Annotated in this window: 111 protein-coding genes and 1 pseudogene (1 of these 112 running past the window's edge); 41 read left to right on the forward strand and 71 right to left on the reverse strand. The window is 61.0% G+C overall.

The window, feature by feature from the left end; translation table 11 throughout:
- Window positions 1–206: 206 nt before the first annotated feature.
- Window positions 207–536, reverse strand: a complete 330-nt coding sequence (locus Q7V03_RS22475) for a hypothetical protein (RefSeq protein ID WP_304927814.1) — start codon at window positions 534–536, stop codon at window positions 207–209.
- A 292-nt stretch (window positions 537–828) separates the two neighbouring features.
- Here Q7V03_RS22475 and Q7V03_RS22480 point away from each other — a divergent pair, with 292 nt between their 5' ends.
- Window positions 829–1,188, forward strand: a complete 360-nt coding sequence (locus Q7V03_RS22480) for a polymer-forming cytoskeletal protein (RefSeq protein WP_304927815.1) — start codon at window positions 829–831, stop codon at window positions 1,186–1,188.
- A 391-nt stretch (window positions 1,189–1,579) separates the two neighbouring features.
- On the opposite strand, the gene Q7V03_RS22485 is transcribed toward Q7V03_RS22480, so the two are convergent.
- Window positions 1,580–2,146: an acyl-homoserine-lactone synthase gene (locus tag Q7V03_RS22485; RefSeq protein ID WP_304927816.1), complete on the reverse strand. Its 567-nt coding sequence runs from the start codon at window positions 2,144–2,146 to the stop codon at window positions 1,580–1,582.
- 128 nt (window positions 2,147–2,274) lie between these two features.
- Here Q7V03_RS22485 and Q7V03_RS22490 point away from each other — a divergent pair, with 128 nt between their 5' ends.
- A complete protein-coding gene (locus Q7V03_RS22490) occupies window positions 2,275–2,961 on the forward strand; it encodes a LuxR family transcriptional regulator (RefSeq protein WP_304927817.1) in 687 nt (228 codons plus the stop codon).
- A 21-nt stretch (window positions 2,962–2,982) separates the two neighbouring features.
- Here the strand turns inward: Q7V03_RS22490 and Q7V03_RS22495 are convergent, their stop codons facing one another.
- Entirely contained in the window at window positions 2,983–3,234 is a 252-nt protein-coding gene (locus Q7V03_RS22495; RefSeq protein WP_304927818.1) for a WGR domain-containing protein, read from the reverse strand.
- Window positions 3,235–3,313: 79 nt separating this feature from the next.
- Window positions 3,314–3,511: a hypothetical protein gene (locus tag Q7V03_RS22500; RefSeq protein ID WP_304927819.1), complete on the reverse strand. Its 198-nt coding sequence runs from the start codon at window positions 3,509–3,511 to the stop codon at window positions 3,314–3,316.
- A 118-nt stretch (window positions 3,512–3,629) separates the two neighbouring features.
- Between Q7V03_RS22500 and Q7V03_RS22505 the strand changes: the two genes are divergently transcribed.
- Window positions 3,630–4,061: a hypothetical protein gene (locus Q7V03_RS22505; protein WP_304927820.1), complete on the forward strand. Its 432-nt coding sequence runs from the start codon at window positions 3,630–3,632 to the stop codon at window positions 4,059–4,061.
- A 39-nt stretch (window positions 4,062–4,100) separates the two neighbouring features.
- Here Q7V03_RS22505 and Q7V03_RS22510 read toward each other — a convergent pair whose 3' ends face one another.
- Window positions 4,101–4,640 (reverse strand): hypothetical protein, encoded by a 540-nt coding sequence (locus Q7V03_RS22510; RefSeq protein ID WP_304927821.1) that lies wholly within the window; start codon window positions 4,638–4,640, stop codon window positions 4,101–4,103.
- A gap of 110 nt (window positions 4,641–4,750) precedes the next feature.
- A complete protein-coding gene (locus Q7V03_RS22515; protein ID WP_304927822.1) occupies window positions 4,751–5,518 on the reverse strand; it encodes a ParA family protein in 768 nt (255 codons plus the stop codon).
- A gap of 883 nt (window positions 5,519–6,401) precedes the next feature.
- On the opposite strand from Q7V03_RS22515, the gene Q7V03_RS22520 reads away from it, so the two are divergent.
- The 3 genes from Q7V03_RS22520 to Q7V03_RS22530 are packed head-to-tail and all read left to right on the forward strand — an operon-like array spanning window position 6,402 to window position 10,657.
- Window positions 6,402–6,944, forward strand: coding sequence for a helix-turn-helix domain-containing protein (locus Q7V03_RS22520; protein ID WP_304927823.1), 543 nt, complete (start codon window positions 6,402–6,404; stop codon window positions 6,942–6,944).
- Window positions 6,941–8,806 (forward strand): relaxase/mobilization nuclease domain-containing protein, encoded by a 1,866-nt coding sequence (locus tag Q7V03_RS22525; protein WP_304927824.1) that lies wholly within the window; start codon window positions 6,941–6,943, stop codon window positions 8,804–8,806. The genes Q7V03_RS22520 and Q7V03_RS22525 overlap by 4 nt, the downstream gene beginning before the upstream one ends.
- A 12-nt stretch (window positions 8,807–8,818) precedes the next feature.
- Window positions 8,819–10,657 (forward strand): type IV secretory system conjugative DNA transfer family protein, encoded by a 1,839-nt coding sequence (locus tag Q7V03_RS22530; protein WP_304927825.1) that lies wholly within the window; start codon window positions 8,819–8,821, stop codon window positions 10,655–10,657.
- A 274-nt stretch (window positions 10,658–10,931) separates the two neighbouring features.
- Here Q7V03_RS22530 and Q7V03_RS22535 read toward each other — a convergent pair whose 3' ends face one another.
- The 5 genes from Q7V03_RS22535 to Q7V03_RS22555 form a co-directional block, all read right to left on the reverse strand.
- Window positions 10,932–11,939, reverse strand: coding sequence for an ABC transporter permease (locus Q7V03_RS22535; protein ID WP_304927826.1), 1,008 nt, complete (start codon window positions 11,937–11,939; stop codon window positions 10,932–10,934).
- A complete protein-coding gene (locus Q7V03_RS22540; protein ID WP_304927827.1) occupies window positions 11,936–12,931 on the reverse strand; it encodes an ABC transporter permease in 996 nt (331 codons plus the stop codon). Before Q7V03_RS22540 ends, Q7V03_RS22535 begins: the two co-directional genes overlap by 4 nt.
- Complete coding sequence (locus tag Q7V03_RS22545; protein WP_304927828.1) at window positions 12,924–14,429, reverse strand: sugar ABC transporter ATP-binding protein; 1,506 nt, start codon at window positions 14,427–14,429, stop codon at window positions 12,924–12,926. Before Q7V03_RS22545 ends, Q7V03_RS22540 begins: the two co-directional genes overlap by 8 nt.
- A 64-nt stretch (window positions 14,430–14,493) precedes the next feature.
- Entirely contained in the window at window positions 14,494–15,474 is a 981-nt protein-coding gene (locus Q7V03_RS22550; protein ID WP_304927829.1) for a substrate-binding domain-containing protein, read from the reverse strand.
- A gap of 98 nt (window positions 15,475–15,572) precedes the next feature.
- Complete coding sequence (locus Q7V03_RS22555; RefSeq protein WP_304927830.1) at window positions 15,573–16,421, reverse strand: sugar phosphate isomerase/epimerase; 849 nt, start codon at window positions 16,419–16,421, stop codon at window positions 15,573–15,575.
- 371 nt (window positions 16,422–16,792) lie between these two features.
- On the opposite strand from Q7V03_RS22555, the gene Q7V03_RS22560 reads away from it, so the two are divergent.
- Window positions 16,793–17,839: a LacI family DNA-binding transcriptional regulator gene (locus Q7V03_RS22560; protein WP_304927831.1), complete on the forward strand. Its 1,047-nt coding sequence runs from the start codon at window positions 16,793–16,795 to the stop codon at window positions 17,837–17,839.
- Between the two features lie 183 nt (window positions 17,840–18,022).
- Here the strand turns inward: Q7V03_RS22560 and Q7V03_RS22565 are convergent, their stop codons facing one another.
- From Q7V03_RS22565 to Q7V03_RS22630, 14 genes are all read right to left on the reverse strand, one after another.
- Window positions 18,023–19,006 carry an ATPase, T2SS/T4P/T4SS family gene (locus Q7V03_RS22565; protein ID WP_304927832.1) on the reverse strand — a complete coding sequence of 328 codons (984 nt, stop codon included), beginning with the start codon at window positions 19,004–19,006 and terminating at the stop codon, window positions 18,023–18,025.
- Window positions 19,006–20,337, reverse strand: coding sequence for a TrbI/VirB10 family protein (locus Q7V03_RS22570; protein ID WP_304927833.1), 1,332 nt, complete (start codon window positions 20,335–20,337; stop codon window positions 19,006–19,008). Before Q7V03_RS22570 ends, Q7V03_RS22565 begins: the two co-directional genes overlap by 1 nt.
- 1 nt (window position 20,338) lies before the next feature.
- Entirely contained in the window at window positions 20,339–21,088 is a 750-nt protein-coding gene (locus Q7V03_RS22575; protein WP_304927834.1) for a TrbG/VirB9 family P-type conjugative transfer protein, read from the reverse strand.
- Complete coding sequence (locus Q7V03_RS22580) at window positions 21,085–21,744, reverse strand: virB8 family protein (RefSeq protein WP_304927835.1); 660 nt, start codon at window positions 21,742–21,744, stop codon at window positions 21,085–21,087. The genes Q7V03_RS22575 and Q7V03_RS22580 overlap by 4 nt, the downstream gene beginning before the upstream one ends.
- A gap of 33 nt (window positions 21,745–21,777) precedes the next feature.
- Complete coding sequence (locus Q7V03_RS22585; protein WP_304927836.1) at window positions 21,778–22,797, reverse strand: type IV secretion system protein; 1,020 nt, start codon at window positions 22,795–22,797, stop codon at window positions 21,778–21,780.
- A gap of 3 nt (window positions 22,798–22,800) precedes the next feature.
- Window positions 22,801–23,304 carry a hypothetical protein gene (locus Q7V03_RS22590; protein WP_304927837.1) on the reverse strand — a complete coding sequence of 168 codons (504 nt, stop codon included), beginning with the start codon at window positions 23,302–23,304 and terminating at the stop codon, window positions 22,801–22,803.
- Complete coding sequence (locus tag Q7V03_RS22595) at window positions 23,304–24,101, reverse strand: type IV secretion system protein (RefSeq protein WP_304927838.1); 798 nt, start codon at window positions 24,099–24,101, stop codon at window positions 23,304–23,306. The genes Q7V03_RS22590 and Q7V03_RS22595 overlap by 1 nt, the downstream gene beginning before the upstream one ends.
- Window positions 24,091–25,158 (reverse strand): lytic transglycosylase domain-containing protein, encoded by a 1,068-nt coding sequence (locus tag Q7V03_RS22600; protein WP_304927839.1) that lies wholly within the window; start codon window positions 25,156–25,158, stop codon window positions 24,091–24,093. Before Q7V03_RS22600 ends, Q7V03_RS22595 begins: the two co-directional genes overlap by 11 nt.
- A gap of 49 nt (window positions 25,159–25,207) precedes the next feature.
- Window positions 25,208–25,432 carry a hypothetical protein gene (locus Q7V03_RS22605; protein WP_304927840.1) on the reverse strand — a complete coding sequence of 75 codons (225 nt, stop codon included), beginning with the start codon at window positions 25,430–25,432 and terminating at the stop codon, window positions 25,208–25,210.
- Window positions 25,429–27,807 carry a VirB4 family type IV secretion system protein gene (locus tag Q7V03_RS22610; RefSeq protein WP_304927841.1) on the reverse strand — a complete coding sequence of 793 codons (2,379 nt, stop codon included), beginning with the start codon at window positions 27,805–27,807 and terminating at the stop codon, window positions 25,429–25,431. Before Q7V03_RS22610 ends, Q7V03_RS22605 begins: the two co-directional genes overlap by 4 nt.
- The gene (locus Q7V03_RS22615) at window positions 27,797–28,072 is read right to left on the reverse strand and encodes a type IV secretion system protein VirB3 (protein ID WP_304927842.1); all 276 of its coding nucleotides are present in this window, start codon (window positions 28,070–28,072) and stop codon (window positions 27,797–27,799) included. Before Q7V03_RS22615 ends, Q7V03_RS22610 begins: the two co-directional genes overlap by 11 nt.
- A gap of 66 nt (window positions 28,073–28,138) precedes the next feature.
- Window positions 28,139–28,426 carry a TrbC/VirB2 family protein gene (locus Q7V03_RS22620; protein ID WP_304927843.1) on the reverse strand — a complete coding sequence of 96 codons (288 nt, stop codon included), beginning with the start codon at window positions 28,424–28,426 and terminating at the stop codon, window positions 28,139–28,141.
- Window positions 28,427–28,459: 33 nt separating this feature from the next.
- Window positions 28,460–29,071: a lytic transglycosylase domain-containing protein gene (locus tag Q7V03_RS22625; protein ID WP_370651190.1), complete on the reverse strand. Its 612-nt coding sequence runs from the start codon at window positions 29,069–29,071 to the stop codon at window positions 28,460–28,462.
- Window positions 29,072–29,135: 64 nt separating this feature from the next.
- Complete coding sequence (locus Q7V03_RS22630) at window positions 29,136–29,456, reverse strand: hypothetical protein (protein WP_304927844.1); 321 nt, start codon at window positions 29,454–29,456, stop codon at window positions 29,136–29,138.
- 166 nt (window positions 29,457–29,622) lie between these two features.
- Here Q7V03_RS22630 and Q7V03_RS22635 point away from each other — a divergent pair, with 166 nt between their 5' ends.
- The 3 genes from Q7V03_RS22635 (at window position 29,623) to Q7V03_RS22645 (ending at window position 31,671) form a co-directional block, all read left to right on the forward strand.
- On the forward strand, window positions 29,623–29,925 hold the full coding sequence (locus tag Q7V03_RS22635; protein WP_304927845.1) for a hypothetical protein: 303 nt from the start codon (window positions 29,623–29,625) through the stop codon (window positions 29,923–29,925).
- A gap of 57 nt (window positions 29,926–29,982) precedes the next feature.
- Entirely contained in the window at window positions 29,983–30,621 is a 639-nt protein-coding gene (locus Q7V03_RS22640) for a hypothetical protein (protein ID WP_304927846.1), read from the forward strand.
- A gap of 219 nt (window positions 30,622–30,840) precedes the next feature.
- Window positions 30,841–31,671 carry a hypothetical protein gene (locus Q7V03_RS22645; RefSeq protein WP_304927847.1) on the forward strand — a complete coding sequence of 277 codons (831 nt, stop codon included), beginning with the start codon at window positions 30,841–30,843 and terminating at the stop codon, window positions 31,669–31,671.
- A gap of 648 nt (window positions 31,672–32,319) precedes the next feature.
- Here the strand turns inward: Q7V03_RS22645 and Q7V03_RS22650 are convergent.
- From Q7V03_RS22650 to Q7V03_RS22660, 3 genes are all read right to left on the reverse strand, one after another.
- Window positions 32,320–32,658 carry a type II toxin-antitoxin system RelE/ParE family toxin gene (locus Q7V03_RS22650; protein ID WP_304927848.1) on the reverse strand — a complete coding sequence of 113 codons (339 nt, stop codon included), beginning with the start codon at window positions 32,656–32,658 and terminating at the stop codon, window positions 32,320–32,322.
- The gene (locus Q7V03_RS22655) at window positions 32,658–32,918 is read right to left on the reverse strand and encodes a type II toxin-antitoxin system ParD family antitoxin (protein WP_304927849.1); all 261 of its coding nucleotides are present in this window, start codon (window positions 32,916–32,918) and stop codon (window positions 32,658–32,660) included. The genes Q7V03_RS22650 and Q7V03_RS22655 overlap by 1 nt, the downstream gene beginning before the upstream one ends.
- Before the next feature lie 247 nt (window positions 32,919–33,165).
- Entirely contained in the window at window positions 33,166–33,384 is a 219-nt protein-coding gene (locus tag Q7V03_RS22660) for a hypothetical protein (RefSeq protein ID WP_304927850.1), read from the reverse strand.
- Window positions 33,385–34,182: 798 nt separating this feature from the next.
- On the opposite strand from Q7V03_RS22660, the gene Q7V03_RS22665 reads away from it, so the two are divergent.
- From Q7V03_RS22665 to Q7V03_RS22680, 4 genes are all read left to right on the forward strand, one after another.
- A complete protein-coding gene (locus Q7V03_RS22665) occupies window positions 34,183–35,286 on the forward strand; it encodes an ABC transporter substrate-binding protein (RefSeq protein WP_304927851.1) in 1,104 nt (367 codons plus the stop codon).
- Between the two features lie 101 nt (window positions 35,287–35,387).
- Entirely contained in the window at window positions 35,388–36,266 is an 879-nt protein-coding gene (locus tag Q7V03_RS22670) for an ABC transporter permease subunit (RefSeq protein WP_304927852.1), read from the forward strand.
- The gene (locus Q7V03_RS22675; RefSeq protein WP_304927853.1) at window positions 36,263–37,045 is read left to right on the forward strand and encodes an ABC transporter permease; all 783 of its coding nucleotides are present in this window, start codon (window positions 36,263–36,265) and stop codon (window positions 37,043–37,045) included. The genes Q7V03_RS22670 and Q7V03_RS22675 overlap by 4 nt, the downstream gene beginning before the upstream one ends.
- Window positions 37,045–38,106, forward strand: a complete 1,062-nt coding sequence (locus tag Q7V03_RS22680) for an ABC transporter ATP-binding protein (protein WP_304927854.1) — start codon at window positions 37,045–37,047, stop codon at window positions 38,104–38,106. Before Q7V03_RS22675 ends, Q7V03_RS22680 begins: the two co-directional genes overlap by 1 nt.
- A 233-nt stretch (window positions 38,107–38,339) precedes the next feature.
- On the opposite strand, the gene Q7V03_RS22685 is transcribed toward Q7V03_RS22680, so the two are convergent.
- A complete protein-coding gene (locus Q7V03_RS22685) occupies window positions 38,340–38,951 on the reverse strand; it encodes a recombinase family protein (protein WP_304927855.1) in 612 nt (203 codons plus the stop codon).
- Window positions 38,952–39,071: 120 nt separating this feature from the next.
- Here Q7V03_RS22685 and Q7V03_RS22690 point away from each other — a divergent pair, with 120 nt between their 5' ends.
- The 3 genes from Q7V03_RS22690 (at window position 39,072) to Q7V03_RS22700 (ending at window position 43,330) form a co-directional block, all read left to right on the forward strand.
- On the forward strand, window positions 39,072–41,963 hold the full coding sequence (locus tag Q7V03_RS22690) for a Tn3 family transposase (protein ID WP_304927856.1): 2,892 nt from the start codon (window positions 39,072–39,074) through the stop codon (window positions 41,961–41,963).
- A 153-nt stretch (window positions 41,964–42,116) separates the two neighbouring features.
- Window positions 42,117–42,545 carry a hypothetical protein gene (locus Q7V03_RS22695; RefSeq protein WP_304927857.1) on the forward strand — a complete coding sequence of 143 codons (429 nt, stop codon included), beginning with the start codon at window positions 42,117–42,119 and terminating at the stop codon, window positions 42,543–42,545.
- A 209-nt stretch (window positions 42,546–42,754) separates the two neighbouring features.
- The gene (locus Q7V03_RS22700) at window positions 42,755–43,330 is read left to right on the forward strand and encodes a hypothetical protein (protein ID WP_370651189.1); all 576 of its coding nucleotides are present in this window, start codon (window positions 42,755–42,757) and stop codon (window positions 43,328–43,330) included.
- A gap of 609 nt (window positions 43,331–43,939) precedes the next feature.
- On the opposite strand, the gene Q7V03_RS22705 is transcribed toward Q7V03_RS22700, so the two are convergent.
- From Q7V03_RS22705 to Q7V03_RS22720, 4 genes are all read right to left on the reverse strand, one after another.
- Complete coding sequence (locus Q7V03_RS22705; protein ID WP_304927858.1) at window positions 43,940–44,827, reverse strand: nickel/cobalt transporter; 888 nt, start codon at window positions 44,825–44,827, stop codon at window positions 43,940–43,942.
- Complete coding sequence (locus Q7V03_RS22710) at window positions 44,809–45,459, reverse strand: DUF1007 family protein (RefSeq protein WP_304927859.1); 651 nt, start codon at window positions 45,457–45,459, stop codon at window positions 44,809–44,811. The genes Q7V03_RS22705 and Q7V03_RS22710 overlap by 19 nt, the downstream gene beginning before the upstream one ends.
- A 161-nt stretch (window positions 45,460–45,620) precedes the next feature.
- On the reverse strand, window positions 45,621–46,004 hold the full coding sequence (cueR, locus tag Q7V03_RS22715; RefSeq protein WP_304927860.1) for a Cu(I)-responsive transcriptional regulator: 384 nt from the start codon (window positions 46,002–46,004) through the stop codon (window positions 45,621–45,623).
- An 11-nt stretch (window positions 46,005–46,015) separates the two neighbouring features.
- The gene (locus tag Q7V03_RS22720; protein ID WP_304927861.1) at window positions 46,016–48,508 is read right to left on the reverse strand and encodes a heavy metal translocating P-type ATPase; all 2,493 of its coding nucleotides are present in this window, start codon (window positions 48,506–48,508) and stop codon (window positions 46,016–46,018) included.
- Window positions 48,509–48,649: 141 nt separating this feature from the next.
- Here Q7V03_RS22720 and Q7V03_RS22725 point away from each other — a divergent pair, with 141 nt between their 5' ends.
- Window positions 48,650–48,847, forward strand: coding sequence for a heavy-metal-associated domain-containing protein (locus Q7V03_RS22725; protein ID WP_304927862.1), 198 nt, complete (start codon window positions 48,650–48,652; stop codon window positions 48,845–48,847).
- A gap of 89 nt (window positions 48,848–48,936) precedes the next feature.
- Here the strand turns inward: Q7V03_RS22725 and Q7V03_RS22730 are convergent, their stop codons facing one another.
- From Q7V03_RS22730 to Q7V03_RS22775, 10 genes are all read right to left on the reverse strand, one after another.
- On the reverse strand, window positions 48,937–49,221 hold the full coding sequence (locus Q7V03_RS22730) for an HdeA/HdeB family chaperone (RefSeq protein ID WP_304927863.1): 285 nt from the start codon (window positions 49,219–49,221) through the stop codon (window positions 48,937–48,939).
- A 183-nt stretch (window positions 49,222–49,404) separates the two neighbouring features.
- Window positions 49,405–51,345 carry a penicillin-binding protein 2 gene (gene mrdA / locus Q7V03_RS22735; RefSeq protein ID WP_304927864.1) on the reverse strand — a complete coding sequence of 647 codons (1,941 nt, stop codon included), beginning with the start codon at window positions 51,343–51,345 and terminating at the stop codon, window positions 49,405–49,407.
- The gene (locus Q7V03_RS22740) at window positions 51,345–51,809 is read right to left on the reverse strand and encodes a hypothetical protein (protein WP_304927865.1); all 465 of its coding nucleotides are present in this window, start codon (window positions 51,807–51,809) and stop codon (window positions 51,345–51,347) included. Before Q7V03_RS22740 ends, mrdA begins: the two co-directional genes overlap by 1 nt.
- Before the next feature lie 9 nt (window positions 51,810–51,818).
- On the reverse strand, window positions 51,819–52,247 hold the full coding sequence (locus tag Q7V03_RS22745) for a hypothetical protein (protein WP_304927866.1): 429 nt from the start codon (window positions 52,245–52,247) through the stop codon (window positions 51,819–51,821).
- A complete protein-coding gene (locus tag Q7V03_RS22750) occupies window positions 52,237–53,211 on the reverse strand; it encodes a cytochrome c (RefSeq protein ID WP_304927867.1) in 975 nt (324 codons plus the stop codon). The genes Q7V03_RS22745 and Q7V03_RS22750 overlap by 11 nt, the downstream gene beginning before the upstream one ends.
- Before the next feature lies 1 nt (window position 53,212).
- Window positions 53,213–53,875 (reverse strand): cytochrome c, encoded by a 663-nt coding sequence (locus tag Q7V03_RS22755; RefSeq protein ID WP_304927868.1) that lies wholly within the window; start codon window positions 53,873–53,875, stop codon window positions 53,213–53,215.
- A 55-nt stretch (window positions 53,876–53,930) separates the two neighbouring features.
- Window positions 53,931–54,260, reverse strand: a complete 330-nt coding sequence (locus Q7V03_RS22760) for a hypothetical protein (RefSeq protein ID WP_304927869.1) — start codon at window positions 54,258–54,260, stop codon at window positions 53,931–53,933.
- Window positions 54,260–54,715 carry a cytochrome c gene (locus Q7V03_RS22765; RefSeq protein WP_304927870.1) on the reverse strand — a complete coding sequence of 152 codons (456 nt, stop codon included), beginning with the start codon at window positions 54,713–54,715 and terminating at the stop codon, window positions 54,260–54,262. Before Q7V03_RS22765 ends, Q7V03_RS22760 begins: the two co-directional genes overlap by 1 nt.
- 33 nt (window positions 54,716–54,748) lie before the next feature.
- The gene (locus Q7V03_RS22770; protein WP_305346274.1) at window positions 54,749–55,255 is read right to left on the reverse strand and encodes a L,D-transpeptidase; all 507 of its coding nucleotides are present in this window, start codon (window positions 55,253–55,255) and stop codon (window positions 54,749–54,751) included.
- A gap of 176 nt (window positions 55,256–55,431) precedes the next feature.
- Entirely contained in the window at window positions 55,432–56,007 is a 576-nt protein-coding gene (locus Q7V03_RS22775) for a L,D-transpeptidase (RefSeq protein ID WP_304927872.1), read from the reverse strand.
- 229 nt (window positions 56,008–56,236) lie between these two features.
- Here Q7V03_RS22775 and Q7V03_RS22780 point away from each other — a divergent pair, with 229 nt between their 5' ends.
- Window positions 56,237–56,725, forward strand: a complete 489-nt coding sequence (locus tag Q7V03_RS22780; protein WP_304927873.1) for a hypothetical protein — start codon at window positions 56,237–56,239, stop codon at window positions 56,723–56,725.
- Here Q7V03_RS22780 and Q7V03_RS22785 read toward each other — a convergent pair.
- Together Q7V03_RS22785 and Q7V03_RS22790 are read right to left on the reverse strand one after the other, a co-directional pair.
- The gene (locus tag Q7V03_RS22785) at window positions 56,687–58,090 is read right to left on the reverse strand and encodes an ATP-binding protein (protein ID WP_304927874.1); all 1,404 of its coding nucleotides are present in this window, start codon (window positions 58,088–58,090) and stop codon (window positions 56,687–56,689) included. The two genes, Q7V03_RS22780 and Q7V03_RS22785, sit on opposite strands and share 39 nt — an antisense overlap.
- Window positions 58,087–58,812, reverse strand: coding sequence for a response regulator (locus Q7V03_RS22790; RefSeq protein ID WP_304927875.1), 726 nt, complete (start codon window positions 58,810–58,812; stop codon window positions 58,087–58,089). Before Q7V03_RS22790 ends, Q7V03_RS22785 begins: the two co-directional genes overlap by 4 nt.
- Window positions 58,813–58,992: 180 nt before the next feature.
- On the opposite strand from Q7V03_RS22790, the gene Q7V03_RS22795 reads away from it, so the two are divergent.
- The 3 genes from Q7V03_RS22795 (at window position 58,993) to Q7V03_RS22805 (ending at window position 61,311) form a co-directional block, all read left to right on the forward strand.
- Entirely contained in the window at window positions 58,993–59,403 is a 411-nt protein-coding gene (locus tag Q7V03_RS22795) for an EF-hand domain-containing protein (RefSeq protein ID WP_304927876.1), read from the forward strand.
- Between the two features lie 104 nt (window positions 59,404–59,507).
- Window positions 59,508–59,948: a Cu(I)-responsive transcriptional regulator gene (cueR, locus tag Q7V03_RS22800; protein WP_304927877.1), complete on the forward strand. Its 441-nt coding sequence runs from the start codon at window positions 59,508–59,510 to the stop codon at window positions 59,946–59,948.
- Window positions 59,949–60,054: 106 nt separating this feature from the next.
- The gene (locus Q7V03_RS22805) at window positions 60,055–61,311 is read left to right on the forward strand and encodes a DUF4010 domain-containing protein (protein ID WP_304927878.1); all 1,257 of its coding nucleotides are present in this window, start codon (window positions 60,055–60,057) and stop codon (window positions 61,309–61,311) included.
- Window positions 61,312–61,421: 110 nt separating this feature from the next.
- On the opposite strand, the gene Q7V03_RS22810 is transcribed toward Q7V03_RS22805, so the two are convergent.
- The gene (locus tag Q7V03_RS22810) at window positions 61,422–63,845 is read right to left on the reverse strand and encodes a phosphoketolase (protein WP_304927879.1); all 2,424 of its coding nucleotides are present in this window, start codon (window positions 63,843–63,845) and stop codon (window positions 61,422–61,424) included.
- Between the two features lie 244 nt (window positions 63,846–64,089).
- Here Q7V03_RS22810 and Q7V03_RS22815 point away from each other — a divergent pair, with 244 nt between their 5' ends.
- Window positions 64,090–64,815, forward strand: coding sequence for an endonuclease/exonuclease/phosphatase family protein (locus Q7V03_RS22815; RefSeq protein ID WP_304927880.1), 726 nt, complete (start codon window positions 64,090–64,092; stop codon window positions 64,813–64,815).
- Window positions 64,815–66,365, forward strand: coding sequence for a phospholipase D family protein (locus tag Q7V03_RS22820; RefSeq protein WP_304927881.1), 1,551 nt, complete (start codon window positions 64,815–64,817; stop codon window positions 66,363–66,365). The genes Q7V03_RS22815 and Q7V03_RS22820 overlap by 1 nt, the downstream gene beginning before the upstream one ends.
- Window positions 66,366–66,377: 12 nt before the next feature.
- Here the strand turns inward: Q7V03_RS22820 and Q7V03_RS22825 are convergent, their stop codons facing one another.
- Window positions 66,378–67,820 carry a multicopper oxidase family protein gene (locus Q7V03_RS22825; RefSeq protein WP_304927882.1) on the reverse strand — a complete coding sequence of 481 codons (1,443 nt, stop codon included), beginning with the start codon at window positions 67,818–67,820 and terminating at the stop codon, window positions 66,378–66,380.
- 194 nt (window positions 67,821–68,014) lie between these two features.
- On the opposite strand from Q7V03_RS22825, the gene Q7V03_RS22830 reads away from it, so the two are divergent.
- The 3 genes and pseudogenes from Q7V03_RS22830 to Q7V03_RS22840 all read left to right on the forward strand — a co-directional run bounded on the left by Q7V03_RS22830 (window position 68,015) and on the right by Q7V03_RS22840 (window position 70,364).
- Window positions 68,015–68,473, forward strand: a complete 459-nt coding sequence (locus Q7V03_RS22830; RefSeq protein ID WP_304927883.1) for a calcium-binding protein — start codon at window positions 68,015–68,017, stop codon at window positions 68,471–68,473.
- A 180-nt stretch (window positions 68,474–68,653) separates the two neighbouring features.
- Window positions 68,654–69,038: pseudogene (locus tag Q7V03_RS22835) on the forward strand (DUF302 domain-containing protein).
- A gap of 63 nt (window positions 69,039–69,101) precedes the next feature.
- Window positions 69,102–70,364: an MFS transporter gene (locus Q7V03_RS22840; RefSeq protein ID WP_304927884.1), complete on the forward strand. Its 1,263-nt coding sequence runs from the start codon at window positions 69,102–69,104 to the stop codon at window positions 70,362–70,364.
- 59 nt (window positions 70,365–70,423) lie between these two features.
- On the opposite strand, the gene Q7V03_RS22845 is transcribed toward Q7V03_RS22840, so the two are convergent.
- The 15 genes from Q7V03_RS22845 to Q7V03_RS22915 all read right to left on the reverse strand — a co-directional run bounded on the left by Q7V03_RS22845 (window position 70,424) and on the right by Q7V03_RS22915 (window position 87,528).
- Window positions 70,424–71,713 (reverse strand): hypothetical protein, encoded by a 1,290-nt coding sequence (locus Q7V03_RS22845; RefSeq protein ID WP_304927885.1) that lies wholly within the window; start codon window positions 71,711–71,713, stop codon window positions 70,424–70,426.
- Window positions 71,714–71,772: 59 nt separating this feature from the next.
- Window positions 71,773–72,561 carry a polyphosphate kinase 2 gene (ppk2, locus tag Q7V03_RS22850; RefSeq protein WP_304927886.1) on the reverse strand — a complete coding sequence of 263 codons (789 nt, stop codon included), beginning with the start codon at window positions 72,559–72,561 and terminating at the stop codon, window positions 71,773–71,775.
- Window positions 72,562–72,685: 124 nt separating this feature from the next.
- Window positions 72,686–73,918, reverse strand: coding sequence for an efflux RND transporter periplasmic adaptor subunit (locus tag Q7V03_RS22855; protein WP_304927887.1), 1,233 nt, complete (start codon window positions 73,916–73,918; stop codon window positions 72,686–72,688).
- 3 nt (window positions 73,919–73,921) lie between these two features.
- Entirely contained in the window at window positions 73,922–76,288 is a 2,367-nt protein-coding gene (locus tag Q7V03_RS22860; protein WP_304927888.1) for an ABC transporter permease, read from the reverse strand.
- 6 nt (window positions 76,289–76,294) lie between these two features.
- Window positions 76,295–77,002 carry an ABC transporter ATP-binding protein gene (locus Q7V03_RS22865; RefSeq protein ID WP_304927889.1) on the reverse strand — a complete coding sequence of 236 codons (708 nt, stop codon included), beginning with the start codon at window positions 77,000–77,002 and terminating at the stop codon, window positions 76,295–76,297.
- Window positions 77,003–77,040: 38 nt separating this feature from the next.
- Entirely contained in the window at window positions 77,041–78,399 is a 1,359-nt protein-coding gene (locus tag Q7V03_RS22870) for an MBL fold metallo-hydrolase RNA specificity domain-containing protein (RefSeq protein WP_304927890.1), read from the reverse strand.
- Between the two features lie 5 nt (window positions 78,400–78,404).
- The gene (locus tag Q7V03_RS22875; protein ID WP_304927928.1) at window positions 78,405–79,301 is read right to left on the reverse strand and encodes a ribose-phosphate pyrophosphokinase; all 897 of its coding nucleotides are present in this window, start codon (window positions 79,299–79,301) and stop codon (window positions 78,405–78,407) included.
- Between the two features lie 42 nt (window positions 79,302–79,343).
- Entirely contained in the window at window positions 79,344–80,867 is a 1,524-nt protein-coding gene (locus tag Q7V03_RS22880) for a thymidine phosphorylase family protein (protein WP_304927891.1), read from the reverse strand.
- 54 nt (window positions 80,868–80,921) lie between these two features.
- Window positions 80,922–81,554, reverse strand: a complete 633-nt coding sequence (locus Q7V03_RS22885; RefSeq protein WP_304927892.1) for a Spy/CpxP family protein refolding chaperone — start codon at window positions 81,552–81,554, stop codon at window positions 80,922–80,924.
- Between the two features lie 189 nt (window positions 81,555–81,743).
- Window positions 81,744–82,862: a cytochrome D1 domain-containing protein gene (locus Q7V03_RS22890; protein WP_304927893.1), complete on the reverse strand. Its 1,119-nt coding sequence runs from the start codon at window positions 82,860–82,862 to the stop codon at window positions 81,744–81,746.
- Window positions 82,863–82,984: 122 nt separating this feature from the next.
- On the reverse strand, window positions 82,985–83,500 hold the full coding sequence (locus Q7V03_RS22895; protein ID WP_304927894.1) for a hypothetical protein: 516 nt from the start codon (window positions 83,498–83,500) through the stop codon (window positions 82,985–82,987).
- Window positions 83,501–83,510: 10 nt separating this feature from the next.
- Window positions 83,511–85,874, reverse strand: a complete 2,364-nt coding sequence (locus tag Q7V03_RS22900; RefSeq protein WP_304927895.1) for a copper-translocating P-type ATPase — start codon at window positions 85,872–85,874, stop codon at window positions 83,511–83,513.
- Window positions 85,875–85,942: 68 nt separating this feature from the next.
- Entirely contained in the window at window positions 85,943–86,128 is a 186-nt protein-coding gene (locus Q7V03_RS22905) for a hypothetical protein (protein ID WP_304927896.1), read from the reverse strand.
- 98 nt (window positions 86,129–86,226) lie between these two features.
- Window positions 86,227–86,565: an RNA polymerase sigma factor gene (locus Q7V03_RS22910; protein WP_304927897.1), complete on the reverse strand. Its 339-nt coding sequence runs from the start codon at window positions 86,563–86,565 to the stop codon at window positions 86,227–86,229.
- Window positions 86,566–86,943: 378 nt separating this feature from the next.
- Window positions 86,944–87,528 carry an RNA polymerase sigma factor gene (locus tag Q7V03_RS22915; protein ID WP_304927898.1) on the reverse strand — a complete coding sequence of 195 codons (585 nt, stop codon included), beginning with the start codon at window positions 87,526–87,528 and terminating at the stop codon, window positions 86,944–86,946.
- 735 nt (window positions 87,529–88,263) lie between these two features.
- Between Q7V03_RS22915 and Q7V03_RS22920 the strand changes: the two genes are divergently transcribed.
- The 8 genes from Q7V03_RS22920 (at window position 88,264) to Q7V03_RS22955 (ending at window position 95,250) form a co-directional block, all read left to right on the forward strand.
- Window positions 88,264–88,779 (forward strand): hypothetical protein, encoded by a 516-nt coding sequence (locus tag Q7V03_RS22920; protein ID WP_304927899.1) that lies wholly within the window; start codon window positions 88,264–88,266, stop codon window positions 88,777–88,779.
- Between the two features lie 140 nt (window positions 88,780–88,919).
- A complete protein-coding gene (locus Q7V03_RS22925) occupies window positions 88,920–89,225 on the forward strand; it encodes a DUF2933 domain-containing protein (protein WP_304927900.1) in 306 nt (101 codons plus the stop codon).
- Window positions 89,222–89,875, forward strand: a complete 654-nt coding sequence (locus Q7V03_RS22930) for an isoprenylcysteine carboxylmethyltransferase family protein (protein WP_304927901.1) — start codon at window positions 89,222–89,224, stop codon at window positions 89,873–89,875. The genes Q7V03_RS22925 and Q7V03_RS22930 overlap by 4 nt, the downstream gene beginning before the upstream one ends.
- Before the next feature lie 17 nt (window positions 89,876–89,892).
- On the forward strand, window positions 89,893–91,341 hold the full coding sequence (locus Q7V03_RS22935) for a YfcC family protein (RefSeq protein ID WP_304927902.1): 1,449 nt from the start codon (window positions 89,893–89,895) through the stop codon (window positions 91,339–91,341).
- Window positions 91,342–91,359: 18 nt separating this feature from the next.
- A complete protein-coding gene (locus Q7V03_RS22940; protein WP_304927903.1) occupies window positions 91,360–92,589 on the forward strand; it encodes an arginine deiminase in 1,230 nt (409 codons plus the stop codon).
- A gap of 24 nt (window positions 92,590–92,613) precedes the next feature.
- Entirely contained in the window at window positions 92,614–93,615 is a 1,002-nt protein-coding gene (gene argF, locus Q7V03_RS22945) for an ornithine carbamoyltransferase (protein WP_304927904.1), read from the forward strand.
- A 1-nt stretch (window position 93,616) separates the two neighbouring features.
- Entirely contained in the window at window positions 93,617–94,543 is a 927-nt protein-coding gene (arcC, locus tag Q7V03_RS22950; RefSeq protein ID WP_304927905.1) for a carbamate kinase, read from the forward strand.
- Between the two features lie 11 nt (window positions 94,544–94,554).
- Window positions 94,555–95,250, forward strand: coding sequence for a DUF6629 family protein (locus tag Q7V03_RS22955; RefSeq protein WP_304927906.1), 696 nt, complete (start codon window positions 94,555–94,557; stop codon window positions 95,248–95,250).
- Window positions 95,251–95,471: 221 nt separating this feature from the next.
- Here Q7V03_RS22955 and Q7V03_RS22960 read toward each other — a convergent pair whose 3' ends face one another.
- The gene (locus Q7V03_RS22960) at window positions 95,472–95,837 is read right to left on the reverse strand and encodes a DUF305 domain-containing protein (protein ID WP_304927907.1); all 366 of its coding nucleotides are present in this window, start codon (window positions 95,835–95,837) and stop codon (window positions 95,472–95,474) included.
- A gap of 335 nt (window positions 95,838–96,172) precedes the next feature.
- Here Q7V03_RS22960 and Q7V03_RS22965 point away from each other — a divergent pair, with 335 nt between their 5' ends.
- From Q7V03_RS22965 to Q7V03_RS22975, 3 genes are all read left to right on the forward strand, one after another.
- The gene (locus Q7V03_RS22965; protein ID WP_304927908.1) at window positions 96,173–97,474 is read left to right on the forward strand and encodes a type II restriction endonuclease; all 1,302 of its coding nucleotides are present in this window, start codon (window positions 96,173–96,175) and stop codon (window positions 97,472–97,474) included.
- 222 nt (window positions 97,475–97,696) lie between these two features.
- On the forward strand, window positions 97,697–100,015 hold the full coding sequence (locus Q7V03_RS22970) for a heavy metal translocating P-type ATPase (RefSeq protein WP_304927929.1): 2,319 nt from the start codon (window positions 97,697–97,699) through the stop codon (window positions 100,013–100,015).
- 125 nt (window positions 100,016–100,140) lie between these two features.
- Window positions 100,141–100,791, forward strand: coding sequence for a DsbA family protein (locus Q7V03_RS22975; RefSeq protein WP_304927909.1), 651 nt, complete (start codon window positions 100,141–100,143; stop codon window positions 100,789–100,791).
- Between the two features lie 16 nt (window positions 100,792–100,807).
- Here Q7V03_RS22975 and Q7V03_RS22980 read toward each other — a convergent pair whose 3' ends face one another.
- From Q7V03_RS22980 to Q7V03_RS23005, 6 genes are all read right to left on the reverse strand, one after another.
- Window positions 100,808–101,251: a YqaA family protein gene (locus Q7V03_RS22980; RefSeq protein ID WP_304927910.1), complete on the reverse strand. Its 444-nt coding sequence runs from the start codon at window positions 101,249–101,251 to the stop codon at window positions 100,808–100,810.
- The gene (locus Q7V03_RS22985) at window positions 101,252–101,776 is read right to left on the reverse strand and encodes a TlpA disulfide reductase family protein (RefSeq protein ID WP_304927911.1); all 525 of its coding nucleotides are present in this window, start codon (window positions 101,774–101,776) and stop codon (window positions 101,252–101,254) included.
- A 62-nt stretch (window positions 101,777–101,838) separates the two neighbouring features.
- Window positions 101,839–103,320, reverse strand: coding sequence for a multicopper oxidase family protein (locus tag Q7V03_RS22990; protein WP_304927912.1), 1,482 nt, complete (start codon window positions 103,318–103,320; stop codon window positions 101,839–101,841).
- A 569-nt stretch (window positions 103,321–103,889) separates the two neighbouring features.
- On the reverse strand, window positions 103,890–107,045 hold the full coding sequence (locus tag Q7V03_RS22995) for an efflux RND transporter permease subunit (protein WP_304927913.1): 3,156 nt from the start codon (window positions 107,043–107,045) through the stop codon (window positions 103,890–103,892).
- On the reverse strand, window positions 107,042–108,532 hold the full coding sequence (locus Q7V03_RS23000; RefSeq protein ID WP_304927914.1) for an efflux RND transporter periplasmic adaptor subunit: 1,491 nt from the start codon (window positions 108,530–108,532) through the stop codon (window positions 107,042–107,044). Before Q7V03_RS23000 ends, Q7V03_RS22995 begins: the two co-directional genes overlap by 4 nt.
- Window positions 108,529–108,930, reverse strand: coding sequence for a FixH family protein (locus Q7V03_RS23005; protein ID WP_304927915.1), 402 nt, complete (start codon window positions 108,928–108,930; stop codon window positions 108,529–108,531). Before Q7V03_RS23005 ends, Q7V03_RS23000 begins: the two co-directional genes overlap by 4 nt.
- Here Q7V03_RS23005 and Q7V03_RS23010 point away from each other — a divergent pair.
- The 3 genes from Q7V03_RS23010 (at window position 108,929) to Q7V03_RS23020 (ending at window position 110,452) form a co-directional block, all read left to right on the forward strand.
- Window positions 108,929–109,138 (forward strand): hypothetical protein, encoded by a 210-nt coding sequence (locus Q7V03_RS23010; protein WP_304927916.1) that lies wholly within the window; start codon window positions 108,929–108,931, stop codon window positions 109,136–109,138. The genes Q7V03_RS23005 and Q7V03_RS23010 overlap by 2 nt on opposite strands.
- 15 nt (window positions 109,139–109,153) lie before the next feature.
- Window positions 109,154–109,390: a hypothetical protein gene (locus Q7V03_RS23015; RefSeq protein WP_304927917.1), complete on the forward strand. Its 237-nt coding sequence runs from the start codon at window positions 109,154–109,156 to the stop codon at window positions 109,388–109,390.
- Between the two features lie 741 nt (window positions 109,391–110,131).
- Window positions 110,132–110,452, forward strand: coding sequence for a hypothetical protein (locus Q7V03_RS23020; RefSeq protein ID WP_304927918.1), 321 nt, complete (start codon window positions 110,132–110,134; stop codon window positions 110,450–110,452).
- Window positions 110,453–110,500: 48 nt separating this feature from the next.
- Here Q7V03_RS23020 and Q7V03_RS23025 read toward each other — a convergent pair whose 3' ends face one another.
- Together Q7V03_RS23025 and Q7V03_RS23030 are read right to left on the reverse strand one after the other, a co-directional pair.
- Entirely contained in the window at window positions 110,501–111,166 is a 666-nt protein-coding gene (locus Q7V03_RS23025; RefSeq protein ID WP_304927919.1) for a L,D-transpeptidase, read from the reverse strand.
- A 215-nt stretch (window positions 111,167–111,381) separates the two neighbouring features.
- Window positions 111,382–112,553, reverse strand: the 3' portion of a protein-coding gene (locus Q7V03_RS23030; protein ID WP_304927920.1) for an ABC transporter transmembrane domain-containing protein. It continues 88 nt past the right edge of the window; 1,172 of the gene's 1,260 nt are visible here — the last part of the coding sequence; its start codon lies beyond the right edge, outside the window; it ends in the stop codon at window positions 111,382–111,384.

Genomic DNA, 112,553 nt, shown 5'->3' on the forward strand with positions numbered 1-112,553 from the left:
ATTAGAATGCCCACCCGAGCTGCTGGCGCACATCTCGCCGCTCGGGTGGGCTCACATCCTTCTTACGGGGGAGTATCGATGGCCAAAACGATGACCCGTCGGGCTTAGCGTACTATTCCGCACTCTCCGGCATCAGACCCCCTCTACGATGTGCTCGACGATCCCAATCAGGTCGCGCTCGACCAGCGGGTGTTTGCTCTGACGCATCAGGACTTCGCGCTGTGCTCTTGCGCGTCCTTGAGCATGGCCAAATGCTCACGCGCCTTGGATGTAAAGGCACCCAGCGCCGCCACCGGTTCCCATTGATCGGGCGGCAAAGCGAGGCGACGTTGCACTTCAGCTTGCAGCAAGGTGCGTTCGCGCTCCCTGGCCGCCTTGGCGCGGGCCATTTCGCCAGAAACTGCGGCGCTGACGTTTGGGTATTCTCCGGCCTCGACGAGTTCGCGGGCGAAGGCGAAGGCCGCGTCAGTGAAGCTGACGCTCTGCTTATGCATGCTCATCTTGGACGCCTTTTTGGTATTCCATTGGAGCACCATATCGCCATATCCTGTTTCAGGCAACCTCGTGGGAGACCCCGAGGGCCAGCACCGAGGGGGCGGCGTTGACGTTCAAGCCGTGAGCTATGGGCATTCCCTCTATGCCTCATGATGCGGCTTTCGGTCCGGCTGCGGTCCAATTCCATAGAAACTTACACCCATTTCTGCGTTGATCGAACAGGCCTTCGGCCACCGCCGATCGCAGTTGCGGGGCACACTGTTTGCTTCCAACGGTTGCAGCGGCGGTGGTCTTCTGATTCAGTGGCCCAGTTATCCTGTCGATGAGGTTTGCATGAACGCGCACGGCAATGATATTCTCTGGCCCGAACCCGCCACTTCGGGGTCGCGGCGCAGCATCCTTGCCAGCGATCTCGAAATCAACGGTGACGTGGTTTCTCGTGGTCCGGTCGACCTGCTTGGCAAAGTCATCGGTTCGGTGTTTGCACCCGAGGTTGTCGTGGCCTCCACTGGCGATCTGGATGGCAAAGCTGTTGCGCTCGACCTTGTGGTGTTTGGCAAGGCTCAAGGTGTGATCCAAGCGCGGAAGGCCACATTGGCATCGACGTCGGTTGTGCTGGCGGACGTGCTTCACGAACGGATCGCTATTGAGGCCGGCGCCTGGTTCGAAGGTGAACTTTCCCGCCGAGGTTGATCGGCTGGTTGCGGTGCTGCGGTCCCGGTTAGTGCAATGATGAGTGGTGGCTTATCCCGCTGTCTGGCAGCAGACCTGCCCAAAAACGGTCAAGCGTTGCCTCTGCTTTCAGCGGCTCAGGATGACCCTGGAGGAGCGCAAGACTAAGAACACGGCAGGCTTCGACACCGCCAGACCGGTGTAAATGGAAGCCATACTGCAGAAACCCATTATAGGCCGGCATTCTCGCCAATTCTTGATCGCTCAAGTTGGCACACTGTCGCACCATTCCCCAAAACGCGCACCGCTGTGCTTCAAATTCGGCCCAGATACCCCCGCAATCTGCTTTGCTGTCCCCAGACACCTGCATCACTTTGACTTCCATGCCGCGCCTCACCCCTTGCTGCGGAACCTATGCACATTCCTGTTGTTTGATCGGGCAGGCAAAGGCCAGAAACCGTCCGGATGCATTGGAGACAATTTTCCCGAGTGGCCTCGGTTTATACCCATAGCTGCGGGCCATGCGCAGGAAGCCTGGGCCACCCAGAAACAGACATTGTTGGCCGCCGAGTTTGCGGATGTGGTCATTCGCTGCGTCCAGAACCCGGCGTGCTGTGATTGGAGTCGCATCCATGGACACCAGTCGCGTCAGTTCCCAGGATCTGGCATCGGTTGGCGGCTCGTCCCAGCAGAGGTCCTGCGGCAGATCAATGATGCCCCTGACGGCATCCCGGATCATATAGCTGTAACGCATGACACCAGAGCCGATGCTGGAGTCACAACGCAGCAGCCTTGCGCCTGCGACCACTTGATCCCCCTCATGGGCGATCACATAGGTCGCGTGCCCTAAGGCGTCGTATTGCTCGAATTCAATGTCTTCATGGCCCTGCAGAGACCAGTCCATCTTGTCGATGAACACCCGGCGCCTGAGTACCATGAACGCACGAACCAAATCCCATCGTGCAGTTGCCTCCGACATGGAGGCCACTGATATTTCTAACATATTTGTCAACCTTAGACTTGCATTACCGCATAAAATATCGAAACTGCAGATATGATCCAGTACCTTACCGAATGTGGTAAGGCCTCAATGTCGAGTGTATCATCATGTCGATGCTAATTCGCCTTGTTCCAGGATTTGCCGAAATTGACGCCGCCCTGCGCGATATCGCGCCATCGGGTTATATCCTGGCCCTGAATGTCCGCTATATGTCGCCAGAATTCTACCATGTCACCTATCCCGCAGAGTGGGTGGAGACCTATACCCGTCGCCGCTACGTCATGTTCGATCCCGTTGTGCTGTGGAGCGTGGTTGGAACCGGTACCAAGCGATGGAGCGAATTTTCCGTCGCGGGCATGAAAGCGACCTCCCTTCGGGTGCTCACCGAGGCCCGCGCTTATGGTCTCAACTTTGGCGCCATGATCGTTGCGCGCAACGCAACTGCCGATAATGAAAAATGCCTGATTTCTGCGGCGCGCCCGGATCGGGAGTTCACCGATGACGAGTTGCAGACGCTCAACGAAATTTTTCAGCGCCTCCTGGCTGCAGTCGGGAAACACGCCGGACTGACCGCGAGCGAGCGCAGTGCACTTCAGGGTCTTGCTGAAGGTCTCAGCCAGGAAGAGGTCGCAAATCGCGATGGTGTCAGCAAAGACACCATCAAGAAGCGCGTTGAACGCGCGCGCAAGGCATTGGGTGCGGCGAATGCAACCCAAGCTGTTGCGATCGCCGTGATGAAAGGTCTGGTTACACTCAATGACATTGAGGCCTATCGGTTTACCAGCAAGGGCTGACGCCGAGCTGCAGCTTCTTAGTCAACTCGAAGCCCCGCCCGGGCCAGGGCTCCGATACCCCCGGCGCTCTTTGACTTTGATCCATTTTGACGCCGCTACCTCTGCCAAAGGCGCGGAGGCATAGGTGGTTTGGCGGAATTGTCCCCTGCTGCCAATCCGACCCCAACGCCGTTCGACGATGACCGCGCCGAAAAGATCCGACAGCGCCTCGACCCGGTAATACCGTGCCATGTTCTGATCGGGATCAATGCGGTGGAGCAACTGGCAGAACATCACGGCCTCCTGGCACAAGGATGTTCCCACGGCCCTGCCCTGTCCAATCAGAAATCTGAATCACATCAGGCGGTCCGATTCAAATTGCTGATGGCTCAGTCGGCTCCTCGCCGATAATTTCGATCCACATCACTTCAAGGATCATCCCCGGTTCGACATGCCAGATCATTGTCAGAGCGCCGTCTTCCCCTCGGACCCTCTCGCCGACCAGTAGGTCTCCCTCAGCTTTTTTGACCCATACTCTCGCTTCAAGTCTGTCAGCAGTTTTTTCAGGCATGGAAGTGCCTCCAGTGTAGAATTGGGTGCCACGGGGTGGAGAGGCCGCAAATCACAACATAACTATCGACTTTAAGAGTGGTGATATGATATGGTAGCACCCTGGTGAGAAGGATTCCGTGTCGATGCATGCTCTGTCCGTTAGCCTCAGCGCATTGGCGCTGGTTTGTATGTCTGGTCCGGCGCTGGCGCTCGACAACTGGACAGCAACCACGGAACGTGGCCTGCCAGTTTTGAGCCTCACCCAAGGCAAAGGTCTTGTTCGCATCGTCTGCGACCCGGACCGCGTGTTTGGCACGACACCGAATGGCGCGGTGATCGCGAGGCTGCCCAAAGACGTAGCACCCACAACCGTCGTGTTCCTGGCGAAGACTGGCGAGCAGGCACGCTTGGCGACTGCGAACGGCACCGCCGCGCAGGCAAAGGCCGATACGGCGGAATGGACCAAGTTGGTGGACATTCTGCGCAAGGGCGGCGAATTCGCTGTGGTTTCGAGCCATGACAGCCTGAGCTTCGAGACGCCGCCGCTGCCTGATTTCGCCTGCGAATGACGATTGATGTATCCGAATTTTACTAGGCATGCTTGGGGATCACCCGGCTCGGCGCGCTGCTAAAAGGCGCACCACAATGGCTGTGAAAAAGACCCCGACCACCGTTGCGCGCGGCATCACGCTCCAAGGATCGCCCAACGCGTGGTGCATTGCCGCCAGCGTATCTGGTCGGACATAGACGGTCATCGGTTCGCCCACGGTCTTGATACCGACAGCGACCCGCTCAAGACTTGTCGCTTCTGGGGCCAGTACTTCGACATCGCGACCCCCGCGCATTTCCCGCAACACCTCGCGCCCGTCGCGCGCCATGCCGCGCAGTACGTATTCCACGGTCACCGCGTCTCTTTCGGCGATGTCTGCAACTTCTGGTTCGATCCGCAATGGCAAGCGATAGGATATGACCAGCTTCACCTTGGCGATTTTTTGCGATGGGTTTGCAGGATGGAACTCAGCGCTTGCACCGCGGACAGGCGCTTCCCCCTTGACGGGACTTTCTGCCGAGGCTGCTTGCTCAACGGCCGGCGCGGCATTGCGATCGTTGCTTTCCGCACCACCAGCTTCGCCCCGGCGTTCAGCCAAGAGGCGAGCTTGAACGTCGCGCGAAGAGCGCAGCCGTGCAGCGGAATTTTGCAGCCCTGGTTCTTCGGCCGCTGGCGAGGGTGCCACACGCGTGGGAATCCGGAAACGGTTCAATGCAGCACCGCCGCGTCGATCCCAGCGAGAACATTCCGTGCGACCTCGAGTTGACGGTTGATCGCATCCGCCATCAGCCGACCTCCCGCAGCACGGCCATTGGCAACCGCCGCCGGTCCCAACGGGCCGTGAAAGCCCATCTGTTCCAGGATTTTCGAATGCGGAACGATCACGTCGAGATGATCAAGCTTAAGGATTTCCCCCAGAACATCCTGATCGCGCTTGGGTAGTAAATTCAGACCTCCTTCCCGGATGGCGGCGTCGATGATCTTTGCGCCAGCATCGATCACCAGAACCCGCACCGCCGGGAAGCGTTCGCCTGTTGCGATTGATGCGCGGAGGTCATCCATCCAGATAACGGCGCGGTGAGTCATCTCCCATTCCGCGAAGACAGGGCGCGCCGGGATCAGCACCAGATCCGAGATCAGGCAAAAGTCCTCGGTATCCGTATGGGTGCCTGGCCGTGTGTCGATGATAACCATATCGACGCCGCGCGCTTCTTCCTCTTCAAGGAGAGCCAGAAGACCTTCCACGGTCTCGGGCGGCGACAGGATGGTCAGGGCTTCTGGCCAGACCGGCTTCTTGATCGCCTCCCAGTTGGCCAGTTCAAAGCTATCCCGCCAGCGTCCCAATTGAGCGTTCACATCGCCATCGATGAGTGTGACGCGGCGACCCGCGTCCAGCGCGGCCGAGGCTAAAAGCATCGCGGTGGTGGTCTTGCCTGCCCCGCCTTTGGTCTGCACAATTGTGATGACTTTTGTCACTTTGGACCTCCATGATCGGGCGGCGGATTTGGCCATGACTGGTCAGATCCTCCGCTGCGGGAAGATGTATGGCCATAAGGGCCATCAGTTGATTTGGTTTGTTTCCTGTTTCGGCAGGCGGTCTAGGTGTCGGTGCGCGGTTTCGTCAAATGAAGTCGTTCTGAAGCGGAAGAAATTACCCGAAACGGTCACGGACTGCGGTAATTTGGCGATCTGGATGGTTTGAACCTAATCCGGAAACGGCTGCCACTCGCTCAAAACGCAGTCATGCAAGGCTGCCTGTTTGCATGTTTGCGTGCCGGATTTGGCAACAGCCTGCACGGCTGCCGGCCCCGACGGATATCAAACCCAGTCTTGCCGGCCGCCCGCATGATCGTGAAGCAAGAATCCCCGCGATGTTGCATGTATAGCTGTCTGCCCGTTCGCCTGTGCGCAGACTAAGAGCGAAAAATTAGCCAACACGCGGATCGCTGACGCCAACATTCGCCAGCACGCCCGCCGCAGAGCAGCACGAAATCGAACCTACCTCTGGCGGCCCTCCTGCCCTCCTGCCCTCCCTCCGTCCCGGAAGTCTTCATATTCATGCCCCTGGCACCGGGTAACCATGAAGCTCATGCTCACATGAGAGGCCATTAATATAGCAATATCAATGCATCACCCCAGCAGGATCTGGTCCTTCGGAGGCCTGACGGCCGGGCGCAGGGAGTTCTGTCGACGGGCAAGCCGCCGACCCCTGACGCCATACAGAGTCCTCATCGGCTGTCCGGTTTCCGCAAGCGGGCTCCTCTTCGGAGGAGCGGAAACCGGTCGATGAGGACGGTTGGCTGGAAAGGTGACCTGTGGTACACGTGTGTTGTGATTCTGATAATGGTGTTTCAATAGCATGAATGGTTCACGCCTCTCCGATGACGACCGGGCCCGCATTCGCGCCCGCCTTGCTGCTGGCGAGAACGTCGGAGCCGTGGCCCGTGCTCTTGGGCGGCATCGCCAGACCGTGTCACGGGTGAAGGAAGACGCTGAATGCCGAGATAGAACCCGTCTGGCAGTTAAGCTGAACTTCCGGGTGACGGAGGCTGAACATGCACATCTGCTGACAGCCATACGATCAACTGACCTGACAGTTTCCGAGGCAATCAGGCACCTTGTCAGGCAGGCTACCTGTCTGCTTGCCCTGCAGTCACCCGAGATCGAAGCAATCGCTGCAGCACGGCGCGATCTGGCGGCCGTCGGCAACAACCTCAACCAGTTGGCCCGGCTTGGGGCTGTAGGCCGTTTGCACTGGAAGGCAGGGGATGCCGCCCTTGTCCGCAAGGTCGCGGCGCGCGTTGATGATCTCGTCGACGAGGTGGTCGGCCTGATCGCTGAGGCGCAGGGGCGTGCCTGCTTTGACCCCGCCGTTACCCCGACCAAGGCGGCCGCCAAATGACCCGCCCGAGCGTTGAAGATCGGGTTCTGGGCCATGTGCTGGACGGCAAACGCCGTGGCCGGTCGGGCGGCGGCGGGGCCGAGGGTCGACTTGGTTCGCCGAAGGAACGGCGGTCGCGTGCCCTTCTGCGCAATGCGGCAGCCCCGCGAAGCTGGCAGTCGGTCGTCAAGCGTATCGTAGGCGGTAGCACCCGCACGCCGCAGGAGTTGAAGCGGCTTTTGGACTATGTCGCCCGAGAGGAGGGTGTGCAGAGCACTTGGTGCAATCTTGCGGGCTATGATCGCGACTTCGATCCTGAGCGCACGGGTGGGATTGCCCAGACCTGGTCCTCGACCTGGAACGGCGCGCCGAAGCGCGGTCATACTGACCACATCATCCTGAGCTTTCCGCGCGGTGTGGACACCGAGCGGGCGGAGGCCGTTGCGCGCGACTGGGGGCAGGCCGTCTTTGGCTCCGGCGAGTTTGGCGATGTCTGGCGTTATGTCGCGGCGCTGCACAGGGACACCGATCATCTTCACGCGCATTTCGTGGTGGACAAGCACGGCATTGAACAGGGCCGCTTTATGTCGATTTGCCGTCATGCCGCGTTGAACTTCGATGTGATGCGCGAGCTTCATGCCGAGATTTCCCAGGAGCACGGGCTGAACATCGTCGCCTCAACGCGGCTGTCGCGTGGCCTGATCGAGAACGCTCCTCGGGAAACCGAGATGCGGGCGTCTCATGCTGCTGGCAAGACCACAGCGCCTCCCCCGCCTCCGATGTCTGATGGTGAGCGGGCGCGCCGCATTGGCACGCTGCAGGGCTTCGCCCGCGACTATGATGAGTTGGGCCAGATTGCCGGTCTCGCGTCCGCTTCCGGCGCTGAACCCTCAGCATCCTCTTTCCTGACCCGCCTTGCCCGTGCGCTTGGCGCCTCCGCTTCCGCTTTAATACAAGGAGTTCCCCAGATGCCCGATGCCACCCTTCACGCCGAGGGCGATGCCGCAGCCCGGATCGAAGCGGCGCGGGCGGAGATGATCGCGTCGGCCACCGAGGCCTGGGAGGCGATCCGCGTGATGGAGCCCTCGGCCGAACGGGTCGAGTTGGAGCGCAGTTTTGCAGATCAGGCGCGCGCCTCGCTGCAATTGGCCCCGGAAAACCTGCTCCTCGCTGAGCACGCCCGGGCCGCTGAGCGTAGCGACGACCCCTATCACAATCCGACTCTCGCCTCGCTGGCGCGTCTTGAGCATGGAATGACCGAAGGCGTCTCGCTCGGCGAAGGTTTGCGCGCCACGTTGGTGCACGTCCGGGAAGAGGTGGGTGCGCGGCTCTCCGCCCTCTTCTCCTTTCGGGAAGACGACCTGCGTTCTGCCGGGACCAGCGTCGAAGAAATGGTCGCGCGCTTTACGGTGCCGGAACGCAGCGAAGGTCAGCTTACGGCATGGCGCGCGCAAGAGAGTCCGGAGGCGCTGATCCTATGGCGCGAGGCCGAGCGGGATTTCGGCAGAGAGATCGATGCCGCCCTCAAGGGGCTCGATCTGGTCCCTGCCCTGTCCGAAGTTCTGGCAAAGGATCAGCTGCTTTCGGCCGAGCGGCATCTGCGGCTCTCGGAAGTGCCCGCGCTCGAGGCGATTGTCGACCGGATGCAGGAGAGTTTGCGGCCAGAGGATCTCGATCGCGTGCGGTCGGGCGACTTTGGCCCCCTCACCGGGCAGATCCGCGATCCGGCGCTGCGTGCCGCCGTGGCACATGAACTGAAAAACGAAGGCGACCTTGGCCAGTCCGGCACGGTCGGGCCTTGGGCGGATCTCGCGCGCAGCCAGTCGCGCGCGGCCGAACTCGGTCAGCGCGAGCGCAGCGCCGGGCACGACCACGAACTCTGAGGATCTGTCCCCATGCTGTCAAATCTTGAATCCATCTGGCGGTATCCGCTTGCTGTTGTCTTGGGTCTGATGACCGGCATCTACATTGGCGGTATGCTGGCCACGATTTATGTTCTCGTGGCCTTCCGCGAGAGCTTTGAGACGCTCAGCCCGATGGGTCTGTGGTTCATCCGCTATCCCTGGGCTGATCTTGAGGCGCGATCGGCCACCCTGCACGGGGCGCTCATCATCAACGGTACTGTGACCGTCGCCCTTACCCTGGTCGGGTTGGCCGGTGTCCATCGTGGACGCCTTAACCAGTATGACGACGCGCATTTCCAGACCAAGCGAGAGCTGAAGCGCAACAAGATGACCGGCAATCTCGACCAGAACGGCTTCATCTTCGGCAAGCTCGGCTCCCCGAAATCCGCCGCGCCCTTTGTCATGGCACCGCCGGACCGATTCCCGCATGCGATAATGATCGCACCCACCGGACGCGGCAAAGGCGTGGGCTTCGTCATCCCGAACCTTCTTCACTTCTCAGGGTCAGGCATCATCCTTGATGTGAAGGGCGAGAATTTTGCCAAGACCTCAATTCACCGTCAGCATGGGTTGAAGAACGCAATCTGGTATTTTTCGCCCTTTGACGAGGAGCGTGGCTCGCACCGCTTCAACCCCCTCGCCCGCATCGCCGACCTACCCTCGGCCGAAAGGCAGTACACGGCGTTGAACTCGATGGCCGACCTCTTCCTCATCCCGGAGGGCGAAAGCGCGCAGAGCTTCTTCAACGCAGGCAAGCGCCTCTTCATCGCGTCCTGTCTTTATGCCATTGAGCAGCGCCGACCGACCCTTGGCTATGCCGGTGAGATCATGGCCGGAGGCGGCGACAAGAAGAAGTCTTACACCGCCATTGCCGAAGACACACAGATCCCGATCGTCTCGCGCACCTTCCTTGAAATGGCTGACGTTCCGGAAAAGACACTCGGCGCCTATGTCTCAGTGATTCAGGGTTCCGGCCTTGAGCTTTGGAACGATCCGGCGGTCGACCGCGTGACCTCGGCAAGCGATTTCGACTTCTCGACATTTCGGGTCAAACCGCAGAGCCTCTATATCATCGTCCAGCCCGAGCATCTGAAAACTCTCGCCCCCCTCGTGCGTCTTCTCTTCGCGGATGCCATCGCCTCGCTGCAGCGCAAGGAGCCCGGGCCGGACGAGCCGCACGCGGTGATGTTTCTGATGGATGAGTTCGACCAACTCGGGCGGCAGCCTCTGGTACTCTCCTCGATCAAGACGATCCGCAGCTTTGGGGGGCGATTCTTTATCATCTCCCAGACCATTCCGGGTCTGGACGACATCTATGGTGAGACCGGGCGCAGGTCGCTGCAAGGTGGGGCTGGCGTGCAGATCTACATGACGCCGCAGGATGACCGGACGGCCGATGTGCTTTCCAATGCTCTTGGGCGGTCTACCGTTACAGCAGTCACAGAGAGCCAGTCGCGCATCCGAGCGCTGGAGGACAGTGCCAATGTCAGTCGCCGTTCCGAGGAGCGGCCGTTGATTTCTGCGAATGAGTTGCTGCGGTTTCCGCTCGACGAGGTGTTGGTGCTGGCGGAAGGACAATATCCTATACGGGCGCGGCACGTCAGGTACTATGAGGATCGGCATTTTGGGCCGATTGATCGGGCGAGAAGTCGTTGGGCGCTGCCGGACCTTGGGCTAAGGAAGCAGTCACCAGGCGGCCCAAATTTACCGCGCATGACTAGCTTCACTGCAAATTCTGATCTGGGTAAGTCCTTAGCAGAAGCGGCAACAGTTTTCACCAATCTTTCTCGGGCTGCGAAATCGCGGCCGAAGGTGAGCTTTCGAACATGATCGGCCCAAAGTTGCCCTTCGGTCTTTTGAGTGCATTCCCAGTTGCGGTCGCTCAGGTTTATCGAAGCGAAGGCCCTACACGCAGACCAAGTGAGAGGTCGCTGCCCAGTTTTGCTGCAGTCAAGTCAGGCGCGGTGCCCCGCCTTTAGCCGAGACTGCCAGCCGACCACGAACGGAGATCGAAGACGCGTCACGACACTAGGCTGCAAAATCCCTTTGTCCCTGAAAATGTGCCAAGGATGGCGTCACGGCAAGAGGCCTTGCCGTTCAAAATCTAACCTCGCCCATTTCTGGGCGATGCTTTCAGAAATAGCGCTGATGCCCATTCTGATCGCAGGATCATGACGGCGATCAAAAACAAACCCCAAACCGCCGTTGCGAAGTGCTGATTGGTCCCGATCAAGTTCAACCCGGAGGACAGTATCTGAAGAATGAGGATCGACAGAACCACCGGAGCAACCTTGCCATGTCCGCCGAAAGGGTCGATGCCGCCAAGGAAGATGGCCAGAACCGTGACCAGCAGCAAGGCCTCGCCATGTCCAACCCGGACCGAGTTGAAACGGGCCAGCATCAGGATCCCGGCAATCGCGCAGACGGTGCCGGACAACGCATAGATCATCACCAGCGTGCGTTTGGTATTCAGACCAGCATATTCGGCGGCGCGGATGTTTGATCCGACCATATACACGGCGAAACCGTGTTTTGTGCGGCGGAGTAGGATGTGCCAGGCCAGTGCGACAAGTCCGAACAGGATCATCGGCGCGGGGACACCCAAGACTGCCCCGTGCCCCAGGAAAGCAATGCTCTCCGGAAAGCCCGAAATATCTCCTCCGCGGGTGAGAAACTCGCCCAAGCCGCGCAGGAAGATCATCATCGCAAGCGAGACAATGATCGGATGGGCCCCGACATAGGCGATGACGAGTCCCATCGTTGCCCCTGCCAGCGCACCCACCAGCAAGGCCGCAGCCACGCCGATAATGATGGCACCCAGCCCCGCGTCCGCCCCGCCGAACTGTAGCAACACCCAAGCAAAGGTCAGGCCGGAAATATTCGCTGTATAGATGACGGCTAGGTTGAAGCCGCCGGAAATCATCGGGGCCAGCATGGCGATGGTCAAAAGCCCCAGCAGCGGTGCCTGATAGCCCATTGAGGACAGGTTTGCCGCCGTCAGAAACTTCGGGCTAGCAAGGCTGAACACCGCCACCATCACGACCATCAGGGCCAGCAGGCCAAGCGTTTCCCGCCCCATAACCCGGCGTGCGCGATCAAGTGCTGCGGTCATTTCTGCCCCCTGTGGCCGAATCCGACCAGTGTTCCGAACTGCATGTTCGATGTGGAAATGGCGACAAGGATCGCCGCGCCGATGATCATCTGGAAGGCGAAGGGCGACACGCCCATGAGGTTTAGCCCGTTCTGGGTGACGGCCACGAACAGCACGCCCAGGATGCAGCCGGAAATCGTGCCCTTGCCGCCGCCCAGCCGTGCGCCACCAAGCACCACCGCAGAAAGCACCTGCAATTCGCGGCCCGAAAGGGCATTCGGAACCACCTCTTGCACGATGCTCACCTGCATCAGGGCCGCGATACCGGTCATCAAGCCGCACCAACCAAAGGCCAAGGCCTGCATGGCGGCGATGTTCACCCCGGCGCGTCGTGCGCCTTCGGGATTGTCGCCAAAGGCATAAAGCTGACGGCCAAGGTTCAGGCGGCGGATCAGAATCCAGGTCGCGGCTACACAAACCGCCATCACTGCGACGGCCAAGGTCAGTTCCGCCGCAGGACCTTCGGCTGCCTGGCTGCGAAAGATGGCGACCCGATCAATCCACCATTCCGGCAGGTCATAGATGCTTCGCCCGCCGCTCAGGAACATCAGCAACCCGAAAAAGACGTTGAAGGTGGCAATGGTGACAATGATCGAGGTGATCCGGAATCCATGGATCAGGGCGGCGTTCAGCAGGCCCAAAGCCACGCCGAGCGTGCCGCAGATCAGAAAACCAAGCGCCCAGTTTCCGCCACCGATCCCGACCAGTAGCTTGGCGGCAACGAATTGCACTACGCTTGAAGCGACGGCAAAGGAAATGTCGATGCCGCCACCGATCAGCACGACCAGAAGCCCGACAGCCCATATGATATTGACTGCGTTGTTATTGAGCAGTGAGGTCAGATTTCCAAGCGTGAAGAACGTGTCGGTTGCCAGCGACAGGCCAAGGCACATCGCGGCAAGGACGATGAACAGACGCAGTTCGACCTGCCGGTTCCTGAGAGCGTTACGCATAGATTGCAGTCTCCATCTGTTCCACGGACGTGATGCGGGGATTGTGCTGGCCCAAGATGCGCCCCTGCGCCATGTGCAGGACACGGTCGGCATTGAACATGGCTTCGGTCACTTCGTCGGTGATCAGAAAGATGCCCAGCCCCTGATCGGCCAGACTGCGGACGATGCGGAAGATCCCTGCTCGTGCCCCGACATCGACGCCCACCGTCGGGCTGTCCAGGATCAGAAGCTTGGGCTGCGTTGCCAGCCATTTCGCCAACACGATCTTCTGTTGATTGCCGCCCGACAGGGTCGAAATGGCGTTCTCGGATTTGCCGATCTTGATGCCAAGCTTGGCGACCCAACCCGAAATCAGGTCTTCCTTCTTGGCCGCCGAGATCAGGCCGGCGCGGTCGAGCAAACGGTCAAGCACCGAAATCGCGGCATTGTCGGCGATGGACTGCTTTTGCAGCAACCCCAACTGCAATCGATCTTCCGAGACGTATGCAAGTCCCTGCGCAATAGCCGCGCGGATTGAGGTCGGACGATAAGGCGCATCCATCAGCCGCATTTCTCCCGATGTCAGGCGCGTCATTCCCATGATCGCATGTGCAAGTTCGGTGCGGCCCGCGCCAATCAAACCGACCAGACCCACGACCTCTCCGGCGCGTATGCTCAGATCGACATCGTCGAACTGGCCCGCCACACTCAGCCCCCTCACCTCCAGAACGACTGGAGATGCGGACTTGTCGGCGGCCACAACGCCAGCCTCTAGCAGATGGCCCGTCATCAGCTCGCCAAGCCGCGCCTGTGTCATTCCCTTGGTTGTAAACACCCCGACCAAACGGCCATCGCGGACCACAGTCACGCGGGCGGCGATGTCGAGAACCTCTGCCAGACGGTGGCTCACGAAGACGATGGCGACGCCGGAGGCCGAGAGCTTTCGTACGATGTCCAGTAAACGATCGGTTTCCGATTGCGTCAGCGAAGCGGTCGGCTCGTCCATGAAAATAAGCCGGGCATCGTTCATCAAGGCCCGGGCAATGGCCACGACTTGTCGTTGGGCAATCAGCAAGCTGTCCAGCGGCGCATCCAGATCAAGGGTCACGCCAAGCCGACCCAGCACCTCTGCAGCGCGGGTTTTCATGCCCCGGTAGTCAACGGCCTTGGGGCGCAGGCCCACGAGTTCATCAAAGGCGATGTTCTCGGCGACGCTCATGTTCGGAAACAGGGCAAGATCTTGCCAGATGACAGAGACGCCCTTCTGCCGTGCCATCACCGGTGTAATAGTCTCTAGCCTTTCACCGAAAAGCTCGACTAGGTCTGCCGATTCTGGGCGATAGACGCCCGTGACGATCTTGATTAGCGTCGACTTGCCACAACCATTTTCCCCGGCAAGGCAATGCACTTCGCCCACCTTGACGTCGAAATCCACGGCATCAAGGGCTTTCGCGCCGCCAAAGACCTTGGATACAGCTTTCAGGCGCAAGGCGTAGGGTTCGGCTGTCGGGTCGGTCATGTCACTCTCCGGGTGATGGACAAAGCCGCGGGCAAACTTGCCCGCGGCTCCTGGTCGTTTTTGGTCAAAGACCCATGGCGGCAAGGCCGTCCACGGTGTCCTTGTTCAGCGGCAACAGGTTGTCGGTGATGATGTCCTTGGTCGCGGCATCGGGCTGCACGACGCCTAGGCCAGGGATATCATCGCCAGCCTTGATCTTCTGTCCGTCGATCAGCATCTTGCCGATGGTCACGAAGACCTCGCCCGCTTGTTCGGGGTTCCACATGAAGCCGCCGGTTAGAACGCCGTCATGGACCATCTTGGCGCCCTGTCCGGGCGAGAAGGGGCCAGCCACGAAGACCTGCCCGCCCATGCCACGCTCGTCGATAGCACGGCCCGCGCCGATCGGCCCTTGGCTTCCGAAGGCAAGAATACCCTTCAGGTCGGGGTTCGCCGCCATCAGATCCAGCGATGTTTTCCGGCTGTCGTCGACGTTCTCGGCCACGCCGTATCGGTCACCGATGATTTCCAGATCGGGCCGGTTGGCCTTCAGCCAGCCAATCGCGGCATCCGCCCAAGCATTGTGCAGCGGAACGGTCAGCGAGCCGACGAAGACCGCATACTTTCCCGGGCCCTTGATATTATCACTCAGAAGCTTCGCATGCGCCTCACCGAAACCTTTGACCGAAGCGAGCTCAAAGTCCCAGTTTACGTTTTCCAGACCCGGCCCTTCGTGGGAAATCACGATGATACCCGCGTCCCGAGCCTTTTTGAGAACCGGCTCTAGTGCTTTTTCGTCGTTCGGCACGACCCCGATGACTTTGACGCCCTTGGCGATCAGATCCTCGATGGCCTGCACCTGCAGTGCCGGATCGGCTGAGGTCGGCCCGATCATCTCGGCTTTCACACCCAATTCGTCGGCCTTCTTCTTGATGCCTTCTTCCATCGCATTGAACCATGGAATGCCACCTATTTTGACGACGATGCCAATCTCTTGCGCGCTCGCCATGTTGGCTAGACCTGCTGACAGCGCAAGAGCGCTGACGAACGTGAAAATCTTTTTCATTCGTTTCCTCCCTTCGGGTAATTCCCCGGATTTATGCCCCGTTCCGCGGGGCGCGGTCCTTGGTGCAGGCAATGCGGTGAGGCGCATTGGATTGTCCGTCAGATCAGCTTGTATTGCTGCGCCTTGTTGCGCAGGAACGGCAGGCCCTTCGAGAGGACCTCGTCCCGGCTTTTGGCAACTGGACGCCAGACCGACAGGCCAAAGCCCAATTCCGGCGGCATGTTGATGAAGCTTTCCATCGCCAGCCCGCCCGAGAAGCCGATGGCCCGCAGGGTTGCAAATATCTCATCCCATGGGCAGTTGCCCTCGCCGGGCGTGCCACGGTCGCTTTCCGACAGGTGAATGTAGCGCAGGTGATCCTTCGCATCGAGAATGCCGTTGCCCGCACCCTTTTCTTCGATGTTCATGTGATAGGTGTCGAGGTGGACGAAGATGTTGTCAGCCCCCACCCGCTCAATCATGGCCACCGCCTGCCAGCCCGTGTTGAGGATATGGTTTTCATAGCGGTTGACCGGTTCGATGCCAAACTCCAGCCCCAGCTTGCGGGCGTGCTTGGCTGCGGCCTCCAGGGTTCGGGCCACATTGTCGATTTCGGTCTCGGTTGGCGGATGGCCGGTGCGCTCGCCGATGCCGCCGAAGGTTACCCCAGACAGAGCCAAAGCACCACAGGCCATGGTCACATCCAGCGCGGTCTTCAAGTAGTCGATGGCAAGATCAGGATGGCGCGAGGCCCAGCACCGCTCCGGCAAACCCAAAGAACAGACCGCCGAGAGCCCGTGCTTTTCCAAAAGGGCAGCCGTGTGCGGCGCATCCACCTGCGTCGGCTGGGTCAGCGCGATTTCGACGAAATCAAACCCATGGCTCAAAGCCCCCGCGACGGCACTTTCGGCGCCAGCGCGATCCCAGTTCATCGTCCACATGCTGGTATGGACGCCAAAACCCTTCATGTCCGTTCCTCCACCGAAGTCATTTCTATCGCGTTCTGCAAGCTGAATGGGCTCCCGGAGTCGGGCAAAAGGCTACCGTTTCTGGCCATGGGCCAGTCCGTCAAAAGTCGCATGGCGTCTCCTCCCAGAGCACGTTCCGTATCGCACAATCGATTGTGCGTCTTGGGAGCAACTTGGTTTCTTAGGCCCCAATTCAGGGAGCCCAGTGAACCGGATGCTTCATTCCATCGATTCTTGACTTGCACAATCGATGGTGCTTACATAGCCGAATACCCCTATAGCCTGTCAACACATAATTTCGCAGGAATTCGCGTTGAAGCTTGCCTTCATCGCGGTATGGTTCGGGCAACCGTCATGAAAGTCCCTCCGGCATGAATGCCTCTCACAAGCCACAGTCAAAAAGCACGATTTACGACATCGCCCGCGAGGTTAGGGCTTCGCCCTCGACCGTCAGTGCGGCCTTGGGCGACAACTGGAAGAAGCGACGTATCAGCGAGGACACTGTCGAACGAATCCGCGCGGTTGCTGCCCGGCAAGGCTATACCCCAAATCTTCAGGCTAGGGGGCTGCGGCATGCCCGGTCGGGGCTGGTGGCGCTGATCCTGCCGCACCACGACAATAAATACTTCTCCTCGCTCAGCGAAAGCTTCGCGCGCGAGGCCCGCAACCGCGGCCTTTGCCCGGTCATCGTCGCCACCCACCGCGACCCCGCCGAGGAAAGCGCCACGGTTCGCGACCTTCTGTCTTATGCTATTGATCAATTGTTCATCGTGGCTGCCCATGACCCAGACGCGATCAGCCAGATCTGCCATGATGCACAATTGCGCCATGTCTTCATCGACCACCCCTCGCGCCACGCACCGTCCGTCATCACCGACAACCGCGAAGGTGCGCGCGGTTTGAGCAACCTCATTCTTGCTTCAATGCCTCTGCCACCGGGAACCGGCCTCGCTGGTGTCTATTTCCTCGGTGGTGACGCGGACCAGTTCGCAACTGGCGACCGGATCGAGGGATTCCGCGAGGCGATGCGCCAATCCAGCCAGCCATGGGACGAAAACCAGATCATCCCTTCAACCTATGATCCTGGCAAAACACGCGAGTCTCTGGTGACCTTACATGCCACGCTGGGCGGTCTGCCCTCCGGCCTTCTGGTCAACTCGATCACCTGCTTCGAAGGCGTGCTCGACTTCCTCGGGGGCCTGCCCGAGGACGAGATCAATCGGTGCGTCTTCGGCTGTTATGACTACGACCCCTTAGCCGCCCTTCTGCGGTTTCCGGTTCACATGGTCCGCCAACGCCACCGCGCCCTGATCCAGACCGCCTATGAGTTGCTGGATACACCTGAACCCGCCAAACTGACGGTCATCGCACCGGAATTCTACCCAGCGCGCCTGCGAAGCTCATCCCTAGGAACCTGAAAGGCACAAACTCCACTTGTGTTCGACAAAATGAATCTCTGTCGAACGACTGGTTTCGCGCATCCAGCCCGCCAAACAAGTTGGACGCGAACGACAGCTTTCCGCCCGTAGCCTTCAAACATCGAAGTCAAAGGATCGTGTTCCTATTCTGCAGGTGAAAACCGGGCTACTCACGTTCCAAACTTAACTGGCGCACGGCAGCCAGACCTCCGCCACCCCGCGCACCCCACCTCGTCGCTCAAACTGCACGACCAAATCCACCGACCCTTCACAATACCGCTTTACCTCCTCGAACCCCATCCCGAGCCCCGCAGCCATAACCATGATCGCCAACCGATCGATGGCCTTGCGCGCGGTATCAGCATGGATCGTCGTGAACGACCCGCCATGCCCGGTGTTGATCGCTTCCAGAAACGTCCGGCTCTCCTCCCCACGCAACTCGCCTAAGATGATGCGGTCCGGCCGCATCCGCAGCGAGGCTTCAAGCAGCCGCGCCGGTGTCCGCTCCCCTTGAGAATTCCTGTCTGCCTTCAGAGCCACGACATTCGCCTGCGCCGGAAAGAGTTCATAAGCATCCTCGATGGTCACCACGCGCTCCGCCGGATCAACCATCGCCAGAAGTGTCCGCGCAAAGGTGGTTTTGCCCGTCGAGGTTCCACCAGAAATCAACACATTCAGCCGCTTGCGTACGCAAAGCCGCATCGCGGCCTCCACGTCGCCCGCCTCGGCCCGCTTCAGGACTTCCTTCCCAAGCTCGCGCTTCCGATGATCGAGATCGATCAGGGACCCGTGCAGAAGCGTGGGTCTGATCGGCGTGTCCGCCGCAACCTTGAATGGTCGCAGCGTGATCGCCATGCCGCCTTCGACAATCGGCGGTGCGACAACCTGTGCCCGAATTGCCATGGCACCCCAGGTGATTTTCCCCGAGACCGTCGGCTTCTTCTCGGAGAAATGCACGCCCACGGATGAAGCGATGGCCTGGCCAAGGTTCACCGACAGAGCCCGGTCAATCAGCAGATGCGGGACAAGCTCCATGTGGCTGCCACCCTTGCACTCGATCCAAACCTTGCCATCAGGATTGATGGCGATCTCGATCAAATCCTCGCGCTGCAGGATCGGCGCGAGGGGGGAGAGATAGGTGCTAAGAAACGAAGGTTGGCCGTCCATCACCAGAACTCCAGATCGCGGTCCACCATAACGGTGATGGCGGCCCCGGGGTCCACGGTGATGACCGGCGGCAGGTTGGTATAGGTCTCGACGGCTGAGCCCATGGCGGAACTCAGATCCTGGCCGATATTCTCGGCGGTGTCGGAGGAAATTTTGGAGGTGTATTTTGCGGCAGCGACGGCGGGAGCGGCGCCCAGAAGCGAAATCAGCGCCGCTGATCCGAAGCGTGCCGCAAAGCGGCTTTTGACCTTGCCGGTGATGCCGGAGCGACCTTGGGCATCACCGCCGAAGGCTTCCATCTGCACGGATTGACCATCCGGCGTCACGAGCCGGGTCCATGCCACGAGGATGCGGCCCTGACCGATGGCAACTTCCGAAGAATACTCGCCAAAGAGTCGCGAGCCTGCGGGCACCAGGATCTGTGCCTGATCGAAGGACCAAACGGGCCGCGTGACAATGGCAGTGATCTGTCCGGGTAGGCTGGAATCCACCGCATTCTCAAGTGTCGCTTCGATCATCGTGCCCTGCAGCACGGTATTCGACGGATTGGCGATGACTTGGGCATTCTCGACCTCGGTCGCCACGCGGCCCGATTGCACGAAATCCCGGCCGACAGCATCGAGTGATTTGGAGGTTGCCTCGGCGAGCATCCCCATGCCCGCCGCCGCTGCCCCGGATTTGTCACCCCCATCATAGACGACCGAGGGCGAGGCAATGCGGGCGGCGAGTTGCTCTTCTCTCTCGGCGCGCTTCGCGGCCAGTTCGGCTTCTCGTTTGGCATTCGCCGCGGTCACTCCCGCTGCGTCGGCTTTCAAGGCGGCGATCTCGCGGTCAACCTGACCGCGCATGTCTTCGATCAGCGCGAGATTCCGGGCCTGGGCCTTTTCCAGCGCCAGGGCCAGTTCCTTGGCCGTGGCGTCTTTTTCGGAATCCGCGCGTGTTGCGAGATCGCCCAGTTCCGTCTGCAGGCGTTTGACCTCCCCCTGAAGCGCCGCGTTGCGCGTCTCCAGGCTCTCACGCTGGGCGGCAAGTGCGCCTTCGATATTGGCAAAGCCGTCGCCACCGTCCACCTTGGGCGCAGATTCAATGGCCCCGAAGGGTGAGCCAGCTTCCCGATCCTGGAACTCTTCGACAGCCGAGGTCTCGACATTGGGGATGGTGCGAGTGCCAGGCCAGAGCGTCCAAATCGCCCAAATCGCGGCAATGCTCGCGCCCGCCACCAGCGCAGCCAAGCCGAGCTTTTGCGCCCTTGTCATTTTCGGCTTCGGGCGCTCGACCTTGTATTCACTCTCGGGATTGGCCGGGGTTTCGGGGTTTGGAAGATCGGTCATGTCAGAACTCCCAGCTCTGAAGTTTGGCGAGAAGCGCGGGGTCGGTCGAGATTCCTCCCTCCGCACGTTCGATACAGAGCACTTGCGTGCCGATCCGGATCGAATATGCGTCGCGCAGACCCGGCACCCGCACGATGCTGCCGCGGGTGCCGGAGTTCAGGGTGACCTCACGCCCCTTGGCATCCACGCCGAAGATCGATGGCCTGAGACCCGGAGCGAAAGCGAAGTAGGTCGCCTGACCGTCGTTCCAGATATGGACGGGTTTCAGCTTCTCGTCCCCTGACCACGCATAACCGATATCCCGCGAACCGACCGCGACGGCGGTCTTGGCCGCCCGACCTCCGCCCGTCTCGGGGTAGCGCAGCACCAATCGGAATGTGGAATTGCGGGATCGCCCCTCGCTGATCGCCAGCGTGATGGTGCGCCGTCCGGTGTAGATCGTCATATTGGTCTCGGCGCCTGCGATCACCGGCTTGATCGACACGGTGGTGCGGTTTGACAGAACTTCGACCTCGAAAGCCTCGCTGTCGCCCAACAGCACGGAGTCGATCCGTTCCCCTGCCCCAAGTTCAATGGCGGTGTTCACGCGCAACCGGGTGTCGAGGCGGATGACATCAACCGGGTTGTAAAGCACCGAGCGCACGCGGGCGTCAGCGCCCATCGAAGCGGGGGCCACTTCGGCGAAGGACGGCAGGGCAAAGGCAAGACCGCTTGCCAGGAGTCCGGGAAGGAAAATGGAGGTGCGGGTCATGGGTTGGACTCCAAGGTTTCGGCATCGACACGGTAGGAGGAGACGGTAAAGCCGAGCGGGTTTTCCCAGACATGGGCGAGGGAGCGTTCGGTCTTGGGTACGAAGGCAAATTCAACCGTCGCCACGAAGGGCTGTGTTACGGATTCTTGCTTGGTCTTGCGTAGGGTTTTGAGGAAGCGGATCTGGGCCACGTTCGGGGCAAGGAAAGTGATCCGGCGCACCGTCACGGAAACTTCCGCCCCCGGACCATAAACATCGGGCGGATAGGCCGTATTGCCGCCGCCTTTGGACCAAAGGAGCCGCAGGCTTTCTTCTGCCCCGGCCGTCGAGCGGCGCTGCACGCTTTCGAGCCGCGCCTGAATGCCGGCGAGGAAATACCCCTCGCGATCTGAGACATAGGCCACGAGCAGACTTTGCTTTACCGCTTCCTGATCCTCGATACCGGTCGGTGCCACCTGCAGCACCTTCTCGGCGTCACCGGTCTGGCGGTCCACCAGCACGGTGAAGACCTGCGTTTCTCTCAGCGGCAGGACCAGCACGAGAGCGGTGGCGAGAACGAGGCTGAGCGCCCCTGCCCCCGCAGCGACCACCCAGGCGCGCCGGGCCGAGAGGCGCGGCTCGAGAATGAGATCGACATCAAATCCATGCGCCTCCATTGGCGGTCCTCCGTTACGCGGCATTCTTGGCGCTCAACTCTTGTCGGGGCTACGGCTGGCGAGGCGCATCGCGGTTTGCACCGCCGATCGCCCGATCTGGCCTGCGGTATTGCTGTTAAGGCGCGCGTCCGAAGGCCGTCGCCCCCCGGCATCCAACCCCGCAGCGCCACGACCAGCCCCGATCCCGGCGGCAATGCCGGACCGGCTATAACCTTTGACGCTGCCCGCCGTGCGGAAGGTCGAGTTTGCAACCCCACCAAGCCCGGTTGCGGTCTGCGCCAGCGATTGGGCGATGGTCGGAACCATGGCCATGAGCCCAGTGCCGAGCATCATCACCACGACGAAACTCAGGACATCGCCGATGGTCTCGACATTGGCGAGAGAGGCGGGGGTGAGATCGCGGGCAATCGCGATGGTGAAGGCCGCCATGCCCGAGGTCAGCATCGGATAGAAAGCAAAGCCCAAGGCCAGGTTCACCCAGCGGTCAAAGAGCGGGGCCGTCACCTTGAAGAGCGTGCAGGCGATTGCGACGGGCGCAAAGATGACCAGCACGCCGATCATGATCTTGGCGGCGGAAATCACGATGATGGAAACGGTTGCCATCAGCGCCGCGACGAGGAACATCAGAAGGCCGGCCAGGGCTCCGGTGATGTAACTGCCATTCTGGCTGATCGCCTGCCCGACATCGAGGGCCTGCAGATAGAGGGAATCGAGCCCGTCGTAGAGGTTGCCTGCACCGCCCCCGAAGGCGTTCATCACCACGGCACCGATTTCGCTCGGGGCATTGGTCAGCACGCCATAGACGGCGTTGAAATTGGTCCATGAGGACAGAAACGCCGAGGCGACGGCAATGCGGACCATCAGACCCAGCCCGTTCCTCAGCGTCATCGGCACTGCCTGCGCCATCAGATTGATGCCCACCAGCGCCACCACCAATACCGCCCCGATGCGGAAGACCGGCACGATCTCGGCCGCAACCGCATCGAATGCGGTGGCACCAACCGCTGTCGCTGCGGCATCCACTTGGGTCAGGATATCGGCGATAATGGCCATGGATCACTCGGCCCGACAGGATTTCTCAAAGGCGCGGTAGCGGCCCTCGACGTCGCGTTGCTCTGCAGCGAGATAGGTCTCCAGCGCCGCGCGATCGGCGTCAGTCAGATCGGCTGCGGGTTTGCCCAAGATCTCTGCGGTGAAGGCTTCGAACGGATAATCCGCAAAGAGGCACCCACAGGTCTCAAGGCCAAGCTGCCGCTTCTTGGCTGAAGTGATGTAGGCCTGCCGCGCTGCCCCTTTGAACCGCCAGTTGGTGATCCCGTCAGGCAATTCGATCGCTTCTTCGCAGACTGCCCTTTCGGCCCTTGCAAAGATCCCCGTCCCACGTCGCTGCATCTCGCTCAGCAGCTCCAGCGCAAGATCGGCATCCTGCGCCTCCACCGCTTCCCGGGTCTTTGCCAAAAGATCAAGATCGCTGACGGTCGAAAGATCCTCCGCCACAGCCAGCCCCGTGAAGGAAAGGGAGACGGCGGCAGTGCCCGCCAGAAGAGCGCCGCGCCACATCAATTCGCCCCCGAATAGTCAAAGAAGCTCTTTTCCTTGGCCTGTTCCGCCGCCCAGTTCACACCGGATTGCCCGGCGGCAAGGCCGGTTGCCGCATTGAGCCGCCACATCTGACCCAGCATATAATTGGTCTCAGCCGCCATGCGGGTGTTGAGATCAATACTTTCCTTCAGCGTGTCCTGATGGGCAATCTCGCCCACCAGGCCGTCAATCCGCTCAAGGCTTTGTGCCGCCTCTTCATAGGACAGTTGTGCCACGCCCATCGCCGTCGCGCTCACCGCCGCCGTTTCGGCTATCCGCTTGCCTTGAGGGTTTTCCGAAGACGAAAGCCCCGCCAGCGTCTCTGACGTGAGCCCCGCACTGGCGAGCGTGTTTTCCATATATTCGGCGGCCATCTTGCCGCCGATGGTGACCTGACCATCGAGCAGGCTATCCATCAGGCTGTCAAAATCGCCGATGGCAATGGCATCGGTGAAACCCGACAGATCGGTGATCTTCGCCGCCCGCCCGCGCAGATCCTGCGCCGAGTTGTAAAGGCTGGCGATTTCGTTGAGACCAGAGATCGACCCCAGGATGCCCTCGAGGTTGGTGATCTGCGCAAGGCCGTTCTCGACCTGCTTTTTCAGCTCTTCGATCTGCGCGATCTGGTTTTCGGCATCGCGCAGCGCGGCCTGCAACTGTTCGATGTTTTTGGCGAGATTGGTGCCATCGATGACCGGCACGCCTTGCGAAAAGGCCGCTGAGCCAGACAGAAAAATGCAGAACACAGTGGCTGTCGCCACGCTTTTACTGACCATTGGAATACTCCCAGAATGTCGCATATTGCAGGGCCTGTGCGGCGTCCGAGAGGCCATGCGCCGCCTCGACTTTCACGGCCCCGGCCCTGAGCCTGAGCGTCAGGGCCATCAGCCGCGCGCGCTCGGCAATCATGTAAGTGTTCTGATCGACCGCCTCTTTCGGAGTCTGAGGTTTGGCCTCTTCCAAAAACCCCTTGATCCGCGCCATCGCAGCCTCAATCTGCCCGGATTGCTGGCCCGAATAGCCGATGAAGGCCGAGGACATATTGCCCCATTCCGCACTGGCCCCTTCAACCCCCGCAAGCGTGCCCGTCGCATCGGCACCAGTGATCTCCGAGAGATAGGCATCGTAGAAGCCCGAAATCCGGCGGACGTAGTTCTGGGTTTCCTCGAAGGGCGGGACGCCGCCATATTTCTGGACGTTGCCGGGCCCTGCGTTATAGGCCGCGAGCGCGAAATCGATCCGGCTGAAGCTGTTCAATTGCGTTGCGAGATACCGCGCGCCGCCATCGAGATTCTGCAGCGGGTCGCTGGGATCGACACCGAGATCAGTGGCGGTGCCCGGCATCAACTGGCAGAAGCCGAGCGCGCCCATCGGGCTGATCGCGGCATTGTTGAAAGCGCTTTCCTGTTTGACCAAAGACTGGAACAGGATGCGCCAGGTCGTGGGCGTCAGGCCGACCTTCACCACGCCGGGATGGGTCTCATAGCGATGCGCCGTGGCGATGATCATCGCTTCGACTGTCTCGCCCGCACCGAAGAGCCGCTGGCTTTCGGCGCTGGTCTCGAGGACGGGATAGACTTCGTCTGCGGGCGCAACCGCTGCGCTGCCGTCCTCGAAACCGCTCAGATTGGTCGTACCGGTGGTATCCGCAAGGAAACGCGCGTAGGCGGCGAGCTGTTCGTCCTCGATCTCGCTCAAGCGCGTCTGTTGCCCGAGCTTCTCTTCCTGCATCACGGCATCCTGCGCCTGTTCGACCAAGCGTGAGATCAGGTTCGAGAGCCGCGTGCCGTCGATGATCGGCACGCCTTGGGCGAGGCTGATCAGCGGCAGCATCGTTGCGCAGGCAATTCCGACAAGGAGGGCTGAAGGACGCATGAACGTATCAGTCCGCACAATCTGAGGGCGGGGCAGTCATCGTGCTGACCACGATCTGGCTGCCATCGGCCAGAGTGCGCGTCGCAAAATATTTGCCCTCGGCGCGAAACTGGCCATGGCAGGGCGAGACAGCACCGGTTTCCGCGCCTGCGCAGCCAGAAAGGGCGGTCAGGCCGAGAAGGAGAAGAAGCGGGCGAGCCAACAGCCATGGTTTCAATCTGTGCGGGTTCATCGCATGTCCTTCCAGAAGTCAGGGATGGTGCGCCAACCGTAAGGCGCGCGGTCTTCGCCGGTCCGCCCGCCGCCCAGCACGGCGAGTTGCGGCCCCAGCGCGGCGAGGTCCATGTTGACGAAGACCGAATCGCCAGCAGAGCGCAGCAGTGCAAGGCGCAACCCGCCTGTTGGCGTGCAGAGGAATTCGGCTTCCTTCTCGTTCAGGCGCAGGATCCGGTAATCCTCGGGGTTGGCCCTCGGGTTCGGATAGAGCAGTTGTGTCACCACGCTTTCCGCGATGATCTGGCCGACCTTGACCCGCGTCAGATGCGTCGGTGTCTGCGTCAGCATCATCACGGCGGCATTCTTTTTCCGCATGGTCACGAGCCAGTCGTGCAGGCGCTTCTCAAAGATCGGATCGTCGAGCATTTTCCAGGCCTCATCGATCACGACGAGGGTCGGACGGCGATCCTCGATCACCCGTTCGATACGGCGGAAGAGATAGGCCAGCAGTGCAGAGCGTTCCGTGCCAAGATCGAGGATTTCCGATAAGTCGATGCCGACCACATCTTCGCCCAAGCTGATCTCGGACGCAGCTCCCGGCCCGAAAAGCCAGCCATAGCGGCCGCCTTGTCCCCATTCCCGGACGCGGGAGACCAGATCGCCCTCGTCATCGGTCGAGGCGACAAGCGTGCCAAGACCGTCGAAGGTGCGAAGGCGCGGATCGGCCGCCACGATTTGGCGCACAGCAGCATTGAGGCTGACCGTCTGTGCGGTCTCAAACCCGCGTGTGCCAGCCAGAATGTCGCTGAGCCAATCGGTCAGCCAAGCCGCACCCCGTTCATCGACCTCGGTCTGGAACGGATTCAGGCCGGTGGCCTCGCCGATGCGGATTGCGGAATAGCTGCCGCCCAGGGCGCGCACGGCCATTTCAAGGCCACGGTCCTTGTCGATGACGAGGATACGGGCATTCACCCGCCGCGCCTGTGCCATCAGAAATGCGGTGCCGAGTGTTTTGCCCGAGCCGGTGCGACCCAGAACGAGGGTGTGACCGGCACTTGGTTCCGCGCTGCGCGCGCCCTTGTCATGGAAATTGAAGCGGTAAAGGCTCGAGGTCACCGTTGGCAGGCCGGTGATCGTCTCGCCCCAAGGTGATTGAGATCTCGGGCGACCTTCGGCAACCCGGTGCAGGGCCGCGAGATGCGCGAAGTTCTGTGCCGAGATCAGCGCCGTGCGAGGCCGGTAGGCCCAGTTACCCGGCGCTTGGGCAAACCAGGCCGCCCGGGCGGCAAAGCTCTCACGCACCAGCGTCGCCCCGCAATCTTGCCCGGCCCGCCAGACCTCGGAGGCAGCTTCCTCGAGCTTCTCTGGCGTCTCGGCGGTGACCATGACGGTCAAATGATGCTTGCCGAACACCTGACGACCAGAAGCGACATTGTCCGCCGCCTCATATAGCTCCTGCCGCAGGGTTTCTGCGGCATCCTCGGAGGCCCGCATCTGCCGCGCGGTGCGCTTGATGCGCTCCTCGATCTCATTATTGCGCGCGGGCGTGAAGCTGTTGGTGATGGTGATGTCGTACGGCAGCTCCAGCGCATCGAGCATCCGCGCCCAGGTGCGCGCCGGATAGGATTTGACCCCGAAGATCGTACCAAATCGCGCGCCAGCCCCAGTCTCGAGTTCCACCCGCTTTCCCGCAAAGGTCGCCTGCAGCCCTGAAACAGATTCCGCAAGGAACTGACCTTTCATCGGCTGGATCTTCACCACCGGCTGACCAACCAGCCCGCCCAGAAGCCCCAACCATTCGCCCGAAGAAATCGTAAGGCGCCGGAATCCTAGGCCCTGACAGGCACCGGCCAGAAGACCCATAGCCTCGTTGAGACGTTCTGCCCGTGCACCCATGTCACCCGTGAAGGCCGCTTTGAACAGGCTGCCAATCAACGGCATGCGTTTCATCGCCATGGGGCGCAGGATCAAGGAGATGACCAGCACCCGGCGTTTGAGGCGCCGCGCGCGCAAATGGTCCTGCCAACGCGCATCAATGGCGGCGGCAAAGCCATCCCCGCCAACATCCGCGTCGAAGGGTTTCAGCGCCGGGGCGTCGGGCAGGGTCAGTTTCGAGATATGATAGCCAAAGCCCGCACCCAATTGCCCGATCAGCCGCGCCAGCGAGGCTGTGGCAAGCGACAACTCGCCTTCGTCGCTCGTGAAACTGTCCTGCCCGTCAACCACGGCTGAAGCGATCAGATCGCCCTGCCGGGTCAGGATCAACTCATCGGTCGGTGCCGAAAGCCAGGGCAGATGCCGCACGAGCGTCTCGGCCCGAAGGTCTTCAAGTCGCATTGCGGATGTCAGAGTGGGTGTGGCCGGGAAGAGGAATTTCAGATCAGCTGACATGGCGGTCCCCGCCGAATGCCGATCTCATCCTTGTGCGCGGCGTTCTGGAAAACACCACCACTGCCGTTTCGAACAGGTGCGGATTGCGGTCCGCCACGAACCACAACACCGGATAGCCCAGGATCCCGATCATGAGAAACCGCCAGTCATTCGCCCCGACGAAAGGGATCACCGAGCCCAACATCAGGCTCACGAAATACCCGATCGGCAGGCCGAAAATCTTCGGTGGTCGGGTGAGGCCAAGGAACAAAGGCGCATCATGCATGTGGGAACCTCCAGATCAGGCAGGGGGCTGGGGGATCCAAGAATCCCCAGCCTTGCCGCCCTTGCCTCAGGTTGCTGCGAAGCCGTCGATGATCGTCGCGGCCGAGAAGACCAGCACGACACCGAAGAAGATCGCAAGAAACAACGGCCAGTTCAGACGGCCAGTGAACATCATGTAGCCCGCCGCGACCACGGCAAGGATCGCGATCAGCCGCCCGATCGGGCCGGTCAGGCCATCAACCACGATCTGCAACATGTTCTTGAGGGGATCGAGATTCTGCGCGAGTGCGGGGTCTGCGAGAACGGCAAAAAGCGGCAACGCCAGTAGCAGTGTGCGCAGCGAACGCAGCGGCAAGCATACGCCCATTAGAAATCGAACCATCGGTTGTTACTCCATTGCAAGGGTGGTTGTGGTCAGTCGCAGGACCTTGGCCACATGGGCCAAGGTCTCGGCATAGGGGGGAATACCGCCATATTCCCGGACCGCCTCGGGTCCGGCGTTATAGGCGGCAAGTGCTAGATCTGGCGCGCCAAAATCTTCGAGCTGGGCCAGGAGATACCTTGCGGACCCGCGCAGGTTTTCTTCGGGATCATAGGGATCAACGCCGAGATGCGCCGCCGTGTCGGGCATCAGCTGGCCAAGGCCGATCGCGCCCACAGGGGAGCGGGCGTCCGGATTGAACCCCGACTCCACCGCGATATTGGCGCGGAAGAGCGCGAGCCATTTCGTCCCGGAAAGCCCGGCCTGTTTTAACCCGGGATGGCGCAGATAGTCTTTCCCGACATCCAGCACCAATTCCTCGATGGCAGCACTTCCGATCGGGCTGGGTCCAGACCGATTACCGCGATAGGAGGCGCGCAAGATCTTCGCATCAGAGTTTTGTGACGGATCGCCCCCCGTCTCAGGGTCCCCGCGCGACGACCGCGCGGGGATGGTTTTGCCGAAGTCGAGAACCCCGGATTGAACCCGCAGATCGCTTTTCCCTGCCCCGAGATCGATGACCTCGGCGGCGCTGTGCGACGCGGCAAGACCGCAAAGGGTCAGGCCACCGCAAAGGGCCAGGCTAGCTCTGAGGATCTGCCTCCGTTCCATGGGTCCAGGTCACCTTTTCGCCCTTTTTCAAAGGTACGGCCACCGTGGTTTGACCCAACTCGACCCCGAAGGAGATCAGACCAGCGATGGTCTTGAACTCCCGAGGCTCGAGGCCGCGTGCAATCACAAGAAGGGCGGTCTGATCACCAAGGCGCAGATAGATGCGCCAGTGGCCAGTCCAAGTGTTTCCGACCTTCTTTGCGTCTTCGCAGCTGTGGGCTTCGACGATGCCGCCTTCGCTCAGGGCCTCCTTCAATCCGGCCTGTAGAATCACCGGGGTCAAGTTCCTCATGGTTCAGCACGCTCCGCAGCAACCTCGCTCGGCGCCAACATAGTGCATGTCGTGCGTTTGAGAAACCTGTCACCGCACAACATGAGGGCACAACTAGCGATAGAATCTTGTTGCGTCAATAGTGGTGTTACGTAATTCATACACCATGTATAAAAAAGGACTCACCATGCCTGATCCTATGCTGAAGTTACCCGTGGCGGGACTGCTCTGCGGCGCTCTGCTCAGTCCGGGAGCCGCGGCCAGGGCCGAGACGGCGCTCGATTGCCTGCCGCCCCTACCGCCCGCCCCGGTCAATGACGCGGCGACCCGCGCGACCTACGCGGCGGAAATCCGGGAAGGCTATATCGCCTATTTTGATGCAGCGCAGACCTACCTGCATTGTCTGGAATCCGCCCGTGCCGAAGTGACCGACGAGGTCCGCCGCGCCATCGCTGACTTTCAAGCGCTCGGTCCCGCCCCGGATGACTGATCTCGTGCCCGCCATTCCGCTCCGAACGCCCCCTCCCCAATGCAAGGAAACCTTCTGATGACGCTTCGCCTCCTCGCCGCCGGTCTCGCCTCTTCGGCTCTGGTCTCACTCACCGCTCCCGCTCAGGCCTATCCCGTCGATTGTGCGATCCTGCTCTGTCTTGCGGGTGGCTGGCCCGCCTCGGCCGAATGCACCCAGGCTCGCAACGTTTTCATCGCCCGCATCACGCCCTGGCCCGTCGAGCCGCCGCTGCAGATATGGAACTGCCCGATGCATGCCGGTCTGCACCACGAGATGCCAGTCGCGCGCCTTTTCGACATCGCCTTCCGCCCGGAATTGAGGCCTGAGACGGCTCTCCCGCAGGCTTCGTTCCCGGTGCCGACGCTCATTGCGGATCAGGCGGACATCGACATCTCAGACCCGGCCTATGATTTCGTGCGCTCAATCCGGGTCTATCAGACCGAGTACCGTCGGCGTCGTAACCGCGAGGGTGATTGCAAAGTCTGGTCATCTGTCCGCCTGGGCACCTATGGCGTGCAAGCCGATTATGCCTGGCATCGCAGCAGCACAGACAGGCTACCTGCGGCCTCCAGCTTCAGCCCAACACCCGGCTGCACCGATTACGCGTTCCGCAGCGTCTTCGTGGACTGGCAGGACTTTCAGGGCAGCTATGGATTTGAAGAGGTTAGGTACTGAGCTCGCATCCGCTTCACAGACATTACTCTCAATGAACCCGGAAGAACCGCAACCCCAAAACGAGAAACGACGCCAGACCATAGATCCGACGCCGCACTGATTTCCTCGTCGCACAGGAAATCTAGCGCGCGCATCAGATCCGTTCAACCGGCAACATGCTTGTCCGGAGCAATTTTTTGTTGCCCAATGGTCCGGCGTCCTGAAAAAGGACGACTGCTCATGGAACTGACCACTGGCGCCATCTTGCGCCGCATCACCGGGACACCACTGTCGGTCTCGGCCCACAAGCTCGCCACCATCATCCTGGACGGCATCGCCTGGAAAGACGGCTACAATGGCCTCGAACGCGGAACCGCCGCCTTCACGCTTGGCCATCTGGCTCAGAAGACGGGCGTATCGCGCCAGCACCTCAGCCTTCTGCTTGCAGAACTGGCCGCCTCTGCGCTTGGCCTTTTGCGCTGGAAGCCCAACGGCAAGTTCGCGCCGTGGCTCTTTCGCTTCGGCCCTGTGGATAGCCCCGCGCCGGAGCCAGATGGCATGTCAGCCACAGATGACACATCACTATTTAGGGATTCTAAGAACAAAATGATATTCGCAGGCAAGATCGAAATCGGGGGTGCTTCAGATGTCCACCACACGCCCTGGGCCGAGGTGATCAAGGCAGCGAAGGGCGCCCTGCCCTGCTGGAATGTCGACACCCAAGCGATCTGGCAGGCCTTCCGTGCCTTCAACCGGGCAAAGGGCAAGGATCACGTGCCCGCCGGATATCTCTTGGGCTTCATGCGGAAATGGCGGAGCGCGGCTCCTCCCGCCGCACGGCCCGAACCGGTGCGTACCCTTGGGGCCAAGGAGCAGGAAGCTGCTGCTCTGACTCGGCTGGCACCCGTGCAAAACTGGCGATTCCACGAGCGGGATCTGCAGCGGCGCATCGGCCGGAGAGCCTATGACGATAGGGTCAGCGCGATGCAGATAAGGTTGGGGTTGAACCGTTTTGCAGCGGCCTTGTCGGTGCATGGCGAAGCTGTCAAAAACGGGGAGATCAGTCGATGAGGCCCAATTTTCCCGAAAATATGGCAGCGATCTCTGACAGGGCGCGGAAATCGTTGCCGAGCCGGGATGGTTTCCGGTTGAACGGACCAGCAGCCGGGGTCATCGAGCCCGATCTGACACGTGGAGCGCGCATCCGATGCCGGTTCTCGGCCCCAAGCGTCCAACGACCGGGGCAGTCGAGCCATGTTGCTGGCGTCTATCGTCAGAATGAAGCGGTACGTACGCGATCAAGGCAGCGACAAGCGGGCGATTTTGGCCCAGCCGAAGATTGCCTTCTTGCAACCATGCATCCCGCCTTCCACACCGCCGCCCCTGAAGGAAAAGCCTTCGTACGAGCCGCGCTGCCCCGACTTACACCTTCCCGTTGTGGGGGCGAATTTTTTCAGCGTATCGTGACCTTGCGCCCCTGATCTCCCATCGGGGCGCTTACTCGGTTACTTTACCCGCCCGCCCCCTAACAGGGGCGGGTTTTTTCACAACTCAGTCGCCAGATCGCACATCAGCACGAAATTACGGCAGGCCAAGGTCACCTCGACCTTCACGATGACGCCGTAGTCAATGTCGATCAGGGGATTGGAGAAGGCTCACATGTGGCAATGTCCGATCTCCCTTGCGCTTTCCCCCGAAGATCAGAAACGCGCGAGATTATTATGTCTCCATGTCACCTTCGCCCAACGCCGCCAACCGTGCTAGAATATCTGTCCTGACATGCAGGAAATCTACAACGATCATGCGGGCAGGCGCGGCCACGAAGACGACGTAATGCTGGCCCGAGCGGGCATAGCGGAGATCTTCGGGCAGCGCAGAATCAACCAGACGCCGACAGTCTCGGGATGGCGCAGCGCCATCGGCGAGTTCCTGGCACTTCTCGATCAAGTCCTCGGCATAGGCGTCAGCTTGCCTTTTGCCAAAGGTCTCAACCGTCCAGATTGCAATATCCTTGAGCGCCGCTTCCGCCTGTCGCGTCAGAACCCAAGGTTTTGGCATCAGGATGCGGATCTTTGCGCTGATGCAAAAGCGCGCCGGACGGCATCCTCGCCCGATCCGCGCGCAAAGGCACCGTCCCGGGATTCAAGCACGCCGCGTGTGAGCCGAGCCCTCAGCTCGCGGAACTCCACCTCCTCACGTTCGAGCAAACGCAGACCCGCCCGCAATGCCTCAGAGGCGTTTTGATAGCGCCCTGAAGCGACCAGATCATCGATCATCTTGGATTGGGGTTCTGTAAGAACGACGTTGCGTGTGGCCATCTGGTGATCTCCATTGCACTGGCAATATATGCCAATGCAATGGAGCCGTCGATAGGCAAATTATTGCGCCGCCTTGCCCATGGCGGTGAACATCGGCCATGGGGATGTCGGATTCAGTTGGCAGGTGATGACAACGCTGGGTGCTTGCCCAAGCGGGCGCTCACTTTAGCCATTCTCCGGCTGGACTCTGCCGCACTGTTGTCGACAGACAGCCCCCGCCCAATTCGAAAATGGAACGCCGCATCAGCTACCCTGAATTTCCCTCCTGCCGAAGCGCAATCAGCGCCGCGAACTCCGCAAGTTCGGCCGCTGGCAACCCGGCTGCAGCAATCTCCAGAAGCCGCCGATCCTCCTTCGTCATCCCCTTCTTCGGCCATGCGGCGCGGAACCGCCCGGCAGCATCAGAAAACCTCGCAATCGCGCGCATGGACAGATTGAGGGTGCTGTCGGGCACGCCGTCGATCATGGAAACCACCTCAACCCCATCATGCCAGTATGCTCAACCCCCTGCCCTGCTGCCTCGCGGCGCCCGCCACTTCACCGGGTTCAGGTCAGCCATCGTGATGGCAAAGCGAGAGACGAGGTCGAACAAGGGCGGCGACTGGGCCAAGACGCTGGTCTATCCGGGCTGACGGCACTCCGTTAATCCTGCCAACCTTTTGACAAAAAGACGGCGCGGCCGATGCCCCTGTCCCCGCCCCAAAGGCGGCCGCTTCGATGATCACTTGGCAGCGGCCCGTCGAAACACAGCCCTGTGCGGGCGTTCGACCCCAGCTTCATGCCGCAGCACGGATTGCGCCAGGCAGGTGACTCTCAAATGCAGAAACAAAGCGGGGTGTCAAATTTCCGCGATGCAGCATCTCTGTTCCCGGTTCTGTTGCTGGCCGAAGGCCGGGCGTCTGATGACACTTCTATTTGCCAGATATGCTGCTGAAGCCCGAAGCAAGACATCTGCAATGAAAGATAAAAGAAGAAGTCCTGCGTCGGACTGCTCAACATCTTTTCGAGGCTCGTCGTATCGATTGCACCTTTCGCGATGAATGTCGGTGGTGGTGTCGGCGCAGTCGGCTCGTAGCGGAAATCGTCCAGAACCTACACCGGCCTTCGAAAAATCCCTGATGCCGCCGAACGTAGGACTGGAAATCAAGGCGGCACCCCCGTAACAAGGTCTCACAAGCTACCGGCAAGCCCCCGCGTATCACGTCAAATCCTTGTCGCGCGCACGGTTTACGGGGGGCACGGGACAACATAGGAGGATACCCACATGATGATCAGAACTGCGCTTGGAATGACGGCAAGCCTTGTGGCATCGCTGTCGGCCACGGTCGTTTTCGCCCAGTCGTTTGCCGACATCGAGGCTGCGGCCAAGGCTGAAGGCATGCTGACCACCGTCGCCTTGCCGCATGATTGGTGCGGCTATGGCGGCGTTATCGATGGCTTCAAGGCCAAATACCCCGAGATCAAGGTGAACGAACTGAACCCCGATGCGGGTTCGGCCGACGAGGTCGAGGCGATCAAGGCCAACAAAGACAACAAGGGCCCGCAGGCACCCGATGTGATCGACGTCGGTCTGGCCTATGGCCCCTCGGCCAAGGCCGATGGCCTGACACAGGCACATAAGGTGGCTGCCTGGGCCGAGATTCCCGACGGCATCAAGGATGTCGATGGCCATTGGTACGCGGACTACTACGGCGTGATGTCCTTCCTTGTGAATAAGGATCTGGTCGAGAACGTGCCGCAGGACTGGGCCGATCTGCTCAAGCCGGAATATGCCGGTCAGGTCTCGCTGGCGGGCGATCCGCGCGCTTCGAACCAAGCGATCCTGGCGGTTCTGGCTGCGGGCATGTCGACGGGCGCCGCCCCTGGCGAAGCTGCAGGCAAGGCTGGTCTTGAGTTCTTCAAGGCGCTGAACGATGCGGGCAACTTCGTTCCGGTCATCGGCAAGGCGGGCACGCTCGCGCAGGGCACCACGCCCATCGTCATCATGTGGGACTACAATGCGCTTGCGGCGCGTGACACGCTGGCCGGCAACCCGCCGGTTGAGGTTGTCGTTCCGAAGTCCGGCGTTCTGGCCGGTGTCTATGTGCAAGCGATCTCGGCCTATGCGCCGCAGCCGAATGCCGCCAAGCTGTGGATGGAATACCTTTACAGCGACGAAGGCCAACTCGGCTGGCTGAAGGGCTATTGCCACCCGGCACGCTTTAACGCGATGGCCGCTGCCAGCAAGATCCCGCAAGACCTGCTGGACGCGCTGCCCCCGGCTGCCGCCTATGAAGCCGCCTATTTCCCGACGCTGGAAGAGGTGGACGCCAACAAGGCCGCCGTCACCGGTGGCTGGGACGCGACCGTCGGCGCCAACGTCGAGTGATCTGACCGAAACCCAGCGCCCTGTCCCGGTCCGCCCGGGGCCGGGCACGCCTCACCAGGGCCGCCAGACGCCCCGGGATGCCCGACAGACGAGGGACACCGATGACCGATACCCCCCCGCGCCACCGGCCGAAGATGCGCTTGCCCATCGAATGGCTGGGCATTCTGCCTTTCGTCCTGTTCGCGCTGCTGTTTCTGATCCTGCCGACGATGAAGATCGTGATCGGCGCCTTCCAGACGCCCGAGGGCAGCTTCACGCTGCAGAATCTGATCGACCTGAACACCGACTCTATCCGCCGCGCCTATTGGACATCAATCAAGCTGTCTATGATCACGGCGCTTCTGGGCTGTGCGATGGGCTTTGCGATGGCGGCGGCCGTGGTGTTCGGCGGGCTGCCGAAACGCATCCGCAGCCCGCTTCTGACCTTCTCCGGCGTGGCGTCAAACTTTGCCGGGGTGCCCTTGGCCTTTGCCTTCATCGCCACGCTTGGCCCGGCCGGGCTGGTGACGCTGTGGCTGAAGACCGAGTTCGGCATCAACCTGCGCGCCATGGGATTCAACCTGCTGTCGTTCTGGGGGCTGGTGGTAACCTACCTGTTCTTCCAGATTCCGCTGATGATCCTGATCATCATCCCCGCGCTTGACGGCTTGAAGCGCGAATGGCGCGAAGCGGCGGCGGTCCTGGGGGCCACGGGCGCGCAATATTGGCGTATGGTGGCGCTGCCGATCCTGTTCCCCTCGCTTCTGGGCACCTTTGCGCTGCTCTTTGCCAATTCCTTCGGGGCGGTGGCCACGGCGTTTGCTCTGACCGGGCCGCAACTGAACATTGTGCCGATCAAGCTGTTCGCGCAGATCCGGGGCGACGTTCTCGGCAACCCGAACCTGGGCTATGCGCTGGCCTTTGGGATGATCGTGATCACCGGGCTGGCCAATGTCACCTATATCGTACTGCGAACCCGCTCGGAGAGGTGGCTGAAATGACCCGCATCGTCGCTTGGGCGGCGGTCCTGCTGGGCTGCCTCTACTTCCTGCTGCCGCTGGCCGGCATGACGGAGTTCAGCCTGAAGATGCGGCGCGGGGTCTATTCGTTCGACGCCTATGTGAAGGTGTTCGAAGACCCGACCTTCTGGGCCACCTTCGGCTACTCGTTGACATTGGCCGCCGCGACCATCGTGTTTGGTGTGCTTCTTGTCGTGCCCACGGCCTATTGGGTGCGGCTGAAATTGCCACAAGCCCGCCCGGTGGTGGAGTTCATCACCCTGCTGCCGCTGGTCATTCCGGCGATTGTCATCGTCTTCGGCTATATCCGGCTTTACAACACCTCCTCCTTCCTGCCGTTGACCGGCTCGGCCTTTGGCACAGACATCCTGTTAACCATGGGCTATGCCACCTTGGCGCTACCCTACATGTATCGCGCCGTAGACACAGGCTTGCGGACGATTGACGTCGCCACCCTGACCGAGGCCGCGCAATCGCTGGGCGCGGGCTGGTTCACCATTCTGGCGCGGATCATCCTGCCCAATGTGCTGGTCGCCGTGCTGTCTGGCGCCTTCCTGACGCTGGCCATCGTGATTGGCGAGTTCACCATGGCCGCCCTTCTGAACCGCCCGGCCTTCGGCCCCTTCATGCAGCTTCTGGGTGCCAATCGCGCCTATGAGCCCCCTGCCCTTGCCGTGATCGCCTTTACGATCACCTGGGTCTGCATGGGTCTTATCCAGCTTGTCACCCGCTTCTCGAAACATGAAAGGGCGAAAGCCTAATGGCCTTTCTAGACCTGACCAACCTTGAAAAGACCTTCGGTGCAAACCGCGTGGTCAAGGATTTCAACCTGGGCATCGACAAAGGCGAGTTCGTCTCGCTGCTTGGTCCGTCGGGCTGCGGAAAGACGACTGTCCTTCGGATGGTGGCCGGCTTCGAGACGCCAACTTCGGGCAGCATACGGATCGACGGGCAGGATGTCACCGACCAACGCACAAACCAGCGCGCCATCGGCATGATGTTTCAGGCCTATGCCCTGTTTCCCAACATGACGGTCGCGGACAATGTGGCGTTCGGGCTGAAGGTGAAGGGCATCTCCCGCGCCGAACGCGAAGCCCGTGTGGCGGAAATGCTGCGGCTGATTGGGCTGCCCGATCTTGCCACGCGGTTCCCTTTTCAGCTCTCGGGTGGCCAACAACAGCGCGTGGCGCTTGCGCGCGCCTTGGCACCACGACCGCGGGTGCTTTTGCTAGATGAACCTCTGTCGGCACTTGACGCCAAGGTGCGCGTCTCCTTACGCAACGAGATCCGCGTGATCCAGCGCGAGTTGGGGATCACCACGATCTTCGTGACGCATGATCAGGAAGAGGCAATGTCGATTTCCGACCGTATCGTGGTGATGAACGGCGGTATCGCCGAGCAGGCGGGTGCGCCGTTCGAGATCTACAACAACCCGCGCACCCGGTTCGTCGCGGGTTTTGTTGGCACGCTCAACATGTTCACGGCGACGGTGGAGTCACAGCAGGATGGGCTGCTGACGGTCGCGGGGCAAAGGGTACTCCTGCCAAAGGGTCCGATCACGGCGCGCGATGGCGACACCGTTACGCTGGCGCTTCGGCCCGAAGCGATCCGGCTCGGCCGTGCCGAGGGCCGAGAGGTCGTGATGCCCGCAACCATCGACGAGGTTCATTTCCTCGGCTCAGTGATCCGCGTCAGAGCACGCGTTGCCGGTACGGTGGTCGCGCTCGATACCTTCAACCGTCCAGATCAACCGCCTCCGCCTGTCGGCAGCGCCGCAGAGATCAGCTTTGCCGCAAGCGATGTGATCCTGCTTCCAGAATAGTAGCCACTTTGCGATGACTGCTTCCTGAGGCGGACTGGACATTCGCAACCGTTCGCACCGCTGCGACCAACGACCGCTCCCCTGAAGGTTTTTCGACGTGGACCGCAGCGCGACATGTGTCGCCTGGTAGTGGCGGTCCACGTTGGCAAACCTCGGAAGGACGAAGCCGGGGGGGCGAGGCGATGCCTATGCGCAAAGATGGGGTCTGATGCCGGAGAGTGCAGAATCCTACGCTAAGATGCGAGAACGCGTTTCCCATGTTCTCGCAGGTTTCCGTTTGCATCGACGTAACGATAGAGCGTGACAGGCTTGACGCCGAGTTCGGCCGCGAGGGCAGCCACCGATGTGTCCCTGTTCGCCATGGCGGCCTGCGCCAAGCGGACCTGGGCCTTGGTCAGCGCGAACTTCCGCCCCCCTTTTCGCCCGCGTGCCCGGGCGGCGTCCAGGCCAGCCATGGTCCGCTCCCGGATCAGATCGCGCTCGAACTCTGCCAGCGTGGCGAAGATGCCGAAGATCATGCGGCCCGCCGATGTCGTCGTATCGATCTCGGCACCCTGACCGGTCAGAACGCGCAGACCGATGCCACGATCAGACAGATCGCGCGCAGTGTTGACCAAGTGGGTGAGAGTACGGCCCAGCCGGTCGAGTTTCCAGACTATGAGAACGTCCCCTTCCCGCAGAGCGCGCAGGCAGGCATCCAGGCCGGGGCGGTCATCGCGAGCGCCGGAGGCCTGATCCTCATAGATGCGGTCGGGTTGAACGCCAGCGACCGCAAGCGCGTCGCGCTGGAGGTCCAGCGACTGAGACCCATCAGCCTTGGAGATGCGGGCGTAGCCGATCAGCATGTTTCACAAACGATCGTTTGTGACGGTGCCGTGTGAAAGCCACTTTCAAGCATGCCCATTGCTCCCTATCCCATATCACAATCAAAGGTACCTGAACCCTATCTTGAAAGCAAAAGATACATGGCGCATCGCACCATCCTGACGGACCGCCAACGGGCGACGCTGTTTGATCTGCCGACGGACGAAGCGTCGATGTTGCGCCATTACACCCTTGCGGACGATGATCTGGAAATCATCCGCGCCCGCCGCCGTCCCCACAATCGTTTTGGCTTCGCTCTGCAGCTTTGCGCTTTGCGATATCCTGGACGGCTGCTGGCGCCGGAAGAGGTCATCCCCCTGGCAGTCACCCGCTTTCTGGCCGCGCAACTCGGGCTGAGGCCTGATGATCTGGCCGGATACGCAACCCGCGAAGAAACCCGGCATGAGCACTTGGCAGCCTTGCGAGAACTCTACGGCTACAAGATGTTCACAGGCCGAGGGTCGCGCGATCTCAAGGTCTGGCTGGACGGTGCAGCTGAAACCGCCCGGGCAAACGAGGATTTGGCACGGCGCTTTGTCGAGCAGTGCCGGGCGGCTCAGACTATCCTGCCCGGGGTTACGGTCATCGAGCGACTTTGTGCGGATGCACTTGTTGCCGCAGAACGGCGGGTCGAGGCCCGGATTGCCGATCGTCTGGACGATGCCTCGCGCAATCGGCTCGATGCCCTGCTGACCGAAGATGCGGATGGCTCCGTCACCCGCTTTGTCTGGCTACGCCAATTCGAGGTGGGCCAGAACTCGGCCGACATGAACCGCCTGCTCGACCGGCTGGAATTTCTGCGGGGTTTGGCGCTGGACCAGAGCATTCTGGCAGATGTGCCACCTCACCGCGTTACCCGCCTTCGTCGTCAGGGCGAGCGATACTTCGCCGGGGATCTGCGGGATATCTCTGGTGACCGCCGCCTTGCCATCCTCGCGGTCTGCGCCCTCGAATGGCGCAGTGCCATTGCCGATGCGGTGGTTGAGACCCATGACCGGATCGTCGGAAAGACCTGGCGCGAGGCCAAATCCCGCTGTGACGCCCGCGCGGACGACGCCAAAGCCGCGCTGAAGGACACATTGCAGGCCTTTTCGAACCTCGGGTCGGCCCTGTTGGAAGCGCATGAAGATCAGGTATCTCTCGACGAGGCTATCCAGAACGCGGGCGGCTGGTCATCGCTCAAGGGGCTTGTCGCCACCGCCGCCCAACTCACCGACACGTTGGCCGCCGATCCGCTGGCGCATGTCGTTCATGGGTATCATCGCTTCCGTCGCTATGCCCTGCGCATGCTGCGGATGCTTGATATCAAAGCCGCGTCCGTGGCGGAGCCTTTGCTGGCCGCTGCCGGGATCATCGAGGGGACAGAGACAATCGCCGTCCGGCCGCTGACGTTCCTGCGCCGGGGCTCGAAATGGCAGCGGCACCTGAATGTCAACAATGACGACGCGCCCCGGCTATGGGAGGTGGCGGTTCTGTTCCATCTGCGCGAGGCTTTCCGCTCTGGCGATGTCTGGCTTGCCCATTCCCGGCGATTTGGTGACCTGAAAGAGGCGCTGGTTCCAGCCGAGGTCGCCCGCACCACGCCCAGATTGGCCATGCCATTCGAGCCCGAAGCCTGGCTTGCGGATCGCAAGGCGCGCATGTCAGATGCCCTTCGCCGGTTGGCGCGTGCCGCGAAGGCTGGGGCCATACCTGGTGGGTCCATCGAGAACGGTGTCCTAAAAATCGACCGGCTGACCGCCGCCATCCCGGAGGACGCCGAAGCCATGGTGCTCGATCTATATGGCCGTCTGCCCGGCATCCGGATCACCGATCTCCTGCTCGAAGTGGATGACGAAATAGGCTTCACCGAGGCATTTACGCATCTGCGCACGGGTGTGCCCTGCACCGACAGGATCGGCCTTCTGAACGTGCTGCTCGCCGAGGGGCTAAACCTCGGCCTTAGCAAAATGGCCGGGGCCACGAACACCCATGATTACTTCCAACTCTCGCGGCTGTCGCGGTGGCATGTCGAAAGCGAGGCGATGGCCCGCGCCCTGGCCATGGTCATCGAGGCGCAATCTTCCTTGCCGATGGCCAGGTTCTGGGGTGCCGGACAGACGGCCTCGAGCGACGGGCAGTTCTTCCCCACCACACGCCAAGGCGAAGCGATGAACCTCATCAACGCCAAATACGGCCACGAGCCCGGGCTGAAAGCCTACACCCATGTCTCTGACCAGTTTGGCCCATTCGCCACCCAGACCATCCCGGCCACGGTGAACGAGGCACCCTACATTCTGGACGGTCTGCTGATGACCGGGGCCGGGCAGAAGATCCGGGAGCAGTATGCTGATACCGGCGGCTTCACCGACCATGTCTTCGCCGTCACCGCGCTTCTGGGTTTCCAGTTCATCCCTCGGATCCGGGACTTGCCGTCAAAGCGCCTGCATCTCTTCGATCCGGCCTCCTGCCCCAAAGAGCTGAAGGGGCTGATCGGCGGCAAGATCAGGGAATCCGTCATCACGGCGAACTGGCCGGATATCCTGCGCAGCGCGGCGACCATGGTCACGGGCGTCATGCCCCCAAGCCAATTGTTGCGCAAATTCGCGTCGTATCCTCGGCAGCACGAGTTGGCAGTGGCACTCCGGGAAATCGGGCGGGTCGAGCGGACGCTCTTCATCATCGATTGGCTGCTCGATGCCGATATGCAGCGCCGCGCCCAGATCGGTCTCAACAAGGGTGAGGCCCATCACGCCCTCAAGAATGCCCTGCGCATCGGCCGCCAAGGCGAAATCCGCGACCGGACAACCGAAGGCCAGCACTTCCGCATGGCCGGGCTGAACCTCTTGGCCGCCACCATCATCTACTGGAACACCAAACACCTCGGTCACGCAGTCTCGGATCGCCGCCGAGTCGCTCTGGATTGCTCCCCAGACCTGCTGGCCCATATCTCGCCACTCGGCTGGGCCCACATCCTCCTAACCGGCGAATACAGGTGGTCCAAAAGGGCTTAGCGTAGGATTCTGCACTCCCCGGCATCAGACCCCCTCTTGTGTCTCGCAGGGGGTTGGCCTGCGTCCGCTGAATGCGCCCATGCAAGGGCGGTCTTCATCCGTCGCATCACGCCGTGGCCGATCGAGCCGCCGCTGCAGATCTGGAACTGCCCGATGCGGGCGAGTTTCCGCGGCGAACAACGGCCGTTGGATCGGCTCTACGACATCGCATTCCGGGCTGATGTGCCTCCACTAACCTTGTCGATCCCGGAAGTCTCGGCCCATCCGATCCTTGTCGACGCTCAGCCCGATGTCGACATTTCTGATTCGGCTTTCGACTTTGTCCGCTCGATCCGCGTGTTCGAGATCACCTATCGTCAGAACCGCAGCTCTGATGGCGACTGCAACAGCTGGGGGACGGTCTACATGGGCAGTTACGGCGAACAGGGTGACTACAGCCGCATGCGCAGCAGCATTTCCGCTGTGCCGGAGGCCTCAGATTTTGGCATCCCAGCCGGTTGCGGCAGCTACTGGCACCGCTCGGTCTTTGTCGAATGGCGGGATTATGAGGGCAGCTATGGCCATGAAGAGGTGCACTACTAGTCCCATCGCTTATCGGCCCTGAACCACACCGGAAACCAACCCCTAAAAACAAAAACGACGCCAGACCGTAGGTCCAACGCCGCGCTGATTTCTCCGTTGCAAGAGAAACCTACCGCGAGTGAAGCACCTGTTCAACCGGCAAAGCATTTTGTCCGAACGATTTTTTGTGTCCCTATCGTCTGGCGTCCTACAATCAGGAGGACACGCACATGATACTGACCACCGGTGCCATTTTGCGCCGCATCACTAAGGCAGATCTATCTGCTGCAAGCCATAAGCTTGCGACGATCATCCTGGACGGCATCGCCTGGAGGGACGGCTATAACGGGCTGGAGCGTGGCACGGCCGCGTTCGCGTTCGCACTCGCGCATTTGGCCGAGAAGATGGGCGTGTCGCGCCATCACTTGACTGCCCTTCTCTCCGAATTGAGTGAGTCTACCCTTGAACTTGTTCGCTGGCAGCCGAACGGCAAATTCGCGCCTTGGCTGTTTCGCTTTGTTGGGGCAGAAGATGATGCAGCCTTGCCAGATGTCGTGTCAGCCACAGGCGACACATCACTATCTAGAGAACTAAAGAACAAAACTATCTTCGCGGGGCGTATTGAAATTGCTGCCGGAACCATCGTCTACCAAACTCCTTGGGCAGCATTGATTAAGGCCGCGAAATCTTCACTCGCCTGCTGGAATGTCGATACCCAAGCGATCTGGGACCGCTTCGTGGCCTTCAACAAGGCGCGTGGAAACGCGGCCGTGCCTGCTGGGATTCATGCGCCGGTGGCGGACTAGTTCGTCAACTGCGGCTCCAGAGGCCAAGGCCCAACCAGCTCAGGTGCCAGCTGCCGACCCGCAAGCAAGGGAGCTTCATGACCAGATCCGGCCAGCACCCAGCACCAACCGGCAGTTCCACGCATCGGATCTGTGCAGGCTGATCGGCCAGACGGCCTACGACGCGCGTGTCGTCGAAATCGTCCGAAAGTTCGGGTGCCCTAAATTTTCAGCAATCCTCGCAGTACACGGAACGGCGGTACTCGCAGGCGAGATTTCGCGGTGACGTCGGATGGTGGCGAAGGTTGCAATTCTGAGAGTATGATCGACTGTCAATCCTACAACGCGAAGAGCTTCCGCTGAGCCCTCGGCTACTGGTCACCTAAAGAATACGAAACCCGAATTGCCTAACAGGCGGCTTAGTTCGGATGGCACCCTGTGGTCCAGCCCGAGGGGTTCACTCCACTTGCGACCCTTAACCGTGTCAATTATGACCGCAAAACGTGAAAACAGTTGGAAATGAGATCGGGCAACACCTATAGCACGAACGAGTGTCCAGACCGCTTTCCCGTCCGTGCCGGGAGGTCAACCAAGTCGGTGGGGCGCAAACTTTGCGGGTTAGCGCAAGTTTCAAAGTACCTGAGCCAATAGTGACAAAGCAATCACCGCAACCAGCCCGCCTGCCAAGACTTCAAACCACGGCAAAATGCGGATTATGCCTTTCCCCGGCAGGCTGGCCAAAGCGCCTTCGCGCATCACGACCGCCATAACCGCGACGGTCACGGTGACGATGGCTGTACCAATTCCCATCGCAAAAACACCTGCCACGCCAGCCATGCCAATGCCAAGTTGCCAGGTCAAAATCAGCAAGAACAATGCCCCAGAGCACGGCCGCATGGCAATTCCCGTGATCAACACCATGCCGTCGCGCCAGCTGGTCAGACTATCCACGTCCTCGACAGTGGGGCCGTGGGCATGCCCACAATGTTCGTCGTGAACATGGCCGGAATGATCATCCTGCCGGGTTTGGCGCTGCAATCCGCGCAGCCCCCGCCACATCAGCCAAAGGCCGACACCGACAATCGCAAGGGTGCCCACGGGGGCCATGATGTCATCGGCAACACCGTGGGCCTGCTCGCGCGTCCAGCCCAGCAAAGCCACACCCGCATATACAAAACCAACTGCAACAGCGGCCTGCGCCAGACTGGCCGCCAGCGAAATCGCTGACAGTGTCAACAGCGGCACACGCCGCCCCAGCCCAAAACCGCCGATGACAACCTTGCCGTGACCCGGCCCCGCCGCATGCAGAAAGCCATAGCTGAAACAGACGGTCAGAAGTGCCGCCAGCGCCCCCGGTTGCTGCCTTTTGATGGCGCGCACCGCAGCGGCAAGCGAGGATTGGATTTCACGCTGACCGGCCAAGATCCAGGCCTGCAAGGCGGCAAAACCACCGGTGAGCCATAAAATCAGCAGGGATACCGCCAAAACGGCACCAAGACCTATGAGTGCGCGGCGCATGTCACACGAACCTCCTCGGCAAAGATGGATCCCATGGCAGGGAAATCACTTTCTACATCAACGGGTAAGGCTGCAATCGCGGCATCAAGCTGTTCATTCGCGGCCTTCATGTCGGGCCTTTGGATGGTGGCCTTGCAGTCTGATCTTCCGGTAACCTTGGGTTCTCCGATAATGTAGTAACCGGTGTACAAGCTGGGATCATAGACCCGAATGACCAAGGGATCAGCACCAAGAGCAAGGGGCGGAACAAGTTGCCGGAAATGCGATGTCGTGATCTTGTCGTTTGCATAGGTTGCGGTCCAATCAGACGGGCCAGACAACTGCAAAGGCGCCGTACCATTCAGGGCGAAGGTGTCACCGGGATAGCCTTCATCCCAATGCATATCAAACCCGGACAGTGCCGCCACTTCGGTGGTCGTAAGCTGCCCATCAAAATCCGAGTCCATGCCCCTGTCTGCGACAAATTGCAGCGACGTCAGATCATCATAGGTCCAAGTGATACGAACACCTTCCGCTTCGCCTGCCGCGTTGAATGCGACTTCCAGTTGAGCGTCCACAAAAATATGCGGATGCGCCTCGGCGGGCGTGCCAAGCAGCGTTGACAGCACGGGGATCATCGAAAGTCGGTTCATATGCGGCTCAACTCCCAAGATGCGCGTCTATAATGTTTGCAACGTTTCAAGTCCAAGCGGATTGTTTCAAGCCTCACGATTGCCGTTGATAAAAGCCGCTGACGCACAGGCGACACTTCGCGCATTGCGCCGAAAACTTGGCTCGTCCAGACACGCCTTGATCAACCGCCAAGGGAGCTTAAAATCGGGCAATCGGGCCGCTGATCGCCCGCGCAGCAGCGCACAAGGTCGGAAAGTGTGTCGCGCATCGCTTCGAGATCAGTGATTTTGGCCTCGATCTGCTTAAGATGATCTTTTGCAATTGCGCGCACATCTGCGCTGGCACGGGATTTGTCTTCCCAAAGCGCAAGCAACGCACGACAGTTCTCAATCGTAAAGCCCAAGGCGCGAGCGCGGCCCAGAAACGCCAGTTTGTGCATGTCGCTGTCGCGAAAGGTGCGGTAGCCGTTGCCGTCGCGCAGAGGTTTGATCAGGCCGATTTCTTCGTAGTACCGGATGGTTTTGGCAGGCACGCCCGAGCGGTTAGCAACGTCTGAGATGTTCATCGGATTCTCCTTCAGGCTATCACTGGGTGCAATGGTTCAGGCTGCATCTCTGGCCCCACCGGATGCGGCGCGGCCTGCACCCGGCGCAAGCGCAGGGCGTTGGTCAGCACGAACACGCTGGAGACGGCCATCGCCCCTGCCGCAAGGGCGGGCGACAAAAGCGGGCCGCCAAACGGGTAAAGCGCCCCTGCCGCGACCGGGATCAGCACGATGTTATAGCCAAAAGCCCAAAACAGGTTCTGGCGGATGTTGCGCATCGTGGCGCTGCTGATGGCAAAGGCGTTTACCACCGCCCCAAGATCGCCTGACATCAGCACGACATCCGCTGTTTCAATCGCCACATCGGTGCCAGTGCCTATCGCAATGCCCACGTCGGCTGCGGCCAGTGCGGGCGCATCGTTGATGCCGTCACCGACAAAGGCCACCGGGCCATGAACGCTCAGGGCCTTGATCGCATCGACTTTGCCGGCGGGAAGCACCTCTGCCACGACATGGCCGATGCCCAGTTCAGCGGCGATTTTGTCTGCGGTAGCCTGATTGTCGCCGGTGATCATCACTACTCGCAAACCCTTTGCCTGCAATGCGGCAATCGCTGCGGGAGTCGTGGGTTTCACTGGATCGGCCACCCCAACCACTGCCGCCAACCTACCATCCACCGCCAGATACAGCGGCGTGCGCCCCCGTTGTGCCATCGCCGCAGCCGGGTCTGCGTCCGGCAAAACCACGCCCTCGCGGCGCATCAAGCGGTCCGCGCCCGCCAACAACGCGCGCCCGCCCACTGTGGCGCGCACGCCAAAGCCGGGAATGGCGTCGAAATCAGCGGCCTGCGGAACTGTCAGATTGCGCTGCGTCGCCGCGCGCAGGATCGCGCTGGCAACCGGGTGTTCGGACTGCGCTTCGGCGGCGGCCAGCAGGGCCAGCACCTCGGCCTCGGCAAAGCCGTCCATCACCACAAGATCGGTCAGTTCCGGGCGGCCCGCCGTCAGCGTGCCGGTCTTGTCCAGCGCCACCACTTTGACCGATTGCAGGCGTTGCAAAGCGTCGCCCTTGCGAAACAGAACCCCCAGTTCCGCCGCGCGCCCGGTGCCCACCATGATCGAGGTCGGCGTGGCCAGCCCCATCGCACAGGGGCAGGCGATGATCAGCACCGCCACCCCCGCCACCAGCGCATGCGCCAAGGTCGGGCTGGGCCCGAATGCCAGCCACACCGCCACCGTCAGCGCCGCCAGCGCCATCACCGCGGGCACGAACCACAGGGTGATGCGGTCCACCAGGCCTTGGATCGGCAGCTTGGCGCTTTGCGCCTGTTCCACCATGCGGATGATCTGCGACAACACGGTATCGGCGCCCACATGGGTCGCGCGCAGCACCAGCGCCCCGGTCCCGTTCACCGTGCCCCCAGTGACCAGCGCCCCTGCGGCCTTGGCGACGGGGGCCGGTTCACCGGTGATCATGCTTTCATCGACATAAGACGCGCCGCTGATCACCACACCGTCCACCGCGATACGCTCGCCGGGGCGGGTATGCACCAGATCGGTTGTGATGATCTGATCCAGTGGCAGTTCCACCACGTCGCCGTCGCGTTCAACCCGTGCGGACTTGGGCGCCAGCCCCACCAGACGCCGGATCGCCGCCCCGGTGCGGCCCTTGGCCCGCGCCTCCAACGTGCGGCCCAAAAGGATCAGCACCACGATCACCGCCGCCGCCTCGTAATAGACTGCCGCCGTGCCGGGGGGCAAAAGGCCGGGCGCAAAGGTGGCCACCACTGAAAACCCGTAAGCCGCCGTGGTGCCAAGGGCCACAAGGCTGTTCATGTCAGGCGCTGCGCGCAGAAGGGCGGGATAGCCCTTACGGTAAAACCCCTGCCCCGGCCAGACCAGCACGATGGTCGTCAGCACGAATTGCAACACCCAACTGGTTTGCATGCCGATCGTGTTCGCGATCAACATATGTATCGCCGGGAAAAGATGGCCGCCCATTTCTGCCACGAACACCGGCAGCGTCAGCGCCGCCGCCACCCACGTCATCCGCGCCAGTTTGGCGGCCTCGCGGTCTTTGCGGGTTCCCTGATCCTCGTCACTGCGCGCCGCAATCGTGGCGGGATAGCCTGCGGCCACCGACACTGCGATCAAATCGGCTGGCGTCACCTGCCCAAGATAATAGCGCAGATGCGCGGTTTCCGTCGCCAGATTGACACTGGCCTGCGCCACTCCCGGCACGCCTGCCAGCGCGCGTTCCACCCGGCCCACACAGGACGCGCAGGTCATATCCTGCACCTGCAACTCCACCTCGGCCAACCGCGCAGGGTAGCCCGCCCGGTCCAGCACCTGTGCCAGATCACCGGCAGCGGCGTTGCCATCCGTCGTGATCCGTGCGGTTTCCGTGGCAAGGTTCACCTCGGCACCGGTCACGCCGGGTGCCGCCTTCAACGCGCGCTCCACCCGGCCCACACAGGACGCGCAGGTCATTCCTTCGACAGACAGGGTGATGGTTTGGGCGGACATGGCGGACCTCATTTGCTTTGGACCTGTCTTATATGAGGGTTCCCAACACTGGAAGGTCAAGCCCCAAAGAAAAGTTTTCTGCCCCCTTGACCTTCCAGTGTTGGAAACCCCCATCTCGGTCAGACAAAATGGAGAACCCCAATGACCAGACTTTCAATCCCGAGCATGAGCTGCGGACACTGCAAGGCGACCGTGGAAAAAACCGTGGCCAGCCTCGACCCTGCGGCGAAAGTGGCCGTTGATCTGGCAACCCGCCACGTTGACGTGACCAGCACAAGCACGACAGCAGCCCTGATCGCCGCCCTGAAAGGTGCCGGATTTGCGGCTGCGGTCGCCTGAGGCGCAGCCAGCGGGTGCTGGCTGCGATACTTTCGGCCTTTGAACCCTGCCTGCCTCGCATGGGGCAGGCAGGCCAATGCCCCCGCTGATCACATTTTCATGTGCATGCTATCCATGAGCGTCATCTCCGGCATCCCTTCGCAGCCAACCATGATCTTCATCATCGCTTCATCGTCAGAGATATCGCCAAGCGTGGATCCCGCCATCGGATCGGCCATGAATGCCTTGGTAGCCGTCATCATCGCGTCGGCATCCAGCGCCAGATAGTCCTTGCAGGTCATTTTCGCCGCATCGGTGGCGTCTTGTGCCATCGCCTGCGTCGCCAAAATCATGGCGATCATACCACTTGCCAGGGCTGCTTTGGTTGACTTCATCTTGTCGTCCTTTCGTTATTCCGCACCCCAATGATGCGGGCCAGAGTCTTCTGGTGCTTTGGTCCTTGCCGCCTAATCTGCCTGTCAGGCCATCGGGGTGTACTGCAGGAAAATTCTTCAAAGCTGGCCTGATCGGTGCCCGGCAAAGGCCGCAAGCGCCATGCAGCACTCTGTCCAAAGCCGCTACACATGGCTGATTGGCCCGCTGTTGTCAGGTGGCAGGATCAAGCCGCTCAATCTCTGTAATTCCGTGCCGATCCTGCCGCGTTGGTCAGCGGGATAAGAGTCAGCGGGCGGCAGGCCTTTGTTCAGATAGAACAGCACCAGATCACGGGCGATCGGGGCTGCCGCTGTCGAACCGCCGCCCCCATGTTCAACAAGAACACTCACTGCGATCTCTGGTTTATCGAATGGGGCGAAGGCGGTGAAAAGCGCGTGGTCGCGCCGTTTCCAAGGCAGTTCGGCCTGAGTTCGAACTCCCTCCGCGCGTTCGGCGGCCGTGATGCTGAACACTTGGCTTGACCCGGTCTTACCCGCCATGAATTGCCCTTCGGTCACTATCCGCGAGGCTTTCGCCGTGCCGCGATCCGAATTGACCACATCAAACATGCCTTGGTGGACCAAGGTCAGGGCCTCCGTTGAAATGCCAAGCGATTCCGCCAACGGGTCAGTGGCTGCTGTCGGCGATTTTACGATGCGCGGAATCACTAAGCGGCCCGAAGCAATTCGCGCAGCCATAACGGCAAGCTGCATCGGGGTCGCCAGAACGAAACCCTGCCCGATTGAGGTATTGATCGTATCCCCGATCAACCACTCACTTCCCTGCTTTTCTTGTTTCCAAGCGCGGGAAGGATTCACCCCGGCCGACATGCCCGAAAACGGCAAATCTGGCCGCTGGCCAAGGCCAAGCCGCGCATTCATCGCGTTCAACCCATCGATGCCAACACGCTGCGCCATCTCATAAAAGAATACATCGCAGGATTCGCGCAGCGCACCTTGCAGGTTCACGCGCCCGTGGCCGCCCTTTTTCCAGCAGTGAAACTTGCGTCCTGAGATCTCGACAAAACCGGGGCAACTGACTGTATCATCGTCCTTCACCACCCCTGCTTCGAGAGCGGCAAGCGCAAGCGACATCTTAACCGTCGAGCCGGGCGGATAGGCTCCTTGCACAGTCTTGTCGGCCAAGGGCCGATATTCGGAGTCTCGCAGGGCGCCATAGTCACGGGACGATATTCCATTCACGAACAGATTCGGGTCAAACGACGGGGCAGAAACCGACGCCAAGATGTCGCCATTGCGAACGTCTATGACAACCGCAGCGGCGCTCTGATCACCCAACCGCGCGAGGGTGAAGTTTTGCAGATGATGATCTAGCGTCAAGTGAAGGTCTTCGCCCGCGGTCGGTGCCGTTCGTTCAAGATCGCGCATAACGCGGCCTGTGGCGTTGACCTCAACTGCCAAGGTGCCCTGAACCCCACGCAATTCGGTTTCAAACGCCTTTTCAACACTGATTTTACCTATCTTGAACCCTGGCAGAGACAGCAGTGGGTCTTGCGTATCGGTCTCTTCAAGATCATTTGCGCTGACACGCCCGACATAGCCGATGGTGTGCGCAAAATCAGGACCGAACGGATAGGTCCGTTGCAATACAGTTTCAAGGTTGACGCCGGGCAGCGTGGGCGCGTTCACAGCAACCCGCGAAAGGGTTTCCCATGTGATGTCTTCAGCAACGGTCAGCGGTACAAAGGCGCTGGTCTTCTCACTGGCCTTCAGAATATCAGCGATTTCGCTATCGGTGATCGGCATGATCAGTTGCAATCGCCTGAGAACCCCGGCGAGGTCACCTGCCCGCTCCCGCACAATCGTCACCTGATACGTAGGCCGATTGTCCGCGAGGACGTCGCCAAAACGGTCAAGGACACGCCCGCGTGCCGGGGCGATCAGTTGCAGGCTGATCCGGTTTTCCTCGGCAAGCAGGCGGTACTGCTCGGCGTCACGGATCTGCATTTGGCGCATTCGCAGCCCTAATGCACCAACGAACGCGGTTTGCGCGCCGCCCATCACAAGGACGCGTCGGGTTATACGCTTTTGGCTGTCTTCCGTGGCCTGAGCAGAACGACGCATCAGATATCTCCAAACGGTGGAACTGCGAGAGGTAAGATCCGGCGCTTGCGCCATTCGGTACGGATGGAGAGGGCCAATAAGAATAGCCCAAGTGCGGTGACCGTCGGGCGGATAGGGTCGAACCAGCGCATCAAGGCTTCACCGCCAAAAATGAACATCAAGACCTTGTTGCAGGTAGGACAGGCGATCCCCAAGAACGACGCGATGCTGCCGAGCCCGGCCTTATTGGTCGAACAGCTTGGCTGCCTGATTGCGGCAAATACTCCGGCCAAACTGGCGAACATGAAAAGCGAGGGAAGTTCCCATCCTTCAATCGGTGTCATTCTCGTGAAGAACGGATTGCCCCAGACCGCCGTGATTGTGCCCATCGCGGCAAAACTGAATGTTGCGATCAGAATTCCGCGTATGATCTTATGCGGATCGTGACGGGCAAAATGCGTTGAAAGCTGATTGGTAAGGCCCATTTCCATTCCCTATTCCGCCGCGAAAAGCACTTCGGCGAATTCATCGCCGTAGCCGACGTTCATGATCCACATGCCTGCCTTGGGTATCTTGCCTTGGCTTCGCCACGCCCCGGGACCGACCAATTCGAGCGGCTGGTCGAACCCATCCATGTGCATAGTGGTCATGGATAGAACCACGTCAGGTGGCATGCTGGATGGGATGTTTGACGTTGCGTCCGGCGAAAATTGGACTTCAATCCGATAGTTAAGATCACCCGTCATGTAGACTTGGGCTTCAATGAGGCCCTCCGGAAGCTGCTCTGAAAGGATCGCGGCAGGCCGTTCTGCTCCGGGGTCAGGCTCAGACTGCGGCCCAGAGCGAAGCGCGCCCCAAGCGAACAAGGCCGCAAGTGCAAGCATCGGAAGCCCAAAAAGGGCGCTGGCGATTTTAATCAACATTCATTTGCATCCCTGGTGTGTGAACCATTCCGGCCATGCCCGCATCCGCGATAGGCGTACCCGAAGGGGCCGGGGTGCCGGGCTGATCGAGCAAGTAGGTGGCGATTGCTTCTCTGTCGGCTTCATCCAGAAATGAGGTTCCGGCCTGCACGACTTCTGCCATGCCGCCGCCGAACACATCGCCGTCAGGCATCACTCCAGTGCGCAAGGAATAGGCCATGTTGGCCACCGTCCAGCCTTTGGCCGCAAGATCGGCGGCAAGGATCGCAGGGGCTTTGCTGCCGCCGGGCAAATTGTCGTTGCCCGCCAGCGCCTCGCTTTCCTTCAGGCCGCCCAGCATGTTTCGTCCTGTGTGACAGGCCGCACAATGCGCGGGTCCGGTGACCAGTTGCTGCCCTCGGTTCCAATCCGGGCTTTGCCCCATAACCGGTGAGATCTTCGCAGGCGACAGGTAGGCCGCGCGCCACAGCTTCAGACCCCATCGCATATTGAACGGAAAGCTGACGTCACTTTCGGCAGCCGCCACCGGTACAGGTGGCACGGTCTGGATGGCAGCCCAGAGATCGGCGACATCCTGATCCGACAGATCGGCATAGAACTCGTACGGGAAGGCTGGATAGTAGGCTTTGCCATCCGGTCGGACCCCCTGCCGCAAGGCGACCGCGAACTGGTCCAAAGTCCAGTCGCCAATTCCATAGACTGGATCAGGGGTGATGTTCGGCGGTACGAAACTGCCAAACGGCGTATCAAGCGGCGCTCCACCCGAAAGGGCAGCACCGCCCTTCGCCGCACCGGTATGGCAAGCGATGCAACCACCTGACCGCGCCAGGTAAGCCCCCCGATAAGCATCGCCCGCCAACATGCCTAGGTGAACCGGTTCAGCGATGGGCCAACTTGCTACAATGGCAATGCCGACAAACCCCATCGCGCCAAAGGCAACGGCCGTGCGAATAAGCCCACGCATGTCAGTTGCCCTTTCGGTAAAGGGAATGGCAGGACGCACAGGTCTGGCTGATCCGCTCGAACACATCGTCCGCAGCCGTTACTTCAAAGTCGATTCCGGTGATTTTTCCATCCGCAGTTGGTGCTGCAATCGTGGCCGCATTTTGATCGGCGCGCGCGACAAGGCCCATCAACTCTTCAACAGTGAAAGTTTCGGGCGGCGTTTCCATTGGCATTGTGGCGGCATCCATGCCCGGCATGCCCGCCATTTCGTCCGAGGGCGGAGCGGGTGCCGCAATTGGCACCGGCACATCGAGCCCGTTAACGGCGGCTATATCCAATCCTTCGGCATAGAGCCGCAATTCCTCAGACAAGGCCTCAAAGCGTGCCCAGTCGCTCCAGATTTCCGGTTTGGCAAAAGAGGATGCCGGGATCGGCTCTTCGGGAAACAAGCGCGCCATGTTGTCGCCCGCATGGCTTTGCAAAACCGTCGCTGCATCCCGCACGGCCCATTCGTCATAAGGGACCTGCCCCTGCATCATTGGCGCCAGATCCTTCATGACGTCGCGCATTGCGGACATGCCCATCATGCGTTCCATCACAACGCCCGTGGCCCCGTTATGCGCTAGTGCCGCCGCCCCAAGCGACGATAGGGCTATTGCGCCCAGTATTTTGTTTTTAAACATTCTTCACCTGTCTGATTGCTGTCTTGGTCAGGCCATAGGCCCAATTGGAACAACTTCAGACGCGGGGAGGAGGTGTATCAAATACGGGGTTGAAGGCGGCCAGAAGGACGGCTTGCGGCGGCAAGAAGCGCTGGCGATGCAACGTCTTCGCTGTAATAACCGACACATTTGACGGCACCACAAAGACGGTGCATGACGCGTAAGAGTGGCAGTTTGTCGGCACATGGGACTGTGACGCAATCGCAATCACAATCGTTTGGTGAGGCGCTTCAACTGCTTGAGCAACCGCTACGGGCGATAGAACAAGCGTCAAAATCACCAGAAAAGTTGACAGAAAACTGCCAACCCGTCGGGCAAAACGCATGATCTGACTTTCCCCGCGCATCACATGATCCCGTTTCCGCGCTGCAATTCTCGAACGTATATAGTGATCGCCGCGATTTCACCATCAGTCAGTTTTTGCTCCAGGGGCAACATCGAGCCAAACGACCAATGGTGCTGGCGCGCACCGTTGCGCACCGCAACAAGAAAAGCTGCATCGCCATGATGCGAGGGCTCGTAGATCTTGTGAACCAGTGGCGGTGCAATCCCATCTTGCCCGGCAGCATTTGCCCCGTGGCACGACGCGCAAACCGCATCATAATATGTCTTCCCGGTAGCGGCTTGCGCCGACAGCGATGCAGGCAGCTTTACCTCGACCAAAGCCGCGCCAGGTGTTGCCGTCGCGCTCCCAACTGCTTTATTGGGCGAAGTGTCGGGCAAGTTGCGCGCAAAATGCCAGGCCGTAGCCCCAACAAGAGCTACGGCCAGAACCAGCCCTGAGGTTTTTGTGATCTTCATGCCTGCCCTCGCCCGTTCCGGGTCTATTTTGTCTCAGATCAGTTTAACTTGCGTGCCGACTTTTGCAAAGCCAAACAGTTCAGCAATGTTTTCATTGTAAAGACCGATACAGCCGTTCGACGATTTCCGTCCGATCTTGCGCGTGTCATGCGTTCCATGGATGCGGTAATACTCCCATGACAGATAAAGCGCGTGGGTGCCCAAAGGGTTATCGGGTCCGGGCGGCACGAACGCGGGCCATTCCGGGTTGCGCAGCCGCATTGCAGGTGTCGGCGTCCAACTTGGCCCTTCGACCTTGCGGATGACTTCTGTATAGCCAAGCCGTGTCAGATCATCGCTTAAGGGCACGCTGGACGGGTAAATCTTGTAGATGCTTTTATCTTCCGACCAGAACTGCACAACGCGTGCGCTGGTATCGGCAATGATCACGCCACCCTTCAAGCTGTCAAAATGGTCACGCCAATTCACCAGTTTGAAGGCCGAAATGTTATTGCGCACGGTGCTTCCGCCCAATGCTTGCGCGCCCGCTTGCCCGGCCATCATAACAGCCCCTGCTGCCATCGATCCCAAAAGGAAAATCCGTCTGCTATGTGCCTGCGCCATCCGAGTGCCCGTCTCTATTTTTGGTTTGTGCGATTCATCGCACCTTCCAGCGCTGGAACCACAAGGGGTTTGGGTTGAACTTTGCGTGAACAGACGCCCGGAAGCGGCTTAGGTCAGACCGCACTTTGTGCGTACAAGATCACCGGTGTGCCAACCGGCACCCTGTCATAAAGGTCTGTGATGTGATCATTCGTCAGTCGCGCGCACCCGTTCGACACGGCGCTGCCGATGGTTCGGGGTTTGTTGGTGCCGTGGATGCGCAGATAGGTGTCGTGCCCGCTGTCATCAAATAGATAAAGCGCCCTTGCCCCCAAGGGATTATCCTCACCACCCGGCATCCCACCGGCAAAGCGCGCATAGGCATCCGGATTGCGCCTGATCATTGCGGGTGTTGGTTTCCAGCTGGGCCACTCGCGCTTCATCCCCGCCGTGAACTGGCCCGCATGATATAGCCCGGGCTTTCCCACACCAACCGTGTACCGCAGGGCCTGTGCATCAGGTAGCGTCAGGAACAGCCGAAACTCATTCGGAAAAACGTGTATGACGCCAGCCGGGAGGGACGGCGGCACATCGACAAGTGTGGGAAGGAAGTCTTCAGGTAGGATGAACGGCTGCTCTTGATGCGCGGATGCAGGGCGCGTCGTAACAAGGGTTGCAGCAATGGCGGCGATGAACTCTCTGCGGTACAAGTATAGGTCGCCTTTTCATCGGGTGGTGTGTCGCCCTGGTACAGAAGCGCCATTTTTGTACCATTTGGCGAAGTGGCCACCTTCTTCAAATCACAACGCTGCGAAAGACCATGTTTTAAGGCGGATGTGGTATTCTGAACGAAATAGCGGTCATTTCCTTGGGGATCGACCGGCCAATTCTTGCTCCCTGGGGTGCAAAGCTGCCTCGTCTCGGGAAGGTCAAACTCAGATGTCACCCAAGCGGCCCATCCCTCCGGAACTTGACCTGCTGATCTTGTCTTTCCCTATGCATTTCACATGGGAGTTCCTGCAAGCACCGCTGTTTCGCAGCATGCAGGACGTTTCCCATGTGGATGGCCTCAGGATATGCCTGCAGGCAGCGTTGGGCGATATAGTCATCGCGCTGATTGCTTTCTGGACGACGTCTTTTCTGGCCGGAACGCGCCGATGGGCTGCCCACCCCGACCGCCGTTCCATCGCAGCCTGGCTTTCGACCGGCGTCGCCATAACCTTGGCGATTGAGTTTTACAGCACCGAAGTCACGGCCCGCTGGGCATATGGGTCTTCCATGCCACGGCTGCCGCTTATCGGAACAGGAATTGCGCCCGTGGCGCAATGGATTGTCGTCCCCATGCTGATGCTGTGGTATCTGCGCAGGCTGTCAGCAAAATCCATCTTATCAAACCCCACCGACAGGCAGGCGAACGATGGCGTTTAGCCCGCCGCCAGTCCGGTTGCGCAGTTGAATGGTGCCGCCATGCGCCTGAATGATGGTCCGGGCGATGGCCAGACCCAAGCCGACACCCCCGGTATCGCGGCTGCGGGACGCTTCCAGGCGAACGAAGGGTTCAAACACGGCCTCCAATTGATCCTCGGGCAAGCCCGGGCCTTTGTCTGCCACCGTGATCACTGCGAACCCCGGTTCTTTCGTCAGGCTGACCTCTGCGCCGCCGCCGTAGCGCACCGCGTTGTCGATCAGGTTGCGCAGCGCTCGGTTCAACGCATGGGGGCGGACGGTGGCGGGCACGGGTGATGAACGGGAAAGGGTCGCGCGGTCGCCACCCGCGTCGGCCACAAGATCACCCAGCGTGGCGGAAAGATCAACGGTGGCTGCGGGTTCCGTCTTGGCAACTCCCCTCGCAAACTCCAGCGTTGCTTCGACCATGACCTGCATTTCCTCGACCAAAGCTTTCAGGCGGACGCTGTCTTCTGTTTCGTCCAGCATCTCGATCCGAAGCCGCATCGCGGTCAGCGGCGAGCGCAAATCATGGCTCAGGGCTGCCAGCATATTGGTGCGCTCGGACACGAACCGGGTCAGCCGGTCTTGCATCCTGTTGAAGGCATATGTGGTATTGCGCACCTCTGACGGGCCGGTCAAAGGCAGCGGGTTTGCGTCCAGCCCTCGCCCCAGCCGGTCGGCACCCACAGCCAGTGCGCGCATCGGACCCACAACCCGGCGGGCTGTTGCCCATGCCACCAAAACCACGGCCAGCACCATCAAGATCAGCGGCAAAAGGGCTTGCGGTGACAGTTGCAGGCCAGGCCGGATGAACATCGTGCGCACATTCAGCCAATCGCCCCCGGCCAGCCGGATGGAAAGCGTCATCTCGATAGGCTCAGCGTGCGCCGCCATCATCGCCTGGTGCATGGGTCGCATGGCCGTCGGAACATTGTCGGGCACGGCAAATGGGGTCACGGCAAGGGCATGGATATCCGCCAAAACTTCGCGGTTGGGTTGGCCGAGGATCTGCCGGATCTGATCCAGAAACGGGGCGGCATCCACGCTGTTGTGCGGCGCCGTCGGACCGGGCCCCACTTCGAACCGCGCCAGCGGCGAATCCGCCGCTCGCAGGATCTCTGCCCGCAGATCGGCAGGTGCGTCGTCCAGCAGCAACGCCACGTTTGCCGCCCGTCCTGCGGCTTCCAGCCCAAGGGCTGCGCGCACCGCGCGGTTGCGTTCGTCGGTCAGCAGGATCAGGCCAAGGCCCTGCGTGATGGCAAGCGCCAGCAGCAGCATGGCCAGCAACTGGCCCCCCACGGACTGGGGCAACACCCGGTCCAGAAAGCTGCGCTTCGGGGTCACGGCAATTCCCTCACATCGGCGGCCAGGCTGTAGCCGCCGCCCCAGACCGTGGCAATCAGCGCAGGCTTCGCCGGGTCCGCCTCGATCTTGCGGCGCAACCGGCTGATCTGGTTGTCGATGGTGCGGTCGAACACCTGTGCCGCTCGGCCCGAGGTCAGGTCCAGCAACTGATCGCGGCTAAGCACAAAGCGCGGGCGTTCCAGAAACACCGTCAACAGGCGGAATTCGGCGGTGGTCCGGGCGACTTCAGTGCCATCTGCATCGGTCAGCGTCCGTCGATCCGAGTCCAGCACCCAACGGTCGAACGCCAGCCGATGCCCAGCAAATGTACCACCTGTCACCTCGACCCGATCCGACCGGCGCAGGATCGCCTTGATCCGGGCCAGAAGTTCGCGCGGGTTGAAGGGCTTCGGCAGATAGTCATCGGCCCCGACCTCAAGCCCGACGATGCGGTCGGTTTCATCGCCAAGGGCTGTCAGCATCAGGATCGGCATGGAGCCTGCGGCGCGCAGGCGGCGACAGACGGAAAGCCCGTCTTCACCCGGCATCATAACGTCCAGCACGATCAGATCAAACTGACCGACCTTCAAAGCCGCATCCATCCCAATGGCATTTGCGGCGGAGGTCGCGCGCATGCCGTTCTTCTCCAGATACTTCGCCAGCGCATCGCGAATCTCGCGGTGGTCGTCGACGATCAGGATATGGGGCGGATTGCTTGTCATTATCTCTCCTGACCTGCACCCTAACCGATCGCGTCGCCCCTGCGCGCAGGCGTTTGTCGCAAACCGTCGCAGGACCCGCCCTTGCGACAGATTGATACAAAAGACCAGTCCGGCTGACAAACCTGTGGGACATCTGGCTCCCAGATTGATCTCATCGCAATTCCGATCAGGAGAGTCAGAATGAAACGTTCAACCAAATTCGTCCTTGCAGCCGTTGCAGGCCTTGGTGTGGCCGCCGTTGCCGTGCCGGTCATCGCCCAGCAAGCGCAGATGCAGCATGGCGGGTTGATGGGGGATGGCATGGGGATGATGGGCGATGGCATGGGGATGATGGGCATGATGGGTGGCGCCCAAAGCTATGCCATGGCGACCTTCGACACCAACAAGGACGGCACGCTCAGCCCCGAAGAAATGACGGCAGGGATAAAGGCCGAACTCAAGACCTATGACATCGACGCCAACGGCACGCTGTCACTGGAAGAATTCGCCGTGATGCACGCGGTCCATACGCGGCCAATGACCGTGCGCGCCTTCCAGATGCATGATGCCGATGATGGTAACTTCCGACATGGATGTCCTCTCCTTCTGTGATGGCTTCAACAATCATCACATTGGCACATTGCGATGCCGTCAGGAGGGGGCATCCACGCCATCAACAGAGCCCTTTCAGCCCACCAAAGCGTAAGGAGCACGCCATGAACATCGGCGAAGCCGCCAAAGCATCGGGCGTATCGGCCAAGATGATCCGCTACTACGAACAGACCGGCCTGATCCCCGAAGCGGGGCGCAGCGCTTCAGGTTACCGGACCTACACGACCGCCGAGGTGCAGATGCTGCGCTTTGTCCGCCGCGCGCGGGATCTGGGCTTCACGGTCGAGCGGATTGCCGAACTTCTGGCCCTCTGGCGCGACCGGTCCCGCCACAGCGCGGGTGTAAAGCGGCTCGCGCTGTCGCAGGGCGACGGCCTGCGGCGGAAGATTCGCGAAATGGAGGACATGGTGGCTACCCTTGAACACCTCGCCCACGGCTGCAACGGCGATCACCGCCCCGACTGCCCGATCCTTGTGGATCTGGAAGGCGACGCATCGGTCGTCTCGAAAGTCAGCCATACCGGGCAGAACTTCGGGCGTCATTGATTGACGTCGGAGGTCCCCGCAATGACGGCACCGCTGACTTGCGCCAGATCAGTGACACGCCGCCGATCATGGCGCTTTGGTGATCCATCTTGGTTTGGAGGTGCAGATGCCGGAAATCGACCCTTTCTTTCGCCTTGCCGTGGCTCTGGCCATAGGTTTGATGGTGGGGATCGAACGGGGCTGGCAGTCGCGGGAGGCCGAAGACGGCGCGCGGGCGGCGGGGCTGCGCACCTTTGGTCTTTCCGGCCTGTTGGGCGGGATCAGCGGCGCGCTGACCACCCAGCTCGGTCCACAAATCGTGGGCATCGCCTTTCTGGCCTTCACCGCCGCCTTTGGCGCGTTCAGCTGGCTGGAGGCCAGGACCAAAGGCACGGCCAGCGCCACCTCGATGATCGCCGGGATGCTGACCTTTCTTCTGGGGGCCATGGCAACGGTCGGTGATATCACCGTTGCCATCGCGGCGGCAGTCAGCATGACCGTCCTGCTGGCGCTGCGTCTGCAACTGCATTCTTGGTTGGCCGCGATCACATGGGTGGAAATCCGTGCCGGGCTGATCCTGATGGTGATGTCATTCCTGCTGCTGCCGCTGTTGCCGAACCGGGCGATTGACCCCTGGGGCGCGGTCAACCTGCGCGAGGTCTGGCTTCTGGCCATCATGCTGGCGCTGATTTCCTTCGCAGGCTATGTCGCGGTCCGACTGTTTGGCGACCGGCTGGGGATCATTGTGGCTGCGGCGGCGGGCGGGCTTGCCTCCTCGACCGCCGCCACGCTGACCTTTGCCCGGCTGGCGCGGGAACAACCGGGGACGGTCAACCTGCTGGTGGGAGGCATCCTGATCAGCGGGGCAGTGATGCCGCTGCGCGTGGCTGCGATTGCCTCGATGCTGAATCCGGCGCTGCTGCGTCCGCTGGTGGTGCCACTGGCCACGGGGTCGGTCATGCTGGGGGCGATTGCCGGACTGTTCGTGTTCGGCATGCACGGCAAACCTGCCGATCATCCGGCCCCCCGGCTTGCCATCGCGAACCCGCTGGTCGTGGGCACTTCGCTTGCACTTTCCTGCATTATCGTTGGGGTGATGCTGGCGGCAGAGTTCATGCGACAGGTCTGGGGCGATGCAGGGGTGCTGGCGGTGGCGGCCCTGTCGGGCATCGCGGATGTCGATGCCATCACTCTGTCCATGGCGCGCATGGATATGACGGTGCCGCTTGCCACACAGGCGATCTTGCTGGCGGTGGCGGTCAACACGACATCAAAGGCCACCATGGCTGCTTGGGTCGGTGGGCTGGCGGTGGGCCTGCGCGTCGGGCTTGCCAGTGCTGCGGCCCTGACAGCGGCGGGTGCGGCATATTTCTGGCTCGGCTGAGCAGATTTGGCCATTGCAGCAGCAGTATTTTCAGGCCATCGCCGATTGGCTCTGTGCGGCCGCGGTTTCAAGTTGGGAATTTCGCCATCGGCCTGAGAGTGGCGGAAGTATCAGGTCGCACCCGGTCGCGTCGTCTTCGGCTCGCTGCGCCACGCCCAGTCGCGGATTTCCGGCATATCCTGGCCGTGTGCTCGAATGTAAGCATGATGCGCGATCAGCTTGGCCTGCATGAGCTGTTTCAACCCGCTGCCCGGCCCCTGCGCTGCGGGAACCCGCTCCAGCACATCGAGCACCAGATGGTACCTGTCCAGTCCGTTCAGCACCGTCATGTCAAACGGCGTCGTGGTCGTGCCTTCCTCATTATAGCCGCGCACATGCAGATTGGCATGGTTGGTGCGGCGATAGGTCAGCCGGTGGATTGTCCAAGGATAGCCATGATAGGCAAAAATCACCGGTCTGTCGGTGGTGAACAGCGCATCGAACGCAGCATCCGACAGGCCATGCGGATGGACCGCCTTTGGCTGCAACGCCATCAGGTCGACCACATTGACCACCCGGATGTTCAGCCCCGGCAGATGTTCGCGCAGGATGCTGACGGCTGCCAAAACCTCCAGCGTCGGCACGTCGCCCGCACAGGCCATCACCACATCGGGCTCGCCCCCTGCCGGATGCGATGCCCAGTCCCAGATGCCGACGCCAGCCCGGCAATGCACCACCGCCTGTTCCACAGAAAGCCATTGCCACAGGGGCGGCTTGCCCGCGACGATGATGTTGATCCGGTCCCAGGTCCGCAGCACATGGTCGGTCACACAAAGCAGGGTATTGGCGTCGGGCGGCAGGTAAACCCGCACGATGTCCGCCTTTTTGTTCAGCGCCACATCGATGAACCCGGGGTCCTGATGGCTGAAACCGTTGTGATCCTGATGCCAGACATGGCTGGTCAACAGATAGTTCAACGATGAAATCGGCCGCCGCCAGGGAATTGCGCGACTTGCATCCAGCCATTTCGCATGCTGGTTGAACATGGAATCGACGATGTGGATGAAGGCCTCGTAACAGGAAAACAACCCGTGCCGTCCGGTCAGCAGATAGCCCTCGAGCCAGCCCTGACAAGTATGCTCGGACAGGATCTCCAGCACCCTTCCGTTGCGGCCAAGCTGCATATCTTCGGGCAGGATGGTCTCCATCCAGGCCCGGTCGGTGACCTTGAACACATCCTGCAACCGGTTCGAGGTGGTCTCGTCCGGGCCGACAATGCGAAAATTGCGCGCCTCGGCATTGGTCTGCAGCACCGCGCGCAGAAAATCACCCATCACCCGCGTCGCTTCGGCCTTCACCACGCCCGGTTGCGGCACCGCGACCGCACGCTGGCGCAAATCGGGCATGTCGAGCGCCCGGCGCAGTGCGCCGCCATTTGCATGCGGATTGTCGCTCATCCGGCGTTGTCCCGTCGGCGTGGTGGCACGGATCGCGGCCACCGGCGCGCCGTCGGCATCAAACAACTCTTCGGGGCGGTAGCTGCGCAGCCACGCCTCCAGCAGCGCCAGATGCTCGGGGTTGTCGGCCAGACCCGACAGCGGCACCTGATGCGACCGCCAGAAGCCTTCGGTTTTCAACCCGTCCACCTCCTTCGGCCCGGTCCAGCCCTTTGGGGTGCGCAGAATGATCACCGGCCATGTCGGGCGCGGTGTCATCGCTGCCGGATCGGCACGGGCGGCACTCTGGATCGCCCTGATCCGCTGCATCGCATGGTCCAGTGCCGCAGCCATCCGGGCGTGCATGATCGCGGGCTCATCGCCTTCGACAAAGATCGGCTCAAAGCCGTAGCCGACGAACAGCGCCTGCAATTCCGCCTGCGGGATCCGCCCCAGAATGGTGGGATTGGCAATCTTGTAGCCATTCAGATGTAGGATCGGCAGCACCGCCCCGTCATGCACCGGACTGAGGAACTTGTTGGAATGCCAGGCGGCAGCCAGCGGCCCGGTCTCGGCCTCGCCATCGCCGACCACACAGGCCACGATCAGATCGGGATTGTCAAAGGCGGCCCCGTAGGCATGCGACAGCGCATAGCCCAACTCGCCGCCTTCATGGATCGATCCCGGCACATCCGGGGCGGCATGGCTCGGGATGCCGCCCGGAAACGAGAACTGCCGGAACAGCCGCTGCATCCCCTGCGCGTCGCGCGGGATTTCGGGATTCAACTCGCTATAGGTGCCTTCCAGCCAAGTATTCGCCACCATCGCCGGACCACCATGCCCCGGCCCGCAGACATAGATCACGTTCGCATCCTGCAACCGGATGATTCGGTTCAGATGCGCATAGATAAAGCTGAGGCCCGGCGATGTGCCCCAATGCCCAAGCAGACGCGGCTTGACGTGCTCGATCCGCAACGGTTCGCGCAGCAGCGGATTGTCGAGCAAGTAAATCTGTCCCACCGTCAGGTAGTTTGCCGCGCGCCAGTAGGCATCAATGTGCCGCAGATCGGGTTGCGGAAACTGGCTCAAATCGGTCGGCGCAGTAAGGCCATCTTCCATGTACCAGTCCTCTTTGAACGCAACGAGAGTCAGATTCCCGTGCTCAACCGCCCGCGCAGAGTGCACGACCTTCTCTTTCAAACGCCTGGCCCGCTCTGCGGTTCCAGATCAATGTCGTACACAGCGGGATGGCTCCACAGCCCTCGTTTCTGGATAACACGACCAGCAGCTTTGTTTCGGCGCTCGAAATGCCCATATCCGTTTTGAAATCACACTTCACGCCACCCGAAGGATCGTATACCCGATGACATCGCCGCGCGACCTTTCTGTAGCCTCTTACAATATCCACAAAGGCATTGGCACCGATCGGCGGCGCGATCTGGCGCGGACCGTGGCGGTGATTTCCGAGATCGGCGCCGATATTCTGGCCCTGCAGGAGGCGGATACACGCTTTGGCACGCGCACCGGCCTGCTTGATCTGGAGCGTATCCGCCGCGATCTGGGGCTGATCGCGGTGCCGCTGGACGGCGTCGGCGACGCGCATGGCTGGCATGGTAACCTGCTGTTGGTCCGCAATGCGCTGGTGCATGAGGTCCACCAATTGATCCTGCCGGGGTTCGAGCCGCGCGGCGCTTTGGTGACGGATATGCTGATCGACGGGCAGCCGTTGCGGGTGGTCAACGCCCATCTGGGGCTGTTGCCCGGCTCGCGGGCCGCACAGGCGCGCGCGCTGCTGGACAAGCTTGGGAGCCTGGAGGCGCGGCCAACCCTGCTGATGGGCGATCTGAATGAATGGCGTGGCAAAAGCGCGGCGCTGAAAACTCTGGGTGAGCAGTTCATGATCGGGCATCTGCGCCCAAGTTTCCCTTCGCGCTATCCGCTGCTAGCTCTCGACCGGATGATGACCTGCACCCAAGGCGAACTTCTGGATATAGCCACGCATGACAGCCCGCTGGCCCGACGCGCCTCTGACCATCTGCCGATTACTGCCAAGCTGCGGCTGGTACCGCAAACCGCAGCGAGCGTGTGATGACCGCACTTACCCTGCAGATTTTGCTCTGGATTGTCGTTGCCGCAGGTGCGACCGCCATCGCATCCTGGCTGGCGCACCGGTCCTACCGGCGGTTCCTGCGCAAGGCGCGTGGGCCAGCATCAAAGTCGCTTGGCCGTGGGGAGGTTCCGACTAAACTCGATACACTCCTTGATCCGTTGGAGGCCCAGAACCGGGGCCTATCCGGTCTTGCGACGCTGCTCGACAATTCCGACGCTTTCGCCGCCCGCGCGCTGTCGGCGGCGCAGGCGGGGCGCAGCCTCGATCTGATGTATTACATCTGGAACACCGACCTGACCGGCTGGCTGCTGCTTGACGCCTTGGTCGCGGCGGCGGACCGGGGCGTGCGCATCCGCCTGCTGCTGGACGATGTGAACGTGCAGGGTTTTGATCCGGCGTTTCTGGCGCTGACCGGGCATCCGCTGATTGAGGTGCGGCTGTTCAATCCGACGCGCAACCGGGGCCATGTTATTCGCCGTACCGTTGAGATGCTGCTGGGACTGGCGCGGTTCAACCGCCGGATGCATGGCAAGCTGTGGATCGCGGACGGCAGAATGGCGATCATCGGCGGGCGCAATATCGGCGACACGTATTTTGGTGCCCTGGAAGGCGGCACCCGCAACTCGGTTGACGCCGATATGCTGCTGGTAGGCCCAAAAGTGGATGAGGTGGCGGCGACGTTCGACAGCTACTGGAACCTTGGCCTGTCCCTGCCGATCCTTGCCCTTTGGCCCGGGTTCAAGATGAATCTGACCAAGTTCTGTACCCGTATAGCCTGTGAGGTCCGCACCCCGCCATCGCGCCGCTACCTCGCACAGTCGCTGGACGGGCGCACGGCAGAGGCAGTGCTGGCCGGGCGTCTGCACTGGACCGACAAAGTGCTGCTTCTGGCCGACCCGCCGGACAAGGCGTATGGCAACCACTCTGCCCCCTGGATGTCGACCGCCATCGCCGACATTCTGCTCAATGCCCAGACCGAGGTCCGGCTGATCACACCTTATTTCGTGCCCGGTCAGGCAGGAATTGCGGGGTTGACCGAGCTTGCGGCGCGGGGCGTCAGGGTCTGCCTTTTGACCAACGCACTGTCGGCGACGGACATGCTGCTGGTCTATGGCGCATACCGGCGCTACCGGGGTGCGCTGCTGGCGGCGGGGGCTGTGATCCATGAGTTCTCACCCGCGCCAAAGCCGGATCGCAAACGCGATGTGCTGCATTCCAAAGTGTTCGTGATCGACGGAGCGCAGGCCATCGTTGGCTCGCTCAACTTCGATCTGCGCTCGGCCTTCACCAACACGGAGTTGGGCCTGTTATTCGAGCACCCCGCGCTGGTGGCGGACATCAGCCAGATGATCGACACGCTGAGCGCCCCCGATCAGGCTTACGCCGTATCGCACAGCCAGCACGCGCTGCGCTGGACAATCACCCGCCCCGGTCTGCCAGCGGTGATGTTGGTAGAGCCCGAGGCGAGCAGGCCGCAGCGGGCGATTTCATGGCTGGTCGGGCTGTTGCCGATTCAGGCGTACCTATGATGTCAGCTCCGCTCAAACTGACACCGCGAATTCGGTCATCATCCCAGTGGACAGATGCGGCATGTGGTGACAGTGCAGCATCCAACGCGCCGCCTCTCCGGCATCTACCGCCACTGTGACCATCGCCATCGGCGGCACCTGCACCGTGTCGCGCATCGCCCCGGCAAAGCGTTTGCCGTTGATCCCCACCACCTGGAACGTATGGCCGTGCAGGTGCATCGGATGCGCCATCATTGACATGTTGTGGAATGTGATTTCGACCCGCTGCCCGGATCTGGCGCTCACCGGGGTGTGATTGCCCCAAGTCTGCCCGTTGATCGTCCACAGATAGGGCTGCATCGACCCGCCCAGCATCAGCAACGCGGCGGTGTCGGCGGGACGCTCCGCCAGCGGAGCCTTGGCGCGCAATGACGCCTCCTGTGACAGATCGCTGTCGAATGCCGCTGCTGCCGTCTCGCCCATGCCTGCCAGTTTTTCAATCGCGCTCCCGGTGGTGGCCAATATGATCCCTGTCCGCTCGCGCGCGCCTTCACGCAAGGCCAGCACCGGAAACGCCCCCTCACCTTTCGGCAGGTCCAGTTCGATATCCAGCCGCTGCCCCATCGCCAACCCAAAGCGACGACCGGGCAAAGGCTGCACCTCGTGCCCGTCCACCGCGACAAGCCGCCCGTCGACCGCACCCGTATCGATCCAGAACACCGTGGCGGCAGCGGCGTTGATGACGCGAAGCCGCACCCGCCCGCCATTTTCCACCCCGATCACCTCGGGATCATTCAAGGTGCGGTCATTTGCCAGATAGGCGTCAAAGTTGAAATCGTTTAGGTCCATCGCCATGCCCGGCATATCCATGCCCACCATCGCATCGGGCGCAGGGGTCGCGGCACCCATGTCCATACCGGCCATGCTGCCATCACCGCCGGTGATTTCGGCCAGAACCTCGGCGGCGGGGCGGAAGCTGAAGTCGTGCAGGAACAGGACCACTTCCTGCCGGTCGGCCCTCAGATCGGCGGCACTGCGCACGATCAAAGGGGCGGCCAGCAGCTGCATTTCCTGCACAGGCACATGGCTATGCATCCAATACGTGCCGGGCATCGGTTCATAGTCAAACTCCCGCACCTCGTCGGGCTTCAGCATCGGCAGCGGAATATCCGGCACGCCGTCCTGTGCATTAGGCGGGATCTGGCCGTGCCAGTGGATGATGGTATCCACGTCCAGTGAGTTGGTCAGATCAACCCGGAACCGCGCCCCAGGGTCCAGCGTCAGACCAATGCCGCCCTGCGCATTGACCAGCCCCCAGACGGTCGCCGCTCTCCCGTCAATGTCCAGCGTGCGGCTGGTGGCACTCAGCAACATCGGTGTATGGTTAGCCGCCCAAGCTTGGCGTGGCAGGCCGATGCTTGCAACTGTCAGCGCGGTTGTGGCGATAAAACTGCGGCGTGTAAGCGGCGTAGTCATGATGTACTCCTCTGGGCTCGGCACGCAGAAGCATGACGGGTAGACCGGTTGAGCGCCTTGATCTGGATCAGGGCTGCACCACCGCCCTTGGGGTGCTCATGCGGACTTTGCCAAATTGATTGCACCACCTGATGCAGATCAACGACGTCTGACGCCCAATTTGATTTGTTTGATGGATCAAACAGGAGCGCACAATGAAACGGATATTACTTCTCTCCCTCTACGCGGTCGCCAGTTTTGGCCTCGCAGCGCCGGTCGCAGCCCAACAGGCAATGATGGACGGACAGGATGGCATGATGGGCGGCAGCATTATGTCGGGCATGAACAGCTATGCGATGCGCATGTTCGATGCCGACAAAGACGGCACCCTGACGCCCGAAGAGATGACCGCCGGGATGCAGGCCGAGATCAAGACCTATGATACCGACAGCAATGGATCGTTGTCGCTCGCGGAGTTCGAAGCCATGCACGCCGCCCACACCCGGACCATGATGGTCCGCGCCTTCCAGATGCATGACGAAGACGGCGACGGTCAGGTGACGGAGGCCGAAATGGCGACAATGGCCGCAATGATGAAGATGATGATGGCCGGGTCAAAGGACGGGCGGGGCACGCATGGCGCAGGCAACGGTGACATGACGGACGGCAACTGACACTTTCGCGGGCCTTTTCGCAAAGCAAATGGGCTGGCAGCCAACCGGATAGGATAACCGATGATGAACGGCTATGGGATGGGATTTGGCGGCATCTGGATGATCCTTGTCATTGTCCTCGTGGTCCTCGCCTTTTTCGCTTTGGCAAAGTATCTCCAGAAATAGCGGGGGGGAAACTTGATGAGTTATACGATTGACTGCCGGATTCCGGGTGCCGCGTTTGGCGACGTGGACAGCCGCACTCACGCCGCGCTGGCCGCAAACTGCTTTGGTGTGCTGACCGAAATCGATGTGATGGCAACGATGAAGAAAAAGATCGGCGTGGAGATGCACATACCGCATCCTCGGGGCCTGCAACCCGCAAATGGCCTACGAGGCCATCGGGATGGAGCCACGCGTCGGCGCGATGCTGCCCTGCAATGTCATTCTGCCCGCGGTCGATGGCTCGGTTCCGGTCAGTGCGGTTGGTCCTGTTGCCTCGATGCGGGCGATTGATAACGAAGGGCTGCACGCGGTGGTGGGGCAGGTCCGCGACCTTATGGCGCGGGCTGTCGCGGCAATCTGAGGTGCATCACCAGTGCCCCGGCTCGCCCGAAATCTGGTGCGATAGCAACATGGGTGTGCGAGCATGACCGACCGGAGCCAGCGCGATAGTTCGGGCTCAGCCGCCGCGCCCGTCAGGGTCATCCTGCCCGTGCTGATGCTGGCGGTGTTCACGATCTCGGTCGGGTTCGGGATACTGCTGCCGCAACTACCAGCGCTGATCGAGCGGTTGCTGGGCGTTGGTAGCACGCCTGCACAGGTGTCGCGCGCTACCGGGCTGCTGACGGCGATTTACATGCTGGCGCTGTTCATCTGTGCTCCGGTCTGGGGCTGGCTGTCGGATCACTGGGGCCGGCGGCGTGTGTTGCTGATCGGCCTCGCTGGTTTCAGCGCCACCATGTTCGCCTCCGCCTTATTCGAGACGCTGGCAGCGGTCTATGTTGAACGCGCCGTCAGTGGTGTGTTCGCGGCAGCGATCACACCGGTGGCGCTTGCCACCATCACGGATTTTTCGCCGGACAAGGGGAAACTGGGGCACAGACTTACATTCGTATCAATGGCGGGCATTTCTGGCTTTCTGTTCGGTCCGACGCTGGGGGTGGTGTTGTCGCGCTTGGCGGACGGGGCTGGGGGTGCTGCCGGGGCATTGACCGTGCCGCTTCTGGCAACCGGCGCGCTGGCGCTGGTGGCCGCAATTGCGGTCGCGATGTCGTTGCCGGGAAGGATCATACCGGCGAACAGACCCACCGCAGCATTGGGGCCCACCCCGGCACCCCGGCTGATGTGGCAATTGCTGATCCTCGGATTTGTGGTGTCCGCCGGGGTTGGTGCGTTCGAAGTCGGTCTCGCCCTGCGCGGAAAGCAGGAGCTGGGCCTGACGCCGGTGCAGATTGCCGCGATGTTCACGACCTGTAGTCTGGTGATGATCGTGGCGCAGGCCGCCGTGTTTTCGCTGGTCAGGCCAGAGTTAACCCGCTGGCTGTTGGCACCTGCCTTTGGGGTTCTGGCAGTGGGGCTGTTCGCAGTGCCGCTGGCGGGGAATTTTGCGCTAATGCTGGTGGTGACTGGCGGTGTAGCGGCAAGTGCGGGAATATTATCGCCGATCCTGACCTATTGGATTGCGGCAGAGGCGGGGCATAAATCTGGTGCCGAGCTGGGCAAGCAGACCTCGGCGGCGAGCCTTGGTGCGGCTGTGGGGTCAGCGGCGGGCGGGCTTCTGTATGATGTGACGTGGCTGCCCAACCCCGCGTTCGTATTGACGGCCGGCGTGGCACTGCTCGCCGTCTGGCCAAGCCTGCGCTTGCCAGGGCAGCTGATGCCAAAAGGAGGCACAACCCCACGCGCCTGAACCCGCGGCAGTTTACGAATCAGCGGGTAGCTTCGCCACAATTCGTCCGAGGTGCGTGATCAGACGATCAGAACTGGCGCAAAGCCGCCGCCGGGGGTTCTGAAATTCGTGGTCTGGCCCTGATAGATACGCGCGGCCACCAGCAGAGGCTTGGCTTCATATGTGTAGAGCCGCACATCTACCTTGCGGGCGGTCGGCACGCCGTCCAGCCGGATCATCCGCTGGCTGGGCGCGGCCAGCGCCTGCGCCACATAGTCAGCACGCGCGATGTCGGCCCAGACCGATTTGGTCAGCTTGTCACCACGATAGACCGCCTTGCCGCCGTGTCCTGAAACCGGCTTGAAAAACAACTGCCGTCGGCTCTGCCATAGGTCATCGGCGGTTTCTGGCGTGACCATCCGGGTCCGCGGGATGGATTGCAACCGCTCTGCCAGCGCCGGAGCAACACCAAGGGCGGTCATTGCGGCAATATCTGACAGCACAGTTAAATTGCGTTTATGCGCCATCAGTGCGTGGTTGTGCGGGTTGGGCGTCAGCACCACCGCACCCGACTGATAGGCGTCACGCAAGGCCACATGACCCGGCTCGGCCAGCGCGAAATCCACCAGCCGATTGTAAACCAGATCAACAGGCAGACCCTCCAGCCAAAGCCCGTTGTCGCGGAGGGTCAGCGCCTGAGGGTCGCAGATCACCGCGTCGATGCCGTGCTGCATCAGCATCTGCTGGGCCAGCACGAATTCGGGATACAGGTATTGATCTTTGGGTGCGTCATCGACAATGGCGATACGGCGCAGCGGGGCCGCACCACGCTGCCTCCGCCATTCAGAGCGGAACATCGCAATCACCGCAGCCTCGAATCCGGCGACCAGGCTGTCATCCGCAACCTGCACCCGCCCGACGCAGCACAGCGTCTGCGCCTGTGCCAGCAGTGCATTCAGAAACGCGCCGCCAGCGTTGGTGTTAACCTCGATCAGTTTCGGACCGTCATCGGACAGATGGAAATCATAGCCCATCAGCGCGCCTTTTGGTCCGTGATTGGGTTGCGCAATCTGGGGTGCCCAGCCAAGGACGGCAGTCCGATATGCCGGGCTCTGCGCCACCTCTTCGATGGCGGCCACGATATCTTGCATGGCGAGCAAGGTGGCGGCAGGCAGAAACACCGGAACGTTGGAAAAGAGATGCGGCTGATTGGCCGCGATGCGGTCCCGGAATCCCGGCTCGCCCGATGCGGTTTCCAGTGCCCGCGCCAGTTCGCGCTGATCCAGAGTGATGCAGGAGCAGGTCTGGTTCAGGTCCTGGGGGCCTTGGGCCGACGAGGCAGTTGGCACGGATTGAACGGCGTCAGGCATCTGCTCTCCTTTGCGGCGTTGTCATCAGATTTTGCGCCTGTTGCACCGCCGATACCACATCACGGCGCAATCGCGCCACTTTGCAAATGCGCGTCAGCATAGTCGAAGACGATCTCGCCGTCCGGCTGTGCCAGATGCTGGTACTTGTCCGGGCAATCGACACGCGACATCAGATGGCGGATCACGTTCAACCGGGCCAGTTTCTTGTCATCGGCTCGCACAACATGCCATGGCAGATCGTCGCTGTGGCTGCGCGCGAACATTTCGTTACGTGCTGCTGAATAGTCGTCCCAGTGGCGCAACGCAGTCTTGTCAATCGGGCTGACCTTCCATTGCTTGAGCGGATCGACGCGGCGGTCATCCAAGCGGCGTTTTTGCTCGGGTTTCGAGATGTCGAGATAGTACTTGAACAGTTGCGTGCCCGAGCGGACCAGCATCCGTTCGAACTCCGGCACGGATTGCAGGAAGTCTTCATGCTCGGCCTTGGTGCAGAACCCCATCACCGGCTCGACACCGGCCCGGTTGTACCAACTGCGATTCATCAACACCATTTCGCGGGTTGCGGGCAGTTCGGCAACGTAGCGCTGAAAATACCAGGTTTGCATGTCCCGGTCCGAGGGTTTGCCAAGCGCCACGACCCGGGTGTCGCGCGGGCTGAGATGTTCGGTGATCCGCTTGATCACCCCATCCTTGCCCGAAGCATCGCGGCCTTCGAAAATGATCAGAATCCGCAGGTTGTTCTTGATCAGATGCCGTTGCAGCTTGACCAGTTCGATCTGCAATCCGCGCAGGGCGGCCTGGTAGTCTTCCGGCTCGGCCGTTTCGGTCTTTTTCGATTTCTTGCTCATCTTCCAGATCCTTCAGGCATCTGCTGCGGCGTCGCCAATTTGCGGATGGCGAAGCGCTCACGCGCCGCGCAGGCTTGTGGTCGCCGGGTGCAGGGCGAACATTCTCTCGGCTGATAAGCCCGCCTCATTGAACCTCCCGCTGCGCAACGGCAACCCCGTCCGCCACCCTGTCGTTGGGATGCAGGATAACTTCGTCCGCTGCGACCAGACCCGACAGCACCTCGGCGACGCGTTCGTTGCGGTGGCCGAGTTCAACGACCGCAGTTCGGGCACGGCCATCACGAAGCGCAAACACCGCCCAGTCATCGCCCTGGCGGAACAGCGCCGCGACGGGCACGGTCAGGGCACTTGCCGTATCCCAGAGGCTGATATGAACGATCACCCGGAAGTCGTTGCCAAGCGTTGACCAATCCTGCGGCGGGTCAACAAGGTCGATCACGGTGCGGACGCGCATTTCCTCAATTCCAAGCGCAGAGATTTTGACAAACCCGTTGGGCTCGACCCTGACCACGGTGCCTTTGAGCGGTGCACCGCCCCATCCGTCGATCATGACGGCGGCGCCAGATTTCACCTTGACCGCATCGGTGGAAAGCAGGTCGGCCACGATCTCCAGATCGGTCGGATCGCCGATCTTGAGGAGTGGCGTTCCCGCTTGAACGATACCTTCGCTCTCCTGGCTGATCGCCAGCACCACGCCGCTCGCCGGCGCGCGCAGCTTGATGCAGCAGTCCGGATCGCCGGGCGCAGTCGCCGATGCCGGATCAAGTCGCGCCCGCGCTGCATTGACCTCGCTGCGGCGCACCTCAAGTTGGGCTTTTGCGCTTGCCAGCCCGGCTTCATTCACCGCGACATCCGTCCTAGCCACCTCAAGCGATTTGGCTGAGCCGACGTCCGTGCTGCTGAGTTTTTCGGCGCGCGTGAGATTGTCACGGGCAAGTTGCAGGGTCGCTGCCATCCGCATCACCTCTGCCTCAGCCAGTTGGACCGCCGCATCGGCAGCCGTTGCAGCCGCCTCGAGTTCCTGACGCGACCGGACATCGATCAAGGGCGGCGGCATCGGTTGCAGGACGGCGACGACGGTTTCTCCGGCGATCACACGGTCGCCGACATGCACCGACATTTCGCCCGGTGCGCCGTCGGGGCTGGCGATTCTGAGGACGGTGCCGGTGACCGGCGCAGTCACCGTGTAGACGTGCCGCAAATTGGTTCGTGCCTCGTCGTCAATCGTCACCTCCATGGGTCCGAGTGTCGCGGTGGCGAGGTCAACCGGCACCGGCCGCGGCCACACGAACCAAGCCACCGCCGCGACCGCGACGACCACGCCTAAAGACCAGAATGCGCGCTTGAGCCAGACCATTTTTCAATCCCGCGTTTTGAGGACAGCGACAAGGTCGAGCCAGTTGACCCGCCTTGCAACGATAAGTGCCGACAGCGCAGCGGCGAGGAGAATGATCGCGCTGGCAATGACATAGGTGAGGTTCTGCATGATCATGGGAACCCGCATGAGCTCGCCCGCAAGCCGCGTTTTCATGACCCATGCCAGGCCATAACCCATCAGCCAGCCCGGCGGCTGGGCGATCAGGGTCAGGAAGGTCAGCTCAAGCAACAGGATCCTGATCGTCTCCCACCGGGTGAATCCAAGGACGCGCAGGCTGGCCAGTTCTCTTGCCCGTTCCGACAGACTGATCCGCGCGCTGTTGTAGACGATGCCGACAGCGATGATCGCGGCGAGGTTGGTGTAGATCGCCGCCATCGTGGTGATCGTCACCGCGAGGGTGCTGCGGAAATTGGCAAGGGCGGTCTCTTTGAGCGCCACTCCGGCGACGGCGGGTGTCCCTTTGACGACCGCATAGAGCTGGGCGACCCGGCTTTGGTCCAGACTTACGTTCACCGCATTGACGCTTGGCGCCTCTCGCAGCAACCTGGCCAAGGCGTCAGCGTCCATCATCGCCCTGATGCCAAAGTAGTCCTCGACCAGAGCGGCGATTGGCAGCACCACCGTCCTGCGGTCGCCTTCCAGAAGGTCGACTTCCACGCTGTCGCCCACCCGGGCACCGAGGACGCCCGCAAGGTAACTTGAGATTGCCAGACCCGATTCCGGCAGGATAACGGGTCGCAAGTTTGTGTCGATGATGCGGCTCAGATCAGCATTCCGGCCACGGCCACTCAGCATGACGCGCCGTTCGACGCTGCCGTGTCGAATACGAATGGACACTTCGCGCACCGCCTCGGCGGCAAGAACTCCGGGAAAGCGGGCAACTTGCAAGACGGCATTGGCGGGCTGCTTCGCGACAAACCCGATGGTTGCGTCCTGACGGTCGGCCATGAAGTAGGTCACGTCGACCAATTGCTCGATTGCATTTCCGGTGAACAGGGAAACGATGAGGACCGCCGTGGCCAGCGCGATGCCGAATGCAGTCATCGCTGTGCGCAGCGGTCGCTGCCACAATCCGCGCACCATCATCATCAACCCAGGCTGCGCGGTGAATCGGGGGGGCGAAGGCAGGAACTCAAGGAAACGGCGAAAACGTGGTGGCGCTGCCGCTTGCATCGCGACCGCCGGGGGAAGCACGACCGCTGTCCGGATGGCGCGAGAGGCCCCGAGACCGGCGGCGACGAGACTGAGGATGGCTCCGAGCGCGTAGAGGTCGGGGTTTTTGGCAAACACCAGGAACGGAAACTGATAGAAAGTGCCGAAGAGCCGGGTGACAATGACGCCCAGCCAGGTGCCAGCGACGCTGCCGACGATTATACCAGCAGCGGCAATGACGAGGACAAACTTCAAATAATGCCCGGCAATCGCGCTGTTGCGATAGCCCAGGGCCTTGAGCAGGCCGATCTGCTCGCGCTCCAGCGAAATCAGGCGGCTCAGCACAAGGTTCACCAGGAACGCGGTCACCAGCAGGAAGATCGGCGGAATCGTGGTGCTCATGTTCCGCAGCATGTCGAGCCCATGCTCCAGAAAGGCGTGCGAGGTCTGATCCTTTCGCCCGTAAGCCGCGCTGCCGCCATAGCGGTCGAGCACCGCATCAAGCCGGTCGATGACCTGCGCTTCCGAGGCATCGCGCAAGAGCGTGACCGAGACCGAAGAGATTGCTCCGCTGAGGCCGTAGGCGCTGGCAAGGGCGCGCTCGGGCATCCAGACCACCGCGAACCGCCAGTTGTCGGGCATGCGGTCGCCGGGGCCTATCGCATAGATGAACTCCGGCGACAACGCGGTACCCGCGATCACCAGTTCTCGCCTCTTGCCGTTGAGGATCGCTGAGAATGTGTCTCCCGGCGCAAAGCCATGCGCCTGCGCGAACCCGCCGCTGACGACGACTTCACTGTCGCTCAGAGGGTCGGGCAACCGCCCCTCTTTCATGTAGAGGCGGTTGAGATCCGGCTCGCCCTGAGCGGGGAGGGAGATGAACAGTCCGCTCGCGGGTTCGGCAACGTTCGAGATATCCAGCAAGGCGAGTTTGGCGATGCGGCCGTCCGCCATCGCCACGCCGGGAATAGCTGCGATTTCGTCCAACACGGATCGCGGCGCGCGCGGCATGTTGGCGAAGACATCGGCGAACTGGTAGCGCTCGTAATAGGCAGCTCGCGTTTCATCGAGCGACCGGAACGACCCCACCGACATCACCAGGCTGGCCACACCGCCCGCAATGACCAGCCCGATGGCAACCGCCTGCGGCCACATTCGGCGAAAGTCCCGCAGAAGTTTGAGGTCGAGCATCCGCATCATCGGTTACCAGACCAGATCGGCGGCGCGCCGCCGCGTGGCGTTGCGCTGGATACGAGAGATGTTACCATCGGCGAAAAAGAACACGCGGTCGGCCACATCCTGGATGGTGGCATTATGGGTGATGATGAGTGTTGTGGTCGAAAGCTCGGCGCTCACCTTCAAAAGCGCCTCGATGACAAGGACGCCGGTCTTGGAATCAAGCGCTCCGGTGGGTTCGTCACACAGCAGAACCTCGGGACGCTTGGCAATAGCGCGGGCAATCGCCACCCGTTGCTGTTCGCCGCCCGACAATTCCGCCGGGAAGTGGTGCATCCGGTTCTCCAGCCCGATCATAGCCAGAGCATCCTGCGGGCGCATCGGGTTTGTCGAGATCTCGGTGACCAGAGCGACGTTCTCCAATGCGGTGAGGCTGGGGACCAGGTTGTAGAACTGGAAGACAAATCCCACGCTCTCCCGGCGGTAGCGCGTCAGATCGCGCTCGCGGAGCTTGGTCAGGTCGATGTCCTTGAACCGAAGATCACCGCTGGTCGCGGTGTCAATACCTCCGACGATGTTGAGAAAGGTCGATTTGCCGCTGCCGGACGGGCCAAGCAGAACGACGACTTCCCCTGCGCCCACCTCAAAGTTGACGCCCCGAAGGGCGCGCACTTCCACATCCCCAGACGCATAGGTCTTGGTCAGATCCTTTGCGGCGAATACGGGTGGTGCCATGTCGTATGTCCCTTACATTCCTTGGCGCGGTGCAAAAGTCAAAGTTCGCTCTTCTGATCCTGTCTCGGCACCATGGCAGCCCAACCCAGGTCCTTGCCGATGCGTTTGCGCAGCGCTTCGGATTGCTCGGGCTCGCCATGCACAATGAATATCTTGCGCGGCGCCGCCTTGACACCCGACAGCCAGCGCATGAGTTCGTTGCTGTCGGCATGGGCCGAAAGCGCGGAAAGATTCTCCACCCGCGCGCGCACCGGAATCCATTCGCCATGGATTTTGACCTCTTTGGCACCCTGCACCATATCACGCCCCCGCGTTCCCGCCGCCTGAAAACCGGAAAACAGGATGGTGTTGCGGCTGTCGGGCGCGAAGGCCTTGATATGATGCAGAACCCTTCCTCCGGTTGCCATGCCGCTGGCCGAGATGATGACTTTGGGAAAGCGGTTCGCCGTCAATGCCTTGGATTGCTCGACGTCCCGCACATAGGTCGCAATGCCGCAGGCGTCTCGGCAGACCTGTGACGAAAGCTTAAGATCGCCCGGATGGGCGCAAAGCAATTCGCTGGCGTTGATCGCCATCGGACTGTCCAGAAAGATCGGCACATCGCGCAGCCGACCGGCCTGCCGCAGCGACCACAGGTGATAGAGCAGCGACTGCGCCCGACCGACCGCAAAGGCCGGGATCACCACCGTTCCGCCGCGCGCCGTGGTCTGTTCGATGACCGCGCCGAGTTCCTCCTGCGGGGCCACAGGGGGATGTTCGCGGTCGCCGTAGGTGGATTCCATCACGACATAGTCAGGCGTGATGCCCGACACCGGATCGGGCAGCATCGCGTCGTCATAGCGACCGATGTCGCCGGAAAACAGCACGGTCTTGCCGGACCAGTCGACCTCGACCGTGGCAGCGCCAAGGATGTGGCCCGCGTGACGGAAGCACAGTTTGGCACCGAACCGAGTGGTGAAGGGCTGATCGAACGCGATGGTGCGGAACAGCGCCAGTGCCCGTTCGGCATCCTTGACGGTATAGAGCGGCTGTGCCGGCTTGTGCTTGGTAAAGCCTTTGCGGTTGGCGTAATCGGCGTCCTTCTCTTGCAGATGCGCGGAATCGGCCAGGATCAGCGCGGCGACATCCTTGGTCGCCGGGGTCGCGTAGATGGGACCATGAAACCCGTCCCTGACCAGTTTCGGCAGATAGCCGGTATGGTCGAGATGGGCATGGGTCAGGACGATGGCGTCGATCGAGGACGGCGGGATCGCAAACGGCTCCCAGTTCAGATCGCGCAGGTTCTTCAGCCCCTGGAACAGGCCGCAATCGACCATGAGCCTGTGGCCTTCACTTTCCAGAAGATGCTTGGAGCCGGTGACCGTGCCCGCGCCGCCTAAAGATGTGAATGTCAGCATGATGGTCAGCTCTCCTTGCGAAGCGGCAGGGTGTTCAGATGGCGGGCGATGAGCGGGGCAACTGAGACGGCGTTGCTGGCATGGGCGACGGTGTCGGTTGACACCACCCGCGCCGCCACCTCGGACAGCAGCGCAAAGGCGTCACCGGCAAACAGGGCATGCACGACCGCGCAGATCGGGCGCGGCAGGCCCATGGCAGAAAACTGGCGCGCCGCCTCGATCAGGGTTCCTCCGGAGGAAGCGATGTCATCCACCAGCACCGGCTGTCGCAAGCGATGGGCCGACAGATCGGGCATGGCAATCTCCACGCTGCGGTCGCCGTGACGGGTCTTGCGCAGCACCTCAAAGGGGGCGCCGATCCGGCTGGCGATTCCCGAAACCCATTGGACGCTTTCCTCATCCGGGCCGATCAGCAGCGGCGCCGCGACATTGGCCGCGATCCAGTCGGCCAGCACCGGGGCGGCGTGCAGACTGTCGGCTGGAATCTGGTAAAGCGCGGACAGCAGTGGATAGCGATGCAGATGCGGATCCACCGTGACGATCCGGTCGAAAGTTGCACTCAGCAGCCGGGCGAAGGTTTGCGAGGTGACGGCCTCACCCGGATTGAACACCTTGTCCTGCCGCATATAGGCCAGATAGGGCGCGACCAGCGTCACTTCGGCTGCGCCAAGGCGGTGGGCGGTATCGGCGGCAAAGACCAGCCGCAGGAATTGATCATCCGGCGCGGCCAGCGTGCAGACCAGATCGACCGCGTGACCTTTGACCTCGGACAGGATGCGAAAGTAGGTCTCGCCATCCGGAAAGCGCCGGGTTTCGCTTTCGACCATCGACCAGCCTCCTTCTGCGGCAAGCAGTCGGGCAAAGGTCTCATTGCCGGGAAGGGGCAGGATGAGGCGGCTCAGATTCGGTTCCTTTCTTGATTTTGCGCTGTGCGGGGTCGGGCATCAGCCTTGCGACAAGCTGACGATTCCGGGATTGGCGGCGACGAATTCCGCTGCATAGTCGATCTCGCTGCGGGTCTGGCCATGCAGGGTGAACAGGGCCTCTCCCCGGTGCACCCGGCGCCCGAGCGGCACGTGAAAATCCACCCCAGCCAGTGCGGCGGCGGGTGCCCCGGCCAGTTTGGCAGCCTTGGCGAGACGGCGGTTGTCGATAGCGGTGACCGTGCCATCGCGGGACGCCGTTACATCGCGACGGAAGGGCGCAGTCGCGAGCCGCTTCAATCCGCCCTGCGCCTCGCAGATCGCCAGAAACTTGCCCTCTGCCGCGCCAGAGGCCAGAATCTCTGCCGCCAGGCGCCGACCCGCGCCTGCCATCCCGGGCCGTGCAAGGTCGATGAGATGCGCGGCCAGGGTCAAGGCGCGGTCGCGCAGATCGGCGGGGGCATCTGCCTGATTGCCCAGAACCGCCAGCACATCCCGGGCCTCCAGCGCCGGACCGATGCCGCGCCCGACCGGCTGGCTGCCATCGGAAAGCACCAGATCGACCACCAGCCCGAAATGGTCGGCCACCTGGCGCAGCCGCTCGGCCAGCCGAAGCGCCGCCGCCTGGTCACGGATCTTGGCGGTCGGGCCAACCGGCAGGTCCAGCACCACATGGGTGGAACCGGCGGCGATCTTTTTGGACAGGACCGAGGCGATCAGCTGCCCCTCACTGTCCAGATCCAGCGGCCGCTCGACCCCAATCAGGATATCGTCCGCCGGGCTCAGGGCCACCGAACCACCCCAGACGATGCAGCCGCCCTCCTTGTCGACCACCTCGCGCATGGCCGTCAGATCAAGGTCTACCGTGGTGAGCGCTTCCATCGCATCTGCGGTGCCTGCGGGCGAGGTGATCGCCCGCGACGAGGTTTTTGGAATGCACAGGCCCACAGCAGCGATGATCGGCACAAGGATCATCGTGGTCCGGTTGCCAGGCAGACCGCCGACGCAGTGCTTGTCGGCCACAACCGCCGAGGTCCAATTCAGGCGGTCGCCGACTTTGACCATCGCTTCAGTCAAACCGATTGTCTCGGCCAGATCGAGCCGGTCTCCAGCGCAGGCGGTCACGAAGGCTGCCAGCCGGATATCGTCGTAGGCGTGACCGGCAATATCGCCGACAATCGCCGCAAGCTCTGGCCCCGACAGCGTCCCACCATAAATCTTCTTGCGCAGAAAGCTGTCCGAGGCCACGGGCTCGGGGTGCGACATCCGGGCGATATCGCCGGCATTGGCGGCCAAGGCGATCCAGGCCGCTTCCGACAGGCTGGCTTCCTCCATCCCCAGAATTTCATCGCCGACGACGTAAAGCGTCGCCGTGATGCTGCGGTCCCCGACAGTAACCCGAACGCGCGAGCGCACCTGAAAGCCTTCCGAGCGGCAGACTAGACAATCGCGGTGCATGAACACCACGAATTCGCGGTAGGTGTCGATCCCAAGCCTGCGAAGACGCAGGTGCGCCCCATCGGCTTGTTCTAAGGCAGCGTTCATCGGATTCTCCGGCTTGGCAGGTCGTCACATCGGGGCAAGGAGTGGGTCACCTCATCACGGCGCAGGGGGCATCATCGCTCCGCCCATAGCTCCCATGCCCGGCATCTGCTGACCCGCCATTCCGAAGCCCATGTGAACCGGAAGAAGCATGGTCGCGGTACTGCGCTGTTCGTCAGTCAGCGCGTCCCACAGCGGGGCGAGGGCGGCTTTGAGGCCGCGCAGGCCGTCCAGCTCCGCCGAAAGCTGCTTTTCGGACTGGTCCAGCCGGGCAACAAGATCCAGCGCCATCGCGTCCATGCCCGCCATTTGAGCCGGTTTGAGCGCCGCCGAATAGGCGCGCAGCGAGTCGGCAAAGACACTCCACTTGTCGGCCTGCGCGTCGGTGATCGCCAGTTCCGCCTTCAGGAAAGCAATCCGGCCCTCGACCCGTTCGGTCAGGTCAAGACCGCCCATCGCGTCCTGGCCCTGCATGGCCTTCATCATCTGCATCATTGGCATTTGAGCCATCATGCCCTGCATCATGGACCCCATCTGGTCGGATGGGATTTGATCTGCGGGTTGCGCTGCGGCGGGCTGATCTTCGCCCTCGGCGGGATGATGCTCATCAGTCGTCTGCGCAACTGCCCCGAAGCTGAAGGCGGCGAGGGCAAGGGTGGCGAGAGACAGGGTTTTGATCGTGCGGGGCATGGCGGTCTCCATTCTGATCAGTGTTGCGGTCGTTGGTATTCATCGGTTTGGAAGCGGTGGCCGGGTCGCGTCAAATGGCTGTCGCTCGAAGTGGCTTCAGTCATCCTGGTCTATAGACGCGGCGCGGGCCAATTTATTACGGGGGCGCAGAGGTCATGTTGGTCTTGCCCTTTCTGTTGCCGGCGATTGTCAGGGCAGGTAGGTGATGCCGTTCGGCCCCTTGCCGACGGGGATCGTCGCGATCACGGTTTGCGTTGGTACGTCGATGGCCGAGACGGTTGCGTCAAGGATGTTGGTCACAAAGACGGTCGCGCCGTCGCCGCTGACCACCACGCCATGCGCGCCACGCCCGGTCACAATTGTCGCCACCACTTTGTTGGTCGCCACCTCGATCACTGAAACGGTATTGTCGGGGTTGTCCTCGGTGCCCTGATTGGCCACATAGACAAAGCGTCCGTCCGGCGTGGCAAAGACCTGAATTGGATTGCGGCCAACATCGACAGTTGCCACCAGAGTGCGGGTTTTCACGTCAACCACCGCCACTTGGTTCGCATCGCGCAGCGACACATAGAGCAGGCTGCCGTCCGGGATGAACCCCACCTGCACCGGCGTGATGCCGACTGGAATGCTGGCAATTTCCTGCAGCGTTTCGGTGTCAATCATCGACACCGTGCCGCTTTGTACATTGGCAACCATGATCTCGCGCCCATCCGGGCTCAGCCGCTGGCCGTGCGGATAGTCGCCAGTGGCCACGGTAGCTGTCACTGTGCGCGAAACCAGGTCGATGACGCTGAGCGTATCATCTTCGGCGTTGGTCACGAAGGCGCGCTTTCCGGTCAGATCGGTGATCACATGGGCGGGATGCATCCCCACCGCAATCCGCGCGACCGGGCCTGCCGCCAGTTGAAGCGGATCGAACAGCACCAATTCACCTGGGGCCTCCATCCCCGCCATACTGTCGCCCGAGGACTGATCGCTGGACTGCGCGGCGGTGTGTGGCGGCAGTCCCACGGCAAGAAGTAGCGCGCCATCCGGAGAAATCTGAATGTTGTGCGGCTCAACAGTCGCCGGAACCGTGGTGACCGTGCCGCTTCTCAGATCGATCTGGCTGATCGTGGAGCCGTATTCGTCGGCAGTAAAGATAGCACCGCCGGTCAGCTTGGCCGTAAGCGTCTGTGCATTTGTGGGGCTGCCCAAACTCAGGACTGCAATGGCAAGCCCAAAGAACAGCCCGTTGAAGCGACGGGTGCCGGCCCTGTGCGGAGCCACCCCGTTCATTGGCTTTTCGGTTTGGCATTCGTGCGTCACGGTTGATCGTCCTTCTGTGTTTTGGGCCTAACCCGCAGCAACCTGCGGCTGCTAGAAAGGCACTTGGATTGTCCGCGCGGCAGCGAATCGCGCCAACCGGGTCTGGAGTTTTCACTGTTTCATCAAGCGGCCATCCGATTGTCTTCGTGCCAGAACACCGCCAGGCTGATTGCCCATAACAGCGCCATGCCGAGCAGAAGCCACTTGAAGTCCGAGTTGATGGCAAAGTTCACGGCGGCCATCAACCCGATGGACGCGGCGCCTCCGATGAGCGCGCCAATAAATGCACTACGCTGATGCGCGCGATACGCTGTAGTGGCGAGCGTGATCGTCAGAACCCCGGTCGCCACCACGAACCCGCCCATCACCTGAAACACATGCGAAAGCCACACCTCAAGCCTTGGCCGGACACCCTGCAACTGCGCGTCCGACCACGCCATGAAGCGGATGTCCTCTGGCAGCAGCGCCGGGCGCAGCAGCAAGAAGTAGAAACCCATGAGAACAAGGCTTGCCCCCGCCGTCGCCAAGAGGATCGATGACAACGTCCAATTGCTATCTGTCTGACGCATGGTTAAGGCACTTTCCTTGTCGTCGACTGTGACTGGTTTCCCGGTGATCGCGTCCTGGCCGGTCGCCAAATCTTCCGGCTCACGCCGTGACCGGGTGGGCTTTCGCGATGCCTTCAAGCCTGGTTCGTTTCAGGAGCAGCGCATTGACCGCCACCAATGCCGAACTACCCGACATCGCCAGCGCTGCAATCTCGGGGCTGACAACATAGGGGTAGAAGACGCCAGCGGCGGCGGGGAAGGCCACGACGTTGTAGGCAACAGCCCAGAAAAGGTTCTGATGCATCTTGCGCAAAGTGGCGCGAGACAGGACGATCGCGCCGACCACGTCATAGGGATCGCTTTTCATCAACACTACATCGGCGCTTTCCATTGCCACATCGGTGCCCGCCCCGATGGCAAAGCCGACGTCGGCCTGGGTCAGCGCCGGAGCATCGTTCACCCCGTCGCCCACCATGCCGACCTTCTTGCCCTGCGCCTGCAACTCCTTGACCTTGTCGGCCTTCTGCCCCGGCAGCACATCGGCCAGCACAATGTCGATGCCCAGTTCGCCCGCGATGCGCGCCGCCGTTCCGGCGTTGTCGCCGGTCAGCATCGCCACCTGCACGCCGCGCTCGCGCAGCTTTGCAACCGTTGCCTTCGCGGTAGGCCGCAGCGCGTCGGCAATCGCGATCAGGCCAAGGATGCGGCCGCCCTCGGCCACATGCACCACCGTCCGCCCCGCGCCCTTGAGCGTGTCGGCGCGTTCCGCCAGTGCGCCAAGCGCCACCTTCTCCTCGTCCATCAGCCGCCGGTTGCCGACCAGCACCGGTTTGCCCGCGACCTCAGCCCTGGCACCGCGACCGTCAAGCGTCTCGAACGCCGACATCGCGCCGAGGGTCAGGCTCGAGGCGCGTTCGACGATGGCAACGGCAAGCGGGTGGTCCGACCCCTTGTCCACCGCCGCCGCCGCCGCCAGAACCTCGTCCTCGCTGCGGCCTTCGGCGGCCACCACTTCCACAACCTTGGGCTGGCCCATGGTCAGTGTGCCGGTCTTGTCGAAGATGATCACATCAAGCTTGGTGGCGTCTTCCAGCGCGCTGGCGTTCTTGAACAGGATGCCGTTCATCGCGCCCAGTCCGGTGCCGACCATCACCGCCATCGGTGTGGCAAGCCCCAGAGCGTCCGGGCAGGCGATCACGAAGACGGTGATGGTCAGGGTCAGGGCAAACAGCAGCGGGGCCCCCAACCACCAGTACCAGACCGCGAAAGTCGCCAACCCGACCACGATCGCCACCAGCACCAGCCATTGCGAGGCGCGGTCGGCCAGAAGCTGTGCCGGGGCTTTGGAATTCTGCGCCTCCTGCACCAGTTTGACGATCTGCGCCAGCGCGGTATCTGCCCCGACCTTCGTGGCGCGGTATTGGAAGGTGCCGCTTTTGTTGATCGTGGCGCCGATCACCTGACTGCCGGGCGCCTTGTTGACCGGCATGGATTCGCCAGTCAGCATGGATTCATCAACCAGCGAAGTGCCTTCAATGACTTCGCCATCGACCGGGATCTTGTTGCCGGGGCGGATCACCACGATCTCGCCCGCCAAGACCTCGGCAGTCGAAACCTCGACCTCCACGCCGTTGCGCAACACATTGGCTTTGGGTGGCGCAAGATCCAGCAAAGCCCGGATCGCCTCGGACGCTCCGGCGCGCGCGCGCATTTCTAGCCAGTGGCCCAAGAGGATGAAGACCAGAAGCACGGCCACCGCTTCGAAGAACTGCACACCTGGAAAGAACAGGACCGAGGCGACGCTGAACACATAGCCGGTGCCGACCGACAGCACGACCAACACCGCCATGTTCAGGACGCCGTTGCGCAGCGCCCGCGCGGCGGCCACGAAGAACGGCCAGCTTGGATAAAGCACGGCGGCGCTGCCAAGGATCAACAGCCAGACATCCAGCCGCAATCCGAACGGCGGCGGCGGCGGGGTGAACATTCCGGCCATCGGCGACCAGATGAAAATCGGGATAGTGAAGACCAGCGCCACCCAGAACCGGTTGCGCATGTCCCGCACCATCGCCTGCATGCCGCCGCCCGCACCATGGCCCATCTCGGCGGCCATCGCGTCGTGGGCAGCGGTAGATTTCGCCATCCCCGACATGCCCGCCATGTCGTGCCCCGTGTGAGGATCGGCTTTCGCAGCGGCAGGTTTCGCCATTCCTGGCATATCATCCGGCAGGCAGACATGGGCAGGTGTGACTTCGCCCCGGCAATGCTGGCCGCAAGCTTCGATTACCTTGCGCAGCTTGGCGGCACTGGTGACGCCCTCGTCAAACCGCACGGTAATAGAGGTCGAGCCGGGGTTGGAGGTTGCCTCCTGCACCCCAGTCTCGGTCAGCAGTTGCCTTGCGACCCCAAGGTGGTCCAACCCACTGAAATAGGCGCCAATATCGAGTGTTGCGGTTTTTGTCATGTCTTTTCCTCGATGTGGGGTCTGAAGGTGTGGGTTGAAGGTGGCAGCTATTGCCGCATGTCGCGCCATCAGCCGCCGCAGCAGCCCGTTGAACCTGCCGGTTTGGTCTTGGTATCGCTTGCTTGGCCATCGGTGGCCTTGTCGGAGGGCGCGGCCTGCGGTTTGGCCTTGGCGTCAGCGCCACCGCAGCAGGAGCCGTCGTGGGCATGGTCATGGCCACTGTGGGAATGCGCCAGTTTTGAAATCTCGTTCATTGTCTTTCTCCTGATCGCTGTCATTTTGAGGACGCAGGCGCGCAATCTTCTCGCCTGCCCCTATCCTAAAGACGCCCGAGCCGAGTCATTATTACAGGTCAGCCCTTTGCCGCCGAAGCAGCACGCAACAATTCCACCCGCCGGACCGTATCGCAGCCGCAATCTATGAAGCCATGCTCCGGGCAAGTCAGGCACACCTCGACCAGCCGCAGCTTCAGCGCGTGGCGGGCGCGGTGCAGCCGAACGGCCAGATTGGCCAGCGACAGACCAAGATCAGCGGCCACTGCCGCGCGCGATTCCTCGTTCAGGTCGATCCGCCGGATCATTTCGGCATAGCCGGGCTTCAGCGTTGCGATCAACTGATGCAGACAGGCACAAACGGCTGCGTCGAGTTCCGTATCGGCCACAGGAATCTCGTCGAAAAACTCTGGGCTCATTATTGTCTCCCGCTATCTGCACCGCGCTGGTGGTCGGCAATGGATGTGTCCAAGAGACGGATGAGACAGCCCCGCACCGTGCTGATACCGCGCAAGTCTTCGGCGCGTTTAATCGCCCGCAACATGAAGCTTTGCATGACATCGCGGGCCTCCACGAAGCTACCCAGTCGCCGTTGAAGATAGGATAGACATTGCTGATGGCTTTCGGGGTCAGGGTCTGGCCGTCGACGGCGGTATCTAAGCTATCTTCCGGGGCAGATGGGTGGTTCTCGATGACATTGTCGGTTCCAAGTTCTGGGTTCATCTGTGGGCTCTTGAAAATCAGCAGTGCAGTCCATGGCGCGGCTACGGCAGGATCAGAGATGTCAATCGCAGACGTCAGCCACAGGCACAGTCCATGAAGCTGCCTTCGCGGCAGGCTGGGCAGGATGTTTCCAATTCTTGCCGCAACGCTTGGCGGGCTCGGTGCAATCGCACGTTCAGGGCATTCATTGTCAGCCCTAAGTCGGAGGCGATGTGGACGCGGGGTTCTTCCGCCAGATCGGCGCGGCGCAGAATTGCGGCGTGATCCGGCCGCAACCGGGGCATTGCGGTGTGCAGGCATCGGCACGGGCCGGTGCCTGGATCAGCCTCGGGTACCGCCACGGTGATGCTCAGCTCGTGGGCATAGGCAGTTTCGGCCCGCTGCCGCACTGCCCGACTCCGATAATGATCAATCAGCGTGTGGCGTAGGATCTGCCCCATCCAAGCGTTGACTTTTTCTTCTTGGCCCACCGATTGCGCGGCGCGGATCACCTTGAGGCTGAAGTTCTGCAAAGCGTCTTCTGCTTCGTCCAAGCTGCCAAGCCTGCGCCGAAGGTAGCCAAGGAACTCTTTTCTGCCCGAAAGCAGGCGTTGATTGATTGCCGGACTGCATGATGCAAGAGATTCCGGTGAGGAATGTGCATTGGTGTGAATAGACATAGAATTCTCCGTGCGCGGAAAAGCGGGTTAAAGCGCGACGCAGCAGCGATCGAGCGCCCCGCATCAGTCAGACATGCGCACGGACAGGCTTGGGCGGACGAAGCAACCGCTGGCTCTTCGGGGTCGGACCGTAGGTCACCGCCGCGCAGAACCAAACGCCAGAACCCAAGACGGGTAAGAATTGCAAATCAGTCCGTGCTCTTCCCGCAATGCCAAGAGTCGTGGTCTGGCAATGAGGGTGGCCCAAACCTTGCTCAGACGCGGCGCAATCCTGGGAAACATTGTCAGAGGCGCTTTGTGCGGTGAAATGTTCCGGCATCGTCTGCAGTGTGACATTTGCGCTGACCGATGCACTGCCCAAGACAAAAAAGAACAGCGCCAGAATCGCAAGTGCCTGCCGCAGGGCGGATCTAGTCGTCGACTGTTTTGACTGCGGGCGCATCGGGATCGGACCACCGGAAATAAATCGTTCCTCTGCCGCATCTGACCACCGGGAGCCCTACTTCGCCTTGATCTACATCAACTTCGTGGCCCGAGAGTTGCTCTTATAGACAACGCCGGAAGCGAAAGATCGGTTCCCTCAGCGGGGAACTTCGTGCCTCTGATCATCGGCCCGAACCGGTGCGAAATCTATCGCTGTAATAATCCGACACGACTCGCGTCTGTACTGGTCACTACGCACATCGACGCCAATCAGAAATGGCGGGGGTGCTGCGCGCATTCAGGACCGGACCCATGCAACCAAAGATATATCACGCTCAGTCAGAGGCGATCATCACGGCGTCGCTGGTTGAGGTTTTTACCAATCTCGACGACCAGACCCGTCTTGCGGCCCATATGGAAAAGCGGTCGATGATGATGCTGGGTGGCCGGATGTCCTATGAGTTTGACGCAGCTCAAGGCCGCGCCGTCGGCTCGGTGATCCGGATGGGAGGGAGCTTTCTAGGCCTCAGGCTGTTCGTGAGCGAAATCGTGACCGAACGGACACCGCCCACCACCAAGCGTTGGGAAACCCGCGGCTCGCAACGCATGCTGGTGATCGACAGCTACGTGATGGGGTTTGACGCCCGCCGGACTGCGGGCGGCACTGCGGTTCGGGTCTTCATCGATTACCGGCTGCCGCCCCGCCTTCCGGGGCGCTGGCTCGGCCTGCTGTTCGCGCCATTCTACGCCAGATGGTGCGTTTCGCGCATGGTCAAGGATGTGAGCCGACACTTTGGCTCGCTTACCGAACCCGGGGTAGCTGCATGAGGCGGCGCCGCGATCCAACGCTCTTTTTTGGGCGCGCCGCAATGCCTGGAGCGGCAAAGTGTAGGGCCGGAACGCGAGCAGGTGAAGAACCCATAGCGCAACAACAGATGCACTGACGTCACATTCAAGGAGACCACGACATGCAAGATCACGACCATTCGATGCATGAACCGGCGCTAGGCCCCAGTTTCTGGCAATCGCGGACTGGGATTGCTCTGATCGTCTTTCTGGTCATCGCAGCAATCCTTTTGGGCTATGAACACCGAGTCCATATCTTCGGCGGCACCTCAGGGACCGTTGTGTTCCTTGCGGCCTGGATCGGGATGCATTTCTTCATGCACCGCGGCCATGGGGGACACGGCGGGCATGGCGGACATGGCAGCCACAGTAATCCTCAAGCCAAAGCGAGCGACGAGCAGACCAAAGACAGCGGAGAACAACCATGATCACCTCATCCTCCGGCTATGGCCTGTGGTTTTTTGCCATTGTCAACGCGGCGATCTTCATCCTGTTCGCCTTCAGCTTTTTCAAGCCGCAGACGCCACGCGACTGGCGCAGTTTTGGAGCATTCAGCGCGTTTCTGGTGGCGCTGTTCTCGGAAATGTATGGCTTTCCGCTGACGATCTACCTGATGTCCGGCTGGTTGCAGACTCGCTATCCTGGCATCGACTGGTTTTCGCATGATGCGGGGCATTTGCCAGAGATGATGTTCGGCTGGCAGGCAAGTCCGCATTTCGGGCCGTTCCACATTCTCAGCTTTGTGCTGATTGGCGGAGGCTTCTGGCTGATTTCTGCCGCCTGGCCCGTACTTTACGAGGCGCAGCGCAAAGGGAAACTGGCCACCAACGGACTGTATGCCAAGCTGCGCCATCCGCAATACGTGGGCTTCGTGCTGGTGCTGACCGGGTTTCTGTTCCAGTGGCCAACGCTGCTGACGCTGGCGATGTATCCGTTCCTGATCTGGATGTACGCCCGACTTGCCCGCGCCGAGGAGCGCGAAACCCGCGCCAGATTTGGCCCCGTCTTTGACGATTACGCCCGGCGGGTCCCGGCCTTCTTCCCGGCGCTGAAATCCGTGCCTCAGCAAGCAAATTGACCAGAAAGGAGACCGTCATGGCCCCCACACCCGTAGCAAAATCAGCCCCCGAATCGGACAGCCTCGCCTCGCGCTTCCCTACCGCCTACACGATCCTATTCGCATTGATCATCGTGGTGGCGGGGCTGACCTGGATCATTCCGGCGGGCAAGTTCGACCGAGTAGAGAATGAGGCCGTCGGGCGCGAGGTGGCGGTCGCGGGTACCTACAAGACGGTGGACCCCAACCCGCAGGGGTTTATCGACATCCTGCTGGCCCCGACCGCCGGGTTCTACGACCCAGACAGCTACGCCGCCAATGCCATCGACGTGTCGCTGTTCGTGCTTTTTCTGGGTGGCTTTCTGGGCGTGGTCAACGCCACCGGGTCGATCGACACCGGCATCCGGGCCGCGATGCGCAAACTAAAAGGGCGCGAGATCTGGATGATTCCGATCCTGATGTCTTTGTTTGCCTTGGGTGGCACTACTTACGGCATGGCTGAGGAAACGCTGGCGTTCTATCCGCTGCTGATCCCGGCGATGCTGGTGGCGGGCTTTGATACGATGACGGCTGTGGCGGTGATCCTGCTCGGGGCCGGGATCGGAACATTGGGCTCGACGATCAATCCATTTGCCACCGTGATTGCGTCCAATGCCGCCGGAGTCGCGTTCACCGAAGGCATGGTGTTCCGCTTTGTACTGTTGCTCGGCGGGCTGGCAATCTGCATCGCTTATGTCACGCGCTATGCGCTGCGGGTGAAGGCCGATCCGGCGCGGTCCATCGTGGCTGCACAGGCCGAACGTAACCGCAAAGCGTTCTTGTCCGACAACGAAGATGCCACGCAGGACCGGCTGACAGGCACGCAATCGGCGGTGCTGCTGCTGTTTGCGGCCACCTTTGTAGCGTTGATCTGGGGGGTTTCGTCGCAGGGCTGGTGGATGGCGCAGATGGGGGCGCTGTTTCTGGGCATGGCGATCCTGATCGGGCTGGTCGCACGTTTGGGCGAAAAGCGCCTCACTTCAACCTTTGTCGACGGTGCACGCGATCTGTTGGGCGTGGCGCTGATCATCGGGCTGGCGCGTGGCATCGTGGTGATCATGGAACAGGGCTTGATCGCTGACACGATCCTGAACAGCGCCGCCCAAGCGGTCGGTGGCTTGCCGGAATTGGCCTTCATCAACTTGATGTTCTGGATCGAAGTGGCGATGAGCTTTCTTGTGCCCTCATCCTCGGGCCTTGCCGTACTGTCGATGCCGATCATGGCGCCGCTCGCCGACTTTGCCGGGGTGACGCGCGATCTGGTGGTGACAGCCTATCAATCGGCGAGTGGCCTCGTGAATCTGATCACACCCACGTCTGCCGTTGTGATCGGTGCGCTGGCGATTGGTCGGGTGTCCTATGACCGCTGGATCGTCTTTGTCTGGCCGCTGTTGCTGATCCTGACGATTTTCATCTCTGCCGTGCTGAGCATCGCCGCAATCCTTTGAAACTTGGAGCATTCCGCAATGACCACCCATGAGCATGGCGTTCATTCCGAAACCGGCAGGCTGCGGCAGGTCATCGTCTGCCGCCCCGGACTGGCCCACCGCCGCCTGACGCCATCAAACGCGCAGGCGCTGCTGTTTGACGATGTGTTCTGGGTCAAGCAGGCGCAGAAGGACCATGATGTGTTCGCCACCCTGATGCGGGCCGAGGGCATCGAGGTGCTGGATGTAAATACCATGCTTGCCGAGGTGCTGGAGATTCCGCAGGCGCGCAAGTGGGTGTTGGACCACCGCATCACCGCCAATGATGTCGGCACCGGGATGCTGGACGAATTGCTGGCCTGGATGCACGAACTGCCGGGGGCCAAGCTGGCTGAGTATCTGATCGGCGGGCTGGAGGTTGGCGATCTGCCGTTCAAGCCCGTCGGGCTGTTCGGCAGCTATCTCGGTGTGCATGGCTTCATCTTGCCGCCCTTGCCAAATTTCCTGTTCACTCGCGACAACAGCGCCTGGGTCTACGGCGGTGTGACGCTGAACCCGATGTATTGGGCGGCGCGCAAGCCTGAAACCCTGCTGACAGCGGCGGTTTATCGGTTCCATCCGAAATTCGCGGGCAAGGCCAATGTGCATTGGGGCGATCCGACCGTGGAGCATGGTCTGGCCTCGGTCGAGGGTGGCGATGTGATGCCGGTCGGCAACCGCACCGTGCTGGTCGGCATGGGTGAGCGGTCGTCACCGCAAGGGATCGGTCTGCTGGCTTCGGCGCTGTTTGCCAAGGGCGTGGCCGACCGGGTGATCGCCTGCCAACTGCCGAAAAGCCGGTCCGCCATGCATCTGGACACTGTATTCACCCTGCTCGGCGGCGATGTCGTGACCAGCTTCAAAGAGGTCGCCGATGAAATCACCTGCTTTGATTTGCGCCCCGTCGAGGGCAAGGCCCCGCTGCAATTCCGCGCCGACCCGCGACCGTTGTTCGAGGTGGTGGCCGAGGTGCTGGGCCTGCCGAAACTGACCATTGTGCCGACCGGCGGAAATGATCCTGCCGAACGCGCCCGTGAACAGTGGAACGATGGCAACAACCTGCTGGCACTGCGACCCGGCGTGGTGGTGGGCTATGACCGCAACGACGACACCAATGCAGCTTTGCGGGCCGTGGGTATCACAGTGCTGGAACTGCCGGGAGCTGAGTTGGGCCGGGGCCGGGGTGGCAGCCACTGCATGAGTTGCCCGACCATCCGCGATGCCGAATAGACCCCGATCCCAAAGGAATGCCTAATGAGCTATAACCTGAAGAACCGCAGTTTCCTGACCCTACGCGATTTCAAACCCGCCGAGATCGGCTTTCTCTTGAAACTCGCAGCCGACCTCAAAGCCGCGAAATATGCCGGCACCGAACAGCCGGGGCTGAGGGGAAAGGAGATCGCTTTGATCTTCGAGAAAGACAGCACGCGCACCCGCGTAGGGTTCGAGGTGGCGGCGCATGATCAGGGCGCGACCGTCACCTATCTCGGGCCATCGGGGACACATATCGGCCACAAGGAAAGCGTCAAGGACACCGCCCGCGTGCTGGGCCGGGTCTATGACGCCATCGAATACCGCGGCTTCGGGCAGAAAATCGTCGAAGACCTCGCCGCCTTTTCCGGCGTGCCGGTCTACAACGGCCTGACCGACCAGTTCCACCCGACCCAGATCCTCGCCGATTTCCTGACAATGCAGGAACACAGCGACAAGCCGCTGCGCGAGATCGCCTATGTGTTCATGGGCGACGCCAAGAACAACATGGGCGACAGCCTGTTGATCGGCGGGGCCAAGATGGGCATGGATGTGCGACTTTGCGCCCCCAAGGCCTGCTGGCCCGGCAAAGCCATCCAGGCTGAGGCGCAGGTCATCGCCAAAGAGACCGGGGCGCGGATCTTGATCACCGAGGACGTGGGCGATGCCGCTAAGGGCGTCGATTTCGTCTATACCGATGTCTGGCTGTCGATGGGCGAGCCGGAAGAGAAATGGGCCGAGCGCATCAAGCTGCTGCTGCCCTATCAGGTCAACGCCAAGCTGATGAAAACGACCGGCAATCCGCGCGTCCGCTTCATGCACTGCCTGCCCGCCTTCCACAATGCCGACACGCAAGTGGGCAAGGACATCGCCGCCAAGTTCGGCATCTCGGAAATGGAAGTCACCGACGAAGTGTTCGAAAGCCCGGCCTCCATCGTGTTCGATCAAGCCGAAAACCGCATGCACACCATCAAGGCAGTGCTCGTCGCCACCTTGGGCGGCTAAGGTGCTGGTGGTCGCGGCCCTTGGTGGCAACGCACTGTTGCGGCGGGGCGAGCCGCTGACGGCGGATAATCAGCGGATCAACGTGCAGCGGGCTGCTGTGGCACTGGCGGCCATTCTGCGGGCCGGTCATCAACTGGTGATCACCCACGGCAATGGCCCGCAGGTCGGGCTGCTGGCGTTGCAAGGGGCGGCTTACAAGCCTGATGAAGCCTATCCGCTGGATGTGCTGGGTGCGGAAACCGAAGGCATGATCGGCTATCTCATCGAACAGGAACTGGAGAATGCTTTGGGCCACGACCGGCCCGTGGCGGTGTTGCTGACGCAGATCGTGGTCGATGCCAGTGATCCGGCCTTCGCCAAGCCGACCAAGTTTGTCGGTCCGGTCTATTCCGAGACCGAAGCGCGGACGCTTGCAACGGCGCGCGGTTGGTCGATCGCCCCGGACGGCGACAAATGGCGGCGCGTCGTCGCCTCGCCCAAACCGTTGGAGATCCCTGATCTGGATGTTCTGCGACTGCTGCTCGCGCAGGGCGTGGTGGTGATCTGTGCCGGTGGTGGTGGCATTCCGGTTCTGCGCCGCGCCGATGGCAGCCTGATCGGGGTCGAGGCGGTGATCGACAAGGACCATGCCAGCGCCCTGCTGGCAAAGGAGATCAAGGCCGACGCGCTGCTGATGCTGACCGACGTGGCAGCGGTGTTCCGCGATTTCGGCAAGGATAACGCTGCACCGATAGCCCGGCTGACCCCAAAGCAGGCGGCCGCGCTGACGCTGCCGCTTGGCTCGATGCAGCCCAAAGTTGCTGCGGCCTGCGATTTCGTGCTCAATGGCGGCAAGCTGGCCGGGATCGGGCGGCTGGAGGATGCCGTGGCGATCCTGAAGGGGACGGCAGGCACGCTCGTGACGACGCAAACCATCTCACCCCCCTGAAAGGGCAGCTCATGTGCATGTCAGCCGCCGTCAGTTTTACCGCAAGCGTCTTTCTGGTGGCCGGTGGCGCTGCAATTGCGAACACCGCCTGGCGGCGCAACCTGCGCTATCTGCCACTGGCACTTATGCCGCTGTTCGCCGGGCTCCAGCAGTTCATGGAGGGCAATGTCTGGCTTGGCATGACAGGGGCAGACCCGTTCACTGTGCAATGGGGCGCGATGGGATTCATGTTCTTCACCTGGTTCATGTGGCCGGTGTGGATTCCGTTCTGCGTCTATGTACTGGAACCGGACGACAGCCGCCGCAAACCGTGGTTTCTGGCGATGGCGCTGATCGGGCTGTTGTTCGGCTTGCTGCTCTATGTGCCGCACGGGCTGAACAGCAGCATGGTCGTGGTCGAGATCAACAACAAATCGCTCGCTTATGAAAAGTCGATGTGGCTGGACTTCATGATGCCGCGCACACTGACCAACTCGATCTATGTGGCCCTGATCATCATCCCGCCTGCCCTGTCGTTTTACCGGCACATGCGCCATTTCGCGCTGACCCTGGTGGGAGTTGTCGTGGTCGATATGGCGCTGCTGCAATATGCCTATATTTCGTTTTTCTGCCTGCTGGCCGGGCTGGCGACGCTGCATCTGGTCTATATCATCCTTAAAAACAAATGCGCTCAGGAATGCCCGGAACTGTTTGGCGTCACCAGTTGACGGACGCCATTCCGGCGATTGGCGAGCCGCATTCTACAGGCAGCCTTGATCCGGCTTTCTTCCTGCCAGGGATGCGCATTCTTTTCGATATCCGTCTGGATGACATGACAGCATAGGGGAATATCAAAAATCAAGGGCTTGGGCGCGAGCGAACTTCGCCCCATTCACGGATTTGGGCGGGGCCAATGCCCCGCCCGGCAAATTCCGATCTTACGGCAAAGCTACATCGGAGCCTCGACCCCCATCGCCTTGAGCATGTCTTTCATCTCTGCGATCTCGGCCACCTGGGCGTCGATGATCTTCTGGGCCATCGCTTTGGTCGCTTCGTCCTTGCCCATCTGCAACTCCACCTTCGCCATGTCGATGGCTGACTGGTGGTGTGGGATCATCATCAGCAGAAAATCCGCATCGGGTTTGCCGGTCGACATCATCGGCATCGCCGTCATCATCGTGTCCATCGGTGCCATGAACGGCTTCATTCCGGCGTCAGACATTGCTTGCATTTTGTCATGACTATCGGCAAAAGCCAGACCGCCAACGAGGGACAGGGCCGCAGCGAGGATCAGTGTCGTGGTCGTGGTCTTCATGGGGTTCTCCATTGGATGCTGCAAGGATTTTGCAGGTTTTTGCTCTCAGTGTGTCAACGCGGCTGCATTCGGTTCAGTTCCAGACCCGTCCCCGGATGCGCCGATCACAAATGCCTGATCGCAACGGGGCGTTGGCTCCATTTGTCATGCGCCAGTCGCAATAACTCATTGGCACGGCCATCAGCTCGTCCACGTCAAGCCCGTCAAGGCGGGCGACGCCGCAGTTGGTCTGCACCAGCCCGACTAAAAGATGCGCGCAGGAAAGCTCGGAGCTGTTTGCCCGACCGGTTCGGTTGACGACCGGAATTCCGGCAGCTAGTGGATAGGGGAGCCGTTTGTCGAACCACATTTCTCAGGGGCTGCCAGTGTCCGATTTCCTGCCGATCCTAGTCGAAAACTGGCGAGCCGACCCATCAGGCACTTATCAATCCTGGTTCCTTTGGGAAGAACGCATCAAGAATTTCCGTTCAATCCGGCGCGGTCTGCAGGCGGTTGTGCGCGAAATTGAACAGGGCAGCTTTGGCACCGCATATCGCGGATCGTCCCTAGAGACGGTGGTGCATTCGATCGCTGAACAGCGCCAGATCTTTCGGGGCGCGGATCACGCGTTTCTCTGGAAACCCAAGTTGCGCATCCCGGACATTTACGAAAACCCCACCAATCAACGCGCGTTCGGGCATCTGCTTGACACTTGTATCTGCTGCAATACCGAAGCCGAAGTTCTGGCGGCAATCCGGCGCATTGATGCATTGAAAGTCAAAGGATTGGGGCCGGCGGTCGCCAATCTGTTGTATTTCCTGCATCCCACAATCATGCCGCCCTGCAACACGGCGATTGTAAATGGCTATAACACGTTGACGGGCGCCAAGACCAAACTTGGTCGTTGGGACGAATATCTGGCAATGCGTTCCGGACTGATCGCGCTGAATGCGAAGTATCGCGGCCTATTGTCAAATGACCTCGGCGCAATCGCGGGGCTGATGTTCGATATCGGCAGCGGTCGCTACCCGGTGCCTGCGCCCGACCTTTCTGGCGAAAGTCGGGCCAAGTGGCAGGCTGATCTGGCGCAGATCCGCCACGAAGGCGCAATTCTGGCCAAAGCCGATGCGCTCAGCCGCGAGAACGACCACACCCACACCGAGATTCAGGGGTGGCTGCGCGATCTGGGGCTGACGCTGGGATTTTCGGTCTGGGTCGCATCGAACGATCAGGGCCGAATCTGGCAGGGTGGCAAACTGGGCGACGGCTGCCTCACCACCCTCCCACCGGTGATGGCGCAAGCGCGCGGCGGCGATGCAGTGCGTTTGATCGACATCATCTGGCTGGACAAATCTACCGGACAGGCCGTCGCGGCATTTGAAGTGGAACATAGCACTTCGATCTATTCCGGCATCGTGCGGATGCTCGATCTCGCGCTAGGCGGCAGCGAGGCACCGCCCGAAGGGCTGTTTTTGGTGGCCCCGGATGGCCGCGAAAAAGATGTGCGCGCGCAACTGATCCGCCCGGCGTTTGGCAGCATCGGCCACCTGAACCTACGCTATATTCCCTACAGCGAGTTGCGGCAGCACCGCGAAACGATTGCGCGGTTCGGAACGGGCATGAAGGCGATACATGCGCTATCCCGGGCACTTACCTGACTACGGGCGTCGCACCGTCTTGAAGGGCGCAAGTCAATCTGTGCTGCCATCTTGGCCACAATAGCATAACAGCTTGACCTTCCCCTGTGGGAAGCTTGTATGCCAAATGTGTCGCAATATGGCGTCCTGTCAGGTCGGCAAGTTTACAAAGCACAGCGCAGCTGAAAGGCCACCCTAATGCCCGAATCACAGAACACGCATGCCGGTCACGATCACGCGGCAATGCCCGCTGATGAAGTCGCACAGGTTGGCGGCGCGACGGCGATTGACCCGGTTTGCGGCATGACGGTGAACTTGAAAGCAGACACGCGGACAGAAAGTTTTGACGGCAAGCCGTTTCATTTCTGTTCCGAAAAATGCCAGACCAAATTCAAGGGCGACCCGTGGTTCTATGCCTCGGGCAACGCGGCCAAGCGCGGCAAAGTGGTGGCGGTGGGCACGAAATACACCTGTCCGATGCACCCGCAGATCATCCGCGATGCGCCTGGGTCTTGCCCGATCTGCGGCATGGGGCTGGAGCCCGTGCTGCCGTCTGATGCGCCCAGCCATGAGTTGACCGACTTTACCCGCCGCATGTGGATCAGTGCCGCCGCTGCGGTGCCGCTGGTTGTGTTGACCATGGGGCCGCTCATCGGCCTTCCCATCCGCGATTGGGTTGGGCATCAGAATGCGATGTATCTGGAGTTTTTGTTGGCCACTCCGATCATCCTCTGGGCAGCTTTGCCGTTCTTCAAACGCGGCTGGGACTCGATCATAAACCGGTCGCCCAATATGTGGACGCTGATTTCGCTGGGTGTGCTGGCGGCCTATGGCTATTCGCTGCTGGCGACGTTCTTGCCGGGCGTGTTCCCGGAACAATACCGCATGGGCGGAATGGTGGGCACCTATTACGAGGCGGCAGTTGTGATCGTCGCGCTGGTTTTTGTGGGTCAGGTGCTGGAACTGCGGGCGCGGGAACGCACCGGGGATGCGATCCGCACGCTTTTGGATCTTGCCCCGAAAACCGCGCGCCGCATTCTGCCGGACGGCAGTGAATACGATGCGCCGCTGGAAAACATCATGGCAGGCGACCGGCTGCGGGTGCGCCCCGGCGATGCGGTGCCGGTGGACGGCGTTGTCGTGTCCGGAACGTCTTCGCTTGACGAAAGCATGTTGACCGGCGAATCGATGCCGGTCGAAAAGGGCCCGGGCGACAAGGTGACCGGAGCCACGATCAACAAAAATGGTTCCCTGATCATCGAGGCGGCAAAGGTCGGCGCGGACAGCGTGCTGGCGCAGATCGTGGCAATGGTCTCGGGTGCCCGCAGATCGCGCGCTCCCATCCAAGGCTTGGCGGATCGGGTATCGGCAATCTTTGTGCCGATGGTCGTGCTGATCGCGGTGCTGGCCTTTGCGGCATGGATGATCTTTGGCCCGCAGCCCGCGCTGGTGTTCGCCTTTGCGTCGGCGGTGTCGGTGCTGATCATCGCCTGCCCCTGCGCGCTTGGGCTGGCGACGCCGATCTCTATCACCACCGCCGCCGGGCGCGGGGCGCAAGCTGGCGTGCTGATCAAGGACGCCGAGGCGCTGGAACGGATGGCAGGCGTGGACACGCTGATCGTGGACAAGACCGGCACGCTGACGCTGGGAAGGCCCACGCTGACCGATACCGTGGCACTTGGGGCGATTGCTGAAGCCGACATTCTGGCCTTCGCCGCCGCGCTGGAACGCGGCTCAGAACACCCGTTGGCCGAAGCGATTGTCGAGGGGGCCGCTGCAAAAGCCGTGCGCAAACTGGACGCCACAGAGTTTGAGGCGGTGACAGGCAAGGGCGTGAAAGGTCTGGTCGAGGGGCGCCGCGCCGCCCTTGGTAACGCGGCGATGATGAAAGAACTGGGGTTGGACACATCGGGTGCCGAAACTGCCGCCGACGCCCTGCGCGCCTCTGGAAAGACCGCGATGTTCATCGCCATTGATGGCGCCTTGGCGGGGATCGTGGCGGTGGCCGATCCGATCAAGGACAGCACCATTCCGGCAATCGCAGCCCTGCATGCGCTTGGCCTTCGGGTGATCATGGCGACAGGCGACAACGAGCGCACCGCAAAGGCCGTTGCCGCCAAACTGGGCATTGATGAGGTGCGCGCCGGTGTGCTGCCCGAGGACAAGAAGGCAATGATCGACGAGTTGCGCGCGCAAGGCCGCAAGATCGCAATGGCGGGCGACGGGGTGAATGACGCCCCTGCCCTTGCTGCGGCCGATGTCGGCATCGCTATGGGAACCGGGGCCGATGTGGCGATGGAAAGCGCCGGGATCACGCTGCTCGGTGGCGATCTGATGGGCATCGTGCGGGCGCGCAAACTGGCAAAGGCGACCCTGCGCAACATCAAGCAGAACCTGTTCTTCGCCTTTGCCTACAACGCGGCAGGCATCCCTATTGCGGCGGGAGTCCTGTACCCGATCACCGGCACCTTGCTGTCGCCGATGATCGCCGCGGCGGCGATGAGCCTGTCGTCGGTCTCGGTCATCACCAACGCCCTAAGGCTGCGGCGCGTGGTGCTGTGACCGAAGCCCCGCGACCATGGCGGCGGCGGGCCATCTTTGCAGTAAGTCTGCTGGCGGTTGCGGGTTGGGTGGTTGGCGCGCCACGTCTTGCCAATCTATGGCCCTCGCGGCTAGCGTTTCGTGACATGCCGGGGCTGACCCCCTTTCGCGAACTGGAAACGGCAGGCGCGCTGTCGACCGGTGCTGGACTGCTCGTCGGGCTGGAGGGGCAACACCCCCTGATGCAGCGCAAGACGCCCGCATTGCGGCGGTGCGCGCTGATCCTTGCAAAGCACTGTTTGGACAACAAACCGACTCTCGACTGCCAATTGCATTTTTTTCTGATTTCAACTGCCCGAACTGCCGCGTGCTGGATGCAATCCTACTTGATTATGATGCCGCCAACCCCGGCACCATCCGGATCCATCCGCCATGCACTGCCTTTGCTTGGGGCCGCGTCGACCGTCGCCAGCCAGGCCGTTCTGGCCGCCGACCAGCAAGGCGGATATCAGCGGATGCACGACCGGCTGATGCGGACGCGCCTGGTGACGGATTTGAATCTGGTGATGTCCATTGCGGATCAGATCGGTCTTGACGGGCGACGCCTTCTGGCGGACATGCAAACCCCCGAGGTTGCGGGCGCACTTGACCAGGCAAAGGCGATTGCCTCGGTTTTCGGGTTTTACGGCACTCCGTCCACTGTGATCGGGCGGACCGTGTTCTTGGGGGCAATTCCTGCGGTAGACGGTACGCAGATCATCAAAAACGAACTGGCGGCCCTGCCCCTTCGCTGCTGAAACGGCAAACCGCGCCTCAGGCTTTGGCCCAATACTGCCATGCAACCACGATCAGCGCATAGCGCAGCACCTTGCCAATCGCGACGAACAGCACGAACCGCCCGAACGGAACGCGCATGACCCCTGCGATAAGGGTCAACGGATCGCCGACCACCGGAACCCAGGACAGCAGAAGCGACCAGATGCCGTAGCGGGCAAACCACGCCTGAGCCCGAATGTTCATGCTATCCTTTATAGGAAACCACGAACGATCCTTGAAATGCAGAATATAGCGCCCCATGCCCCAGTTCACCAGCGCCCCGCCAATATTACCAAGCGATGCAAACGCCACCAGCAGCGTGGGCTGGCCCGTTCCACTGGCCAAAAGCCCCGTTAGGACGGCTTCGGACGACCCGGGAAGAAGCGTGGCCGACAGGAAGGCCGAGGCAAACACCATCCAGTATCCCGCAAACGCCGTCATTCAAGTCCCCGCATCAATCACAGCTTTGATCTGTTTTATGGCAGCAGGCTTGTCCCATTTCGCCGGGCCGGACACGCGGGCCAATTCCTGCCCCTTCCGGTCGATCAATAGCGTCGTGGGTAGGCCGAAGGCGGCGAAAGCCAGTTGCACCCGCACATCTTCGCCCCAGTAAAGCCCAAGGTCGCGAATGCCGATGTCGTCGTAAAAATTGCGGACGGCTTCGATCCCGCCCCTGTCAGTTGAAATCGGCACAACCGCGAAATCAGGGCCACCGAGTTTGCGTTGCAAGGCATCAAGAGCAGGCATTTCTTCGCGGCAGGGCGGGCACCATGTGGCCCAGATATTCAGCATCACGACGCGGCCCGCAAAGTCAGACAGCATCAGGTCGCGCCCCGCGCCATCCTCAAATGGCGGCGACAGCAGTGGCACCGGATCATCGCCAAGCGTGAACGGCGGGCGGGCAAAAGCCGGTTTGGCCATCAGGGCCAGCGCCAAGGTGGAGAGCAAAATGTCACGTCTTTTCATAGCGTTCTCCTTTCGCCGAAAGGCCCGCCCGGAGGGTTTCGGGCAGGCACGTTGCGTGGCGATCAGGCTGACACCGCGAACTCTGTCATCATGCCGGTCGACAGGTGCGGCATATGGTGGCAATGCAGCATCCAGCGCGCCGCTTCGCCCGCGTCCAGCGCAACGGTAACCATCGCCATGGGCGGCACATAGACCGTGTCCCGCATAGCCCCGTTGATGGCCTTTCCATTGATGTTGACCACTTGGAACGCATGGCCATGCAGGTGCATCGGATGGCCCATCATCGACATATTGTGGAACATCAACTCAACACGCTCGCCGCTGGTGGCGATGATCGGTTTATGGGTGTCCCAGGTCTGGCCATCAATCGTCCAGAGATAGGGCTGCATAGAGCCTGCCAGCATGATCATGTGCGCCCGGTCCACTGGGCGGGCGACAAGCGGGTTCGCTGCTTGCAGCAGCATTTCCTGCGCCATGTCAGTGTCGAAAGCCGGGGACTCCGCGTCTGACATTCCTGCGATCTTGCTGACCAGCGCACCGGTGGTGGCGAGGATCAGGCCTGTGCGTTCACGCGCACCTTCGCGCAAGGCCAGCACTGGGAAAGCGCCGTCTCCAGGTAAATCAATCTCGATATCCAGCCGTTGCGCCATCGCCATGCCAAACCGTGTGCCGGGCATCGGCACAATCGCATGGCCATCCACCGCCACCAGCCGCGCAGGCACGCCCGTGTCGATCCAAAACGTAGTGGCCGAAGCTGCATTGACGATCCTCAACCGAACGCGCCCGCCCTTTTCCACCGCGACTACTTCTGGGTCTGAAAGGGTGCGGTCATTGGCCAGGTAAGCGTCGAAGTTGAAATCGTTCAGGTCCATGGCCATGCCGCCCATCGAACCACCGGACATGTCCATTCCCGACATGTCGCCGCCACTCATATCCATGCCGGACATGTCAGTTTCGGCTTTGGCATCGGTGCCCATGGCCGACATGTCATGACCCGCCGTACCACCGGTAATCTCGGCCAGAACCTCCTCGGTAGGGCGGAACGAAAAGTCATGCAGGAACATCACCACTTCTTGCCGATCTGCAGAGACATCCGCAGCCGAGCGCACGATCAAAGGGGCTGCCAGAAGGTTCATCTCTTGCACCGGCACATGGCTGTGCATCCAGTGCGTGCCTGGGTTGGGCGCATAGTCAAAACTGCGCATCTCGCCGGTTTTCAGCAGGGGCATCGGAAGGTTAGGCACGCCGTCCTGCACGTTGGGCGGCATTTGACCATGCCAGTGGATGATGGTTTCGACGTCCAAAGAGTTGGTCAGATCCACGCGGAACTGTTGGCCGGGATCTAGGATCAACCCCTGCCCACCTGTCCCGTTGATCAGCCCGTAAACCGTAGCTGCCTTGCCGTTAATTTCCAGCACGCGGGTGGCGGCGGTCAGGCTCAGTGGTGCGGCGGATTGCCCGAACGCAAATCGTGGAAGCGCCGTAGATGCAGCCATCGCTGCTGATGCGGCTATAAAGCCGCGACGTGTAAGATCGTATGCCATCATATGCTCCGTTTGGCTTCGGTGAAGCCATTTCAAACTGGAATGCACCGCAGACTTGCGGCGCTGTTTCAAGCATGATGCAGCGTGTCCGGTGGACGTTGTGCAGGATCAGGAACGAGCGAACTCCACGCAGGACCGACTTCCCCCAACCAAGTTGTCGCCTCGATCCTTTCAACCCGCCCAACGACAACGCCACCTTCGAGCCTGTCCGTCCCGAGGCACAGTGTGGCACAAAGTGAACCCTTCATTTTAGAATGCTGGGGATCGCCATGGCTTGTTTGATCTTGGACATGCCCTGTCTGGATCATCGTCATGGACATTCCATGGGCCTGAGAGCTCATCCCCAAGTGGGATGTGTTCAAAGCAAAAATCAGCGCCAGCACAAGAAGACTGTGCAGCGTCGAAACAAATTCAAGAACGGTGCGGCTTCTTGAGTGCATGGGTTCGAGATAGTCCTACGTGGTCGACCCGGCAAGTAACGTCGTCGACGTGTTTCAAGTCGCGACGGCGGGAACGTGCTGAGAATGCTTTCTGGCGGGAGTTGGCGGATCAATTCGCGGCGGAATTATTCAGGCTCCTCCAGCAAGCTGCATCTTTGCTGGAACGGCGGCAGTGCGCGCCAATCCCCAGCCTTTGACCAGCGAATATACTGCCGGGATCACCACCAGTGTCAGCACGGTTGAACTGACCATGCCCCCAATCATCGGCACCGCGATGCGCTGCATCACCTCGGAACCCGTGCCATGCGCCCAGAGGATCGGCATCAGCCCGGCCATGATCGCCACCACGGTCATCATCTTGGGGCGCACGCGTTCCACCGCGCCGACCATGATCGCGGCATTCAGATCGGCACGCGTGAAGGCACGGGTTTCCGCTGCTGCCTTGGCACGCGCCTCCAGCAGCGCATGATCAAGATAGATCAGCATGATCACCCCGGTTTCTGCGGCTACCCCAGCCAAGGCGATGAAGCCCACCGCCACAGCGACCGAGGTGTTGAAGCCAAGAAACCACATCAGCCAGATGCCGCCCACCAGCGCGAAGGGCAAAGAAAGCATCACGATCAGGGTTTCCGTCAACGCCCGGAAGTTGAGAAACAGCAGCAGGAAAATGAGCGCCAGAGTCACCGGCACCACGATTTTCAACCGCTCAGTGGCGCGTTCCAGATATTCAAACTGCCCGCTCCACGCCACCGAATAGCCTGTTGGCAAAACTACTTGCGCCTCTACAGCCGCTTTTGCATCAGCAACATATCCACCCAGATCGCGGCCAGAAATATCGACAAAGATATAGACCGCCAACTGGCCGTTTTCGGTGCGAATGGTGGTCGCCCCGCGCGTCAGTTCCACCTTGGCCACAGCACCCAGCGGCACCGACCCACCGCCCGGCAAGGCCACCTGCACCTCATTGGCAATCGCTTGCGGGTCAGACCGCAGGTCACGCGGATAGCGCACGGCCACGCCATAGCGTTCGCGGCCCTCAACCGTCTGGGTGATCACCTCGGATCCCAAAGCCATTGCAATCACCTCTTGCACCGCCGCAACTGACAGGCCGTAACGGCCCAACGCGGCGCGGTCAGGGGTGATGTCAAGGAAATAGCCGCCGATCACCCGCTCGGCATAGGCGCTGGAGGTGCCGGGCACCTTGCGCACCACAGCCTCAATCTCGCGTGCCACGCCTTCCATTTTCGCCAGATCGGTGCCGTAGATTTTGATGCCGACCGGAGTACGGATGCCAGTGGACAGCATATCAGTGCGGGCGCGGATCGGCATGGTCCAGGCGTTCGACACGCCCGGAAATTGCAGTGCCGCGTCCATCTCATCCTTCAGACTTTCCGAGGTGACGCCCGCCCGCCATTCCGATTTTGGTTTCAGGTTGATGATGGTTTCAAACATTTCCGTGGGGGCCGGATCGGTGGCCGTCTGTGCGCGACCGGATTTGCCGAACACAGATTGCACTTCAGGAAAGCTTTTGATGATGCGGTCCTGCATCTGCATCAGCTCCGCCGCTTTGGTCACGGAAATGCCGGGCAGCGTGGTCGGCATATACATCAGCGTGCCTTCATCCAGCGCAGGCATGAATTCGCTGCCAAGCTGACGGGCGGGCCAGATTGTGACCACCAACGCCGCAAGCGCGATGATGATTGTCAGACCTCTTGCCTTCAGCACGCCACGGATGATCGGCCGATAAAGCGCGATCAGTAGGCGGTTCACCGGGTTCTTGTGTTCCGGCACGATATGGCCGCGCACAAAGATGACCATAAGCGCGGGCACCAATGTCACCGACAAGATCGCCGCCGCCGCCATCGAAAAGGTCTTTGTAAAGGCCAAGGGGCCAAACAGCTTACCTTCCTGGTTTTCCAGCGTGAAAATTGGCAGGAACGAAACCGTGATGATCAGCAGGCTGAAGAAAAGTGCCGGGCCAACCTCTGCCGCTGCTGTGATTAGAGTTTCGACGCGCGGTGTGCCGGGATCGGCGCGTTCAAGATGTTTATGGGCGTTCTCGATCATCACAATCGCCGCGTCGATCATCGCGCCGATGGCAATGGCAATGCCACCAAGGCTCATGATGTTCGATCCAAGCCCCAGAAATTTCATCGCCGAAAACGCCATCAGGATGCCAACCGGCAGCATGATGATCGCCACCAGAGCCGAACGGACATGCAACAGGAAGATGATCGTGACGGCGGCCACAACCAGACTTTCCTCCAGCAAAGTGCCCTTCAAGGTTTCAATGGCAGATTCAATCAAGGTTGATCGATCATAGACCGGCACGATTTCCGTGCCATCTGGTAAGGATTTCTGCACATCGGCCAGCGCAGATTTGGCGTTGTCGATCACCGTCAAGGCGTTCGAGCCGACCCGTTGCAGCACGATGCCGCTGGTCACCTCGCCGTCCCCATTCAACTCGGTAATGCCACGCCGTTCATCCGGCACGATTTCTACTTGCGCCACGTCCGATAGCCGCAGTGGCACACCGGATTTGGTCATCAGAGTGATGTTTTCAATATCGGCGGTGCCCTTCAGATAGCCCCGCCCGCGCACCATGAATTCAAATTCCGAGATTTCGACCGTACGCCCACCGGTATCCATATTGCTGTCGCGCACCGCCTGGCCAATATCCGCCAGCGTCACGCCCTGCGCCCGCATCCGGGCCGGATCGACGACGATGGAGTATTGTTTGACGAAGCCGCCGACGCTGGCAACCTCCGCCACGCCATCGGCTTTCGACACCCCAAAACGCACCACCCAATCCTGCAAAGACCGCAGCTCGGCCAGCGACAATTCCTTGCCAACCAGCGCGTATTGATAGACCCAGCCTACCCCTGTCGCATCAGGCCCAAGCGCAGGCGTCACCCCATCAGGCAGGCGGCTGGCGGCGGCGTTCAGGTATTCCAGCACACGGGATCGCGCCCAATAGGGGTCTACGCCATCCTCAAAAATTACATAGACGAAGGACACGCCAAAGAAGCTGAACCCCCTCACCACCTTGGACCGTGGCACCGTCAGCATCGCAGTTGTCAGCGGATAGGTCACCTGATCCTCGACCACCTGCGGTGCCTGACCGGGGTAGTCGGTCAACACGATGACCTGCACATCGGACAGGTCCGGGATCGCATCCAGTGGCAGGGTGCGGATCGCATAAACGCCACCCGCCACGGCAACGGCGGTGGCAAACAGGATCAGCACCAGATTGCGGGCCGACCAGCCGATCAGTTTGGCGATCATGGCTGTGCCTCCGCCGGGGTAAGTGCCGATAGCGCGGCCTTGAGGTTGCTCTCGGCGTCGATCAGGAAATTGGCTGACACCACAACCGTCGCGCCTTGTGCCACCCCCTTGCTGATTTCCACCATGCCTGCGCCGCGCATCCCCACTTGCACGTCACGAGGTTCAAACCGCCCCTCGCCCAGATCGACAATCACCACTTGGCGGTCGCCACTGTCGATCACGGCAGACTCCGGCACGGTGACCACCGAGGCACCATCCCCGCCAGCAATTTCGACATCGGCGTACATATAGGCAATCATCGCACCATCCGGGTTCGGCAACTCAACGCGAATTTTCGCAGTGCGTGTTTCGGCCTGAATTTCGGGGTAAATCTCGTCAACCTTGCCGATGAACGCGCGTCCCGGCAGGCTGCGGAACCGCACGGTTGCCACCGCCCCGCGCTGCACCTGCGCCAGTTCATATTCCGGCACATCTGCGATGATCCAGACGGTCGAGGTATCGGCAATGCGGAACAGCGTCTCGCCCGCTGCGGCCATCATCCCGTCCACCGCCATCCGTTCAAGCACCACGCCACCTTGCGGGGCCATCAGCGTGACCGAAAGCGGCGGTTTGCCGGTTGTCTCAATCTGCGCAATCATCTCCGCAGGTACGCCAAGGTTCAGCAGGCGCTGCAAACTGCCAGCCGCCTTTGCTTTGCCGCCAATGCGCAAATCCGCCGCATATTGCGCCCCCGCTGCGGCAAATTCCTTGGCATAAAGTGTTACCAAAGGTTGTCCTGCCCGGATCGGTGCCCCTGTCGTGACATCGGCGACCTTTTCGACAAAAGCCTCCGTGCGCAGTGAGATCACGCTGACCTTGCGTTCGTCGTGTTCGACCACCCCCGGTACCAATATCGGCTGGCTAATAGAAGAGAGCGTTGCCAGCGTGGTTTTCACCCCTGAGCGCTGAATTTTCCCCGCCGACACGATGACAGTGGATCCATCCGCCTCTTCGCCGTCAAAAACCGGAAGATAGTCCATCCCCATCGAGTCCTTCTTTGGCGTGGGCGATGTGTCCGGCAGACCCATCGGGTTGCGGTAATAGAGGATACGCTTTTCGTCCGTCGTCGTCGGTGCGGCAATTGCGACGCCCAAGTCTGCTACGGCAGTGTCAGCCACTTTCGGCGCATCGTCAAAACTGACATCCTCGCTGGCGCGCACAGGCAAATAATCGCGGCCATCCGCTGTGGTCGTTGGTGTCAATGAATAGGCGGCGTCTTCCGGATGACGGTAGTAGATGACCGCCCCTTCCGGGGCAGCCATCGACGACGTTTCAAAACTGGTGGATGCCTTCGCTTCGGCGTCTGAGCCAAAAAGGCGGGCTGCAGACCCACGTACCCATGCGGGAATGTCAGCCGGAGCCACCCCCTGATCCCCAGCCCAGATCCCGGCAAAACCTGCCGACCCGGCGATCAGCCCCACCATCAGGGTCTTGCCAAAAAAGCTCATTTCTGCACGCCGAGAATCAACTCGCCCTGCACCGTCTCCGTCTCACCCTGCACTTTGGCTGCAATCTGAAACCGCCAGTTCCCTGCCATCGTCAGATCGGCCTTGAACTGGTATTGCCCCGGAATGTCTGACGCCACCGCTTCCACCGGCGTCGTCATGGCTTCCATCCCCTCGGGGGCCATATCCAGCCGCGTGGTGAAAATCACCGCATCGGCGACCGGCGTGTTTGTCCGCATATCGGTCAGGCTGACCGATATGATCGCCCCCTCCCCGGAGTGCAAGTCGCTCTCGATGATCTTGAATGTATAGTCTTCGGGGGCAGCTTGTGCCGCAACGGCCGCCGCTAAGGTAAGAGCCTGCGCCAGTACGAAGCTGCGCAACAAGTGTTTGGTATTCATGATAAAGCTTCCGTCTGTCAAAGCCGCGCTGTTGCGCGATATTGGCATGGCAACTGCCAAGCCGCACTTGCCGCCCGGCATGCATGCCGGGCGGTTTCCGGGTGCGTTTAGCACCCATGACAGTCAGACTTTGGGGGGTCTTCGCAATCCGCTGCCTTCCAAAGAAGGCAAGGTCGGATTCGCCGAAAAGTCAAAGCACACGCTCTGAACAGCGGAGTAGAACATGGGCTTCACGGTCGGGGGTACAACTGCGGCAGACACCGACAAACAAGGCAACACCATTGGACAGTTCGGCATTTTGGCGCAGCTTTGCTGTGTGCAGGGCGCACCATCAGCCATTTGCATTATCGGCGCCGTCGCAGCTGCTACAGCGGCAGCCGAATCCTGCACCGGTGCAGCGATCATCGTTGCCAGCGCCAGAACCAACCCTAAAATGCCAAGTAGCCTATTCATACTTTAGTCTTTGCCCGGATCAGCACGATCCTACAATACACAATTTACGGAGCGGTGCTTTCAGCTGGTGTCGTCTAAGCACGGGGGCTGAACGCCATAAGTACCGCTCCTTCTGACTCCCATCTCTGCCGCGCGCGATTTGCCCAGAACAGGAACTCCTGCTCACAGGATCGGTGCGCCCCAAGCTCATCGAAGGCATCGGGAATTAAGAACTGCCGCCCGGCAAAAGCTTTTTGCTCGGCGTCAGGCAACTCCGCTTCATTGCAGACCTCACCGGATGGTTACGACCAAACCTGTGGATCTGGGTGAGATCCGGACCAAGAACGCCATAGAGTGCCACCTGCACATCGAAGGAAGGGGCATTGACCTGCTTTCGTTTGATCTGTGCCTTGGGCGGGCGAGAACGTCGCCATCGGCCTTAACGTCAATGCCGCAACCGCCGCTTCCAGCTTGCGATCACAGCCCTCCCTCTTGGACTGGTAGAAGTCGTCAAACTCCAAGGATTGGGTCAGCGCGAAGATATGCTCGTCCCGATCGTTGCCTGCGAGGTGGCCTTGATCACCTCAAGAGATGAGTGGCAGCGGATATCGCGGAAGGCCGACAACACTTCAGAGTCGTGTTTGCCGACAACAATAGGACGGATGATCTGAACCGGATCGGGAATACCACTAAGCAAGAAACGAGGATATCCTAAGTCTAAGGTGTGATAAGTAACGGACCATCGTTCTCAATTAAGGAATCGGCGTATATGGACAGCGCCCAGCTTATCTTTGTGAAACAATTTCGGCCGATCTTTCTTGCGATTGCGTTTCTTGCGCTCGGGGCCTGCACCGTCCCGATCGATCAGGCAACTGACAAGTCCACCGGGTTCCTCAAGGAGTTGCCGGAAGGGGTCGCCCTGATTGCAGCGCCATATCAGAACCTTCAGGAAGTAATCCTGAAGCGCGAAGACAGCTGCTATTGGTACCGCCATGTCGGGCCGGTTGAGACTACAATGTTGCCGCTGCGATCGGTTCATGGCAGGCCGATCTGCACCGACGCTGCAGCCAAAACCGCGTTCTTGGGCTGATCCAAAAGCCCTTCTAGCAGCCCCGACCGCGCAAATGGGCGGTGCCCGTCACATAGTCGTCGCCACATTTCCTTCTTCGGCGGGGTAGAGATGCGCTGTCACCCCAATCTCGACCTTATCGAACAGGTCGTTGATATGCGGCATGACCATGCGCACACAGCCGGAACTCGCGCGGCTGCCGATCGACCCCGGCAGCGGAGAGCCATGAATCCGCAGATAGGTGTCGCGCTCGCCATCAAAGAGATAGAGCGCACGGGAACCCAAGGCGTTTGCCGGGCCGGGGGCCATGCCGTCGACATACTTCGCATAGATTTCCGGCTCGCGCTCGATCATGGCCGGCGTCGGCGTCCAGCTTGGCCATTTCGCCTTGCGGCGGATCGTGTAGGTTCCGGGCTCGTACAGACCATCCCGGCCGATGGCGACGCCGTAGCGCATGGCCGTGCCATCAGCCTGAATATGGTAGAGATACCTCGCGATCGCATCGACGTGGATATCGCCCGGCACAAGCCCGTCACGCGCTTCGACGCGGGTCGGCAGCAGGCGCGGATGCAATCCCCACGGGTTGGTCGTTGCAGCGTCATAGCCGGGCGGGGTGACCTCCGCATCCCAGGCCGCCCACTGGCTTTGCAGATGCGATGAAGCGAAAACCGGGGCGGCAATCGGCGCAGAAAACAGCGCGGCTGTCGTTGCAATGAAATGGCGTCGTGTGAACATGGGCTCAGCCTTCTTCAAATTACTGCAGCGCAAATCTTTCGATTACACGCGCACCGTCATACAAGCGGCAGGGATAGCGGCCCCGATGTCCAGTCAAGTCTGTGTGACTTTTGGCCTCGCGTCGCAGTTTTCACGCTCCACCGCTGCCGTTGAAGGATCCCCCGGCTCGCCGCACCATTCTGACAGTGCAAACTCACTCCCGCGCCGCTCCAGAATCATCGCCTAACCGCAATTGAATTATTGGACACCATTAAGAAGGGATAGGTGGAAACGACTGGCTTTGTTTCCTTCGACCTCGCATTAGCAAAGTACTGAAGTATTTCGCGATATCGTATCCGCGTATCCTCGACCATCTGATAGTAAGCGAAAAGATCATTCATCGGCGAAGAGAAATCCTTGTGTGCCGCCAAAACAGCTACCAGCGCGCCCAAGCTAATGCGCCCCTCAATCACAAAGTAGCCGCCCAACGAATAGAACATGAACGGCGTCAATGATGTTAGGAAGTTGTTAAGCGCCTTGTTAAAGAACTTCATCCGGAATATCCGTCTCCGAATCTCTTCGAGATCCTTGAAAATAATGGAGACGTATCTCACTTCCTTGTTGCATATGCTTTCACGCGCAAGTTGCGATCCCAAATGACCACCCAAAGTGCGAACTTTCTTAATCCGAAGTCTGGATTGCTCGTTGACACGCCGCTGAAGCCTTGGAAGCAGAAGAACTTGCACTGGCACAACAGTCAATGCTGCAACTCCCAGCATGGGATCCTGAATGAGCATAAAGAGAATAATGGTAACAAGTGTTCCGCCTTGAAGCAAAGGTAACGTGATAAATTCTGCTGCAAAGCCACCTAATGATTCCACTTCTTGGCCAAGTATGGGAATAATTTCACTATTCTTTCCATCCGTCGACTGAGAGCGCCATTGACGGTAGATCAGAAAGCGGAGGCGTCGACTAAAGCGCTCCGCAACATAGCCTTTCGCGACATTGAGCAAGTACTTGTTAAGTGAGTTTGTAAAGACAGCAGCAAGATAGGCACCGCATAGAAGCAGCAAGAAGTCAACTTGATCAAAGCTTAGACCTAAGATTTTGATAGGGAAATGTGATGAGTTTAATGCATTATTGACGATCTGCTTTGGGAGTTCAAGGGAAGCATACAGAATGGGCATCGCGATTAAGCTTAGCACTACCAATATGACCTGCTGCTTTCTGGTATACTTAAAAACAGAGCGGCTTAGATTTGGATACAGACCGCGAACCGGAGTGAAGGGATGAGCGTCATTTTTAGACTTCTGCCTCTGTCGAATGAATCGAGATGCAATCAGATAAACTGCGACTGCAGTCAGCAACACTGGGGTCAGAACAACAATCAGATGTATGAAGGGATGAA

The organism is Cypionkella sp. (assembly GCF_030652235.1).
Lineage (GTDB): Bacteria > Pseudomonadota > Alphaproteobacteria > Rhodobacterales > Rhodobacteraceae > Cypionkella.

Excerpts from the sequence above, each read along its gene's own strand:
- Q7V03_RS22575 (WP_304927834.1), bottom strand. The coding sequence starts at position 21,088 with ATGACCCGCACCTCCATTTTCCTTCCCGGACTCCTGGCAAGCGGTCTT.
- Q7V03_RS22490 (WP_304927817.1), top strand. The coding sequence starts at position 2,275 with ATGTCGATGCTAATTCGCCTTGTTCCAGGATTTGCCGAAATTGACGCC.
- Q7V03_RS22610 (WP_304927841.1), bottom strand. The coding sequence starts at position 27,807 with ATGTCAGCTGATCTGAAATTCCTCTTCCCGGCCACACCCACTCTGACA.
- Q7V03_RS22960 (WP_304927907.1), bottom strand. The coding sequence starts at position 95,837 with ATGAAGACCACGACCACGACACTGATCCTCGCTGCGGCCCTGTCCCTC.
- Q7V03_RS22670 (WP_304927852.1), top strand. The coding sequence starts at position 35,388 with ATGACCGATACCCCCCCGCGCCACCGGCCGAAGATGCGCTTGCCCATC.
- Q7V03_RS22915 (WP_304927898.1), bottom strand. The coding sequence starts at position 87,528 with ATGTCTATTCACACCAATGCACATTCCTCACCGGAATCTCTTGCATCA.
- Q7V03_RS22655 (WP_304927849.1), bottom strand. The coding sequence starts at position 32,918 with ATGGCCACACGCAACGTCGTTCTTACAGAACCCCAATCCAAGATGATC.
- Q7V03_RS22750 (WP_304927867.1), bottom strand. The coding sequence starts at position 53,211 with ATGCGTGGGCTTATTCGCACGGCCGTTGCCTTTGGCGCGATGGGGTTT.
- Q7V03_RS22940 (WP_304927903.1), top strand. The coding sequence starts at position 91,360 with ATGACCACCCATGAGCATGGCGTTCATTCCGAAACCGGCAGGCTGCGG.
- Q7V03_RS22530 (WP_304927825.1), top strand. The coding sequence starts at position 8,819 with ATGCTGTCAAATCTTGAATCCATCTGGCGGTATCCGCTTGCTGTTGTC.
- Q7V03_RS22635 (WP_304927845.1), top strand. The coding sequence starts at position 29,623 with ATGCCTGATCCTATGCTGAAGTTACCCGTGGCGGGACTGCTCTGCGGC.
- argF (WP_304927904.1), top strand. The coding sequence starts at position 92,614 with ATGAGCTATAACCTGAAGAACCGCAGTTTCCTGACCCTACGCGATTTC.
- Q7V03_RS23015 (WP_304927917.1), top strand. The coding sequence starts at position 109,154 with ATGGGCTTCACGGTCGGGGGTACAACTGCGGCAGACACCGACAAACAA.
- Q7V03_RS22815 (WP_304927880.1), top strand. The coding sequence starts at position 64,090 with ATGACATCGCCGCGCGACCTTTCTGTAGCCTCTTACAATATCCACAAA.
- Q7V03_RS22615 (WP_304927842.1), bottom strand. The coding sequence starts at position 28,072 with ATGCATGATGCGCCTTTGTTCCTTGGCCTCACCCGACCACCGAAGATT.
- Q7V03_RS22640 (WP_304927846.1), top strand. The coding sequence starts at position 29,983 with ATGACGCTTCGCCTCCTCGCCGCCGGTCTCGCCTCTTCGGCTCTGGTC.
- Q7V03_RS22600 (WP_304927839.1), bottom strand. The coding sequence starts at position 25,158 with ATGCTGCCGCTGATCAGCCTCGCCCAAGGCGTGCCGATCATCGACGGC.
- Q7V03_RS22570 (WP_304927833.1), bottom strand. The coding sequence starts at position 20,337 with ATGACCGATCTTCCAAACCCCGAAACCCCGGCCAATCCCGAGAGTGAA.
- Q7V03_RS22480 (WP_304927815.1), top strand. The coding sequence starts at position 829 with ATGAACGCGCACGGCAATGATATTCTCTGGCCCGAACCCGCCACTTCG.
- Q7V03_RS22935 (WP_304927902.1), top strand. The coding sequence starts at position 89,893 with ATGGCCCCCACACCCGTAGCAAAATCAGCCCCCGAATCGGACAGCCTC.
- Q7V03_RS22765 (WP_304927870.1), bottom strand. The coding sequence starts at position 54,715 with ATGAAGATCACAAAAACCTCAGGGCTGGTTCTGGCCGTAGCTCTTGTT.
- Q7V03_RS22810 (WP_304927879.1), bottom strand. The coding sequence starts at position 63,845 with ATGGAAGATGGCCTTACTGCGCCGACCGATTTGAGCCAGTTTCCGCAA.
- Q7V03_RS22805 (WP_304927878.1), top strand. The coding sequence starts at position 60,055 with ATGCCGGAAATCGACCCTTTCTTTCGCCTTGCCGTGGCTCTGGCCATA.
- Q7V03_RS22880 (WP_304927891.1), bottom strand. The coding sequence starts at position 80,867 with ATGAACGCTGCCTTAGAACAAGCCGATGGGGCGCACCTGCGTCTTCGC.
- Q7V03_RS22790 (WP_304927875.1), bottom strand. The coding sequence starts at position 58,812 with ATGACAAGCAATCCGCCCCATATCCTGATCGTCGACGACCACCGCGAG.
- Q7V03_RS22865 (WP_304927889.1), bottom strand. The coding sequence starts at position 77,002 with ATGGCACCACCCGTATTCGCCGCAAAGGATCTGACCAAGACCTATGCG.
- Q7V03_RS22565 (WP_304927832.1), bottom strand. The coding sequence starts at position 19,006 with ATGGACGGCCAACCTTCGTTTCTTAGCACCTATCTCTCCCCCCTCGCG.
- Q7V03_RS22595 (WP_304927838.1), bottom strand. The coding sequence starts at position 24,101 with ATGGTCAGTAAAAGCGTGGCGACAGCCACTGTGTTCTGCATTTTTCTG.
- Q7V03_RS22485 (WP_304927816.1), bottom strand. The coding sequence starts at position 2,146 with ATGTCGGAGGCAACTGCACGATGGGATTTGGTTCGTGCGTTCATGGTA.
- Q7V03_RS22650 (WP_304927848.1), bottom strand. The coding sequence starts at position 32,658 with ATGCCAAAACCTTGGGTTCTGACGCGACAGGCGGAAGCGGCGCTCAAG.
- Q7V03_RS22545 (WP_304927828.1), bottom strand. The coding sequence starts at position 14,429 with ATGACCGACCCGACAGCCGAACCCTACGCCTTGCGCCTGAAAGCTGTA.
- Q7V03_RS22995 (WP_304927913.1), bottom strand. The coding sequence starts at position 107,045 with ATGATCGCCAAACTGATCGGCTGGTCGGCCCGCAATCTGGTGCTGATC.
- Q7V03_RS22985 (WP_304927911.1), bottom strand. The coding sequence starts at position 101,776 with ATGAAAAGACGTGACATTTTGCTCTCCACCTTGGCGCTGGCCCTGATG.
- Q7V03_RS22825 (WP_304927882.1), bottom strand. The coding sequence starts at position 67,820 with ATGACTACGCCGCTTACACGCCGCAGTTTTATCGCCACAACCGCGCTG.
- Q7V03_RS22555 (WP_304927830.1), bottom strand. The coding sequence starts at position 16,421 with ATGAAGGGTTTTGGCGTCCATACCAGCATGTGGACGATGAACTGGGAT.
- Q7V03_RS22520 (WP_304927823.1), top strand. The coding sequence starts at position 6,402 with ATGAATGGTTCACGCCTCTCCGATGACGACCGGGCCCGCATTCGCGCC.
- cueR (WP_304927877.1), top strand. The coding sequence starts at position 59,508 with ATGAACATCGGCGAAGCCGCCAAAGCATCGGGCGTATCGGCCAAGATG.
- Q7V03_RS22980 (WP_304927910.1), bottom strand. The coding sequence starts at position 101,251 with ATGACGGCGTTTGCGGGATACTGGATGGTGTTTGCCTCGGCCTTCCTG.
- Q7V03_RS22820 (WP_304927881.1), top strand. The coding sequence starts at position 64,815 with ATGACCGCACTTACCCTGCAGATTTTGCTCTGGATTGTCGTTGCCGCA.
- Q7V03_RS22580 (WP_304927835.1), bottom strand. The coding sequence starts at position 21,744 with ATGGAGGCGCATGGATTTGATGTCGATCTCATTCTCGAGCCGCGCCTC.
- Q7V03_RS22695 (WP_304927857.1), top strand. The coding sequence starts at position 42,117 with ATGCGGGCGAGTTTCCGCGGCGAACAACGGCCGTTGGATCGGCTCTAC.
- ppk2 (WP_304927886.1), bottom strand. The coding sequence starts at position 72,561 with ATGAGCAAGAAATCGAAAAAGACCGAAACGGCCGAGCCGGAAGACTAC.
- Q7V03_RS22840 (WP_304927884.1), top strand. The coding sequence starts at position 69,102 with ATGACCGACCGGAGCCAGCGCGATAGTTCGGGCTCAGCCGCCGCGCCC.
- Q7V03_RS22990 (WP_304927912.1), bottom strand. The coding sequence starts at position 103,320 with ATGGCATACGATCTTACACGTCGCGGCTTTATAGCCGCATCAGCAGCG.
- Q7V03_RS22975 (WP_304927909.1), top strand. The coding sequence starts at position 100,141 with ATGCCGGGGCTGACCCCCTTTCGCGAACTGGAAACGGCAGGCGCGCTG.
- Q7V03_RS22910 (WP_304927897.1), bottom strand. The coding sequence starts at position 86,565 with ATGAGCCCAGAGTTTTTCGACGAGATTCCTGTGGCCGATACGGAACTC.
- Q7V03_RS22780 (WP_304927873.1), top strand. The coding sequence starts at position 56,237 with ATGTCACCCAAGCGGCCCATCCCTCCGGAACTTGACCTGCTGATCTTG.
- Q7V03_RS22845 (WP_304927885.1), bottom strand. The coding sequence starts at position 71,713 with ATGCCTGACGCCGTTCAATCCGTGCCAACTGCCTCGTCGGCCCAAGGC.
- Q7V03_RS22870 (WP_304927890.1), bottom strand. The coding sequence starts at position 78,399 with ATGCTGACATTCACATCTTTAGGCGGCGCGGGCACGGTCACCGGCTCC.
- Q7V03_RS22925 (WP_304927900.1), top strand. The coding sequence starts at position 88,920 with ATGCAAGATCACGACCATTCGATGCATGAACCGGCGCTAGGCCCCAGT.
- Q7V03_RS22770 (WP_305346274.1), bottom strand. The coding sequence starts at position 55,255 with ATGGCCGGGCAAGCGGGCGCGCAAGCATTGGGCGGAAGCACCGTGCGC.
- Q7V03_RS22745 (WP_304927866.1), bottom strand. The coding sequence starts at position 52,247 with ATGTTGATTAAAATCGCCAGCGCCCTTTTTGGGCTTCCGATGCTTGCA.
- Q7V03_RS22900 (WP_304927895.1), bottom strand. The coding sequence starts at position 85,874 with ATGACAAAAACCGCAACACTCGATATTGGCGCCTATTTCAGTGGGTTG.
- Q7V03_RS22970 (WP_304927929.1), top strand. The coding sequence starts at position 97,697 with ATGCCCGCTGATGAAGTCGCACAGGTTGGCGGCGCGACGGCGATTGAC.
- Q7V03_RS22535 (WP_304927826.1), bottom strand. The coding sequence starts at position 11,939 with ATGACCGCAGCACTTGATCGCGCACGCCGGGTTATGGGGCGGGAAACG.
- Q7V03_RS22955 (WP_304927906.1), top strand. The coding sequence starts at position 94,555 with ATGTGCATGTCAGCCGCCGTCAGTTTTACCGCAAGCGTCTTTCTGGTG.
- Q7V03_RS22740 (WP_304927865.1), bottom strand. The coding sequence starts at position 51,809 with ATGGGCCTTACCAATCAGCTTTCAACGCATTTTGCCCGTCACGATCCG.
- cueR (WP_304927860.1), bottom strand. The coding sequence starts at position 46,004 with ATGAACATCTCAGACGTTGCTAACCGCTCGGGCGTGCCTGCCAAAACC.
- Q7V03_RS22930 (WP_304927901.1), top strand. The coding sequence starts at position 89,222 with ATGATCACCTCATCCTCCGGCTATGGCCTGTGGTTTTTTGCCATTGTC.
- Q7V03_RS22725 (WP_304927862.1), top strand. The coding sequence starts at position 48,650 with ATGACCAGACTTTCAATCCCGAGCATGAGCTGCGGACACTGCAAGGCG.
- Q7V03_RS22630 (WP_304927844.1), bottom strand. The coding sequence starts at position 29,456 with ATGAGGAACTTGACCCCGGTGATTCTACAGGCCGGATTGAAGGAGGCC.
- Q7V03_RS22665 (WP_304927851.1), top strand. The coding sequence starts at position 34,183 with ATGATGATCAGAACTGCGCTTGGAATGACGGCAAGCCTTGTGGCATCG.
- mrdA (WP_304927864.1), bottom strand. The coding sequence starts at position 51,345 with ATGCGTCGTTCTGCTCAGGCCACGGAAGACAGCCAAAAGCGTATAACC.
- Q7V03_RS22605 (WP_304927840.1), bottom strand. The coding sequence starts at position 25,432 with ATGAACCCGCACAGATTGAAACCATGGCTGTTGGCTCGCCCGCTTCTT.
- Q7V03_RS22700 (WP_370651189.1), top strand. The coding sequence starts at position 42,755 with ATGATACTGACCACCGGTGCCATTTTGCGCCGCATCACTAAGGCAGAT.
- Q7V03_RS22590 (WP_304927837.1), bottom strand. The coding sequence starts at position 23,304 with ATGTGGCGCGGCGCTCTTCTGGCGGGCACTGCCGCCGTCTCCCTTTCC.
- Q7V03_RS22885 (WP_304927892.1), bottom strand. The coding sequence starts at position 81,554 with ATGCCCCGCACGATCAAAACCCTGTCTCTCGCCACCCTTGCCCTCGCC.
- Q7V03_RS23020 (WP_304927918.1), top strand. The coding sequence starts at position 110,132 with ATGGACAGCGCCCAGCTTATCTTTGTGAAACAATTTCGGCCGATCTTT.
- Q7V03_RS22760 (WP_304927869.1), bottom strand. The coding sequence starts at position 54,260 with ATGCGCGGGGAAAGTCAGATCATGCGTTTTGCCCGACGGGTTGGCAGT.
- Q7V03_RS22500 (WP_304927819.1), bottom strand. The coding sequence starts at position 3,511 with ATGCCTGAAAAAACTGCTGACAGACTTGAAGCGAGAGTATGGGTCAAA.
- Q7V03_RS22685 (WP_304927855.1), bottom strand. The coding sequence starts at position 38,951 with ATGCTGATCGGCTACGCCCGCATCTCCAAGGCTGATGGGTCTCAGTCG.
- Q7V03_RS22560 (WP_304927831.1), top strand. The coding sequence starts at position 16,793 with ATGAATGCCTCTCACAAGCCACAGTCAAAAAGCACGATTTACGACATC.
- Q7V03_RS23010 (WP_304927916.1), top strand. The coding sequence starts at position 108,929 with ATGATAAAGCTTCCGTCTGTCAAAGCCGCGCTGTTGCGCGATATTGGC.
- Q7V03_RS22495 (WP_304927818.1), bottom strand. The coding sequence starts at position 3,234 with ATGTTCTGCCAGTTGCTCCACCGCATTGATCCCGATCAGAACATGGCA.
- Q7V03_RS22795 (WP_304927876.1), top strand. The coding sequence starts at position 58,993 with ATGAAACGTTCAACCAAATTCGTCCTTGCAGCCGTTGCAGGCCTTGGT.
- Q7V03_RS22755 (WP_304927868.1), bottom strand. The coding sequence starts at position 53,875 with ATGTTTAAAAACAAAATACTGGGCGCAATAGCCCTATCGTCGCTTGGG.
- Q7V03_RS22905 (WP_304927896.1), bottom strand. The coding sequence starts at position 86,128 with ATGAACGAGATTTCAAAACTGGCGCATTCCCACAGTGGCCATGACCAT.
- Q7V03_RS22830 (WP_304927883.1), top strand. The coding sequence starts at position 68,015 with ATGAAACGGATATTACTTCTCTCCCTCTACGCGGTCGCCAGTTTTGGC.
- Q7V03_RS22920 (WP_304927899.1), top strand. The coding sequence starts at position 88,264 with ATGCAACCAAAGATATATCACGCTCAGTCAGAGGCGATCATCACGGCG.
- Q7V03_RS22645 (WP_304927847.1), top strand. The coding sequence starts at position 30,841 with ATGGAACTGACCACTGGCGCCATCTTGCGCCGCATCACCGGGACACCA.
- Q7V03_RS22675 (WP_304927853.1), top strand. The coding sequence starts at position 36,263 with ATGACCCGCATCGTCGCTTGGGCGGCGGTCCTGCTGGGCTGCCTCTAC.
- Q7V03_RS22730 (WP_304927863.1), bottom strand. The coding sequence starts at position 49,221 with ATGAAGTCAACCAAAGCAGCCCTGGCAAGTGGTATGATCGCCATGATT.
- Q7V03_RS22660 (WP_304927850.1), bottom strand. The coding sequence starts at position 33,384 with ATGATCGACGGCGTGCCCGACAGCACCCTCAATCTGTCCATGCGCGCG.
- Q7V03_RS23000 (WP_304927914.1), bottom strand. The coding sequence starts at position 108,532 with ATGAGCTTTTTTGGCAAGACCCTGATGGTGGGGCTGATCGCCGGGTCG.
- Q7V03_RS22855 (WP_304927887.1), bottom strand. The coding sequence starts at position 73,918 with ATGGTCTGGCTCAAGCGCGCATTCTGGTCTTTAGGCGTGGTCGTCGCG.
- Q7V03_RS22540 (WP_304927827.1), bottom strand. The coding sequence starts at position 12,931 with ATGCGTAACGCTCTCAGGAACCGGCAGGTCGAACTGCGTCTGTTCATC.
- Q7V03_RS22690 (WP_304927856.1), top strand. The coding sequence starts at position 39,072 with ATGGCGCATCGCACCATCCTGACGGACCGCCAACGGGCGACGCTGTTT.
- Q7V03_RS22860 (WP_304927888.1), bottom strand. The coding sequence starts at position 76,288 with ATGCGGATGCTCGACCTCAAACTTCTGCGGGACTTTCGCCGAATGTGG.
- Q7V03_RS22475 (WP_304927814.1), bottom strand. The coding sequence starts at position 536 with ATGGTGCTCCAATGGAATACCAAAAAGGCGTCCAAGATGAGCATGCAT.
- Q7V03_RS23005 (WP_304927915.1), bottom strand. The coding sequence starts at position 108,930 with ATGAATACCAAACACTTGTTGCGCAGCTTCGTACTGGCGCAGGCTCTT.
- Q7V03_RS22525 (WP_304927824.1), top strand. The coding sequence starts at position 6,941 with ATGACCCGCCCGAGCGTTGAAGATCGGGTTCTGGGCCATGTGCTGGAC.
- Q7V03_RS22550 (WP_304927829.1), bottom strand. The coding sequence starts at position 15,474 with ATGAAAAAGATTTTCACGTTCGTCAGCGCTCTTGCGCTGTCAGCAGGT.
- Q7V03_RS22680 (WP_304927854.1), top strand. The coding sequence starts at position 37,045 with ATGGCCTTTCTAGACCTGACCAACCTTGAAAAGACCTTCGGTGCAAAC.
- Q7V03_RS22720 (WP_304927861.1), bottom strand. The coding sequence starts at position 48,508 with ATGTCCGCCCAAACCATCACCCTGTCTGTCGAAGGAATGACCTGCGCG.
- Q7V03_RS22710 (WP_304927859.1), bottom strand. The coding sequence starts at position 45,459 with ATGAACCGACTTTCGATGATCCCCGTGCTGTCAACGCTGCTTGGCACG.
- Q7V03_RS23025 (WP_304927919.1), bottom strand. The coding sequence starts at position 111,166 with ATGTTCACACGACGCCATTTCATTGCAACGACAGCCGCGCTGTTTTCT.
- Q7V03_RS22585 (WP_304927836.1), bottom strand. The coding sequence starts at position 22,797 with ATGGCCATTATCGCCGATATCCTGACCCAAGTGGATGCCGCAGCGACA.
- Q7V03_RS22705 (WP_304927858.1), bottom strand. The coding sequence starts at position 44,827 with ATGCGCCGCGCACTCATAGGTCTTGGTGCCGTTTTGGCGGTATCCCTG.